This window comes from Acidimicrobiales bacterium (assembly GCA_035531755.1).
Taxonomy (GTDB): domain Bacteria; phylum Actinomycetota; class Acidimicrobiia; order Acidimicrobiales; family UBA8190; genus DATKSK01.
On the sequence record DATKSK010000055.1, the window covers coordinates 1 to 91,600 of the forward strand.

The 91,600-nt window shown below is 73.0% G+C and carries 87 protein-coding genes and 1 tRNA gene; 46 read left to right on the plus strand and 42 right to left on the minus strand.

What is annotated here, in order from left to right; all coding sequences use genetic code 11:
- Both VMV22_11470 and VMV22_11475 read left to right on the plus strand, forming a co-directional pair.
- On the plus strand, positions 1-183 hold a 183-nt coding region (locus tag VMV22_11470; GenBank protein ID HUY22942.1), incomplete at its 5' end, for a hypothetical protein.
- Positions 184-353: 170 nt separating this feature from the next.
- Entirely contained in the window at positions 354-626 is a 273-nt protein-coding gene (locus VMV22_11475; GenBank protein ID HUY22943.1) for a hypothetical protein, read from the plus strand.
- Between the two features lie 1,027 nt (positions 627-1,653).
- On the opposite strand, the gene VMV22_11480 is transcribed toward VMV22_11475, so the two are convergent.
- The 4 genes from VMV22_11480 to VMV22_11495 all read right to left on the minus strand — a co-directional run bounded on the left by VMV22_11480 (position 1,654) and on the right by VMV22_11495 (position 5,628).
- Positions 1,654-1,839, minus strand: a complete 186-nt coding sequence (locus tag VMV22_11480; protein HUY22944.1) for a hypothetical protein — start codon at positions 1,837-1,839, stop codon at positions 1,654-1,656.
- 177 nt (positions 1,840-2,016) lie between these two features.
- Positions 2,017-2,733: an ABC transporter ATP-binding protein gene (locus tag VMV22_11485; GenBank protein HUY22945.1), complete on the minus strand. Its 717-nt coding sequence runs from the start codon at positions 2,731-2,733 to the stop codon at positions 2,017-2,019.
- Between the two features lie 55 nt (positions 2,734-2,788).
- Positions 2,789-4,609: an ABC transporter permease gene (locus VMV22_11490; protein ID HUY22946.1), complete on the minus strand. Its 1,821-nt coding sequence runs from the start codon at positions 4,607-4,609 to the stop codon at positions 2,789-2,791.
- A gap of 248 nt (positions 4,610-4,857) precedes the next feature.
- Positions 4,858-5,628: a hypothetical protein gene (locus VMV22_11495; protein HUY22947.1), complete on the minus strand. Its 771-nt coding sequence runs from the start codon at positions 5,626-5,628 to the stop codon at positions 4,858-4,860.
- A 369-nt stretch (positions 5,629-5,997) separates the two neighbouring features.
- On the opposite strand from VMV22_11495, the gene VMV22_11500 reads away from it, so the two are divergent.
- Together VMV22_11500 and VMV22_11505 are read left to right on the plus strand one after the other, a co-directional pair.
- Complete coding sequence (locus tag VMV22_11500) at positions 5,998-6,213, plus strand: hypothetical protein (protein HUY22948.1); 216 nt, start codon at positions 5,998-6,000, stop codon at positions 6,211-6,213.
- Positions 6,214-6,426: 213 nt separating this feature from the next.
- A complete protein-coding gene (locus VMV22_11505; GenBank protein HUY22949.1) occupies positions 6,427-7,203 on the plus strand; it encodes an N-acetylmuramoyl-L-alanine amidase in 777 nt (258 codons plus the stop codon).
- A gap of 211 nt (positions 7,204-7,414) precedes the next feature.
- On the opposite strand, the gene VMV22_11510 is transcribed toward VMV22_11505, so the two are convergent.
- The gene (locus VMV22_11510; GenBank protein ID HUY22950.1) at positions 7,415-8,221 is read right to left on the minus strand and encodes a class I SAM-dependent methyltransferase; all 807 of its coding nucleotides are present in this window, start codon (positions 8,219-8,221) and stop codon (positions 7,415-7,417) included.
- Positions 8,222-8,617: 396 nt separating this feature from the next.
- On the opposite strand from VMV22_11510, the gene VMV22_11515 reads away from it, so the two are divergent.
- Positions 8,618-9,058 (plus strand): NUDIX domain-containing protein, encoded by a 441-nt coding sequence (locus tag VMV22_11515; GenBank protein ID HUY22951.1) that lies wholly within the window; start codon positions 8,618-8,620, stop codon positions 9,056-9,058.
- 72 nt (positions 9,059-9,130) lie between these two features.
- On the opposite strand, the gene VMV22_11520 is transcribed toward VMV22_11515, so the two are convergent.
- Together VMV22_11520 and VMV22_11525 are read right to left on the minus strand one after the other, a co-directional pair.
- The gene (locus tag VMV22_11520; protein HUY22952.1) at positions 9,131-9,988 is read right to left on the minus strand and encodes an SDR family oxidoreductase; all 858 of its coding nucleotides are present in this window, start codon (positions 9,986-9,988) and stop codon (positions 9,131-9,133) included.
- A 155-nt stretch (positions 9,989-10,143) separates the two neighbouring features.
- Complete coding sequence (locus VMV22_11525; GenBank protein HUY22953.1) at positions 10,144-10,449, minus strand: WhiB family transcriptional regulator; 306 nt, start codon at positions 10,447-10,449, stop codon at positions 10,144-10,146.
- 214 nt (positions 10,450-10,663) lie between these two features.
- Here VMV22_11525 and VMV22_11530 point away from each other — a divergent pair, with 214 nt between their 5' ends.
- The 3 genes from VMV22_11530 (at position 10,664) to thiE (ending at position 12,630) form a co-directional block, all read left to right on the plus strand.
- Entirely contained in the window at positions 10,664-11,008 is a 345-nt protein-coding gene (locus VMV22_11530; protein HUY22954.1) for a hypothetical protein, read from the plus strand.
- A 137-nt stretch (positions 11,009-11,145) separates the two neighbouring features.
- On the plus strand, positions 11,146-11,838 hold the full coding sequence (locus VMV22_11535) for an HhH-GPD-type base excision DNA repair protein (protein HUY22955.1): 693 nt from the start codon (positions 11,146-11,148) through the stop codon (positions 11,836-11,838).
- 30 nt (positions 11,839-11,868) lie between these two features.
- Positions 11,869-12,630 carry a thiamine phosphate synthase gene (thiE, locus tag VMV22_11540; GenBank protein HUY22956.1) on the plus strand — a complete coding sequence of 254 codons (762 nt, stop codon included), beginning with the start codon at positions 11,869-11,871 and terminating at the stop codon, positions 12,628-12,630.
- Between the two features lie 41 nt (positions 12,631-12,671).
- On the opposite strand, the gene VMV22_11545 is transcribed toward thiE, so the two are convergent.
- Both VMV22_11545 and VMV22_11550 read right to left on the minus strand, forming a co-directional pair.
- Positions 12,672-13,490, minus strand: coding sequence for an alpha/beta fold hydrolase (locus tag VMV22_11545; GenBank protein ID HUY22957.1), 819 nt, complete (start codon positions 13,488-13,490; stop codon positions 12,672-12,674).
- Positions 13,491-13,747: 257 nt separating this feature from the next.
- On the minus strand, positions 13,748-14,863 hold the full coding sequence (locus tag VMV22_11550; GenBank protein ID HUY22958.1) for an acyl-CoA dehydrogenase family protein: 1,116 nt from the start codon (positions 14,861-14,863) through the stop codon (positions 13,748-13,750).
- A 383-nt stretch (positions 14,864-15,246) separates the two neighbouring features.
- Between VMV22_11550 and VMV22_11555 the strand changes: the two genes are divergently transcribed.
- Positions 15,247-15,852, plus strand: a complete 606-nt coding sequence (locus VMV22_11555; GenBank protein HUY22959.1) for an MBL fold metallo-hydrolase — start codon at positions 15,247-15,249, stop codon at positions 15,850-15,852.
- Positions 15,853-15,982: 130 nt separating this feature from the next.
- Here the strand turns inward: VMV22_11555 and VMV22_11560 are convergent, their stop codons facing one another.
- Both VMV22_11560 and VMV22_11565 read right to left on the minus strand, forming a co-directional pair.
- Entirely contained in the window at positions 15,983-17,329 is a 1,347-nt protein-coding gene (locus tag VMV22_11560; GenBank protein HUY22960.1) for a Glu/Leu/Phe/Val dehydrogenase, read from the minus strand.
- The gene (locus VMV22_11565) at positions 17,326-18,402 is read right to left on the minus strand and encodes a DMT family transporter (protein ID HUY22961.1); all 1,077 of its coding nucleotides are present in this window, start codon (positions 18,400-18,402) and stop codon (positions 17,326-17,328) included. Before VMV22_11565 ends, VMV22_11560 begins: the two co-directional genes overlap by 4 nt.
- A 119-nt stretch (positions 18,403-18,521) precedes the next feature.
- Between VMV22_11565 and VMV22_11570 the strand changes: the two genes are divergently transcribed.
- Positions 18,522-19,748 carry an acyl-CoA dehydrogenase family protein gene (locus VMV22_11570; protein ID HUY22962.1) on the plus strand — a complete coding sequence of 409 codons (1,227 nt, stop codon included), beginning with the start codon at positions 18,522-18,524 and terminating at the stop codon, positions 19,746-19,748.
- Positions 19,749-19,763: 15 nt separating this feature from the next.
- Here the strand turns inward: VMV22_11570 and VMV22_11575 are convergent, their stop codons facing one another.
- Positions 19,764-20,900, minus strand: coding sequence for a ribonuclease HII (locus VMV22_11575; protein HUY22963.1), 1,137 nt, complete (start codon positions 20,898-20,900; stop codon positions 19,764-19,766).
- Between the two features lie 122 nt (positions 20,901-21,022).
- Here VMV22_11575 and VMV22_11580 point away from each other — a divergent pair, with 122 nt between their 5' ends.
- Positions 21,023-21,262 carry a hypothetical protein gene (locus tag VMV22_11580; protein HUY22964.1) on the plus strand — a complete coding sequence of 80 codons (240 nt, stop codon included), beginning with the start codon at positions 21,023-21,025 and terminating at the stop codon, positions 21,260-21,262.
- A gap of 57 nt (positions 21,263-21,319) precedes the next feature.
- Here the strand turns inward: VMV22_11580 and VMV22_11585 are convergent, their stop codons facing one another.
- The 4 genes from VMV22_11585 to VMV22_11600 form a co-directional block, all read right to left on the minus strand.
- Positions 21,320-21,610, minus strand: coding sequence for a GYD domain-containing protein (locus VMV22_11585; GenBank protein HUY22965.1), 291 nt, complete (start codon positions 21,608-21,610; stop codon positions 21,320-21,322).
- Between the two features lie 179 nt (positions 21,611-21,789).
- Entirely contained in the window at positions 21,790-22,116 is a 327-nt protein-coding gene (cutA, locus tag VMV22_11590; protein HUY22966.1) for a divalent-cation tolerance protein CutA, read from the minus strand.
- 106 nt (positions 22,117-22,222) lie between these two features.
- Positions 22,223-23,014, minus strand: a complete 792-nt coding sequence (locus tag VMV22_11595) for a DUF2127 domain-containing protein (GenBank protein HUY22967.1) — start codon at positions 23,012-23,014, stop codon at positions 22,223-22,225.
- A gap of 200 nt (positions 23,015-23,214) precedes the next feature.
- Complete coding sequence (locus tag VMV22_11600; protein ID HUY22968.1) at positions 23,215-24,795, minus strand: AMP-binding protein; 1,581 nt, start codon at positions 24,793-24,795, stop codon at positions 23,215-23,217.
- 65 nt (positions 24,796-24,860) lie between these two features.
- Between VMV22_11600 and VMV22_11605 the strand changes: the two genes are divergently transcribed.
- Complete coding sequence (locus VMV22_11605; protein ID HUY22969.1) at positions 24,861-27,560, plus strand: hypothetical protein; 2,700 nt, start codon at positions 24,861-24,863, stop codon at positions 27,558-27,560.
- On the opposite strand, the gene VMV22_11610 is transcribed toward VMV22_11605, so the two are convergent.
- Positions 27,507-28,988: an adenylate cyclase regulatory domain-containing protein gene (locus VMV22_11610; GenBank protein HUY22970.1), complete on the minus strand. Its 1,482-nt coding sequence runs from the start codon at positions 28,986-28,988 to the stop codon at positions 27,507-27,509. The genes VMV22_11605 and VMV22_11610 overlap by 54 nt on opposite strands.
- Positions 28,985-30,049 (minus strand): NAD(P)H-dependent glycerol-3-phosphate dehydrogenase, encoded by a 1,065-nt coding sequence (locus tag VMV22_11615; protein ID HUY22971.1) that lies wholly within the window; start codon positions 30,047-30,049, stop codon positions 28,985-28,987. The genes VMV22_11610 and VMV22_11615 overlap by 4 nt, the downstream gene beginning before the upstream one ends.
- 55 nt (positions 30,050-30,104) lie before the next feature.
- Here VMV22_11615 and cofC point away from each other — a divergent pair, with 55 nt between their 5' ends.
- From cofC to VMV22_11670, 11 genes are all read left to right on the plus strand, one after another.
- A complete protein-coding gene (gene cofC, locus VMV22_11620) occupies positions 30,105-30,716 on the plus strand; it encodes a 2-phospho-L-lactate guanylyltransferase (GenBank protein HUY22972.1) in 612 nt (203 codons plus the stop codon).
- A 186-nt stretch (positions 30,717-30,902) separates the two neighbouring features.
- Positions 30,903-32,135, plus strand: coding sequence for a hypothetical protein (locus VMV22_11625; GenBank protein ID HUY22973.1), 1,233 nt, complete (start codon positions 30,903-30,905; stop codon positions 32,133-32,135).
- A 170-nt stretch (positions 32,136-32,305) separates the two neighbouring features.
- A complete protein-coding gene (locus tag VMV22_11630) occupies positions 32,306-32,560 on the plus strand; it encodes a hypothetical protein (protein HUY22974.1) in 255 nt (84 codons plus the stop codon).
- Positions 32,561-32,775: 215 nt separating this feature from the next.
- Positions 32,776-34,383 (plus strand): type IV secretory system conjugative DNA transfer family protein, encoded by a 1,608-nt coding sequence (locus VMV22_11635; protein HUY22975.1) that lies wholly within the window; start codon positions 32,776-32,778, stop codon positions 34,381-34,383.
- Positions 34,384-34,506: 123 nt separating this feature from the next.
- The gene (locus tag VMV22_11640) at positions 34,507-35,304 is read left to right on the plus strand and encodes a hypothetical protein (protein HUY22976.1); all 798 of its coding nucleotides are present in this window, start codon (positions 34,507-34,509) and stop codon (positions 35,302-35,304) included.
- The gene (locus VMV22_11645) at positions 35,264-36,370 is read left to right on the plus strand and encodes a hypothetical protein (GenBank protein HUY22977.1); all 1,107 of its coding nucleotides are present in this window, start codon (positions 35,264-35,266) and stop codon (positions 36,368-36,370) included. The genes VMV22_11640 and VMV22_11645 overlap by 41 nt, the downstream gene beginning before the upstream one ends.
- Positions 36,371-36,389: 19 nt before the next feature.
- The gene (locus VMV22_11650) at positions 36,390-39,587 is read left to right on the plus strand and encodes an error-prone DNA polymerase (protein HUY22978.1); all 3,198 of its coding nucleotides are present in this window, start codon (positions 36,390-36,392) and stop codon (positions 39,585-39,587) included.
- 141 nt (positions 39,588-39,728) lie between these two features.
- Complete coding sequence (locus tag VMV22_11655) at positions 39,729-39,917, plus strand: hypothetical protein (protein ID HUY22979.1); 189 nt, start codon at positions 39,729-39,731, stop codon at positions 39,915-39,917.
- A 389-nt stretch (positions 39,918-40,306) separates the two neighbouring features.
- Positions 40,307-40,552, plus strand: coding sequence for a hypothetical protein (locus VMV22_11660; GenBank protein HUY22980.1), 246 nt, complete (start codon positions 40,307-40,309; stop codon positions 40,550-40,552).
- A gap of 141 nt (positions 40,553-40,693) precedes the next feature.
- On the plus strand, positions 40,694-41,389 hold the full coding sequence (locus VMV22_11665; protein HUY22981.1) for a response regulator transcription factor: 696 nt from the start codon (positions 40,694-40,696) through the stop codon (positions 41,387-41,389).
- Positions 41,386-42,723 (plus strand): HAMP domain-containing sensor histidine kinase, encoded by a 1,338-nt coding sequence (locus VMV22_11670; protein ID HUY22982.1) that lies wholly within the window; start codon positions 41,386-41,388, stop codon positions 42,721-42,723. The genes VMV22_11665 and VMV22_11670 overlap by 4 nt, the downstream gene beginning before the upstream one ends.
- Here VMV22_11670 and VMV22_11675 read toward each other — a convergent pair.
- Positions 42,644-43,291 (minus strand): hypothetical protein, encoded by a 648-nt coding sequence (locus tag VMV22_11675; protein HUY22983.1) that lies wholly within the window; start codon positions 43,289-43,291, stop codon positions 42,644-42,646. The genes VMV22_11670 and VMV22_11675 overlap by 80 nt on opposite strands.
- Positions 43,292-43,474: 183 nt before the next feature.
- Here VMV22_11675 and VMV22_11680 point away from each other — a divergent pair, with 183 nt between their 5' ends.
- Entirely contained in the window at positions 43,475-44,545 is a 1,071-nt protein-coding gene (locus VMV22_11680; protein ID HUY22984.1) for an alpha/beta fold hydrolase, read from the plus strand.
- Positions 44,546-44,563: 18 nt separating this feature from the next.
- On the opposite strand, the gene VMV22_11685 is transcribed toward VMV22_11680, so the two are convergent.
- The 3 genes from VMV22_11685 to VMV22_11695 all read right to left on the minus strand — a co-directional run bounded on the left by VMV22_11685 (position 44,564) and on the right by VMV22_11695 (position 46,526).
- Positions 44,564-45,799, minus strand: coding sequence for a Rieske 2Fe-2S domain-containing protein (locus VMV22_11685; protein ID HUY22985.1), 1,236 nt, complete (start codon positions 45,797-45,799; stop codon positions 44,564-44,566).
- Between the two features lie 257 nt (positions 45,800-46,056).
- Positions 46,057-46,129 (minus strand) — tRNA-Gln (locus VMV22_11690).
- Between the two features lie 31 nt (positions 46,130-46,160).
- Positions 46,161-46,526 (minus strand): VOC family protein, encoded by a 366-nt coding sequence (locus VMV22_11695; GenBank protein ID HUY22986.1) that lies wholly within the window; start codon positions 46,524-46,526, stop codon positions 46,161-46,163.
- An 86-nt stretch (positions 46,527-46,612) separates the two neighbouring features.
- On the opposite strand from VMV22_11695, the gene VMV22_11700 reads away from it, so the two are divergent.
- Positions 46,613-46,714 (plus strand): AURKAIP1/COX24 domain-containing protein, encoded by a 102-nt coding sequence (locus VMV22_11700; protein ID HUY22987.1) that lies wholly within the window; start codon positions 46,613-46,615, stop codon positions 46,712-46,714.
- 56 nt (positions 46,715-46,770) lie between these two features.
- Here VMV22_11700 and VMV22_11705 read toward each other — a convergent pair whose 3' ends face one another.
- From VMV22_11705 to VMV22_11750, 10 genes are all read right to left on the minus strand, one after another.
- Positions 46,771-47,616, minus strand: coding sequence for a 4-(cytidine 5'-diphospho)-2-C-methyl-D-erythritol kinase (locus tag VMV22_11705; GenBank protein HUY22988.1), 846 nt, complete (start codon positions 47,614-47,616; stop codon positions 46,771-46,773).
- Positions 47,613-48,491: a 16S rRNA (adenine(1518)-N(6)/adenine(1519)-N(6))-dimethyltransferase RsmA gene (rsmA, locus tag VMV22_11710; GenBank protein HUY22989.1), complete on the minus strand. Its 879-nt coding sequence runs from the start codon at positions 48,489-48,491 to the stop codon at positions 47,613-47,615. The genes VMV22_11705 and rsmA overlap by 4 nt, the downstream gene beginning before the upstream one ends.
- Positions 48,492-48,528: 37 nt before the next feature.
- Complete coding sequence (locus VMV22_11715; protein HUY22990.1) at positions 48,529-49,164, minus strand: septal ring lytic transglycosylase RlpA family protein; 636 nt, start codon at positions 49,162-49,164, stop codon at positions 48,529-48,531.
- Positions 49,165-49,553: 389 nt separating this feature from the next.
- Positions 49,554-50,429 carry a TatD family hydrolase gene (locus tag VMV22_11720; GenBank protein HUY22991.1) on the minus strand — a complete coding sequence of 292 codons (876 nt, stop codon included), beginning with the start codon at positions 50,427-50,429 and terminating at the stop codon, positions 49,554-49,556.
- Positions 50,426-51,931, minus strand: a complete 1,506-nt coding sequence (metG, locus tag VMV22_11725) for a methionine--tRNA ligase (GenBank protein HUY22992.1) — start codon at positions 51,929-51,931, stop codon at positions 50,426-50,428. Before metG ends, VMV22_11720 begins: the two co-directional genes overlap by 4 nt.
- Before the next feature lie 76 nt (positions 51,932-52,007).
- Complete coding sequence (gene msrA / locus VMV22_11730; protein HUY22993.1) at positions 52,008-52,547, minus strand: peptide-methionine (S)-S-oxide reductase MsrA; 540 nt, start codon at positions 52,545-52,547, stop codon at positions 52,008-52,010.
- A gap of 121 nt (positions 52,548-52,668) precedes the next feature.
- Positions 52,669-53,550, minus strand: coding sequence for a 16S rRNA (cytidine(1402)-2'-O)-methyltransferase (gene rsmI / locus VMV22_11735; protein HUY22994.1), 882 nt, complete (start codon positions 53,548-53,550; stop codon positions 52,669-52,671).
- Positions 53,551-53,566: 16 nt separating this feature from the next.
- Positions 53,567-53,911: a DUF192 domain-containing protein gene (locus tag VMV22_11740; protein ID HUY22995.1), complete on the minus strand. Its 345-nt coding sequence runs from the start codon at positions 53,909-53,911 to the stop codon at positions 53,567-53,569.
- 16 nt (positions 53,912-53,927) lie between these two features.
- The gene (ychF, locus tag VMV22_11745; GenBank protein HUY22996.1) at positions 53,928-55,004 is read right to left on the minus strand and encodes a redox-regulated ATPase YchF; all 1,077 of its coding nucleotides are present in this window, start codon (positions 55,002-55,004) and stop codon (positions 53,928-53,930) included.
- A 218-nt stretch (positions 55,005-55,222) separates the two neighbouring features.
- Complete coding sequence (locus tag VMV22_11750; GenBank protein HUY22997.1) at positions 55,223-56,095, minus strand: glycerophosphodiester phosphodiesterase; 873 nt, start codon at positions 56,093-56,095, stop codon at positions 55,223-55,225.
- A gap of 27 nt (positions 56,096-56,122) precedes the next feature.
- Between VMV22_11750 and VMV22_11755 the strand changes: the two genes are divergently transcribed.
- Entirely contained in the window at positions 56,123-56,737 is a 615-nt protein-coding gene (locus VMV22_11755; protein HUY22998.1) for a hypothetical protein, read from the plus strand.
- Between the two features lie 50 nt (positions 56,738-56,787).
- Here the strand turns inward: VMV22_11755 and VMV22_11760 are convergent, their stop codons facing one another.
- Positions 56,788-57,831 (minus strand): adenosine kinase, encoded by a 1,044-nt coding sequence (locus VMV22_11760; protein ID HUY22999.1) that lies wholly within the window; start codon positions 57,829-57,831, stop codon positions 56,788-56,790.
- A 60-nt stretch (positions 57,832-57,891) separates the two neighbouring features.
- Here VMV22_11760 and VMV22_11765 point away from each other — a divergent pair, with 60 nt between their 5' ends.
- Genes VMV22_11765 through VMV22_11775 form a run of 3 tightly spaced genes read left to right on the plus strand, consistent with a single transcriptional unit; the run spans position 57,892 to position 61,866 of the window.
- A complete protein-coding gene (locus VMV22_11765; GenBank protein HUY23000.1) occupies positions 57,892-60,525 on the plus strand; it encodes a M1 family metallopeptidase in 2,634 nt (877 codons plus the stop codon).
- A gap of 58 nt (positions 60,526-60,583) precedes the next feature.
- Positions 60,584-61,171: a TMEM165/GDT1 family protein gene (locus VMV22_11770; protein ID HUY23001.1), complete on the plus strand. Its 588-nt coding sequence runs from the start codon at positions 60,584-60,586 to the stop codon at positions 61,169-61,171.
- 35 nt (positions 61,172-61,206) lie between these two features.
- On the plus strand, positions 61,207-61,866 hold the full coding sequence (locus VMV22_11775) for a class I SAM-dependent methyltransferase (protein ID HUY23002.1): 660 nt from the start codon (positions 61,207-61,209) through the stop codon (positions 61,864-61,866).
- Here VMV22_11775 and VMV22_11780 read toward each other — a convergent pair.
- From VMV22_11780 to VMV22_11790, 3 genes are read right to left on the minus strand one after another with little or no spacing between them, the layout of a single operon-like run.
- Positions 61,832-62,977: a hypothetical protein gene (locus VMV22_11780; GenBank protein HUY23003.1), complete on the minus strand. Its 1,146-nt coding sequence runs from the start codon at positions 62,975-62,977 to the stop codon at positions 61,832-61,834. The genes VMV22_11775 and VMV22_11780 overlap by 35 nt on opposite strands.
- Positions 62,974-63,687, minus strand: a complete 714-nt coding sequence (locus VMV22_11785; protein ID HUY23004.1) for a class I SAM-dependent methyltransferase — start codon at positions 63,685-63,687, stop codon at positions 62,974-62,976. Before VMV22_11785 ends, VMV22_11780 begins: the two co-directional genes overlap by 4 nt.
- The gene (locus VMV22_11790; protein HUY23005.1) at positions 63,681-65,084 is read right to left on the minus strand and encodes a glycosyltransferase family 4 protein; all 1,404 of its coding nucleotides are present in this window, start codon (positions 65,082-65,084) and stop codon (positions 63,681-63,683) included. The genes VMV22_11785 and VMV22_11790 overlap by 7 nt, the downstream gene beginning before the upstream one ends.
- A 202-nt stretch (positions 65,085-65,286) precedes the next feature.
- Between VMV22_11790 and VMV22_11795 the strand changes: the two genes are divergently transcribed.
- From VMV22_11795 to VMV22_11805, 3 genes are all read left to right on the plus strand, one after another.
- The gene (locus VMV22_11795) at positions 65,287-66,546 is read left to right on the plus strand and encodes a CBS domain-containing protein (GenBank protein HUY23006.1); all 1,260 of its coding nucleotides are present in this window, start codon (positions 65,287-65,289) and stop codon (positions 66,544-66,546) included.
- A 444-nt stretch (positions 66,547-66,990) separates the two neighbouring features.
- Positions 66,991-68,580 (plus strand): NRAMP family divalent metal transporter, encoded by a 1,590-nt coding sequence (locus tag VMV22_11800; protein HUY23007.1) that lies wholly within the window; start codon positions 66,991-66,993, stop codon positions 68,578-68,580.
- A gap of 112 nt (positions 68,581-68,692) precedes the next feature.
- Entirely contained in the window at positions 68,693-69,928 is a 1,236-nt protein-coding gene (locus VMV22_11805) for an acyl-CoA dehydrogenase family protein (GenBank protein HUY23008.1), read from the plus strand.
- A 40-nt stretch (positions 69,929-69,968) separates the two neighbouring features.
- Here VMV22_11805 and VMV22_11810 read toward each other — a convergent pair whose 3' ends face one another.
- On the minus strand, positions 69,969-71,276 hold the full coding sequence (locus VMV22_11810) for an MFS transporter (protein HUY23009.1): 1,308 nt from the start codon (positions 71,274-71,276) through the stop codon (positions 69,969-69,971).
- On the minus strand, positions 71,273-71,917 hold the full coding sequence (locus VMV22_11815; protein HUY23010.1) for a MarR family transcriptional regulator: 645 nt from the start codon (positions 71,915-71,917) through the stop codon (positions 71,273-71,275). The genes VMV22_11810 and VMV22_11815 overlap by 4 nt, the downstream gene beginning before the upstream one ends.
- A gap of 90 nt (positions 71,918-72,007) precedes the next feature.
- Between VMV22_11815 and VMV22_11820 the strand changes: the two genes are divergently transcribed.
- On the plus strand, positions 72,008-73,774 hold the full coding sequence (locus tag VMV22_11820; GenBank protein ID HUY23011.1) for an acyl-CoA dehydrogenase family protein: 1,767 nt from the start codon (positions 72,008-72,010) through the stop codon (positions 73,772-73,774).
- A gap of 11 nt (positions 73,775-73,785) precedes the next feature.
- Here the strand turns inward: VMV22_11820 and VMV22_11825 are convergent, their stop codons facing one another.
- Positions 73,786-74,199 carry a NifU family protein gene (locus tag VMV22_11825; GenBank protein ID HUY23012.1) on the minus strand — a complete coding sequence of 138 codons (414 nt, stop codon included), beginning with the start codon at positions 74,197-74,199 and terminating at the stop codon, positions 73,786-73,788.
- A gap of 184 nt (positions 74,200-74,383) precedes the next feature.
- Between VMV22_11825 and VMV22_11830 the strand changes: the two genes are divergently transcribed.
- From VMV22_11830 to VMV22_11865, 8 genes are all read left to right on the plus strand, one after another.
- Positions 74,384-75,271: an LLM class flavin-dependent oxidoreductase gene (locus VMV22_11830; protein HUY23013.1), complete on the plus strand. Its 888-nt coding sequence runs from the start codon at positions 74,384-74,386 to the stop codon at positions 75,269-75,271.
- A 19-nt stretch (positions 75,272-75,290) separates the two neighbouring features.
- Positions 75,291-76,448, plus strand: coding sequence for a thiolase family protein (locus VMV22_11835; protein ID HUY23014.1), 1,158 nt, complete (start codon positions 75,291-75,293; stop codon positions 76,446-76,448).
- A 16-nt stretch (positions 76,449-76,464) separates the two neighbouring features.
- A complete protein-coding gene (locus VMV22_11840; GenBank protein ID HUY23015.1) occupies positions 76,465-77,379 on the plus strand; it encodes a beta-ketoacyl-ACP synthase III in 915 nt (304 codons plus the stop codon).
- A complete protein-coding gene (locus tag VMV22_11845) occupies positions 77,376-78,305 on the plus strand; it encodes an NTP transferase domain-containing protein (GenBank protein ID HUY23016.1) in 930 nt (309 codons plus the stop codon). Before VMV22_11840 ends, VMV22_11845 begins: the two co-directional genes overlap by 4 nt.
- Before the next feature lie 5 nt (positions 78,306-78,310).
- The gene (locus VMV22_11850) at positions 78,311-80,101 is read left to right on the plus strand and encodes a family 20 glycosylhydrolase (GenBank protein HUY23017.1); all 1,791 of its coding nucleotides are present in this window, start codon (positions 78,311-78,313) and stop codon (positions 80,099-80,101) included.
- A 78-nt stretch (positions 80,102-80,179) separates the two neighbouring features.
- The gene (locus VMV22_11855) at positions 80,180-81,106 is read left to right on the plus strand and encodes a cation diffusion facilitator family transporter (protein HUY23018.1); all 927 of its coding nucleotides are present in this window, start codon (positions 80,180-80,182) and stop codon (positions 81,104-81,106) included.
- Between the two features lie 26 nt (positions 81,107-81,132).
- Positions 81,133-81,396, plus strand: coding sequence for an acylphosphatase (locus VMV22_11860; GenBank protein HUY23019.1), 264 nt, complete (start codon positions 81,133-81,135; stop codon positions 81,394-81,396).
- 537 nt (positions 81,397-81,933) lie between these two features.
- Positions 81,934-82,920 carry a hypothetical protein gene (locus VMV22_11865; GenBank protein HUY23020.1) on the plus strand — a complete coding sequence of 329 codons (987 nt, stop codon included), beginning with the start codon at positions 81,934-81,936 and terminating at the stop codon, positions 82,918-82,920.
- 64 nt (positions 82,921-82,984) lie between these two features.
- On the opposite strand, the gene VMV22_11870 is transcribed toward VMV22_11865, so the two are convergent.
- The gene (locus tag VMV22_11870) at positions 82,985-83,434 is read right to left on the minus strand and encodes an SRPBCC family protein (protein HUY23021.1); all 450 of its coding nucleotides are present in this window, start codon (positions 83,432-83,434) and stop codon (positions 82,985-82,987) included.
- Between the two features lie 748 nt (positions 83,435-84,182).
- Here VMV22_11870 and VMV22_11875 point away from each other — a divergent pair.
- Together VMV22_11875 and VMV22_11880 are read left to right on the plus strand one after the other, a co-directional pair.
- Positions 84,183-84,410: a hypothetical protein gene (locus VMV22_11875; protein HUY23022.1), complete on the plus strand. Its 228-nt coding sequence runs from the start codon at positions 84,183-84,185 to the stop codon at positions 84,408-84,410.
- Positions 84,411-84,482: 72 nt separating this feature from the next.
- Positions 84,483-86,264: a GspE/PulE family protein gene (locus VMV22_11880; protein HUY23023.1), complete on the plus strand. Its 1,782-nt coding sequence runs from the start codon at positions 84,483-84,485 to the stop codon at positions 86,262-86,264.
- Between the two features lie 82 nt (positions 86,265-86,346).
- On the opposite strand, the gene VMV22_11885 is transcribed toward VMV22_11880, so the two are convergent.
- Positions 86,347-87,480 (minus strand): amidase, encoded by a 1,134-nt coding sequence (locus VMV22_11885; GenBank protein HUY23024.1) that lies wholly within the window; start codon positions 87,478-87,480, stop codon positions 86,347-86,349.
- A 292-nt stretch (positions 87,481-87,772) separates the two neighbouring features.
- Between VMV22_11885 and VMV22_11890 the strand changes: the two genes are divergently transcribed.
- Together VMV22_11890 and VMV22_11895 are read left to right on the plus strand one after the other, a co-directional pair.
- Complete coding sequence (locus VMV22_11890) at positions 87,773-89,470, plus strand: formate--tetrahydrofolate ligase (GenBank protein ID HUY23025.1); 1,698 nt, start codon at positions 87,773-87,775, stop codon at positions 89,468-89,470.
- A gap of 34 nt (positions 89,471-89,504) precedes the next feature.
- On the plus strand, positions 89,505-90,137 hold the full coding sequence (locus tag VMV22_11895; protein HUY23026.1) for a cyclodeaminase/cyclohydrolase family protein: 633 nt from the start codon (positions 89,505-89,507) through the stop codon (positions 90,135-90,137).
- Here VMV22_11895 and VMV22_11900 read toward each other — a convergent pair.
- Positions 90,134-90,985, minus strand: coding sequence for a MaoC/PaaZ C-terminal domain-containing protein (locus VMV22_11900; protein ID HUY23027.1), 852 nt, complete (start codon positions 90,983-90,985; stop codon positions 90,134-90,136). The genes VMV22_11895 and VMV22_11900 overlap by 4 nt on opposite strands.
- Positions 90,986-91,053: 68 nt before the next feature.
- Here VMV22_11900 and VMV22_11905 point away from each other — a divergent pair, with 68 nt between their 5' ends.
- Positions 91,054-91,476, plus strand: a complete 423-nt coding sequence (locus VMV22_11905; protein ID HUY23028.1) for a MerR family transcriptional regulator — start codon at positions 91,054-91,056, stop codon at positions 91,474-91,476.
- Positions 91,477-91,600 lie beyond the last annotated feature (124 nt).

The window sequence follows — 91,600 nt, forward strand, 5'->3', positions numbered from 1 at the left end:
GTCCGGGCGCTCGCCGCCGCAGGACCATCTATCCCGGCCATCGAAGCCGTCGGCTACGAAGCCTTCTGCGATGCGTTGGGCGAGGTGATCGAGCCCTTGCACGTCGACGGTCTGGGGATCCGCATCTCCTCCGAGTTCGGAAGAATCACTGCCGACATTACCGAGGGCTCACCGGCGGCATAGGGCCGGCCCGGCCTCTGGCCGGGGTGCGCCTCCGGCCTTTGAGTGCGGTCCAATGGCACCCATCTTTCCGCCCCTGATCCGGGCCACCGAATCGAGCGAGCCGATCCAGCGGTTCGCTCCGGTCGCGCGCTCCTGTATCGTTCTCTCGACGTGCTGACGAAGGAGGGTCGATGCCAGTCCTGATGATCGGTGAAGTGCCGACGATGACCGAGGAGATCTACGCCGGGATGATTGGCCAACTCAGGCCCCTCATCCAAGCCTCCAAAGGTTTCATCTCCCATGCCGGCGGACCAAGCCCGGCCGGCGGTTGGCGGGTCGTGGAGCTCTGGGAGTCTGAGGAAGACGGTCAAGCCTGGTTCAACGAGAACGTCAAGCTCCACCTCCCGCCCGGCGTTGACCCTGACCGGACGTACTACCCCCTCCACAGCGCCTTCACCAAATAGCCGCATTAGGCAGGTGGCGCTGCGGATTCGTTCGAGGCTGCCTCCTTCCCCGGAGGTGAGGATCGAGGCCCTGATCCCAACCGGTGAGGTAGGCCGCGGGCTGGTCGTGCGTTGACCGGCGTCAGGCGCTGGGCATTCCGCTTTCTCGCCCATCTCGGCCGGTCCCGGTCCCGCTTCGCCAGCGGCCCCCTGTCGAACCGTGCGTGCGGTTCTCCCGCACACGGCTCCCCGACACCGTGCACCGCACTGCATGCGCCGTCACCCGCCGCACCGTCCCGGTGAGGCGATACACCCCGAGGCCGGACAACCATTCCAAGTCGAAGCGGTTGCCCCTGGCCCAGTTCCGATGCGACAGCCCGTGCTTGTTGCTGGCCAGTCGGGCCAGCCGCATGTGGACGCAGCTGTCGACGGTGGTGAACTTCCGGGAGGAGTTCCCCGCCCGGAAGTAGTTGCCCCAGCCCCGAAGCACGGGATTGATGAGCTCAGCTTGTCGCTCGGTTACACCATGTCGACCTCCTCGTCTTCATGGCGCCCAAGCTGCTGGACGCACCCCGGCATTGCCGGGGGTATCTCGGGCTGCCGGGAGGCCGGGGCAGTCCCGCGCGCTCAGGATCGCACAGAGCCGAGATTACCGGATGGAGTGGCCCCGATCCGAGGTGCGCGCCTCTGCACTTCCAGCCCGGTCAAGACGAAATACACCCGGGCGTCGATATTGCGCGGGTCAGTACCGAATCCACGAAGTGCACCCCGTCGAGCCGGAGGCCGCGTCTCCCGGCGATCTCACTGCGCCGGGTGCATCCACTGTGTCTCTGGTGCGCCTCGGTCGGGGAAGCGACTGTCCCGGGGGGCGGGGGTCCTGGGGACTGTTCCATGCCCGACCGAGGCGCAAGACAGAGTCTGGGTCACTGTGCTGTGGATCGACTGGGCGAGGGTGTTGAGTTGCTGTGGTGCCCCTCGGCAACGAGCGCGCCGTCTCGGCTGGCTCGGCAGATCATCGCACGTTGAACCTGCCGAACAGCTGGGAGAGTCAGCCCAACCTCGCCCGGTGCCCTGTAAGCCAGATTCGGAACTCCTCGGTGCCTATCCAGCCGAATTGCCGTTCTTGATCGCTCGGCACTTCGACGGAAGTGTATTCGAGCTTCTCCTGCACCTCGGAGAGAAGATCGAAATCAGCTTGGCTGATCGCTCCATCCGGCAGCTGAGCGAACTCCACGTACCAGTTGGGATACATGGCTTCGAAGTCAGCTCGGCCTTGGAGGTAGTCGTCGAGACCTTGCAGGAGGTGCCGTCGGACGGACCGATCTTCTGGCTCTACGGGATCCGACACAGTTGTTGTCGCTTGTTGATGATGCCCAGTTCGAAGTCGTGAAAGCCGAACGAAGTCGCGGAGTTAGTGGACAAGGTCTTCCACGACCAGACCGTCGCGCAGCTTGAGGTGGCGGGTGGCGTGCTGTGCCACCTCCGGGTCGTGCGTCGCGATGATGACGGTCACCCCATCTCGTCGTTGGAGTTCGACGAGCAAGGAGAGAACCTCGCCGGCACTCCCGGTATCGAGATTTCCGGTCGGCTCGTCGGCGACGATCACCTCGGGGCGATTGGCCAGTGCTCGGGCTATGGCGACACGCTGCTGTTCGCCGCCGGACAGCCGTGACGGCAAGTGATCGAGGCGATGGCCGAGCCCAACGCGACCGAGAAGCTCCGAGGCGCGCTGGTCGCGTTCTGCTCGCGACACGTGCTGGGGAGCCATCGCCAGTGTCACGTTCTCCAAGGCGCTCAGTGTCGGGATCAGATTGAACTGCTGGAAGACGAATCCGATTCGCTTGCTCCGGATCGAAGTGAGGACGTCGTCCCCGGCCGAACCGAGCTGTTGCTCGTCCATCTGGATCGTTCCCGCGGTGGGCGTGTCGAGCGCACCCAGGAGCTGCAACAGGGTGCTCTTGCCCGAGCCGCTTGGTCCCTCGAGACAGAGGAACTCGCCGGCACCGATATCGAGGTCGATGCCCCGCAGGGCCACAACCTCGCTCGCGCCCTTGAGATAGCGGCGCTCGACGCCTCGTAGGCTGTAGAGCGGTTGGGCGGCTGGCGCGATCGACACGGATTCGCTCATGTGAGCTCCTTCTCCTGCGTTGGCTGCGGGGTCACTGACCGGCAGGCTCGGGCCGTCATCCGAGGTCTCGCAGGGCCGAGGCCGGAGCCAGACGCGCCGCTCGAAGGGCGCCGGCCAACCCCGCCACGAGCCCGCCCAAGATGGCGATGACTGCGGCCACGATCACCGTAAGTGCCGAGATCGAGGTGTGGAGCTTCACCGTCTTGCCCAGCGTGCTGGCGGCAGCCGCCGTGGCGTGCACGAGGTTGCTGGCCGACGAGGCGCCGACCACAGCCCCGGTCGTGCTGTAAGCCAGAGTGGGCCCGAAGGCGTCGACCGCCGCGCATACCCCGAGGCCGACGAGTACGCCGAGGGCGGCGCCGACGACCCCGATGCCGAGCATCTCCGCCAGGATCTGGTTCACGACACGGCTTCGCGACCATCCGATGGCCCGCAGTGTGCCGATTTCACGGACGCGCTTGGCGATGCTCGACAATGTCAGCAAGGCGGCGATCAGCAGGGCGGCGATGAGGATGATGATCCCGAGGGCGACGCCGAGGTCCGACGCCAGCTTCTTGGCATTGGAAAGGCTGCCGGTCACCTGGCCCGCCAGCTGCTTGGAGGTGAGCACGGTGGCGCCGGGGAGTGCCTTTTTGATGGAGGCGGCGACGGCGTCGACGTCGGAGGACTTGGTCACCTTGACCAGCACCTCGTTGATGCGATTGGCCTGCGAGGAGTTCGCCTGCAGCGTGGCCAGGTCGAAGTAGATGTCCGAGACGTCCCCGGTGAGGGTGGGGTTCACGAGCCCCGCGACCTTGTAGACCGTCTTGTCGATGGTGAGGGACTGGCCCACCTTGATGCCGTTGGTGCTGGCGTAGGCCGTGCTCACCAGGATCTCGTCGGCCGGGGTGGAGGTGAACCACGTGCCCGACACGAGCTGGGCTTTGGTGATCAGGCCCGAGTTCGAGTTCGACGGGCTGACACCTGCCACCGTGTACCCCTTGGTCTGGGTGTCGGTCGACGGCGGGTTGAGCACCCGAGTGATGGTCTGCTCGGGCACGACCACCTGGGCCTCGTACTGCTGGAAGCGCGCCGGCAGGCACGTGGTGAACGCCGCTCCGAACCGCTGGTCGAGGCCGCCCCCGCCCCCGCCGCCGGCGGGAGTGGTGGTGCTGGGGGCGCCTGGCGTCGTGCTGCTCGTGGACGTCGGTGGGCCGGTGAAGGCGCCACTGCTCTGGAGGCACGCCCGGACTGATGCCTGCTCGGCAGCGGTCAACGGTGCTGGCCGTTGGACCGAGGTGATCGTCTGGCCGCCGGTGGTCACTGTGTCGGTGACCTGGGGGACGGTGCCCGATTCGTGGAGTGCCTGAAGAGACAGGCCCGGCACCGCCGATTGCACGCCCTTGATCTTCGCGACGTCGGTCAGAGCCGACTGGGGAAAGGTGATGAGGGTGCCGGTCACGAAGAAGTCGTAGGTGAACTGCGTGCCGGCCGGCCCGAGTTTCGACAGGTCGGTGATGATCGAGGAGTTGTTGTTGGCCAGCGCCGTCCGGTCCGACGCATTGGCACCGGCATTGCCTGCGCCGGCAAAGAATCCGCCACCACCTCCGCCTCCGCCTCCGCCTCCTGGGCCACCCCCGCCGAAGCCACTAGGTGCCGTGGTCGTGGTGGTGGAGTTGGCCGCAGAGGCGGACGTGCTCGCCACGCCCACTGTCCGCTCCACCACGATGTCGGTGCCGACCGAGGAAAGAGGGGAGAGCACCTTGTTCTGGGCGTCGGAGAGGCCGTTGGAGACTCCAACGATGCCCATTACCAGGCCCACCCCAGCGGCCAGCCCCAGGGCGGTGACGAGCGTGCGGCTCCAGCGTCGTCGTAGTTCATGCCAGACGTAGCGCATCGAGACCATTGATTTGAGATCCCCTTTTGTCGTTCGGCCGCGCCAGAAAGCGCACCGCATGATGGACCGGGCCTACTGTGAGAAGGCTGTGAAGATGCCTTGCGGGCTCTGTACGCCACATCGGTGAGTCGCCGCCTCGGCCCGGCATAGCGACGCACCCAACAGCCAGCACCACCACAGTCGAGCGTCGACGCATCGAGTGAACATCCCGTGCGGTTCGATCCGACTCGTCCCAGATCACAGTCTTCTCACAGGGTGGTCGGGAAGCATCGCATCGATCGCCTCTGCGACGATGGGCGACCCGACCAGGAGCACAGATCGATGCACAGCCGCTCTCCCGACAATGCCCGCCCCCCCGTCTCCACAAGGCTGGTGATCGCCCTTCTGGGCGCGGGCGCCCTGGTGCTCGGAGCATGCAGCTCGAGCGCAACCTCTTCGACATCTCCGGCAGCGGCCAACACGCCTGCACCCCAAGGGCGTCCCCTGGCATCCGGGTCGGTTTCATCCGTGAGCTCGTCGTCCATGGTGGTCCAGAACGCGCGAACCGGCAGCTCGGTCACTGTCGACTGGTCGTCATCCACCACGTTCAGCAAGACGGTGACGGCGACCGCATCCGATCTCGCGGTTGGGGACTGTGCCCAGGTGCTCGGCTCCTCCACTTCGTCCGGCCCTGCTGTCGCGCGCACGGTGTCCATCTCGACACCCACGTCGGCGGCCGGGTGCACGCGCCCGAGTGGCCTCTCCGGCAGGCCGTTCGGCGGGGATGGGGGCCGTGGGTTCGGTGGTGGCGCGCTGCCCTTCACCAGCGTCTTCGGAAGAGTGACCTCGGTCGGGAGCGGGGCCTTGACCGTGAAGGGCGCGTCGTCGTCACGATCGGCCGCCGCTACCTTCAGCTTCAACTCGACCACGACATTCACGAAGGCCCAATCGGCGAAGGCGTCGTCGGTTTCCAGCGGCCAGTGCGCGACTGCCTTCGGCTCCTCATCGTCATCGGGCGCGGTCGCCGCCTCCACGATCACGCTTCGACCCGCAGGACCCAACGGCTGTTCGAGGTTCGGAGGCGGCGAGTTCGGAGGCGGAGCGTCGCAGGCATGATCGCTCATGGCGATGGGGACCCGCACCTCGTAACCACCCAAAGCGCGCTTGGAGACGCTCGGTATCGCTGATGGCGCGCATATGGCCCCAAGTAGACGGCTCGACATTGCCGGCTTGTTCCCCCTCGGGACCGAGGCCGACCGGGCGAGCCCCACAGGCAGGATCATCCTCGGCTGTTGCTTCTGATCGGGTCGCGTCCGGATTGGTAGCGCACCACGTAGTGCGCGGAGGCCCACAAGATGCTTACAGCATGAGAAGCGACCCTGCACCCGTGACACCCGAAACCAGCGCGGATGACGTCAGAGGTCACCACCTCCATCGGCCTGATGAAGCGTTTCGGCGAGAGGCTCGCTACCGATGGCGTCGACTTGCACGGACCCACCGGGATCGGCTCCTACTTCGTCGGCTCCAATGGGGCCGGGAAGACGACCACCGTGCGGATGCTGCTCGGTCTTATCCGCCCAAACTTCCGCTCGGCCTACTCGGTCTCTACGCGGTCAGAGATGTGACCGCCTGACGTGGGAGCGCGAGGTCTGCGCCGACGACGACCCACGCGCGCGCGGCTGCTCGAGGTTCTCCTGACCCTCGTCGTCGCCGCCACCGGCGCCGGGACGTTGGCACTCGCCGTGCAGCACGTGGTGCGCGTCCCGAGAACCAGATCTTCGAGTACGTCCTCGACTGGTAAGCCCATCGACCAGGCGGCCTTCGCTACCGGAGCTTGTGTGGCCTTCGGGCCCACCGCCGGTGATCGCCACGAGACGGTATTCCTCGATGCCGGCCATGGCGGCATCGACCCTGGCGGTGTGGGTTCGACACAGAGTGGGAAGGCCATCTACGAAGCTGACGTGACCCTTCCCGTCGAGCTCGACGCGATGGCCCTTCTTCGTGCCAAGGGATTTCGTGTCGTCGTCTCACGCACGAGCGACACCACGGTCCTACGGCTAGGTCCCACCGATGTGGCCAACGGCGCTCTCTCGCTCGAAGGAGCACACGACGACGTTGTTGCCCGCGATGTGTGCGCCAACGAGGCTAAGGCGAGCGTCTTGGTCGGGATCTACTTCGACGCCGGTGGCTCCCCGCAGAATGCTGGGAGCCTCACTGCCTACGACGCCGATCGTTCGTTCTCGGCAGCGAACCTGACGCTAGCTGGAGACGTAGAGACCGATGTGGTAGCGGCTATGAACGCTCAGGGCTGGGACATCCCGAACGACGGCGCGGTACCCGATACCACACTCGGGTCCTACGTCGGGGACCCGACAGCCGGCGGGATTGCCGGGGAGGCCGCCACCTACGGTCACCTCCTCGTTATCGGACCGGCCATGACGGGCTACTTCTCCACGCCGAGCGAGATGCCGGGTGCGGTGATCGAACCGCTCTTCCTCACAGATCCGTTCGAGGGCACGCTCGCCGCCAGCGCGCATGGCCAGATGGTGATCGCTCAGGGAGTTGCGGCGGCCATCGAGCAGTTCCTCGGGCGACCACCGGCCTCGGGAAACTGACCCATCCTGAGGCGACCGCACCCTGCTGCAGATATTTGCGGTAGTGCGAGCACTCGTGAGCGCCGGGAGGGTGCGCGCAAGCGCCGGGAGTGCTCGGGTGCTGACCCAGTTCGAAGGAACCCAGCCGAGCAGGATCGCTTCCGCCGGGGATCACCGGTCAGGTCGACCGCGGGCGAGGGAGCGCGCCCACGGAGATGTATCGGGTGATTGGTCAGTCCGGCTTCTGAGCCAGCTGGTAAGAGAACCGCACATCCTGTTCCAATCTTCCATTCGGGTGACAGCGAAGGATCCGGTCCGAGAGGTCATTCTCGAACGAATGTGCGAGGTCACCCAACGCCTGGCGACTGAGGATGGAGGTTGAGTAGAGATACCCCGTCAGGGTCTCGATCGTCCAGACGTGCCGCACTGCAAAGTCATGGCTCCCCTCATAGTTGAAACCTACGCGGCTCAGAACCTGTTCGTGGGGGTCGCGTGCCATCGCCTCTTCCCAGTCCGCTGGTAGCCGGTCGCCTGTGCGACCGAGCCAGTCAACCATGACGGCGCGCAGGACCTCTTGCCAGTCGCTGGCTCCCTCGGACGGATTCCCGCCCCACAGCAGGGCCACGTACCCGCCAGATCGGAGCCAGGAGAGCGCACGCTCTGCTACGCGCTGGCGTCGGAGTCGGTGGAACGCGTTGCCGATCGCGACCATGTCGAACGGACCAGGTACATCCGCTTCCTCGGCAGTGCCGACCTGCCATCTGATGTGCGCGAGCCGTAAGGCTTCGGCCTTCGCCTGGCCGAAGGCGACGGATCCTGGCTCCTGGTCGAGCGCCGTGATCTCATCGAACTCGGCGCACAGGGCGAAGGCGATCTGCCCCGTGCCACAGGCCAAGTCGAGAAGCCGTCCGGTGCCCGTCAGACGAGCCCGGGACCGCAAGTCATCGACCAGCGACGGCGGATACGGCAGGCGAAAGCTGTCGTAGTCGCGAGCCGTCCCTTGGTACAGGTCCGTTCGAAAGGAGGGGTCCTCGCTCATCTGACGATCATGACGCGAAACCCCCTAGAAGGTGGAGACTCGGAGTGTGTCGCACATGCTTCATCTGTGGGTGAGCTCGGCCACCTCGGAGGGCCTGATCAGGGCCATCCGACCGGGATCACTCCACGCCGACGGATGGCTCGGCCCCGGGCCGGGTACGCGCCCACGGCACGAACCGCCCCGGACGGATCGATACATGACACACACGGGATCCCGATCATGCGTGCCCGGTACTGCTGTCCCCAGGGGCCGGGAACCGACTCAAGATCGGCCCCTTCTGGTCGATTGGTGCCCAAGCTGCGAAGCGCTCGCGCTGTCGGCGTACGACATCATGATGGCTTGCGACACTGTGGCCGCCGAGTGCGTCATTGCGACGCCGATTAGTCTTGATCCGCCGTGACACATCCGCTCCCTGAAGCCGAGTATCAAGAGATCTTCCGAAGGGTCCCACGGCTCACCGTGATGATCGTCGTGCGTTCGGAGCTAGGTGTGTTGCTCGCTCGACGGGCCAGAGGCGCCTGCGCCGGACTGTGGAACCTACCGGGAGGGACGGTGAGGTTTGCTGAGCCGCTTTCAGAGGCGATCCACCGGGTCGCGCTCGACGAGATCGCCGCGGACGTCGTCATTGACAACCTGCTCGGCTACGTTGAATATCCCAGCCACCTTCGGCAGGGCCTTGACTGGCCAGTCGGGATCGTGTTTGACACTCATCTCGATACACGGAAAGGACACGTGTTCTCGACGGTGCCCAACCGACTTGCATGGTTCACCGAGCTACCCCACGAGATGCATGAGGAAGACAGCAGTTTCCTCCGAACACACCATCTCGCCGACTGATCCGTCGGCCGTTACCGGGGTTCGAACATCACCACCCTCCGGCGATGCGTCCCAGCGGGGCTCAGCAGGCGGTCAGCGCCAGTCGGGGTGCAGGCCGCGCTCGTGGGCGACGCGCTGGGCGATGACGGTCGAACCGTTCAGGGCCGACCGTTCATCGCGTGTGATGCCCCTGCTCCCACCGGCGAGCCACGCCACCACAGCCCCGGGCACCGAGGGCGGCGCCCCCGGGTACCGGCCCGCCAGGCCCAGCCTCTCCTGGGCGGCGGTCATGCGCTCGGTGAGGACGTACCCCGGGTCGACGTTCACGGCGAAGATGCCCGCCGGGCCGAGCTCCACGGCCAGGATGCCCGCCACCCGGTGGAAGGCGCCCTTCGTGACGGCGTACCCGAGGCCCCAGCCGCCCTGGCCGGTCGGAGCCGGCGGGTCGGTGGTCGCCACCGCCGACGTGATGTCGATGATGGTGCCATCCCCCCGCTCGAGCATCCCCGGGAGCACCGACTTGATCAGCACCAGCTGGGACACCACGTTGGCCTCGAGCTTGGCCTCCACCACCTCGATCTCGAGGTCCAGGAACCGCTCCATGCTCCCGGGCCCCGTGTGCACGGCATTGTTGACCAAGACGTCCACCCGCCCCCACTCCCCGAGGACGCGCTCGACGGCGGCGAGGAGCGAGGCGCGGTCGAGCAGGTCGGCGCGCATCGCCAGGGCGCGCCCGCCGGCGGCTTCGATCTGCGTGGCGGTGGTGTCGAGGCTGCCGGGGACGGGGCCGCCCCCGGGGCTCGACTCGTCGAACGCCTCGCCTTCGCGCTGTGTCCTGGCGACGATGGCCACGTCGAACCCTGCCGCGGCCAGGGCGATGGCAGACGCCCGACCGATGCCCCGGCTGGCGCCGGTGACCAGCGCCACCCGCTTGTCGCGGACCGGCGTCACCGCCTCACCGCCGCTCGATCGCCTCGTGCGCCCACCTGTCCACCCTCCCGGTCAGACCCAGGCGGATGGTACGACGCGCCGGGGTCACCGACCCAGTCGGGCCACCAGCGACCATGGGAGCGGCCACCCCGACGGGGTGACCGGGGGCGTCGGGATCAGCGCTCGCCGCGCCGGAGGGAGGAACGCAACCGCCGGCGCTCGCGCTCGTTCGTACCGGCCCAGTACCCGACCAGATCGGGAATGGCGAGCGCGTACTTCAGGCACTCGGCGCGAACGGTGCAACGCGCGCACAACTGCTTGGCACGCGCCGTGGGCGCACCCCGGTCGGGAATGAACATCTCGACACGCTCGCCGCTGCATGCGGCCAGGTTCTGCCACCTGGGGCGCCGAAGGAGCTGGACGACCACCGGCGAGACGGTGTCCACGTCCGATCCGGCATCGGTCGCGACCGAAGACTCCACGGACATCGCAAGACTGGTCATGTACCGGCTTTCGGCACTCGGGCACGGCGTCTTTAGCGGGGTCGCACCGGCAACCACACTCAGTGGGAACGACTCCCTTTGCGCCTTCCATCGACCACGTTCAGCGGTCGCGGTCGCCATTGGGGCCGACTTGCCCCCTCACCAGCGAAAATGAACCGCTGGACGCGCATCCCCGGCGATTAGCCTCGTCACTGTGAAGGGGGAAGCCGACGACCAGGTGACGCGCGTGGCGAACAGCATCCTCGCCGCCATCGTCAGGGACGCGACGTTCAAGGGCGCGTCCGGGCCTTTCACGCTCGACGACTTCCTGCGCGCCTGGCTCGAGCACGAGCCGGAGATGGTCGCGACACTCCCCGACCCACCCGGGACCGCCGACTCGTCGCCCAACCAGCGACGCACCTACTGGTTCTACGAGGGGTGCCACGCCCTGGAAGAGGGTGCGTGGATCGCCGAGGTCGGCGACGGCAAGTTCGCCATCGCCTCCCTGACGGAGCTGACGGCCCAGATGCTCCACGCCAGGGCCGGGCGGCCGGACTGAACCGGCCCGACCTCGACTGATCGGCCCGAGCCGGGCCGACCGGATCGTCCCGACCGGCCCACTGCACGGGGCCTGCCCGACCTGCCCCATCGCCAGGGGATGTGACCCGGCACGCTCCCTCGGTACGCTCGCGGTTCGTGGAACTTCACCTGAGCCAAGAGCCGGAGGCCGACGCGATTCTGTCGAGCAATCCCTTCGCCCTGCTCGTCGGCATGGTTCTGGACCAACAGGTCCCGCTCGAATGGGCCTTCGCCGGACCGGCGACGCTCCAGCGACGCCTGGGCAAGGCACTCGACGCCGGTCGCGTGGCCCGGATGGACCCCGAGGCGCTGGCCGAGGCCTTCTCGTCCAAACCGGCGCTCCATCGCTATCCGGGGTCGATGGCGGGCCGGGTCCAGGAGCTGTCGAAGATGGTGACCGACCGCTACGGCGGCCGGGCGGAGAGGATCTGGGAGGAGGCGTCCTCCGGTCCCGAGCTGCTGGCGCGCGTGAAAGAGCTGCCGGGGTTCGGCGAGCAGAAGGCGAAGATCTTCGTCGCCCTCCTGGGTAAGCAACTCGGCGTGCGACCCGAAGGGTGGGAGGCGGTGAGCGAGCCGTTCAGCGAGCCCGGAAGCTTCCGGTCCGTAGCCGACATCGTCGACCCCGACACCCTCGCTCGGGTGCGCGCCTTCAAGCAGGAGCTGAAGGCGGCCAACAAGCGACGGACGGCCGACGCCGACGAGGGGTCAGCGGCTCCGAAGACCCCCACGGGGACGAGGGCTTCCACCTCCGCGAAGGCCGCGAAAGCCCGGAAGACGACGCGGACATCCTCGCGCCCCGGTAACCGCTGAGCGCCGGTAGCCGTTGAGCGCCGGCACCTGGTGAGCCCGGGCACTGCGGCGGACCTATCGGGTCGTCGCCTCTATCTCTGCACCCCCGACCGACCCGATCTCGCCTCGTTCCTCGATCGCTGTATTGCCGGCGGCGTGGACGTCGTGCAGCTGCGGGACAAGCGCCTCGACGCGCGCACGCTCGTCGAGCGCGCCGCCGTCGCCACCCGGGTCTGCGCGGGCCACGGCGTGCCGTTCGTCCTCAACGACCGGCCCGACCTGGCGCTCGACGCCGGTGCCGACGGTGTCCACGTCGGCCAGGACGACGCATCCCCGGCCCTCGCCCGCCGGATCCTCGGGCCGGACGCGGTGGTCGGGCTCTCCACCCACGCGCCGCGCCAGCTCGAACGGAGCACGGCGGAACCGGTCGACTACGTCTCGGCAGGCCCCGTGGTCCCAACCCCGACGAAGCCAGGGAGGCCGGGCACGGGCGCCGAGTACGTGGCCTTCGCCGTGGCGCACACACAGCGGCCGGTGTTCGTGACAGGCGGGGTCACGCCCGACACCGTCCCGTCGCTGGCGGCCGCCGGTGCCCGCCACTTCGTCGTCGTGCGCTACCTGACGGAGTCCGATGACCCCCGCAGTGCTGCCGCCCGACTCCGGGCCGCCATCGACAAGTCGCTCGACGGTTCACCCGGCACGGCCCCCGACGAGCACCCCCGCGAGCACCCCGACGAGCACCACGAGCACCCTCACGAGCACCCCGACGAGTTCCACGAGCGCCAAGGCGGGGGCCGGCGGGGCGAGCGGTAGGGGCAAGGGGCAGGGGCAGGGCAAGTCGCCGCGGACGCCGGTCAGGGGCCCTGACGCTCGAGCCATCCCGCCAGCAGGGCGACCGCCCGCGGGTCGGCACGCAGACGATGGCCCGCTCCCTGCAGGACACGGAGCTCCGCGCTCGGCGAGGCGGCGTCGGCGAGCACCCGGCTGTCGGCCACGGGCACCTCTTCGTCCTCGGCGCCGTGGACCACGAGGAGCGGGCGCGGGGGCAGGGCGGCCGCGGCCTCGCCGGGGTGCAGGGACGTGAACGCCTCGCTCCAGGCGCGCCGGTCCGACGGGAAGCCCGGCGACCGGATGACACCGACGCGCCGCGAGTACTCGATCATGCCCCCGACATCCTGCGCCCAGTCGGAGAACGTGGCGGGCGACCCGAAACACGCGGCCCCACGGACACGGGTGTCCTCCGACGCCACGCACAGGCCCAAGGCACCCCCGGTGCCGAATCCGACGACCCAGACCCCACCCCGGCCGAGCTCGGCACCGTGGGCGACCAGGGCGCGGAGATCCTCGTACCAGCCGGCGAGCGAGAAGTCGCCCACGGACGCGCCGACGCCGCGCAGGCACCCGACGAGGACCCGCCAGTCGGTCTCCAGCGCCAGGCGGTCGGCCAGGGCGGGCAGGTTGGCCGCCACCCGTTCGGCCGAGTCCTGACCGACCGGGAAGCCGTGGCACATGACGAGCACGTTCGCCTGCGACCCCCGGGTCGACGTGCCCTGAGAGAGATGGACCGCCAACGGGCCCGCCGGCCCTTCGATCCGGTCCCACGCAGCCGGCACCGTCCGCTCCCGAGTCCCGCCCGCCCGCTCGACGGCGCTCAGGGCCGCCGGAGGCGCCACGCGCGGCGACTGCCGTCGTACGCGTGTCGCGGGGCGTGTGTGGCGCGGCCGAGGACAGACGTCGGACCACGAAGAGCTGAACGACCACGAAGAGCTGAACGACCGCGCCGGGCTGAACCGCCGGGAGGGGCTGATCGATCGGGAAGGACCGGTGACAGGGCGTCATCCACGGCGTCAGTATTCCGCACCGACCATGCGAGACGGCGCCCAGCGGGTGCCCGCCGGCGCGGCGGGCTCGAGCTTTGGCCGGGGATCTCCTAGATCCCGATTCGCTGGGCCAGGAGCTCGCGGTGGTAGCTGGGGTCGCCGAGCATGAGCTCCGACGACTTGGCCCGCTTGAAGTAGAGGTGGGCGTCGTGCTCCCACGTGAACCCGATTCCCCCATGGATCTGGATGTTCTCGGCGGCAGCGTGGAAGTAGGCCTCCGAGCAGTACGATTTCGCCAGGCTCGCCACGACCGGTAGCTCCTCGGAGTCCTCGGCGGCCGCCCATCCCGCGTAATAAGCGGCCGACTTCGCCGACTCCACCTCGAGCAGCATGTCGGCACACTTGTGCTTGATGGCCTGGAACGAGCCGATCGGGCGACCGAACTGGATCCGCGTCTTGGCGTACTCGACGGCCATGTCGAGGCAGCGCTGCGCGCCGCCGACCTGCTCGGCGGCGAGGGCCACGGCCGCCAGGTCGAGGGTGCGGGAGAGCGCGGCCGCCGCCCCGCCCTCCTCGCCCACGAGCCGGGCGGGTGTGGAGGAGAATTCGATCCGCGCCTGCTTGCGGGTCTGGTCCATGGTGGCCAGGGGTGTCGCCGTCATCCCGGCGGCGCCACCCTCGACGGCGAAGAGGCCCACTCCCTTGCCGGTGCGGGCCGCCACGATGACGAGATTGGCGTTGTGCCCGTCGATCACGAACATCTTGTGTCCGTCGAGCGTCCACTCCCCGCCGGCGCCCGCGGCGGCCAGGGTGATCCCGTCGGCGTCCCAGCGCCCGCTGTCCTCGGTGAGCGCCAGGGTGGCGATCGTCTCACCCGACGCGATCCCCGGCAGGAGGTCCTTCTTCGCCGACTCGTCACCGCTCGACAGGAGGGCGTTGGCGGCGAGGGCCACGGTCGAGAAGTACGGCGAGCACAGCAGTGCCCCACCCATCTCCTCGAAGACCACCGTGAGCTCGACGTAGCCGAAGCCGGCGCCGCCGTACTCCTCGGGGATGGCCAGCGCCTGCAGGCCGAGCTGGTTCGCCATCTGGTCCCAGACCGCCGGGTCGTATCCTTCGGTCGTCTCCATGAGGCGCCGAACCTCGGAGATGGGCGACTTGTCCTCGAGGAAACGTCGCACCGAGCGCCGCAGTTCCTCCTGCTCCTCGCTGAAGGCGAAGTTCATGACTCTTGGGTCCCCCTCGTCGCGTCCTCGGGAAGGCTCACCTGGTGCCGATCGGCGGGCCCGATGCCGCCGGGCCGTGCCTCGGGCGGCGTGCCACCCGTGCACGTCGCTGTGGCCACTGTCGCCCGGTTGTCTACCAGACACCGAGAGTTGTTGACCAATGAGTCAAGAACGCCCGGGCGAGCGAACGGGGCAGGACGCGGACCAGGCCGAGGAGACACCGCAGGTGGTCCTGAGTACTGTCGGAGCCCGGCGGCAGTGCCCGCGCCGCCCACCCGACGGTCGTGTCGACCCGTCGGGGCGCACCGTCGGGCGGGACACCCCGCCCGGACACCCGTCGGTGCGCCGACACCCGTCGGTGCGCCGACACCCGAGGAGGAACGATGCTCCACTACGAGGACGGCCTGCTCGAGGTCCACATGGTCGTGGTGGGCCCCGTGGAGAACAACGTCTACGTCATCCGCAGCAAGCAGACGGGCGACGCCGTGCTGATCGACGCCGCCAACGAGCACGAGTTGCTCCTGGAGATGTGCCGGGACCTGGGGGTCCGCAAGGTCATCGAGACCCACGGCCACTGGGACCACATCCAGGCGGTGCCGGCGGTGCGCGACGCCGGCTACGAGGTCGCCGTGACGGCGGCGGACGCCGAGATGCTCCCCTCCTACGACCTGATCCTCGAGGACGACTCGGTGATCGAGATCGGCGACCTGCGGATACGGACCATCGCCACACCCGGGCACACACCGGGGTCCATGTGCTTCACGGTCGAGGGGACGACCCTGCTGTTCAGCGGCGACACCCTGTTCCCGGGAGGGCCGGGAAACACCACGTTCCCGGGCGGGGACTTCCCGACCATCATCCAATCGATCGAGGACCGCCTCTTCCGCCGCTTCGGGCCGGACACGCTCGTGCTCCCCGGTCACGGCGCCGACACCACGATCGGCACCGAGACGCCCCATCTGCAGGAGTGGGTCGACCGCGGCTGGTGAGTCGCCCGGCCCTGGTGAGTCGACCCCGCGGCTGGTGGGTCCACCGGCCCTGGTGAGCAGTCGCTGTCGGTCCCGGGCCCGGCGAGGCGCCCCGGGCCCGACGATCGGGTGGCCCGGGGAACCGGCCGGTTCAGGGGAACAAGCCCCTTGCCGTGATCGCTCCGGCCAGTCGCTCCACCGCCACCACCCCCGCCGCCCGGCGCATCGTGACCCCGAGGTCGGTGGAGCGTGCCCACACGTCGGTGAAGGCGTCGTCCATGGTCCGGGCGAGGCGCGCCGCCACGACCTCCTCGTCCCAGGCGTAGCCCTGGCGCGACTGCGCCCATTCGAAGTACGACGCCGTCACGCCGCCGGCGTTGGCCAGGATGTCGGGGACCACGGTGATCCCCCGCTCGGCGAGCACCCTGTCCCCTCCGGGGGTCGTGGGCCCGTTGGCCGCCTCGACGACCACCTTGGCATCAATCGCCCGCGCCGCGTCCTCGTCGATGCACCCCTCGAGTGCGGCGGGCACGACGAGCTCGGCCTCGACGGCCCACAGGTCCGTGGCGGAGACCTCGTGGCCGCCTTCGAAGCCCACGACCGAACCCGACGATGCCACGTGCGCCGACAGCATGCTCAGATCGAGACCGCCGGGGTTGTACACCGCGCCCCCGACGTCGGCCACCGCCACGACCCGCATCCCCGCCGAGGACAGCAGGAATGCGAGCGGCCCGCCCACCTTGCCGAACCCCTGCACCACCGCACGTGCGCCGGGGATCACCATGTCCCTGGCAGCGAAGACGGCGCGCACGCATCGCACGACACCGGAGGCGGTGGCACCGGTGTGCAGACGCATGCCCCCCACCGCCAACGGCTTGCCCGTCACCACCCCGGGTAGCGAGCGGCCCTGGAGCATGTCGAGCGTGTCGAGCAGCCAGGCCATGACGCGCTCGTCGGTGTTGACGTCGGGGGCCGGGATGTCGCGATCGGGGCCGAGCAGGGGGGCGATCTCGAACGTGTACCGGCGGGTGAGCCGCTCGAGCTCTGCGTCGGACAATTGGTGCGGGTCGCAGCGCACGCCACCCTTGCCGCCGCCGAAGGGGATGTTGACCACCGCCGTCTTGAGCGTCATGTCGGCCGCCAGGGCGGCGACCTCCCCCGCCTGCAGGTCGGGATGGAAGCGGATCCCACCCTTGGCGGGCCCCCGGGCCGTGTTGTGGTGGATCCGCCACCCCACGAACACCTCGACGTGGCCGTCGTCCTTGCGGATGGGAACGGCGACCTCGAGGACCCGGTCGGGGAGCTGGAGGAGGCGGTGGACGTCGGGATCGAGCCCGGCCAGCCCGGCGGCGTCCTCGATCCGCTCGAGCACCGCCGCCCACGGGTCGTAGCGGCCCCGGGGCACCGGGGGCGCCGCTGCCGCGTCGGCGGCCTCAGCGGTGGGCGGGCTCTCGGCCGTCTCCTGGGGGCCGGGCGGCGGCGCGGCCTCCGCGGTCATCCCGGCTCCCACGCCGTGGCCGACGTCGTGCCGCCATGGCCGTCACCCGCCATCCTCGACGAGGGCCCCCCGGTCCGGTCGGCGCCCTTCTCGACACCGGCCCGCGCTGACCCGGCCCGCGCTGACCCCGCCCGCGCTGACCCGGTCCGCGCGGACCCGGCCCGCGCTGACCCGGCCCCGAAGCGCCGCGGCCGCGCACCGAGCAGATGGCCGTCCCCCTCGTCCTCGCTCTTCACGCTCACCACCAGCGGCGACCGCGACAGCGAGTAGACGCCGGCGATCAACACCACCATCGCCAGGACCTCGCCGACGAGCCGTCCACCGGCGGTCTGCACGTGGTCGCCGAAGAGCCCGATCCCGATGGCGATCGAGGCCAGCGGGTCGACGATGACGAGGGCCGACTGCGACGCCGTCACCGGACCGGCCTGGAAGGCGTTCTGCGCCAGGAACATGCCCACGATCCCCATGCCCGCCATGGCGTACGGGGGCCAGTTCAGGAAGACGTGTGCCCAGCCGTGGGTGATGGCGTCGTTCGTCTGCTTGATGAGCGCGGCGGTGAAGGCGAAGGCGATGGCGCCGGCGACACCGAACCACGCGGCGCGCCATGCCGGCGAGCCGAACCGGGCCAGGATGACGGCCACCGACCCTCCGGCGATCACGGCGAAGGACACGAGCCCCCACGAGTCGAGGTCGGGGGTCTCGTTGCCACCCGTCGGAGACGACAGCGCCAGGAAGGCGGCCAGCCCGCCGGCGGCGGCGCTCGACCCGACCCATTCCTTCCACGTGAGGGTCTGGCGGAACCAGAACCCGAGGATGGCGACGAGGAACGGCAGCTCCAGCGTGAGGATGGGCTGGACGGTGGTCAGGCGACCGAAATGCAGGGCCAGGAACTGCAGGAGGAACGCCGCGATCATCACGACGAACCCCGCGATCCAGACTTTTCTCCGCACCGCGTAGGCGATGAGGCTCAAGCGCAGCGTGGCCTCAGCCGGGGCGGTCTCCACACCCATCCGTTGGAGGATGCTCGTCAGGGCATTGGCGAACGCCGCCAGCACGGCGAGCACGTAGGCCATCGGAGCCTTTCTACCCCATCAGCCGTGTTTGGCGGCGGTTCGAGGCCCCTCTGTACGCTGGCCCCGCCCCAGCCCGCCGGACGAGGGGTGGGGCGAGGAACGATGTGAGGGAGAGCCAGATGGCCGACACCATCCCCCTGCAGGAATTCGAGGGCGCCGCACTGGCCTTCCTGAAGGCCAACGCCGAGGCGCGGGTCGAGGTGGAGCGGGCGTGGGGGGAGGGGTCCGACGAGGTGTCGCTCCTGCCCGAGCGCACCCTCGAGGAGGAGCTCGCCGAGCTCGACGCGGCGCGGGTGTGGGCCCAGAAGCGCTTCGACGCCGGGTTCGGCTGGATCACCGGCCCCGTTCGGTACGGCGGGCGGGGCCTCACCCGGGACCACCAACGGGCCTACGACGCGCTGGAGTCCGGCTTCGACACCCCCCCGATGACCGCCTACGGCATCGGCCTCGGCATGGTGGCGCCGACGATCCTGGCCCACGCCACGGAAGAGGTGAAGGAGCGCTACCTGCGGTCCCTGTGGCGCGGCGACATCGTCGGGTGCCAGCTGTTCAGCGAGCCCGGTGCCGGCAGCGACCTGGCGGGCCTGCAGACGCGGGCGATCCGCGACGGCGACGAATGGCTCGTGACCGGCCAGAAGGTCTGGACCTCGGGCGCGCACCTGTCGGACATCGGCGAGATCATCTGCCGGACCGATCCCGACGCGCCCAAGCACAAGGGCCTCACCGGGTTCGTCGTCGACATGCGGGCTCCGGGCGTCGAGATCCGACCGCTGCGCCAGATGACGGGAGGCGCCTCGTTCAACGAGGTGTTCTTCACCGAGGTGCGCGTCCCCGACTCGCACCGCCTCGGTGACGTGAACGGCGGGTGGTCCGTGGCGCTGACCACGCTCATGAACGAGCGGGCGGCCATCGGCGGGGGCAGCATGTCCTCGGGCAGCGGCAACCTGAGCACGCCACGCCTGCTGGAGCTCGTCCGGCACCACGGCAAGGCCGGCGACCCCCTCGTGCGCCAGCAGATCGCCGAGATCTTCATCAACGGCCGGGTGGCCAACTACACCAACCTGCGGGCCATGGCCAAGATCGCCGGCGGCCAGGCGCCCGGCCCGGAGATGTCGATCGCCAAGCTGTCGCTGACGGCGAACATGCGACGGATGACGGAGCTGCTCTCGTCGGTGCTCGGCCCGAAGCTGATCGCCGACTCCGGAGAGTGGGGCACCTACTCGTGGTCCCAGTTCATCCTCGGCCTGCCCGGCATGCGCATCGCCGGGGGGACCGACGAGGTGCTGCGCAACATCGTCGGCGAGCGGGTCCTGGGCCTGCCGAAGGAGCCGGCGGCCAAGGCGTAGCCCCCCGTGCCGGCGTCAGTCGCCGTCGGCGAGCTCGGGGGCGGGGGGCATCTCGCCGGCGTGCAGCCGGCCCCCGGCGGGCCACACCGTGAGCCCCCAGGGGAGGTTGTCGACGAACGCCCAGGACCGCCGGTGCACCGCGCTCAGCCCGTAGCCGCACAGCGCCCGCTGGTGTGCCGGGGAGGGGTACCCCTTGTTCCGCTCGAAGTCGAACGGCGGATAGGACGCGGCCGTCGCCCGCATGATCCGGTCACGGGTCACCTTGGCCAGGACGGAGGCGGCCGCCACGGAGGCGCACCGTGCGTCTCCCTTGACCACCGTCTCCACCGGCGGGGCCCACGACGCGTCGAGCCCGACCCCGTCGGGCCCCGTCCCGACGAGGGCGGAGTCGTGCGGGCCGTCGGCACCGGCCGCGCCCTCGCCACGGAGCGCGCCCTCGCCACGGAGCGCCTCCTCTCCACGGAACCCTCCGCCGGGACCGCCAGGCCCGCCGCCGGGGCGGTATGCGCCGTTCCCACCGCCGCCCAGCGCGGCGCCCAGCGCGACGTCGGCGTCGGCGTCGCCGCCCAGCGCGGCGTCGGCGTCGGCGTCGCCGCCCAGCGCGACGTCGGCGTCGAAGAGTGTCGGCGCCGCCGGGGGGCTCACGTAGTCGAACGTGCCGTCGAGCACGACGGCGTCGGGCACCAGGCCCGGAGGCAGTGCGCCGAAGGCCCGCCGTGTGGCCAGGCGCAACGCGGCCGTCATCCCGAGCCGGTCACACTCGTCGGGGCCGGCGTGGCCGACCGCCCATCCGGTGCACCAGGCCGCCACCGTGTCGAAGATCGACTCCCGGACGTCCTCGGTCAGCTGTTTGGAGTCGCGCAGCCCTCGGGGGATCCGCCGGGACGACTCCTCGAGCACGGCCACACCCACGCTGAGCGGCCCCGCCCACGCGCCACGCCCGACTTCGTCGACACCGGCCACGAGTCGGTGGCCCTCGCTCCACATGGTGCGTTCGTGCGCCCAGCCCGGTCGGGCCGCAGCGATGCGGGTGGCGCGCTTCTTCATCGCCACCGAGGAGGCCACGCGAGCCCCTCCCCCGGGCGCCTGCCCGGTCCGCGCCCGGGGCGTGACCTTCACCTCGGCCATGTCCCGCGCTTTCGTCGTGCGCACATTGGCCTCGTGTTGTCCACCCGCCTCTTGTCGGGGAGGGTCGGAGCGCCCATCATGGGAAGGGTCGACAGCAACGCCACCCCCGTGGCCTCCCCGGCTCCGGGGGACTGGAGGGCACCCGTATGACGAAGGGTCTGATCGACTCCCCCGCCGGCACGACCACGACCACGCTGGAACGGGGCACCCGCGTCGACGTGCGCAACCGCTTCGTCGGCGCATGGAGCCACGGCTTCGAAGTGGCCGAGCGGGTCGGCGAGGGGTACCGGATCCGGCGCCTGTCCGACGACAGCGTCCTCCCCGACGTCTTCGTGACGGAGGACCTCAGGCCGGAGCGCCGCAAGCAGGGCCTGTGGTGGTACTGACGTAGACCGGGGGCCGGGCCCCGGGCGGCTGGGGTGAGGGCGGGTCGGCGCCACTGCCTACGGCGTGCCCAGCGTCTCGATGAACTCGTCGATCGGGACGGCGATGAGCGTCTTGGTCTTGAGGGTGCCGCGCGCGCCGAGGGCGACCGCCACTCGGGTCACGACCTTTTCGTCCGGCGCCTCGAGGATCGTGGCGAAGTCGTATTGCCCGAGCAGGGCCCATTGGGCGACCACCGTGGCGCCCATGGCCTCGACCTCGGCGTTGACCTCTTTCAACCGCTGCGGGTTCAGCCGCAGCGTCGCCATCCCCTCGGGCCCCAAGGTGGAGAGCATGAGGAACGTCGCCATGCGGCACGCTACCCCACGGCTCCGCCCCGACGGGCGAGCGCCGAGGCTGGCGGCGCCTCGGGACGACGATGCACAACAGGTCCGCGACCAGGACGTTGGCGTCGCTCCCCGGCGGTGACCAGGACGGTCGCGTCCGCCCGTTGCAGTCGGCCCGCGGCGCGGGCCGACTGCTGCAGCACCTACTGGCGAGCTCGGGTCTCCTCGTCGATCCAGGCCAGGTAGTCGGCGTCACCCGCGACGATCGGCGTCGCGATGATCTCGGGCACGTCGTAACTGTGCGCAGCCCGCAGGGCGTCGATGAGCGGCGTCAGCCGGGCCGCGGTCGTCTTCAGCTGGCATACCCACTCCGTCGTCGACGTGATGCCGCCCTGCCACCAGTAGGTCGAGGTGATCGGTCCGGACACCTGGGCGCACGCCGCCAACCGCGACTCGACCGCCATGTTCCCCAGATGGCTGGCCTCGTCGGCGTCAGGGGCCGTCAGCCTCACCTGGAAGTGGCCGTCCATCGTCGTCGACGCTACCGGCAGCGACCCGCGAGGGCGTCTCGGGTTGCGCTCGAGTCCGGGTCCGCCCGCCGAGGGAGGTCGGCGACAGGGCCCGTGCCCGTCGGGATCAGGCCCCCGGCGAGCCGGCCACAGCTCGCTCGAGCGCACCCCAGTCTGCAGCCGCACGGCGTCGTTCGTCCTCCGCCTGTTGGCCGCCGTTGAGCCCGAAGAGCCGCTTCGCCCACAACAGGTAGAGGGCGATCGCCAGGTTGACCACGAACGTGACGATCTTCAGGACGCTCACGCGCGACGTCAGCTCGTAGACCTCCAAGGGGAGCAGGGCCGCCGTGGCGACGAATGTCAGGTACTCCGCCCATCGCTTGGCGAACCACAGCCCGACCATCTCCACCGCCTCCAGCGCCGCGAAGGCGGCGACGCCGGCTCCCGCCTCTTTCAGGTGCGCGGGCGTGATGCTGAAGTAGTGCCGGAACCGGCCCAGGAAGGGATGGGCACGGGACGGGCCGCCGAAGGCCTCGACGATCTGGGAGTAGTCCCGCTGGAGGGCAGCATGGTCGCCCACGAAGAAGAAGATCACGACGGCGAGCGCGGCCAGGAGGACGACGTGCAGGGCGCGGTCGAGCGCGATCAGCCGCAACACGTAGCGGTCCCGCAGCAGCGGCCCGCGAAGCGGGAGTTCGATCTCGTCCCGGGACGGGACGGTGTCCCTGGTCGGTGCCTCCGGTGGGCGCCGCGGGAACCAGCCGTCGCACCGGAGGCAGCGGTGCCAGCGCGTGCCGGCGTACTCGCGCACGACGACGGAATCGACGTCGGTCACCCTGTCGGCGTCGAGCCCCACCAGGTGGTGCCCCCGCCATCCACAGGTGAACAGCTCGTAGCGGTCCGGAGGCCGGGATCTCATGCGACCCTCCGCTCCCGGTGGTCACGGGGGACCATGCCACCGTTCGCGAGATGCACTCCAGGTGACCCGCCCTCCATGGGGTCAGCCTCCCACCCGGGCCGTGCACGTGGGGTGACTCCCCCGACGGGTCGGAATCGTGGTGCGAGCGACCGGCGGCCCGACCGCCCGCGGCCGCCGGCCCGGATCGCAGCGCACCACGCTCAGCGCAATTCCGAGCGCACGACCTTCCCCATCGAATTGCGCGGCAGGGCGTCGACGACCCGCACCTGGCGGGGCCGCTTGTAGGGGGCCAGCCGTTCGGCCGCGTACGCCAACAGCGCGTCGGCGTCGGGTGGTCCTGCGCCGTCGGGGACGACCCAGGCGGTGACCACCTCGCCCCACTCGTCCGACGGCGTGCCGGTGACGGCGGCCTCGAGCACCGACGGATGGCCGAGGAGGACGTCCTCGACCTCGGCGGGGTACACGTTGTACCCACCCGAGACGATGAGCTCGGTGGCCCGGCCGAGCAGCCGCACGTAGCCGTCCTCGACCTCGGCGAGGTCCCCGGTGCAGAACCACCCGTTGGCGAAGGCCGCCGCCGTGGCGGCCGGACGTTCCCAGTAGCCGGCGAACACCGACGGCCCCCTCACCAGCACCTGGGAGCCCGGGGCCTCCACCGTGGCCTCGACCCCCGGGAAGGGGAACCCGACGGTCCCGGGTCGGCGCTCGCCCTCGTACGGGTTGGACAGCGTCATGAGCGTCTCGGTCATCCCGTAGCGCTCGAGCACGTCGATCCCGGCCGACGCCCTGATGGCCTCGTGCAGCTCGGGCCGCAGCGGGGCCGACCCCGACACGGCCAGGCGCAGCGTCGCCAGCGCACCCACCCGGCTCGATCCGGCCAGGCGGTGGTACATGGTCGGGACACCGAAGAACAGCGTCGCCCGGTGCCGCCCGCACGCGTCGAGGACCATGTCGACGTCGAAGCGCGGCAGCAGCACGGCGGAGGCACCGGTGAGCAGCGAGGTGTACAGGGCGACGCACAGGCCGTGGCCGTGGAAGACGGGCAGCGCGTGCACCAGGCGGTCGTCGGGGGCCCACCGCCACGTGACGGCGACCGCCTCGCTGTTGGCCAGGAGGTTGGCATGGGTGAGCACGGCGCCCTTGGGAGCGCCGGTGGTGCCCGACGTGTACGCCACCAGGGCGGGATCGCCGGGCTCGGCGGTGTCGAGCGCGCCCCGGTCTGGATCACCCCGGTCGAGCGCGCCCCGGGCGAGCGCGCCCCGGTCGAGCGCGCCCCGGTCGGGATCGCCGGCAGGCTCCCCGGCCAGCACCTCGAGGTCGGGGGCGGCCACCACGATCCTGCCGGCGGCGGCCGCCGAGACCAGGCGGGCGCGGGCGGCGTCGTCCACCACGGCCGCCGCCGGCCGCACGTCCCCCACGATGTGGGTGAGCTCGCGCTCGGTGTACGCCGGGTTGACGGGCACGACGACGAGGCCCAGCCGCAGGGCGGCGATGTTGACCACCACCGCGGGCAACGACGACTGCGTGCTCCACACCAGGCGGTCCCCGCGCCGCAGACCGAGGCGCCGCAGCCCGCCGGCGGCGAGGCGGGTCAGCTCCTCGAGCTCGCCCGCCCCGCACCAGCCGCGGCCCGGGCCGGACTCGTCGAGCAGGGCCGGGGCGCCGGGGTCGGCGGCCCACCGCTGCGCCCACGCCGCCGGCAGGGTGCCGCGGGCGGTGAGGTCCCCGACGTGCATGTCCGTGCCCGCCGGCAGGTGCGCACGCCACGGGCGGGGTTGCACGAGGCGTCACGGTAGCAACCCCGGCCGGGCCCGTTCAGGAGGCCGGTTCTCGGTAATGTCGGCCCATGGCCCCGCGCACGAGCAGACGAGTCGCCATCGTCCCCCACACCCACTGGGACCGCGAGTGGTACGAGCCCTACCAGACGTTCCGCCTCCGCCTCGTGCGGCTCCTCGACACCCTCCTCCCCCTCCTGGAGGGTGACCCCTCCTACGCCCGCTTCCTCCTCGACGGGCAGATGGCGGTGGTGGACGACTACCTGGAGGTGCGCCCCGAGAACGAGCAGCGCATCCGGGCGCTGTCCGCGGCGGGGCGGCTGTCCATGGGCCCGTGGTACATCCTCATGGACGAATTCCTCGTGTCGGGCGAGACCATCGTGCGCGACCTGCAGCTCGGGCTGCTGCGGGGTGCGGCGTTCGGCGGGACCATGGAGGTCGGCTACCTGCCCGACATGTTCGGCCACATCGCCCAGATGCCCCAGCTCCTGCGACTGGCCGGCTTCGAGCACACCGTGGTGTGGCGGGGCGTGCCGTCGTCGATCGACCGCAGCGCCTTCGTGTGGGAGGCGCCCGACGGCTCGGCGGTGCGGGCCGAGTACCTGGTGACCGGCTACGGCAACGGCGCGTCGATCCCCGACGACGCCAAGGCGCTCGTGCGCCGCATCGCCGACCACGAAAAGGAGATCGGCGACTTCCTGATCGACGGGATGCTGTTCATGAACGGCACCGACCACCAGGAGCCCCAGCCGTGGCTCGGGCGGGTGGTGGCCGAGGCCAACGAGATCCAGGACGACTACCGGCTCGAGATCACCTCGCTGGCCGACTACCTCGGCGGCGCCCCCGTCGAGGGCCTGCCCACGTGGCGCGGGGAACTGCGGTCCGGGGCGCGTGCCAACGTGCTCATGGGGGTGGCGTCGAACCGCGTCGACGTGAAGCGCGCCGCGGCACTGGCCGAGCGCGCCCTGGAGCGCCGGGCCGAGCCGCTGAGCGCGCTGTTCCTCCCGCCCGAGCGGTGGCCGCAGACCCTCCTGGACCTGGCGTGGCGCGAGATGGTGCGCAACGCCGCCCACGACTCGGTGTGCGCGTGCTCGGTCGACGAGGTCGTCGACGCCGTGCTCGTCCGCTACGCCGAGGCCCGCGGGATCGCCGAGGGGCTCGCCGACCAGGCGCTGGTGGCGCTGACGCGCTCGCTCGCCGACCCGGGGCCCACGGTGGTCAACGTGTCGAACCGGGCCCGCCCGGGGATGGTCGAGGTGGTCATCGTGGGTGAGGACGCCCCCGCCGGCACCCAGGCCCTGCCCGACGAGCCCGGCGCCTTCGGCATCCCCCGGGGCCTCGGCCCCCTCACCCTCGACGCCGCCACCGTCCGCACCATCCTGGGCATGCTCCCCAACGGCAGCCAGATCGACACCCACACGTGGATCCAGGACGTGCACGTGGACGAGGACGAGTCCGGGATCGACATCACCATCGCCTTCGGGTCCGAGGAGACCTTCGACGTCCCCATCGCCTCGATCAAGCAGGACATCTACACCCGGCTCGGGGCGCGGCCCGACTCGGTGGTGCGCATCCGGATCGACCAGCCCCCGGTGCGCCGGGTGCTCGCCCGCGTGGCCGAGGTGCCCGGCTTCGGCTGGAACGCGTTCGCGCCGCTGTCCCCGACGAGCCCGGTGACCGTGGAGGAGCCCGCCGGCGGCGGGCCCGTCGTGACGAACGGTCTCGTGACCGTGGCCGTGGACCCCGAGGACGGCACGTTCGCGGTCGACGGTGTCGCCGGCTTCGGCCGGCTCGTCGACGGCGGCGACCACGGCGACTCGTACAACTACTCGCCGCCGGCCGGCGACCGCGTCGTGGACCGGCCCGACAGCGTGGCGGTGGCGGTGACCGACCGGGGGCCGGTGCGCGCCGTGGTGGCCGTCACGGCCCGCTACACCTGGCCCGACCACGTGGACGGCGCGACCCGGTCTCGCACCGGCGAGGTCACGGCCGAGGTCGTCACCGAACTGGAGCTGCGCGCCGACGAGCGCATCGTGCGGGTCACCACCCGCTTCGTCAACCCGGCGTCGGACCACCGCCTGCGCGTGCACCTGCCGCTGCCCGGGCCCGCGGCCGGGTCCGAGGCCGAGTGCGCCTTCGCCGTCGTGGCGCGGGGGCTCGACGCCGAGGGCCGCACCGACGAGCTCGGGCTCCCGACCTTCCCGTCACGGCGCTTCGTCTCGGCCGGTGGCCTGACCGTGGCCCACGAGGGGCTCCTCGAGTACGAGCTCGTGGACATCGAGGAGGGGCCGTCGGGCCGCCGGGCCGCCGCGATGGCACTCACGCTGCTGCGCTCGACGGGCATGCTGTCGCGCCTCGGCATGGCCTACCGGCCGCTCCCCGCCGGCCCCCTCACCCCCGTGGAGGGCCTGCAGCTGCGGGGGCGGACGGTGGAGGCGCGCTACGCGCTGTGCGTCGGGTGCGAGGACCCCTCCGCCATGGTGGACGACGCCTTTTTGCCGCTCGAGGTCGTCTACGCCGCCGGCGGCGGATGGCGGCCGTCGGCGGGGAGCGCGCTCGAGATCGAGGGTGCCGAGGTCTCGGCCGTGCGCCGGCAGGCGGGCCTGCTCGAGGTGCGCGTCTTCAACCCCACCGACCGCACCGCGCTGGTGCGGGTGGGCGCCCGGTCGGGCTGGCTCGTCGACCTGCGGGGCCGGACCCTGGCGCCCATCGACGGGTCATTCGAGCTCCGGCCCTTCGGGATCGCCACCTTCCGCTTCCCCGCCGACTGATCCCCCGCCGACTGGTCCCCCGCCGACTGGTCCCCCGGCCCCTGGTCCCCCGGTCCCTGGGCCTCCGGGGGCGGGCCCCCCTTCGCCGTCCTCACCGGCATCCCCGCTGTCGCGGGCCTCACCCGCGGCCCGGGCGCCGGCGATGAGGCGCTCACCCCGCTCGCGCAGCTCGTCGAGGTCGTGGAGCACGTCGGCGAGCCGCTCCCACCGGCGCCCGAGCCGGCGGTCGAGCGCCACGGGCTGGGCGCCGGGACGGAAGAGGGCCCACAGCTGGACGCGGCCCAGGTCCTTGACTTGTCGGGGCCGCAGGGCCAGGAACGCAAACCCGGCCCCGGCGGCCCCGTCGGGGCCCATCTCGTCGGCTCCCGCACGTTCCCCCGCGCCGTCCTCGATTCCCGACGCGCCACCCGGCGCCGACGCCAGCGCGTCCAGCAGGGCGCGGTGGAACTCGTCGGTCACGAGCACGCTGCCGGGCGCTGCCATGTTCACCATCCGGCTCGCCAGGTTGACGACGGGACCGTAGAAGTCGCCGTCCTGGACGAGGACCGGCCCCACGGCGAGGGCGACGCGCACGTCGGAGAGGAGGTCGTCGTCGGCGTACGCCTCGGCCAGGGCGAGCCCCGTGCGGGCGGCGGCCTCGACCGACTCGGCCACGAACATGGCCTCGTCGCCGATCATCTTCACGACGCGGCCGCCGGCGGCGGTCACCGTGTCGTGGGCGACCTCCTCGAAGCGCGCCACGACGGCGGCGAGCTCCGGTTCGGAGAGCTGCTGGCTCAGGGTCGTGAACCCCACCATGTCGGCGAAGCCCACGGCCAGGAAGGGAAGCGCGCCGCTCTCGCTGCGACCGCGCAGCAGCATGGCCCGCCGGACCGCGGCCTGGACGTGGCGCCGCCACACGAACTCGAGCAGCCGGGCCATGGCCGGCAGCGACCGGTCCGCCATGGCCGAGAACCGGGCCGCCGCCTCCACGGTTCCCCCGGGCCCCGGGCCGGCCACCATCCCCCGGACGGCCGGGGACACCTCGGCCTCGGCGATCCGGGCCATCGACGACCCGATGACCCGGGCGAGCTGCAGCCCCGTGTCGACATCGGCCGCACCGAGGTCCATCAGCGAGCGCAGGGTCGTGAGCGCGTCGGCGTCGAGGTCGGTGAACAGGCGCTCGTCCGCCTCGACGTCGGGGAATCCCAGCGCCCGCCAGAACCGCCGGGTCAGCTCGACGGGCAGGCCGGCGCGTTGCGACACCTCGGCCTCGGTGAACCGGCGCTGCGAGGGGACGAGAAGCTGGTCGGCCACCAGCAGGTCCAGCACGTCGTCCTGCTCGGCCTTGGCGATCTCCTCCTCTGGCGTGCCGTGCGCCCGCAGCAGGCGCCGCACGCGCTCGAGGGCCTCGGCATCCGACGGCGCGGCGTCGGCGCCCGCGGTCACTCGCCCTCCACCGGCGCGCCCGCCCCGGGCATCGCCGTGCCGCGGGCGGCGGGCTCGGCCTGGAGCCCGTCGAACTCGGACTTGGCCGATCGCAGCATCAGGGCGGGGATGGCGTCGGCCGGAGACGTGACCCCGTCGAGGACGGCGGCCACCTGCTCGCCGATGGGCATCTCGACGCCGTGCGCCGCGGCCAGGTCGAGCAACGGCCGGGCCGTCTTCACCCCTTCTGCCACCATGCGCATCTCGGCCAGGATCTCCTCGAGGGAACGACCGCGGCCCAGTTGCTCGCCCACCATCCGGTTGCGGCTCAGCGTGCTCGTGCACGTGGCCACCAGGTCGCCGACGCCGGCGAGCCCGGCGATGGTGATGCGGGCACCGCCCATGGACACGCCGAGGCGGCCGAGCTCCGCCAGCCCCCTGGTGATCAGCGCGGCCCGCGACGAGTCGCCGAAGCCCAGGCCCTGCAGGATGCCGGCGGCGATGGCGAGGACGTTCTTGGTGGCGCCGGCGATCTCGCACCCCACGACGTCGGGGTTGGTGTACACGCGGAAGGTGCGGGTCAGCAGGAGCTGCTGCACCGACGCCGCCACACGCCCGTCGGTCATGGCCACCACGGTCGCCGCCGGCTGGCCCACCACGATCTCGCGCGCCAGGTTCGGGCCCGTCAGCACCCCGGCCACGTGGCCGGGGAGCACCTGGGCGATCACCTCGGTCATGCGCAGGTGCGTGCCCTGCTCGAGCCCCTTGGCGAGCGACAGCACGGGCGTCCCCGGCGGAAGGTGGGGGGCGAGCTCGCGCAGCACCGACCGGAAGCCGTGCGAGGGCACCGCCATCACCACGAGCGTGCAGCCGGTCACGGCGTCCTCGAGCGAGGCCGTGGTCTGCAACGTCTCGGGCAACGCGATGCCGGGGAGGTAGTCGTCGTTGTCGTGGTGGCGGTCGATGTGCGCGGCCAGCGCCGGGCGCCGGGCCCACAACACCGTCGGCGCCGACCCGGCGGCGATGGCGGCCACGGTCGTGCCCCACGAGCCCGCGCCGATCACCGCGACCTTGTCGAACATCCGCCCACCCTATGACCTCGTACCGGCGCCGGGGAGCGAGCCGTACACTGGCCGCGTGACCGCGGCGCCGGGACGCCTGCCCTCCCTGACGGGCTGCGTCGTGCTCGTCCCCGTGAAGGCGTTCGACGCCGCCAAGGCACGCCTCGCCCCCACCCTCGACGCCACCGAGCGCGCCGCGCTGGCACGGGTCATGGCCGAACGGGTCCTCGCCGCCGCGCTCCCGCTCCCCGTCGCCGTGGTGTGCGACGACCCCGAGGTCGCCGCCTGGGCGGCCGACCACGGTGCCCTCGTGCTCCCGGAGCCCGGACGCGGCCTGAACGGTGCGGTGGAGGCCGGGGTGCAGCGGCTGGCCGCCGCGGGCGCAGCCGAGGTGCTCGTGGCGCATGCCGACCTGCCGCTGGCGCACGGTCTCGCCCGGTTGGCGGGCCTGGGCGGCGTGACCCTGGTCCCCGATCGACGCGACGACGGCACCAACGTCGTGTGCGTGCCCACCGGCAGCGGGTTCCGTTTCCGCTACGGGCCCGGTTCCTTCGCCCGCCATGTCGCCGAGGCCCAGCGGGTGGGGCTGCCGGCCCGGGTGGTGCGCGACCCCGAGCTCACGTGGGACGTGGACGAGCCCGCCGACATCCCCGCCGGCCTCGCCCCGCCCACCCCGGGCGTCGCGTAGCGCGTCGCACAGACGAAGAAGAGGGGCCCCGAGGGGCCCCTCTTCCACATGTCCGTGCAACCGAACCCTGCAACCGGACACTGGGCCCGGCAGGGTCGTCCGACCGCCGGGAGACCCGGCAGGACGGTGGCTGGCTACTTGCCGGCGGTCCGCCGACGAGCCGGCGCCCGGCGAGACACCCGACGTGTGGTTGTCCGCTTCGGCGACGCCGCCGACTTCTTGGCGGTGGCCCGCTTCTTGGTGGTCCGCTTGGCCGCCTTGCGTGCCGGAGCCCGCTTCGTGGCCTTCTTCGCAGCCGCCTTCTTGGCGGGTGAACGGCGCTTGGCCGCCTTCTTCGCCGGGGCGCGCTTCGTGGCCTTCTTGGCGGTGGCCCGCTTCTTGGTGGTCCGCTTGGCCGCCTTGCGTGCCGGAGCCCGCTTCGTGGCCTTCTTCGCGGCCGCCTTCTTCGCGGGAGCCCGACGCTTGGCGACCTTGCGGGTCGTCCGCTTCGCTGCCTTCTTCGCCGGAGCGCGCTTGGCGGCCTTCTTCGCGGTCGTCCGCTTCTTCGCCGTGGTGCGCTTGGCGGCCTTTCTGGCCGGCGCCCGCTTCACGGCCTTCCGGGCCGTGGTGCGCTTGGCGGCCTTTCTGGCTGGAGCCCGCTTCTTTGCGGTCTTCCTTGCCCGCTTGACTGGCATGCTCTACGCCCTCCTAACGGCCTTCTTGGCCGATCGCTTTGATGCATTCCTCGCCGGGGGTCGCCCGGCGGCCTTTCTGGCCGATGGTCTTGCTGCTTTCCTCGCCGGGGCGCGCTTGGCGGCCTTTCTGGCCGGGGCGCGCCCGACGACCTTTTTCGTGGCCCGTCCGGTGGCCCTGCGGGCCACCTTCTTGGTCGAAACCCTCTTGGCGGTCTTCCTGGCAACCTTCTTGATGGCCGCCTTCTTGGTGGCCGCCTTCCTCGGTGCCGCCTTCTTGGTGGCCGCCTTCCTCGGTGCGGCCTTCTTGGTGGCCGCCTTCCCCGGTGCCGCCTTCTTGGTGCTCTTCCGGGCGGCGCTCTTGGCCGGAGACGCCTTGGGCGCCGGGAGCGTTGCCTTGCCGTTGAGAACGTCCTTCAACATCGCACTGGCCGCGAACCGCACACCACGGGCTGCCGCGATGCTCACGGGCGCCCCGGTCTGCGGGTTGCGCCCCATCCGGGCGGCACGACGAGTGGGGTTGAAGCTCCCGAAACCGGCGACGACGACACGACGGCCCGACCGGACCTCGCTCGAGACCACATGGACGAGCGCGTTGACCGCTTCCTCGGCTTCGCGCTTCGCCAGCGATGTCGTCTTACTGACCGCGGCGATCAGTCCCGACTTGTTCACCGCACCTCCTCCGGGAAATGCAATCTCACCAATCAAAGAAGGTTTTCGCGACAAAAGCAAGCATTTGCGGTGGTAGCGGACACTGTCGCGCGATCGTCGGCGCGAGGTCGCATGCAAGGACGCCAGCAAGGAACCGACGCGCGCCACGCGACGGACGCGCTCGCCGGAGCACCGGTTCCGGATGCGACCGTCAAGGCGACAAAAGTCCCTATGGACGGGAAAGGCAGTGTTTGCAAGGATTTTTCCGTGCCACAGCCCTTGCCCGACGGGACGTACGACGTCGTCGTCGTCGACGCCGAGGTCGACGACGACGACGACCTGCACCTCGAGGTCGCGGTCACGCTCGGGCCCCACATCGGCCGGATCGTGCGGCTCAGAAAATTGCACGTGGACGATCGCCGCGGGGTGCTCGGTGCCGGTGATCCGTACGCGCTGCTCGGGATACCGGGCACGCTGCGGGTGCGGGACGGTGCGCCGAGCTTCCGGCCGGAGACGGTGTGACGACCGTCACCGGCGGGTTCCGCCGCGGTCCGTTGTCAACGCGCCGTCGCTGCGCGTGGCGCTCTTCGTGACCGCGCCACAACCGACCGTACACGCGTTCACCGTGGTCGGAGGTGCATTTGCCGCCGAACGCGAGCATCGTGTCGCCCTCGGGCGCGCCGCCGACCGAGCGCGCCCGGCAACGTTTCGCGTCGCGAACTGTTCAGGGACCGCCGATGCCGCCCGATGAGCACTCTGCACGCCACCACGGCGCGGGCCCCGACGTCGGGGGTGGCGGCGACGCGCTGGCGACGATCCGTGCCGCAGCGGCGTCCTCGGGCGGTGCCGTGTACCTCGGCATGGGGTCAGTCGGGCCCGCGTGGGCCGGCGCGGAACAGGCGGTGCTCGTCCTCGGCCCGCCGCGCTCGGGCAAGACGTCCTCGATCGTGGTGCCGACCGTCCTGGGCGCGCCGGGCGCGGTGGTGTCGACCTCGACCAAACCCGACGTGCTGCGGGCCACCGCCGGGGCCCGGTCGAGGACCGGCCCGTGCCTGCTGTACGACCCGAGCGGCACCGTGGAGGCGCCGCCCGGCGTCGAGGCCGTGCGGTGGTCGCCGGTCGAGAGCTGCCGGACGTGGGACGACGCCCTGCTCGTCGCCCGCAGCCTGGTCGGCGCGTCGCGGCCCGGCGGTGGGGCGCACGCGGGCGGGTCGCTCACCGGAGCCGACCATTGGACCGAGCGAGCCGAGTCCCTCCTCGCCCCCGTCCTGCACGCCGCCGCCCTCGACGGCGCCACCCTCACCACGGTGCTGTCGTGGGTCGACCGCCGCCAGGCGTCGGCGGCCCTGGCCATCCTCGACGCCAACGGCGCGGCGCGTGCCGGGGACCTCCTGGCCGGCATCGCCGCCACCGACGGGCGCGAACAGAGCGGTATCTGGTCGACGGCGTCGGGCGTGCTCGGCGCCTACCGCAGCGAGGCCGCGCTGGCCACGACCGTCGCCCCCGATTTCGACGCCGGGGCCTTCTGCGACTCGTCGGCCACCCTGTACGTGTGTGCCACCGGAAGGCACCAGTCGGTGGCTGCGCCCCTGGTCGTGGGCCTTCTCACCGACATCCGCAGCGCGGCCTACGCCCGCTCCGCCGGCCCCGGACACGCCACGCCCGTCGTGCTCGCCCTCGACGAGGTGGCGAACATCGCCCCGATCCCGGACCTGCCGGGGATGGTGAGCGAAGGCGGTGGGCAGGGCCTGCTGACGCTGGCGTGCCTGCAGGACCTGTCCCAGGCGCGCGGCCGGTGGGGCACGGCGGCCGACGGGTTCCTGTCGCTGTTCGGCACGACCGTCGTGCTCCCGGGCATCGGCGACGTGCGCACGCTCGAGGCGATGTCTGCCCTCGCCGGCGAAGAGGAGGTGCGCACGCGGTCGGTGAGCATTCCGCAGGCGCAGCCCCGCGGTCTGGGCCGGGCACTGGCGCGGGTCGTGCTCGGGCCCCGGGGCCAACGCACCGAGCACGTGCCGACGACGACCACGTCGACGGTGATGCGGCGTCGGCTCCCCGTGGACGCCGTGGCGCGCGGGGAGCAGGGGATGGCGCTCGTCGTCGACGAGCGCAACCGCATGGGATGGGTGAGGCTGACGCCGTGGTTCACCACCGAGCCGTGGCGGACGGCGGCCCTCGGCCATGACCTCGCCCGCAGGTCCGGCCATGACCCCGGCCACGACCTCGCCCACGACCCCGGCCGCAGCGCCGGCCGTGACGTCGGTCCCGGGCGCGCCGGGACCGGGCCGGCCTCCGGCCTGCACCCGCCCCTTCCGCCGCCGGACCTCGGGCTCGGGGGGCGCTGACCGGGGCTCCGACGGGCATCCGGGAGCTCGGGGACGGCCCCCTCCGGTGCGGTGGAAGAACGAACATATGTTCGATAGGGTCCGACCATGGGCCCGCATCACTCCGCTACCCCGGCCCCGGTCATGTCCCGGAAGCAGGGAAGACGTCCCGTCGGGTCAGACCATGTCGGCGCCGCCCTCGTCGCTCGCGCCCGGCCCACCTCCTCCAGCCGCGACCAGCTCCTCCCCGTGCTCCGGGCCCTCGCCCCCCTCCTGCCCGGTGGGGGGCTGCAGCGGGGCGGCGTCGTGGCCGTCGACGCCGGTGGCCCGGGCGCGGGGGGCGGCACCTCGCTGGCCTTCGCCCTGCTGGCGGCGGCGTCGACCGCCTCGTGGTGCGCAGCCGTGGGAACGGCCGACCCCGGGATCGTGGCGCTCACCGAGATCGGGGTGGACCTCGAGCACCTCGTGCTCGTCCCCCGCCCCGGGCCCCTGTGGGCCCGGGCGGCCGCCACCCTCCTCGACGGCGTGGACGCGGTGCTGGTGCGCCCGCCCGGCCCCGTGCGCCCGGGGATGGCGAGGCGGCTGGCCGCCCGCGCCCGCGAGCGGCGCGCCGTGCTGGTGGTGCTGGCCCGACCCGGCGGGTGGCCCGAGGGCGCCGACGTCCGGCTGGCCGTGCAGGAGGGGGCGTGGGAGGGGGTGGGGACGGGCCACGGCCATCTCCGGGGCCGGCGGGTGGAGGTGGTGGCCACCGGCCGGAGGGCTGCCGCCCGACCGGTGCGGGTCGGGCTCTGGCTCCCCACACCCGCGGGGCCGGTCACGGCGGCGGGCACCGGCGCCAGGGACGAGGGGAGCGAGAAAAGCAATAGAAGCAACAGAAGCAACAGAGAGGTGGAAGGGGACGGTGGAACGGCTGCTCGTCGTGTGGTGCCCGGGCCTCCTTGAGGAGCGGGAACACGGGCGCGAGGCCAGGGCGCTGCGCGCCGTGGTGGCGGCGCTGGAGGTGTTCGCGGCGCGCGTCGACCCCGTTCGCCCGGGTGTGTGCGCGGTGCCCACCCGGGGCCCCTCGCGGTACTTCGGAGGCGACGAGGCCCTGACCCGCCTGGCCGCCGGGGCGGTGGCCGGGCACGAGGTGGGCCTGGGGATCGCCGACGGCCTGTTCGCCGCCGTCCTGGCCGCCCGGGCCGCGGTGGGCACCGGGCCGGTGATCGTCCCTCCCGGCGAGACCCCCGCCTTCCTCGCCCCGTGGCCGGTGGCCACCCTCGACCGCCCCGAGCTCGCCGACCTGCTCACCCGCCTGGGGATCCGGACCCTGGGCCGGTTCGCCACCCTGCCCGGCCCCCAGGTGCTCGCCCGCTTCGGGGCCGACGGTGCCCTCTGCCAGCGGGTGGCCCGGGGGGTCGAGGGCGAGCTGCCCGGGTTCCGCCGGTTCTTCCCGCCCCCCGGCCCCGGCCCGGGCCCGCGTCCGGGCCCGGGCGCCGGCGCCGCCCGGGTCACCCGTCAGGCGGGGTTCTGGGGCGACACGGCCGACGCCGATGCCCGGGCCGCCCGCGTGGTGGCCGGCGTCCAGGAGCTGCTCGGTCCCGGGGGCGTGGTGCGGGGCAGGCTCCAGGGCGGGCGGGGCCCGGGCCAGCGTGCCCGGCTCGTCCCCTGGGCCGGCCGCACCGGGGAGGTGGAGGCGCCGGGAGGCCCGTGGCCGGGACAGGTCCCCCCGCCGGCTCCCGTCGTGGTGCTCGACCGGCCCGTCCCCGCCCTGCTCACGGACGCCGCCGGCCGGGCCGTGGGCGTGACCGGGGCCGGGACGGCCACCGCCGCCCCCGCCCGCCTGTCGGTGACGGGCGGGCCGTGGGTCGACGTGGTCGGGTGGGCGGGGCCGTGGCCGTCCGACGAGCGGTGGTGGTCGCCCCGGCGCCGCCGGCAGGCCCGCATGCAGGTCGTCACGGCGGGGGGCGCCGCCCACCTGCTCACCCGGGAACGGGGGGGCTGGTGGCTGGAAGCGACCTACGACTGACGAGCCCCGGCCGGCCCCGATGACCACCCCGTACGCGGAGCTGCACTGCCATTCCAACTTCAGCTTCCTCGACGGCGCCTCGCACCCCGAGGAGCTGGCCGCCGAGGCCGTGCGGCTCGGCCTCGACGCCCTCGCCCTCACCGACCACGACGGCCTGTACGGGGTGGTCCGCTTCGCCGAGACGGCCCGGGCCCTGGCACTGCCGTCGGTCTTCGGCGCCGAGCTCACCCTGGTCGCGGGCGGCCGGGCGGGCAGGCGCACCGGTGACCCCGACCCGCCCGGCACCCATCTGGTGGTCCTGGCGCGCGGCCCCGAGGGGTACGCCCGCCTGAGCCGGGCCATCACCGAGGCCCACCTCGCCGGCGGGGAGAAGGGTCGGCCCACCTGCACCCTCGAGGACCTGGCCGGCCGGCACCGGGGGAACGGCCACGACGGCCACTGGGTCGTCCTGACCGGCTGCCGCAAGGGTGCCGTCCCGACCGCCCTCACCACCACCGGGCCCACCGCCGCGGGGCGCGAGCTCGACCGGCTCGTCGACGCCTTCGGCCGCGACGGCGTGGCCGTCGAGCTGTGGGACCACGGCGACCCGCTCGACACCGCCCGGAACGACGCCCTCGCCCATCTCGCCGTCAGCCGGGGCGTGGACATGGTGGCCACCAACAACGTCCACTACGCCACCCCGGCCCGCCACCGGCTGGCCACCACCCTGGCCGCCGTGCGGGCGCGCCGTCCCCTCGCCGAGCTCGACGGCTGGCTCCCCCCCGCGGCCACCGCCCACCTCCGCTCGGGCGCCGACCAGGAGCGCCGCTTCGCCCGCTGGCCCGGCGCCGTCGCCCGGGCCGCCGAGATCGGCCGCGCCTGTGCCTTCGACCTCCACCTGGTGGCCCCCGGGCTCCCCGACTGCCGCGTGCCGGCGGGGCACACCGAGCAGAGCTGGTTGGTGGAGCTGGTGGGCCGGGGGGCGACCGCCCGCTACGGCCCACGGGCGTGCGAACGGGTGCCCGGCGCGTGGGCCCAGATCGACCACGAGCTCCAGGTGATCGGTGCCCTCGGCTACGCGGGGTACTTCCTGATCGTCTGGGACATCGTGGAGTTCTGCCGCCGCCACGACATCTACTGCCAAGGGCGGGGATCGGCCGCCAATTCCGCCGTCTGCTACGCGCTCGGCATCACGCGGGCCGATGCCGTGGCGCTGGGGCTGCTGTTCGAGCGCTTCCTCTCCCCCGAGCGCGACGGGCCGCCCGACATCGACGTCGACATCGAGTCGGGCCGGCGCGAAGAGGTCATCGCCTACGTCTACGAGCGCTACGGCCGTCACTGCGCCGCGCAGGTCGCCAACGTCATCACCTATCGGGCCCGGTCCGCCATCCGCGACGTGGGCAAGGCCCTGGGGCACACCCCCGAGGAGGTGGACGCGTGGGCCAAGGCCGTCGACCGCGGTGAACCGCTCGACCGCGGCGGCCCCCTGCCGCCGTTCGTCGGGCAGATGGCCCGGGAGATCCTCGACTTCCCGCGTCATCTCGGACTGCACTCCGGGGGGATGGTGCTCTGCGACCGGCCCGTCATCGAGGTGTGCCCCGTGGAGTGGGCGCGTCATCCGGGGCGCAGCGCCCTGCAGTGGGACAAGGACGACTGCGCGGCGGCGGGGCTCGTCAAGTTCGACCTGCTGGGGCTCGGGATGCTCGACGCCGTACACCGCACCGTCGACCTGGTGCGCGCCGCACACGGCGTCGACGTCGACCTGGCGATGCTGGCCCAGGAGGACGCCGTCTACGACATGTTGTGCCGCGCCGACACCGTGGGGGTCTTCCAGGTGGAGAGCCGGGCCCAGATGGCCACCCTGCCCCGCATCCGGCCACGGTGCTTTGCGGACCTCGTGGTCGAGGTGGCGATCATCCGCCCGGGGCCCATCCAGGGCGGGTCCGTGCACCCCTACATCCGGCGACGCCAGGGGCTCGAGGCCCCCGACCCGCCGCACCCGCTGCTCCGGCGGGCGCTCGAGAAGACGCTGGGGGTGCCGCTGTTCCAGGAGCAGCTCATGCAGATCGCCATCGACGCCGCCGGGTTCACCCCGGCCGAGGCCGACGAGCTGCGCCAGGCCATGAGCTCCAAGCGCTCGGGGGCGCGCATGGCACGCCTGTCCGAGCGGCTCTTCGCCGGCATGGCCGAGCGGGGCATCACCGGGTCGGTGGCGGAGGAGATCGTCGAGAAGTTGGCGGCGTTCGCCAACTTCGGCTTCCCCGAGAGCCACGCCGTGTCGTTCGCCTACCTCGTGTACTCGAGCGCGTGGCTCAAGCTGCACTATCCGGCGGCGCTGTGCGCGGGGTTGCTCAACGCGCAGCCCATGGGGTTCTGGTCGCCGCAGTCGCTCGTGGCCGACGCCCGGCGCCACGGCGTGACCGTGCACGGACCGCACGTCGACGTGTCGGGAGCCGAGGCCACCCTGGCGTGGGACCTCGACGCGCCACCCGCCGGCGCAGCGCTCGGCCACCGGCAGCCCGCGGTCCGGATGGGGCTCACCGCGGTGCGCGGCCTCGGTGCGCCGGTGGCCGAGCGCATCGCCGCCAACCGTCCCTTCGCGTCGGTGGAGGACCTCGTCCGCCGGACCGGGGCGCGACGCCCGCAGCTCGAGGCCCTGGCCACCGCCGGCGCGCTCGAGGGCCTGCCGGGGCGCGACGGCGCCCCCGAGATCCGCGGGCGCCGACGGACCCTGTGGGCGGCCGGGGCGCTCGCCCAGGGCACCGCGGAGCGGCTGCCGGGGCTCGTGTCGGGAGAGGAGGCACCGCCGCTCCCCGACCTCACGCCCCTCGAGGAGGTGGAGGCGGACATGTGGGCCACCGGGCTCACCGTCGGGCCGGGCGCGGTGGAGCTCGCCCGGCCCCGGCTCGACGCCATGGGGGTGGTCCCCGCCGGACGGCTGGCGGGCGCCGAGACCGACGGCAGGGTCCTCGTCGGCGGGGTGGTCACCCACCGCCAACGCCCCGAGAGCGCCAAGGGCACCGTCTTCCTCAACCTGGAGGACGACACGGGCATGGTGAACGTCATCTGCTCCCCCGGCGCGTGGGAGCGCTGGCGCCACGCGGCGCGGGGGTCCCCCGCCCTGCTGGTGCGGGGGCGCATCGAGCGGGTCGACGGGGTGGTGAGCGTGGTGGCCGAGAAGATCTCCCCGTTGGACCTCGGGGGTGCTCCCGTCCAACCGTCACGTGACTTCCGATAGCACAACGTTGGGGGAGCGTTGCGAAATCTTTCAAGACGGCCCCGGACGATGCCGATATCGCGGGTGCAGATCCCGCCGCGCCGTGCGGGGAGTCGGGGCAGGTCGCCCCGGAACGGGGGCGACCACGAGGAGAGCCAGACCATGAAGAGCTGTGCGGGCCAACTGGTGGTCCACCGCGACGGGACGGTGGCCTACTGCACGGAGGAGAACGCCGGGCGCACGTGCCCGGGCGAGGACCGACCGCATCGCGGCGGCTTCTTCGCCTGCCGGGTGGTCGACGACGAGACCTGCACCTACTGCAGCCTGACGCCTACGCTCGCACCGCGCTGAGCACAGCCGGGCACCCGTCCGGGCCGCGCCCTCGCACCGCCTCGCGCACCTCGGGTTTGAATCGTCGCGCCGCCTCGCGCATCGGGTCCGCACCGTCGCGCCGGCGGCACCGTGCCGTCCGCCAACGTGCACGGTGTCGCTCGGGATCATGGGCCGGCTCGGTGTCCGCCACCCATCCGACGCGGTCGTCTCGCACACGTTCCCGCCACGGATGACGCGCGTCGCGCCTGCGAATCATCATCACGACCACGCATGGTGGGAATCCGTTGTGCATCGCTTGTTCCATCCGACCTGCACGCGGGCCGATCCCCTAGGTGACATCGGGCCCGCAGACGAAACGCCCGGCGACGAGGCCTGCAACCGGCGGGGGGCAGGCGAGCGGAAGCGAGGTGAGGGTTGTGCAGATCTGCGACGGATGCCTCGTCTTGCACCGCGACGGTGAGATCGCATACTGCTCCGAGGAGCTCGACGGCAACAGCTGTGCCGGCTACGACCTGCCCCACCTGGCAGGCGTGATGGCATGCCGCATCACGCCGCGCGGGACGCGCTGCCGGCACTGTGACGACGTCATGCGCATCCGCCTGATGGTGGCCCCCGACTTCGTCCCCGACGGCCTGCGCACCGTCGTCAACTGACCGGCCGGGCCCCGACGCCCGGACGCCCGTCGGGCTCCGTCGCCGTCCCCAGGCACGGCCCACCACACCCCGAGGCGTCTGCGTCCGGGGCGGCCCCGCTCTGTCACCCGTCCTTCACGTTCGGCAGCTAAACCTGTGGGCGTGAGGGTCCTGGTCGCCGAGGACGATACGGGCCTGCGCGACGTGCTCGAGCGTGGCCTGCGCGAGAACGGCTACGTCGTCGATGCGGTGGCCGACGGCGACCGGGCCATCGCCTTCCTCCGGACCTACGAGTACGAGGTGGCCGTGCTCGACTGGCGTATGCCGGGGACCTCGGGGATCGACGTCCTGCGCGACGCCCGCCGCCGCGGCCTGTCGGTGCCGGTCCTGATGCTGACGGCCCGGGACGCCCCGAGCGACCGCGTCACCGGCCTCGACGAAGGCGCCGACGACTACCTCGTGAAGCCGTTCGACTTCGGGGAGCTCCTGGCGCGCATCCGGGCGCTGCAGCGCCGTCCGCCGGCGACACACCCACCACAGCTCGTCGTGGGGGACGTCGTGTTCGAGCCGGCGACTCGCCGGGCGACGGTGGCGTCGACCGAGCCGGCGCTCACCGCCACGGAACTGTCCATCCTCGAGATCCTGATGCGGCGGTCCCCGGCGGTCGTCGACCGCCGGTCGATCGCGGTCCACGTATGGGACGAGGAGGCCGACGCCCTCGGATCGAACACGATCGACGTCCACCTCGCCCGGCTGCGGGCCAAGCTGGCGGGGGCCGGCGCGCGGATCGAGACGGTCCGGGGCATCGGGTACCGCATGGTGCCGCTCGAGGAGCCCGGGACGGGGAGCTCCGCATGAGTGCGCCGGACTCGCCCGGCCGCTCGCGACTGGCCTCGGCGGCGCGCGTGGCGGCGGTGGCGACGCTGCTGATCGCGGTGGTGTACGTGGGCGTGGTCGCCGTGCTCGACGTGATCGTCTTCGACCGACAGGTGCACCAGGTCGACGCGCGACTGCGCGACCACCTGCGGGTGGCGGTGGCGACCGTCGATCCCACGGCCGCAAACGCCGACACGTACACGAGCGGGGAACTCGACGACGCCCCCGTCTTCTACTGGCGCGCCGCCACCGCCGGCGCCAGACCCCTCCCGCTCGGCGACGCCCCCGTGTTGCCCCCGGGCGCGTGGACGCGCGACGGCCGCCCCGTCACCGCCACCGTGGGCACCAGCTCGTTCCGCACGATGTCGATACGCTCGGGGGCCGGTTGGCTCATCGCCGGACAGAGCGTGGCCGAGGCCAACCACGCCCGTGGGGTCCTGGTGATCAGCGAGGCGATCGCCGGGCCGGTCCTGCTCGTGGCCACCTTCCTCGGCCTCCTCGTCATCGGGCTCAAGGCCTCCTCGCCCGTCGAGCTCGCCCGCCGGCGGCAGCTCGAGTTCACGGCGGACGCCTCGCACGAGCTGCGGACCCCGCTGAGCGTCATCGACGCCGAGATCAGCCTGGCGCTCGGTGCGCCGCGCCAGGCCGACCAGTACCGGGAGGTCCTCGACCGGATCAGCAACGAGAGCGGCCGGCTCCGCCGCATCGTCGAGGACCTCCTCTTCCTCGCCCGCTTCGACTCCGAGCCGGCTCCCCCCGGCGCGGAGCCCGTGGACCTCGCCGCCGTCGCCGCCGGCTGCGCGGACCGCTTCGGGTCGGTGGCGGTCGCCCGCGCCGTGGAGATCGTCGTGCGCCGCCACGGCGACGGGCCGACCGCCATCAACGCCCCGCCGGAGTGGGTCGACCGCCTGGCAGGGGTCCTGGTCGACAACGCCTGCCGCCACGCCGGCACGGGGGGAGCCGTCCACATCGTGGTGGGCACCCACGGCGCCCGGGTGAGCCTGGCGGTCGAGGACAGCGGGCCCGGCATCCCTCCCGGCGACCGCGACCGGCTGTTCGACCGGTTCCACCGCTCCACCGAGGCGGGGGGCGCGGCGGGCCTCGGGCTCGCCATCGCCGACTCGATCGTCCGCTCGACCGGCGGGCGGTGGCGCATCGGCGACGCGTCGATCGGCGGGGCGCGCATGGAAGTCGTGTGGCACCGCTCCCGCTCGCATGCGCGGGATCAGGGGATCGTCAACCGAGATGCGCCGTCGCCCAGGCCAGCCACGGGCCCGACCGGCCCACGAGCAGCAGACCGAGCAGGACCCCGATGACGAGGCTCCCCGCCACCGCCCACTGACGCAGGCCGGCGCCCCGGACGTCACGGCGGGTGCGGCGATACCAGTCACGCGGTGCCAGGCGGGCGGTGTCGACGAGGTGCCCGAGGACGTGGAGGGCCATCACGCCGAACCATCCGACGAAGCTCGCCTTGTGGAGGAAGAGCAACTCCTGGCGGGTGCCTCCCGGTGCCACCAGCAACGCCACACCCGTGCCGAAGACGACGACTGTCGACGCCACCACCAGGGGCCCGAGCAGGCGCAGGAGCGCGGGCGGGGGGCCCTTGCGGCGATACGCCTCCGAGCCGCGGTAGTAGCGCACGAACCGGTAGAGCGTGCTGCCGATCTTGAGGGCCACGGGCGGGACGAGGAGCATGCCGATGAAGACGTGGGGGGCGAGCAGGCGGCGGATCGACAGCACGGTCACGCCCTCGGCCGCCAGCAGGACGAAGAGCACGGCGGCCACCGACCCGGTCAGGCGGGCGTTCGCCTCGGGGCCCGCGTCGGAGGCCTCGGGCGCCCCGGGGTCGTCCCGGTGCCGCATGTCTCCTGGACGCACGACCATCGCGCCCCCACGGTACGCGCCCCGCATGACGACGACGTGAAGGGCCCAGGCCCGTCCGGTACCGTCGCGACCGTGCCCCGGGTCGCGCCGGGGCGCTCCACCCGGCGACGAAGGGGCCAGTTGGACCAGCCGAGCCTGCATCCACGCCCGCCCGGGCGGACGGCCCGGGTGCGGACGGCCCGGGTGCGCACGGTCCGGGTGGCGGTAGCCGTCGTGGCCGTCGGCGCCCTCGGCACCGCCGTCTCCCTGGCGGTGGCCTCGTCGCCGGGCCACGCCCGTTCCCCCGGCAGGAAGCCGGGGACCGCCACGACGGCGCCGGCCCGGGCCGCGCCCCACTCGACGGTGGCGTCGGCCACGAGCCCGGCCCCCACGACCACCGGCCCCATCCCGACCACGACGGCTCCGGCCGGCGGGGTGGCGACGCCGACGTACGCGGTGGCGGACCAGACCTTCACGCTCGTGGACCCGACGCGCCCGACGCCGGCTCGGGGGTCGGTGCCGGTGTCGGCTGGACGCGTGCTGCGGACAGTCGTCCGTCGCCCCGCGGGCCTCGCCGGTCCACTCCCCCTCGTCGTCTTCGCCCACGGGTACGCCACCGACCCCGAGACCTACGAGCCCCTGCTCGACGCGTGGGCGGCGGCGGGGTACCTGGTGGTGGCGCCCGACTGCCCGGGATCGGCGAGCGACGGGCCCGGCACGCCCGTCCAGGACTACGCGGCGCAGGCCCGGGACCTGTCCTTCGTGATCAGCGCCATCCTGAACGGGAACGCCGGACCGGTCCAAGCCGACCAGGTCGAGCCCGGCCAGATCGTCGTCGCCGGGCACAGCGACGGCGGGACGGCCGTCACCATCATGGCGCTCAACCCCGCCTATGCCGACCCCCGCGTGAAGGCGTACGTCAACATGGCGGGGCAGATCCCGACAGACGTCCCCGGCCCCTGGGCATCGAGCCCGGTGTCGGGCGCGCTGCTGGTGGCGGTGGGCGATCGCGACCAGTACGGCAACCTCGCCCTGTCGACGGCGATGTTCGCCGCGGCCCGCATGCCGAAGGCCTTGCTGGTCGTGCCGGGCGGCGACCACCTCGGCACCTTCGTGGCGTCGTCGGCCGTCGCCGCGCAGGTGCGCGCCGCCACGGTGCGATTCCTGGGCGCCGTCTTCGCCTCGAGCACCCGCTCGTTCACCCCCTCGCAACTGGGGCAGGCGGTACGGGGAACGGGCCCCTCACCCCCGTTCACCGTGACCACCGCCGATTGACGGCGTCCCGCCGGAGGGTCAGGAGACGTAGAGCTGGCCGTCGGAGCCCTTGGCGATGGTGATGCGCCCCAGGCCGGTCGCCGCCGGGCCCTGCTCGACGTTGCCGGTGCGACCGTTGAACACCGACCCGTGGCACGGGCAGATGAACTTCCCGTCGGAGCCCGAGTACTCGACGATGCAGCCGGCATGGGGGCACACCGCGTCGAAGGCGATGAACTTCCCGGCCGTCGGTTGCACCACGAGCGACGGGTCGCCCGAGCTCGGGTCCTGGAACGACGCCGCTCCTCCGACGGGCACGACACTGGCGGCGCCGATCCGGGTGCCCGACGGTTGCTTGACCGGCGTGGTGCTCGCCGGGGTGCTCGACGACGTCGGCGATCCCGCCGTGGTGGACGTGCTCGGAGCCGCCGTGGTGGAACTTGCCGCCGCCGAGCTTCCCAGCGTCGGTGCGCCCGACCGTTGGGTGGCACCGCCGACGAGCCGCCCGAGCCCGGCCGCCAGGCCGGCGCCGAGGACGGCCGCCACCGCCACGGCACCGGCCACCATCCCCCGGATGGTGAAGGCGCGCCGGTCGATGGCGTCCTTGTCCGGTCGGGGCGCGGTGTGGGGCCCACGCGCGAGGTACGGACACGGCATGGGCTCGCACGGCGCACGCTTCCTCGCCTTGCATGTCCCCCGGTCGTACGAGCCACAGATCTGCTGGACGGTCTCGAACGGGAGCGGGACCAGGGACGCCGGGCCCGCGCCGGCGTCCCGGCGAGCGAGGTCGGTCGACACCGCGTCGGCTGACAGCACGCCACCGGCGCCGGCGACGAGCAGGGGTGTCCAGGCGAAGACGAAGACGATGTCGGACCCCGTGTAGTACGGGCTCGCGTGGAAGCTGATGGTCAGGAACAGCCCGAACGACAGGAGCATGCCCGCTCCGGCGGCGAGGCGCGTCCACAGGCCGACCAGCGTCGCCACCCCGATGGCGACCTCGCCCAGCGCGATGAACACACCGAGCGGCACGGCCACATGCACGAGGTGCGCCACGAGACCGTGGATGGGGCTGCGCCGGGCGGCCGCCGTCAGCTGCGACTGGATGGAGGCGGGGTTCGAGGCGTCGAAGAAACCCGGGTTGGCGAGCTTCTGGAGCCCGGCGAAGGTGAACGTGAACCCGAGGAAGGCGCGCAGGGGAAGCAGCGCCCATCCGGCCATGGTGGTGGCGCCCGGCACCGGCCCGTAGCGCGCCCACGCGTCCCGCCACCGGACCATGTCCGGGCGGCCAGGCGCAGTGGTCGTCCTCCGCTGGTGCTGGTTGGTCCGTTGCAGAACCATCATCCTCCCGCAGCCCGGTGGCCGTGTGGCATCGCCCCAGGCAGGCGCAACGCACCCTAACCAGGGCGCCTTACGGTGCCATGAACACCACGCACACCGTGCAGCCACCGCCCAGCGACGGCCCAGGGGTCGCCGTCAGCCGCCGGCAGCACGAGCCCCGGAGACCGCACGCGGCGCCGTCCGAGGACCCGTCGCTGGCGGGGGAGGGCTCGAACCTCCAACATCCGGCTCCAAAGGCCGGCGTTCTGCCGATTGAACTACCCGCCAAGGGTGGGTCGACCCATAACCGTAGGTGACGTCACGCCTCGATCAGCTCGATCCGGTTGCCGAAGGGGTCGTCGACGTAGCACCGCCGAACCCCGGGCACCTCCCCGTCGAACCGCACCTCGCAGCCGGCGGACCCGAGCGCCGCGCACAGGGCGTCGAGCTCCTCGACGAGCAGCGCGGGGTGGGCCTTGCGCGCCGGCCGGAAACCGTCCTCGGCGCCCAGATGCAGCGTCACCCGGTCGTTCGAGAACCAACACCCGCCCCGGGCCGCCAGGGCGGGCGGCTTGGGGCGCTCCTCCAACCCGAGGAGCCCGGCGTAGAACACCCGGGCGCCAGCCTCGCCGCCCGGGGGCATGGCCAACTGGACATGGTCGACGGCCACGAGCCGGTGACCCACGACCCACCTCCGATGGAGCACGTTCCGGTCCTGGCCCGAGGCTACTTGGCGGATGCACGGGCCGGCCCGCTAACCTGCGGGCAGTCATGGGATCCCTGATCAAGAAGCGCCGCAAGCGGATGCGCAAGAAGAAGCACAAGAAGATGCTGAAGGCCACCCGCTGGCAACGGCGGGCAGCCGGCAAGTAGGTCGCACGGCCCCGCTCCCGCCCTCCGGGCGGGAGTGCCGCGTCGGGACCGGTCCGTCAGCGGCGGTCGAACGCAGGGACCGTCCGCACCGCCACCAGCGGGGCCCGGTCGTCCTTCATCACGAGGAACTCCCGGCCGTCGAGGCCGAGGCCGTCGGGCTCCCCCTCCACGAACCACGCCGACCCGCTGCCCGCCAGCCGCGGCCGTTGCCCGGTGAGCTCGCCCAGCCGGTCGCGCCAGTGGGCCAGCACGGGGACGACGTCGATGGCGGCGTCCTCGAGGTCGTTGCCACCCTCGGCCGCCGCCGCCGCCTCGCCCGTGCCGTCGCCTCCCGGACGCGCCCGCCGGTCGTCCCACGCCTTGTAGACGGCGCCGGTGTCGACGGCGATCGGCGGCAGCAGGAGCACGAACCGACGGTCCTCGAAGGCGAGGGGCTCGACGGTCTCCCCCACCCCCGTGACCCGTGCCCGCCCGCCCCAGACGCAGAAGGGGACGTCCGCGCCGACGCGGGCCGCCTCGTGGAGATCGGTGACCTGCGCCCATCGCAGCACGGCGGCGGCGTCGGCGGAGCCGCCCCCGAGGCCCGCTCCCGTCGGGATGCGCTTCACGATGCGCACCGCCGCGCTGCGGCCGGCGAGGGCGAGGGCACGGGCCACCAGGTTGTCGGGCCCGGTGGGCACGAGGCCGACACCGAGCGAGCCCACCACGTCGTCGACCACCGAGATGCCCGCCCCGGGCTCGAAGGTGAGCGTGTCGACGAGGTCGATCGACACCATCTCGGCGTCGAGCAGGTGGTAGCCGTCGTGGCGGACCCCGGTCACCCGCAGCGAGAGGGTCAGCTTGGCCGGGGCCGGCATGGTCAGCCGCGCCCTGGAGCGTGCCCCGTCGGCCGGGGCGCTCACGGACCGCCGTCCCCGGGCAGGCATGCCGCCAGTCTTCCCCATTCCTCCACCGAGAGGCTCTCGGCGCGGGCCTCGGGGTCGATGCCCGCCGCGGCGAACACCTCGGCCGGGACGGTGCCGGCGAGCGCCCGGCGGAGCATCTTGCGCCGGTGGGCGAACCCGGCCCGCACCAGCGCGAACAGCCGGGCGGCAGGGACGGTACCGGGGTCGACGGCCACCGACGGCCGCCGGTCGATGCGCACCAGCGCCGACTCCACCTTCGGCCGCGGCACGAACACCGACGCCGGGACGCGGCCGACGACGCGCGCCGTGGCGTGGTACGCCACCTTCACCGACACCGCACCGTAGGCCTTGCCGCCCGGCGCGGCGGCGAGGCGCTCACCGACTTCGCGCTGCACCATGACCAACATCGACGCCACCGTGGGCGCCTCGTCGAGGACGCGCAGCACGACAGGGACGGCCACGTTGTACGGAAGGTTCGCCACCATCGTCCACGACGCCGACAGCCCGTCCGGCCCGGCCCGCTCGGCGCCCACCGGTTCGGAGGCTGCGAGCAGCGCTCCCCAGTCGAGGGTCAACGCGTCGGCCTCGACGACGCGCGCCCCCACGGGCTCCACCTGGGCGCGGAGCAAGGGGGTCAGATGACGGTCGAGCTCCACGGCCACGACGGTCGCACCGGTGTCGGCCAGCGCCAGCGTCAACGCCCCGAGCCCGGCGCCGATCTCGACGACGCGCGCCCCCGGCCCGACCCCGGACATGCGGGCGATGCGGCGGACGGTGTTGGCGTCCACCACGAAGTTCTGGCCGAGGGCCCGGCTCGGGCGCAGGCCATGGGTGCCGAGGAGCTCTTCGACCTGCCGGCGCGACAACGTCACGGCCGGCATCCTGTCGCCGCCCGCGGACGGCGGGCGGTCACCAGGTCAGGCGCACCTCGACGACGCCCACCGACGGGCTGGCCAGCTGGGAGAACGTGGACTCGGAGAGGTCGATCACCCGCCCCGTGGTGGTCGCCTCGCGGTCGTCGACGGTACAGCGCGTCGACGCCCCGTCGGCGAGGTCCGTGACCGTCACGACCGTGCCGAACGCCAAGCCGGGGCTGGCGCAGGTGCCCGGCGCGGCCGGGTACCACGACGCCTGGCCCGTCGTGGTGTGCTGCGGGGGCGGTGGCGCCGTCGGCGTCGGGGCCCGGGGCGCCGTGGTGGCCGGCACCGAGGTGACCGGCGGCGTGGGTCTCGGCGCCGCCGGCGTCGGGGGCGAGGACGCCCGAGCCGGAGCGGCGGTCGTCGTGGTGGCGGGGAGCGCGGGCCGCAACGACACGTGCAGCACCCGCACGGGCGAGGTGGCGACAGCCGCGGCGGTCGCAGGGAGCGTCGGCCCCACCGACTCGACGAGATCCGCGAACGCGATGGAGACGGGCAGCGACGACGATCCACGTGACAACGTGGCGTCGGCCCGCGCGTGCGTCGCCTTGGTGGCGGCGTGGTGTCGGGCTGTCGGCGATGGGGCGCGTCCTGGTGTCGCGAGCAGGAGGAGCGGCACCACCACCACGGCGAGACAACATCCCAGCCGTACGGCGGGCCGCAACCCCCCGGCGCTGCGTGTCCGGGTCCTCAGAACTCCACCCTTTCTCTGCGGACTCGATGTCGACTGCGTCGGGATCGGATACGACGCTAGGCGCGTGTGCGCGCACCATCAATTCCGATCCGGAGCGACACACACGTCGTGCACGCACGAACAGGCCGTCTGTGCGGGCGAGATGAAGGACAGAGCGTGACCGGCCGACTACCTCCAACACATCGTCGTGCCTGTGCCCTGTGGACAACCCAGTTCCTGTGCGTGAAAACGCCACAGAGCGCAACGGTGTAGCTACGCCGAATGGGTCAGTGCTCGGCATGAGGAATACCGCCGGGATTCGCCGGGAACCGGGGCGTGCACGTTCACACCAGTGCGAACGCCGCTCGCGTGGCGGCGGTGCAGGACGCCGCGAGCGCGTCGGGCGTCAATCCCTTGACCACCGCCACCGCCTCCCCGACCTCCACCACCCAAGCCGGGCGGTTCTCCCGGCCCCGGTGCGGTGTCGGCGCCAGGAAGGGCGCGTCGGTCTCCACCAGCAGGCGGTCGCGCGGGCACAGCGCTGCCGCGGCGCGCACGTCGTCTGCTCCCTTGAACGTGACGATGCCGCTGAAGGACAGGAATGCGCCGAGGTCGAGGCACCGTCGCGCCTCCTCGGGTCCGCCCGTGAAGCAGTGCAACACCGTGCGCGCCGGCGGGCCCTCGCCGCGCAGGACGTCGATCGTGTCGTCCCAGGCCCGGCGCGAGTGCACGACGAGCGTCAGGTCGTGTTGGCGCGCCAGCGCGACCTGCGCGGCGAAGGCGTGACGCTGCGCATCACGCGGGGAGTGCTCGTAGTGGTAGTCGAGGCCGCACTCCCCCACGGCCACGACGATGCCGTCGGCATCGGACACCGCCTCGGCGAGGAGGCGCGCGATCTCCTCCACCCCCTGCGACGCCTCGTGGGGGTGCAGGCCCATGGTCGCCCATGCCCCGAAGCCGGCCGGGAGCGCCCACGACGCCGGATCGCCGCCACTGCGCGCCGCCGCGGCGCGCGCCGCCACCGCCACCGCCACCGCCTGACGCGACGTGGCGGGATCGGTCCCCACGCACACGATGCCGACGACGCCGGCCTCGGCGGCCTCGGACAGAGCCGTGGCGACCTCGGTGCCCTCCGCCCGGTACCGGTCCTGGAGATGGCAGTGGGAGTCGATCCAGCGCGCCGCGGCGCCGGGTACAGCCCGGTCCTCGGCGCCGGTCACGCCGGGCGGCGGGGGAACAGCGGCGCCCCCTTCTCGACGGGCCGGCCGCCCGGATACCCGCCCCAGGTCGCGTCGGCGGGGACGCGGCGCTCGTCGGGCCGGCCGTCGAGCCCGAGCCGGCGCCAGATCTCGGCGCAGGTGTCGGGCATCGCCGGCGAGGCCAGCAGCGCCACGATGCGCAGTGCCTCGAGCGCGCTGCCGAGGACGGCGTCGACGGCCGGCCCGGGATCGGCCTTCCACGGCTCGGCCGTCTCCAACTCGGCGTTGGTCTCGTGGATGAGGTGCCACGTCGCCTCGAGGGCGAGGTGCGGCTGGGCGTCCTCCCAGGCGCGCGTGGCGTCGGCGAGTGCCGACGTGGCGACCGCCTGCAGCCGGCTGCCCGCGTCGGGCGCGGGGCCCACCCCGCCGCACTTGGAGCCGACCACGGTGGCCACGCGGGCGAGCAGGTTCCCGAGGTTGTTGGCGAGATCCGCGTTGTAGCGCGCCGTGATGCCCTCGTGGGAGAAGTCGCCGTCGACGCCGAACGGCGTCTCTCGCAGGAGGTAGTACCGCACGGCGTCGACGCCGAAGTCGTCGGTGAGCTGACGCGGCGAGATCTGGTTCGCCTTGGACTTCGACATCTTCTCGCCCGACACGAGCAGCCATCCGTGCACGAGCAGGTGGGCCGGGGGCTCGATCCCGGCAGCCATGCACATCGCCGGCCACCACACGCAGTGGAACCTGAGGATGTCCTTGCCGAGGACGTGGTGGACCGCAGGCCACCACGTCGCGAAGCGCTCCTGGTCGTCTCCGTACCCGATGGCGGTCAGGTAGTTGACCAGGGCGTCGTACCAGACGTAGAAGACATGGGCGGGGTCCCAGGGGACCTCGACGCCCCACGTCGTCGACGTCCGCGTGATGGAGATGTCCTCGAGCCCCCCCTTTATGATGCCGAGGGCCTCGTTGCGCTTCGACGCCGGGCGCACGGCGTCGGGATTCTCCTCGTACCACTGCAGGAGCCGGTCCTCGAAGGCGCTGAGCTCGAAGAAGTAGTTCTCCTCCTCGAGGAGCTCCACCGGTGTCCCGTGGATGGGGCAATTGCCGTCGACGAGCTCGGACTCCTTTTTGTAGTCCTCGCACGCCACGCAGTACAGGCCGCGGTACACCCCGAGCGTCGTGAACCCGTTGTCGTGGATCCGCTGCAGGAACTGCTGCACGGCGCGGTGGTGGCGGGGCTCGGTCGTCCGGATGAAGTCGTCGTAGGACATACCGAGCGCGGACCACGCCTCGACGAACCGGGTCGCCATGAGGTCCACCCACTCGGTGGGTCCGACCCCGTTGGCCTCGGCGGCCCGGGCGATCTTGTCACCGTGCTCATCGGTGCCGGTGAGGAAGAAGACCTCGTCGCCGCTCAGCCGGTGCCACCGTGCCAGCGCGTCGGCGATGACCATCGTGTAGGCGTGCCCGATGTGGGGCACGTCGTTCACGTAGTAGATCGGTGTCGTGACGTAGTAGCGGGGCACGGCCGTAGCGTACCGACCACGGTCGGCGCTGCGGACCGGGCCCGCAAACCGGCCGGCGTCGGGGCCACCCCCGACCTCACCAGTTGGCCACGTGGCACGCCCCGTGCCCGGTGCGCTCGACGTAGCGCTGGTGGTAGGCCTCCGCCGGCCAGAAGGTGGAGGCCGTGGAGACCTCGGTGACGATCGGGCGCCGGAAGCGGGCCTGATGGCCGACGAGCGACTCCCGGACGAGCCGCTCCTGCTCGGCATCGTGCACGAAGACCGCCGACCGGTACTGGGTCCCGACGTCGGGGCCCTGGCGGTCGGGCGTGGTCGGGTCGTGGTGGCGCCAGAACTCCTCGAGCAGCTGCTCGTACGAGACGCGCGCCGGGTCGTAGGTCACGAGCACCGCCTCGGCGTGCCCCGTCGCCCCCGAGCACACCTGCTCGTAGGTCGGCTGGAGCCTCGCCCCGCCCGTGTAGCCGGAGACGGCGTCGACGACGCCCGGCACGCTCCGGAAGAAGTCCTCGACACCCCAGAAACAGCCCGCCGCGAACGTCGCCAGCGCCAGCCCTGCGGGGGCGTCACCCGGCTCCACCGGGGGTGCCTGGGTCGTGTCCGGTCCGAACCTCGCCATCGTCAGTCCTCTCCCGGGCTCTCGTGCTCTCGTGCCCTCGTGCTCTGGGTGCGCGCCGGGTGCCCCCCGCACGCCGCCGGGGCGCGTCACCGCCCGCACCCCGGACCGTTCCAACCACTGCTCATGCCCCGTCATTCCGGCGCCGCGCCAACGCCGCCTCGTAGGCGCGCCGGCGGGGCACCCCCAGGTCCTGCGCCACGCGGGCCGCGGCGTCGCGCAGGGAATCGCCGGCGACGAGCCGGCGCCCCACGGCGTCGGCCACCTCGGCGTCACCGGGGACCTCCACCGACGCGGGGGCGCCCCCGAGCACCACGACGACCTCTCCCCGCACCTCGCGCTCCTCGAACGCCGCGGCCGCCGCCGCCAGCGACCCCCGCCACACCTCCTCGTGGAGCTTGGTCAGCTCGCGGGCCACGGCCACGGGGCGGTCGGGACCACAGACGCCCACGAGGTCGGCGAGGGTGGCCGCCAGCCGCCCGGGCGCCTCGAACACGACGACGGTGCTGGCCGACCCGGCCACGGCGTCGAGGCGCCGGCGCCGCTCGGCGCCCCGCCGGGGCAGGAACCCCTCGAAGCAGAACCGGTCGGTGGGAAGCCCGCTCACCACCACGGCCGTCACCACCGCGCTCGGGCCCGGCACCGCCGTCACGGTGACGCCGGCGGCGACGGCCGCACCCACCAGCCGGCTTCCGGGGTCCGAGACGGCCGGCGTTCCCGCGTCGCTCACGACGGCGACGACCATGCCCGCGGCCAGGCGGGCGAGCACGTCATCGACGCGCGCCGCCTCGTTGTGGCCGTGCAGCGACAGCAGCCGCTTGCCGCTGATGCCGGCGTGGGCCAGCAGGGCCCGGGTGCGGCGGGTGTCCTCGCAGCACACCAGGTCCGCGCCCGCCAGGGCGAGGCGCGCCCGGGGCGAAAGGTCCCCGAGATTGCCGATGGGCGTGGCCACGAGGACCAACGTGCCCCGGGCCCCGTCGACCCCGGCACCGTCGCCGGGATTCATGGGGTGCCGCCGCCGGTCACCGGGGGTCGTGGAGCTCGAGCGTGTCGCCGACGCGCAGGCCCCAGCGCTCGAAGGCCCCCGCCTCCGCTTCGAGCACGGTCCGGGCGCGCCGGCGCGGCAGGGTCATCCGCCACGGGGCGAGGCGGACGACGTCGATCACGCACATCCGCTGGTCCAGGAACGCCACGTCGATGGCGAGGCGCATGGCGAAGCTGTGCACGGCGCGGGTGCGCGGCAGGATGAACGCGCCCTCGAAGGACGAGCGCCCCAACAGCCCGCGCATGCGCTCGGCGGACGTGACGGCGACCTCGGCGTTGGCCAGGACCACGCCGTCTCTCAGCAGCCACGTCGTCGAGGTCACGGCGGCTCCGTCGTGCTCACACGTTGAAACGGATCTCGAGGACGTCGCCGTCGGCCACCTCGTAGTCCTTGCCCTCGAGGCGGATCCGGCCCGCCGACTTGGCGGCGGCCCACGAGCCGAGCCCGATGAGCTCGTCCCAGTGGATCACCTCGGCCCGGATGAACCCCCGCTGCAGGTCCGAGTGGATGACCCCGGCGCACTCCGCGGCGTTGGCACCGGACCGGAAGCTCCAGGCCCTCGACTCCTTGTCCCCCGTGGTGAAGAAGACGCGCCGCCCGAGCAGGAGGTAGGCGCTGCGCGCCACCCGGGCCAAGGCGCCGTCGCCGAGCCCGAGGCCCTCGAGGAGCTCGGATCGCTCCGCCGCCGTGAGCCGGGACGCCTCGGCCTCGAGCTGGATGCACGCCCCCAGCACCTCGCCGTGCGCCTCGAGCGCGTCGGCCACCGGCTCCACGAGCTCGTCGACGCGGCCGAGGTCGTCCTCCCCGAGGTTGACCACGGCGAGCACGGGCTTGTCGGTGAGGAGGAAGAGGTTCTTGCGCGCGGCGCGCTCGTCCGGGTCGAGCCCGGCACGGTACAGCGGGGTCCCCGCCGAGAGCACCGCGTGGGCGGCCTCCATGGCCGCCACCTCCGCCGCCAGGCTCTTGTCGGCCCGCGCCGCCTTGCGCCGCTTGTCGATCTGCGCCTCGATCGTGGCCATGTCGGCCAGCACCAGCTCGAGCTCGAGCGTGGCCAGCGCGTCCACGGGGTCGGTGTCACCGGGAACCTCGGGGTCCTCGAAGGCCCGCAGCACCATGCACAGGGCGTCGACCTCGCGGATGCCGGCCAGGAAGCGGTTCCCGAGTCCCTCCCCCGCCGACGAGCCCGAGACCAGGCCGGCGATGTCCACCACCTCCATCCCGGCGCGCACCACCTTGCGGCTGGCGCTCATGGTGGCCAGTGCGTCGAGGCGGGCGTCGGGGAGGGGGGCGACCGCCACCGAGGTCTCGGTGGTGGTGAAGGGATGGGGCGCCACCGGTGCGGCCGCGCCGGTCAGGGCGTTGAACAGCGACGTCTTGCCGGAGTTGGGGAGTCCGACGATGCCGAGCCGTTCCATCGAGGAGACGCTACCGGCTGGCCGACCGGCCGATCTCCGCCGACGAGCCGGGCACCGGGCACATCGGTCGTGGCCGTCGGATGGGTCCGGTAACGTGGGACGCCATGTCGAAACGCACCGTCAAGCGCAAGATCCGCAGCAAGAAGAAGGCCAACCACGGCAAGCGGCCCAACGCCGGCCGCGGCTGAGCCTCCGGCGGGAGCGCCCGGCGGGCCGGGTCAGGGGCGGTAGGTCAGCCCCCGGGCCGCCACCCGCGCCACCAGCGGTGTCGGCAGGTCCGAGATGATGCCGTCGACGCCCAGGTCGAGCAGGCGGTCCATGGCGGCCACGTCGTTGACGGTCCACACGTGGACGGCCAGGCCGTGCTCGTGGGCGACGGCGACGAAGCGCTCGTCCACGACGACGACATCGCCCTGGGTGGCCGGCACCTGCAGGGCGACGTGGGCCGTGGCGGGTGGGTCCTCCCCGCCGTTGATCGCCCGCCAGAAGGTGGCGACGGCGAGGGTGCCGGCCGATATGGCGACGTCGGGCCCGAAGCGGGCGAACGACTCCGTGGCGATGTCGAGGAACGACGCCACGATGACGCGATCGAGGCCCCGGCGACCGGCGAGCTCCCGGGCGAGGAGTTCCTCGTAGGGCTTGACGGCGGGGGCCGTCTGCTTGATGTCGAGGTTGACCGCCACGTGCGGATGGTCGTCGAGGACGTCGAGGACCTCGGCCAAGGTGGCCACCCCGAACTCGCGCTCGTCGGGGGCCCGGCCGCGGTAGGGATAGGCGTCGGCGTCGAGGCCGGGCGTCTCGTCGCCCCCGGGCACGAACCAGTACGCGTTGTCGAGGGCGCGCACCTCCGCGAGGGTCATGGCGTGGATGGGCCCGTGGCCGTCCGTCGTGCGGTCGACGGTGCCGTCGTGGCACACCACGAGGTGGCCGTCGGCGGTGGCGTGGACGTCGAGCTCGATCCCGGTGACACCCAGCCCGAGCGCACGGCGCAGGGCGAACAACGTCGACGAGGGCGCTTCCCAGGCACCGCACTGGTGCGCGTAGGTGAGCACGCGGCGTCCCAGCCAGGGGTTGCCCGCGCCGCGCTCCACCGTGTCAACGGTAGCCTCTGGCGCGCCATGCTCGACCACATCCTGGTTGACCTCATCACCCAGACCCGCAGCGCGCTCGAAGACGCCCTGTTGCAGCGACAGGCGGTCGAGGAGCGTTTCCAGGTCGACGTGTTCCTCGGGGACGTGTCCTGGGAGACGTCGTACTCGCTCCCCGGCGAGGAGCAGCCTCCGCGTGTCCGTGCCGACCTGTCGCTCGACTGGCCGACATGGAGCCAGAGCGCCTACCGGTCGTGGTCGATCGGCGAGCCGCCCGTCGACCTGCCCGAGGTCGTGCTCGAGATCACCCTGCGCGTGCAGCGCCTGGCCGCCATGCCGGACCTCGACGCCGTCGTGGCCTGCCTCCCCGAGGAGAGCCCCGCCATCGGCGCCGACACGCTCGTGCGGGCCGCCCCCGTGGTGGAGCAGGTCTACGAGCCGGCCGGTGGTGGCCTGCGCTTCGCCGTGGAGACGACGTACCAGGGAACGCTGCGGCTGGACGAGGCCGCCCTCGAGGACGCCTCGTCGCTCGCCGGGCCGGTCGGGGCGCTCGGCCGGTGGGTGGCGTCGGTGCTCGTGCGGCTGGGGGACCTGGAGCTCACGTACCTGCCACCGGAGGCGTCGGCGGGCGACGGCGGCCACTGAGGGACCCAAGCACCTGGACCCGAGCACCTGGACCCGAGCACCCCACCCGCTCAGAGCAGGCCGGCCTCCACCGCCAGGGCACGCAGGTCGGCCTGGGGCCGGGCACCGACGTGGGAGATGACCTCGGCCGCGCACAGGCCGCCCAGCCGGGCGCAGCGCTCGGGGTCCTGCCCGTTCGTGAGGCCGTGGAGGAAACCGGCGGCATAGAGGTCGCCGGCCCCGGTCGTGTCGACCACGCGCTCGACGGGGTCGGCGGGGATGGCGACGGGCCCCGACGCGGTGACCACCACGGACCCGAGCGGCCCGCGGGTGAGGGCGGCGAGCAGCCCAGTCTCCTCGACCGCGGCCAGCGCGGCGTCGAAGGTGGCCGCGCCGAAGAGCAGCGTCGTCTCGTCCTCGTTGGCGAAGAGCACGTCCACCTCGCCGTGCAGCAGCTCCAGGAACTCCCGCTGGTGCCGCTGCACGCAGAAAGGATCGGAGACGCTCAGGGCCACGAGCGCGTCGTTGGCATGGGCGAGCTCCATGGCCCGGCGCATGGCGGCCTTGGCCGGGCCGAGGTCCCACAGGTACCCCTCCAGGTAGACGACCTGGGCCCGGGCCACGAGCTCCTCGTCGAGGTCCTCGGGCCCGAGCGTCGCCGCCACGCCGAGGTGGGTGGCCATGGTGCGCTCGCCGTCCTCGGTCACGAGGACCAGGCACCGCCCGGTGGCGCGGTCGGCGGCGGGGTCGCCGGACGGCTCCACCGGCGCCACCCGGGACATGGTGACCCCCGCCGCCGTGATGTCGTGGAGGAACACCTCCCCCAGCTCGTCGGCGGCCACCTTGCCGAGGTAGCCGACCCGGCCGCCGAGCGCGGCCACCCCCACGGCGGTGTTGGCGGCCGAGCCGCCGGAGACCTCGACGGCCGGGCCCATGGCCGCGTAGACCGAGGCCGCCCTCGCCAGGTCGACCAAGGTCATCGACCCCTTCGCCATGTCGAGCCGGCGCAGGTCGTCGGCGGTCGCGGTCGTCAGGACGTCGACGAGAGCCGAGCCGATGGCGACGACGTCGAGGGGCGCCCGGCGCCCGGCAGCGGTGGGGGGAGCGTCGGTCACAGCCCGGCAAGCTAGCCCGCCGAGCCGGTGGCGCGATCCAGCCCGGGTAGCCTGCCCACGATGACCGAGACGAGCGTGAGCGGACGCGTCGACCCGTCGGCGGAGCACCGGCTGCCCTACAGCGTCGAGCCGCAGCGCTACGACCTGCGGCTCGCCCCCGACCTCGAGGCCGCGACCTTCGCCGGGGACGTCCGCATCGAGGTGGTCGTCCACGACACCGTGCCCGAGATCGTCATGCATGCCGCCGAGCTGTCCGTGGCGTCGGCCCACCTCGAGCGCGCCGGCGAGGAACCCCGGGCGCTCGACGTCCGCCTCGACGCCGAGACCGAACGGCTGGTCCTCGCGCCCGCGGCGCCGCTCGACCCGGGCCCGGCGGTCATCGCCATCGAGTTCACGGGTGTGCTCAACGACAAGCTGCACGGCTTCTACCGCTCGGCGTTCACCGACGCCGACGGGACGACGCGGGTGGTGGCCACGACCCAGTTCGAGGCGACCGACGCCCGGCGCGCCTTCCCGTGCTTCGACGAGCCCGACCGCAAGGCCGTGTTCTCGGTCACGCTCGACATCCCCCCGGGGCTCGCGGGCTACTCCAACGGCCCCGAGGTGGCGGAGTCGCTCCTCCCCACCGGCGGCCGCCGGGTGCGCTTCGGCGACACCATCCCCATGTCGACGTACCTGGTGGCGTTCATCGTGGGCCCCCTGGTGGCGACGGACCCCCTCGATGTCAGGGGCACACCGGTGCGGATCGTGCACGTGCCGGGCAAGGACGGCCTCACGTCCTTCGCCCTCGACGCCGCCGCCCACGCCCTGGAGTTCTTCGCCGAGTGGTTCGGGATCGACTACCCCGGCGAGAAGCTCGACCTCGTGGCGATCCCCGACTTCGCCTTCGGGGCGATGGAGAACCTGGGGTGCGTGACGTTCCGCGAGGCCGTGCTGCTCGTCGACCCCGAACGGGCGTCGCGCCTGGAGCTCGAGCGCGTGGCGGACGTCATCTCCCACGAGATCGCCCACATGTGGTTCGGCGACCTCGTCACCATGCGCTGGTGGAACGGCATCTGGCTCAACGAGGCCTTCGCCACGCTCATGGAGCTGCTGTGCGTCGACCACTTCCGGCCCGAGTGGCAGCGGTGGGTGTCGTTCGGCATCGAGCGCGACGCGGCCATGGCGACCGACGCGCTGCACGCCACCCGGCCGGTCGAGTACCCGGTGGGGCCACCCGAGGAGGCCCAGGGGATGTTCGACGTCCTCACCTACCAGAAGGGTGCCGGCGTGCTGCGCATGCTCGAGCGCTACCTGGGGGAGGACGCGTTCCGCGAGGGCATCCGGCGGTACCTGCGCGCCCACCGCTTCGGCAACACCGAGACGGTCGACCTGTGGGAGGCCATCGAGGACGCCAGCGGTGCCCCGGTGCGCGACATCATGGGCAGCTGGATCCTGCAGGGTGGGTTCCCCCTCGTCACCGTGGACGGCGGCGCCGGCGCCGGCGACGGGTCAGCCCGGCCCGGCGGCGCCGTGGTGCTCACGCAGGAGCCGTTCTCCTACGCGCCGGCGACGGGGCCGAGCGCCATCGGGTCGACGTGGTCGGTGCCCGTCATCGCCAGGGCACCGGGGGGCGGCGAGGCCCGGCTCCTGCTCGGCGCCGGAGCCGAGACCCTCGACCTCGGCGGCCCGCCCGACGCGCCGGTCGTGGTCAACGCCGGCGGCTCGGGCTACTACCGCGTGCGGTACGCCCCCGAGCACCTGCGTCGTCTGGCCGACACCATGGGCTCGCTCGACCTGCTGGAGCGCTTCAACCTCCTCGGTGACACGTGGGCGGCGGTCGTCGGGCGGCGCGCCGCGCTGCCGGGCTTCCTCGTCCTGGCCGAGTCGCTCGGCGCCGAGCCCGATCCCGACGTGTGGGCCCAGGTCACCGGCGCCCTGTCGTTCCTCGACCACGCCGTCGACGACGACGCCCGGCCGCACCTGGCCGCCTACACCCGCGCCCTGCTGGGCGGCGTGCTGGCGCGCCTCGGATGGGAGCCCCGCGCCGGCGACGGCCCCCGGACCCCGACGCTGCGGGCCCAGGTCGTGGGCGCGCTGGGCACCGTGGGCCAGGACGCGGCAGTGCGCGCCGAGGCGCGCCGGCGCCTCGAGGCCGCCGGCCGCGGCGAGCTCGTCCCCGACCCCGACCTCGCCTCGGCTCTGCTCGGCGTGGTGGCGGCCGGCGGCGGGCCCGAGGACTTCGAGGCCTTCCTGGAGCGGTACCGCCACCCCGCCACGCCGCAGGAGGAGATGCGCTACCTCTACGCGTTGGCCGGGTTCCCCGACGAGTCCCTGGCGGCGCGCGCCTTCGAGCTCGCCGGCACCGAGGTGCGCACGCAGAACGCCCCGTTCCTGGTGCACCTCCTGCTGGCCAACCGCACCGTCGGCCCGGCCACGTGGGCTCGGGTGCGCGACTCATGGGACGCGCTGCGCGCCCGCATCCCCGCCAACATCCTGCCCCGCATGCTCGACGGCGTGAAGCTGCTGTGCCGCCACCCGTCCCTGGCCGAGGAGATCCGGGTGTTCGTGAACGCCCACCCCCTCCCGACCGGACAGAGAACGGTCGACCAGACGCTCGAGCGGCTCGCCGTCAACGTGGCGCTGGCGGCCGCCCTCGGCGACACGGTGACGGCCGACCTCGACGCCGGGGTCGAGCGCCTGGGCGCGCGCTGAGCGCCGGCCGGGACCGAGGCCGGGGAACCCCCACGCGGCCGACCGGCGAGGCCTCCCCGTGAGCCTGTCGATCGTGGCCATCACGTTCGGGCTCATCTTCGTGGCCGAGCTCCCCGACAAGACGATGATCGCCACCATCGTGATGTCGAGCCGCTACCGGCCGCTGCCCGTGTGGATCGGGGCGGCCGCGGCCATGGTGGTCAACTCGGGGGTGGCGGTGGCGGCGGGCCGGCTCCTCGAGCTGCTCCCCCACCGTGCCGTCGAGGCGGTGGTGGCCGTGTTCTTCGCGGCGGGCGCCCTCTATCTCCTGCTCGTCAAGGAGAAGGTCGAGGAGGAACACGGCGAGCGCGAGGCGCAGAAGGTGCGCTCGGCCCGGCACGTCGCCCTGGCCTCGTTCACGGTCATCGTCGTGGCGGAGCTCGGCGACCTCACCCAGATCCTCACGGCCAACCTCGCCGCGCACTACCACAGCCCTCTGTCGGTCTTCGTGGGCTCCGCGGCCGCTCTCGTGGCGGTGATGGGCGTCGGCGTCGTCGGGGGGCGCGTCCTGCTGCGCGTCCTCCCACTCGCCACGATCCGCAAGGTGGCGGGCGTCGTCCTGGCGGGCTTCGCCGTCTACAGCGCGGTGACGGTGGCGACGTCGTGACCCGAGAGGCCCACCCCGCAGACCGAGGAGACGACATGGACGACCGCACCGCCGAGCTCTTCGACCACGCCCGGTCGGCCAAGGGCTTCATGCCCGACGACGAGGGGGACGCGCTGTACCGCGCCGCCCGCCGGGCGGGGACGGAGGGGCCGGCCGCCGGTACCTTCGTGGAGATCGGAGCCTGGTGCGGCAAGTCGACCGTCTACCTCGGGGCGGCGGCCGAGGCCACCGGCGCCGTGGTCGTCAGCATCGACCACCACCACGGCTCGGAGGAGAACCAGCCGGGCTGGGATCACCACGACGACGAGGTGGTCGACGCCCGCACCGGTCGCATCGACACCCTGCCGTTCTGGCGGCGCACGGTGGACGGCGCCGGGCTCGGCCACTGCGTCGTCGGCATCGTCGGCGACTCTCCGGTGGTGGCCTCACGGTGGGCGACGCCGCTCGACCTGTGCTTCATCGACGGCGGGCACGGGCGCGAACCGGCGTGGGCCGACTACCGGGGATGGGCGCCGCACGTGGCCGTGGGCGGATGGCTGGCGATCCACGACGTGTTCCCCGACCCCGCCGACGGGGGCCGGCCCCCGTACGAGCTGTTCTGCGCGGCGCTCGACTCGGGTGAGTTCGTCGAGGACGGCGAGTGCGGGTCGCTGCGCGTGCTCAGGCGGGTGGCGCCGCCCGCCGGGGCTCGGTGAGGTCGAGCCCGTCGGGGATGGACTCACCCCGGAACAACCCCGCCGCCGGGGTGGCGTTCGACAGCGCGTCGGCGGCGAGCACGATGGCGGCCGAGGTGTAGGTCGTCCGCTCGGCGAAGGGGAAGGTCTCCCGGTCGGGGTACACGATCCCCGTCAGGTACGACCCGTCGTCGCACCGGTGCGCCTGCGCCCAGGTGAGCAGCTCGAGCGCCTGTCCCGGGCGCCCGAGGGCGTCGAGGGCGAGGGCGCACTCGGCGGTCTCCGCGGCGGTGACCCACGGGCCCGTGGACACGCACCGCACGCCGCGGCCGGGCATGACGAAGGTGTCCCACCAGGAGTCGATCCGCTCGTCGGCGGCGTGGCCGGCGAGGGCACCGGACAGCACCGGGTAGTACCAGTCCATGGCGAACTCGTGCTTGGGCTCGAAGACCTGCGGCGTGTGCCCGATGGCGTGGGCGAGGCGCCCCGCCGCCAGCTCCCAGTCGGGGCGCTCGTCGCCGAGCGTCTCGGCGCAGGCGACACCGCAGCGCAGCGCGTGGTAGATCGACGACGAACCGGTGAGCAGTGGGTACCGGCCGGCGCGCCCGTCGGGGTCGACCGACCACAGCACGGCCCCGTCGTCGCGCTGGAAGCGCAGGACGAAGGCGAGCGCCCGGTCGACGACGGGCCACATGGACCGCAGGACCGCCATGTCCCCGGTGATGCGGAAGTGGTGCCAGGCACCGGTGGCCACGTAGGCGCACACGTTGGTGTCGAGACGGGGGTCCTTCACGCCGCTGCCGGGCTGGTAGTAGTTGAACCACGACCCGTCGGGCAGCTGGGTGTCGGCGAGCCACTGGTAGGCGTGCACAGCCTCCTTGTGGAGGCCGGCGACCGTGAGGGCCATGGCCGACTCCACGTGGTTCCACGGGTCGCAGTGGCCGCCCTCGAACCACGGGATCATGCCGTCGTGGCGCTGCACCGCCGCGATCGACTCGGCTGTCGCCACCACGTCGGCCGCGCCCAGCACGCCTGCAATTTCCGGGACCGGGACCACCGCGGGGGCGTCGAGCACACGCTCCACGTCCTGCAGATGGGCGGTGACCGGAAGCATCCCCTCGGTTCGGGTCATGCGGGCTTCTCCAGGTAGACGACGAGGCTCTTGCCGAGCACGGGATTGAGGACACGGTCCGCCATGCGCGTGAGGCGCGGGGCGCGGGTGATGTCCCAGACCAGGAGCCGGTGGTACGACCGCACGAGCAGGTGGTCGTCACGGCGCGGGCCCACCCAGCAGCGCAGCCACCAGTAGGGCGAGTGCAGCGCGTGGGCGTGGTGGCTGGCCACGGGCCGCAGCCCCGCGCCGCGCAGGCGGTCGAAGAGCGTGGAGCGCCGGTAGATGCGCACGTGGCCGCCGGGGATGTCGTGGTACTCGTTCGACAGGGCCCAGTTCACGGCCTCGGGGCCGAAGCGCGGCACGGTGACGGCCATGGTGCCCCCCGGCCGCAGCACCCGCGACAGCTCGGCCATGGCGGAGCCGTCCTCGGGAATGTGCTCCAGGACCTCGGCGGCGATGACGCGGTCGAAGCTGGCGTCGGCGAACGGCAGGCGCAGGGCGTCGCCCTGGACGACGCCCGCCTCGTCGTCGGCCCGGACCTCGCCGGCGTCGAGCATGGCCCCGATGGTGTCGCGGACCTGGGCGACCTCCGTCGCCTGGGCGTCGAGGGCCACGACCCGCGCCCCGAGCCGGACCGCCTGGAAGGCGTGGCGGCCACCCCCGCAGCCCAGGTCGAGCAGCCGCTCACCCCGGCTCACGCCGAGGCGGTCGTAGTCGACGGTCAGCACGGCGCCACCGCCACGCCCGAACCGGCGGCGCTGGCGCCGGGGCGGTGCGCGTCGAGCACGGCCCGGTACTGCTCGGCCGTGCCGCGGGCGGTCGCCTCCCAGGTGAAGCGCCCGAGCACCCGCTCGCGCCCGCCCGTGCCCAGGCGCTCGGCCAGGACCTCGTCGTCGAGGATCCGCCGGATGGCCCCGGCCAGGGCCTCGGCGTCGTCGGGCGTGACCAGCAGGCCGGTCTCGCCGTCGGCGCCCACGACCTCGGGGAGCGCCCCGCCGGTGGTCGCCACCAGGGGGACGCCGCACGCCATGGCCTCGATGGCCGGCAACGAGAACCCCTCGTAGAGCGACGGCACCACGGCCACCTGCGCCTCGGCGTACAGACCGGCGAGCTCGTCGTCGGAGATCCCGCTCACGCAGCGCACGGCGGGCCCGAGCCCGAGCCGCTCGATGGTGCGCGCCACCCGGCCGCCCTCGGTGGGACGCCCGATCACCACCAGCTCGACGTCGCGCTCGGTGCGCAGCTTGGCGAGCGCTTCGAGCAACGGGACCAGGCCCTTCATGGGCACGTCGCTCGACGACGTCACCATGAGCCGGCCCGGCACGCGGGGCCGTTCCGGGCGCGGGCGGAACACGGTGTGGTCCACGCCCACCGGCACCACGGTCATGCGCGCCGGAGGCACCCCCATCTGGGCGGCGATGTCCATCTTCGAGGACTCCGACACCGTGACGACGCGCGGCAGCTGCTTGGCCACGCGCTTCTGCATGCCCAGGAAGCCGAACCAGCGGCGCTGGGTGAGGCGACGGTAGGCGTTCTCGGCGTGCGACAGGGCGAGCTGGCGGTCCACGGTGATGGGGTGGTGCAGCGTCGTGAGCAGTGGCCACCCGTCCTCGAGCATGCCGAGCAGCCCCGACCCCAGGCACTGGTTGTCGTGCACGATGTCGAAGTCGCCGCGGCGAGCCGCCAGCAGTCGCCGCACGCGCAGCGAGAACGTGCGGGGCTCGGGGAACCCGGCCGTGCACATGACCCCGAACTCGAGCAGGTCGATCGACGAGCGCAGCTCGCGCGGGTGCGGCAGTCGGAACGGGTCGGGGTCCCGGTACAGGTCGAGGCCCGGGACGGGCGTGAACCCGACGCCGTCGTCGAGCACCGGCCACGGCTGGCCGGCGAAGACCTCCACCGAGTGGCCGAGGCGCACGAGCTCCCGGGCCAGGTGACGGGTGTAGACGCCCTGGCCCCCACAGCGCGGGTTGCCCCGGTAGACCAGGTAGGCGATGCGCAGGCCCCCGGGCCGGGGGGGCGTGGCGGGCCGGGGGGCAGGCACGTCGATCTCGGTGCTGCGCTCCCATGACCTGCGGATTTCGGCCAGGCGCTGGCGCGGGCTCTTAGGCACGCGCGTCAGCACCGGGAGCGACCATGGCCGATCAGCCTCCCCCGGATGGCCACCGTGGCGCAAACGGCGCCTCGCAGGCGCGGGCCGGGTGCGGGCCGAGGCGCGGGACCGGGCGCGGGACGGGGCGCGGCCCGTCCACTAGGTTGAGGGCGGCTGTACCGCACTGCGTCCGGGGCGGATGCACCGCACCGCGTCGCTCGAGGAGCGCCGAGGAATGGCAGTCGAGATCCTGCACCTGTCGAGCGTGGTCAAGAGCGCGCTCGTCGACCGGGACGGGGACCGGCTCGGGCGCGTCGAGGACCTCATCGCCCGCCTGGGCTTCGCCCCCCACCCGCCCGTGACCGGCCTGGTGGTCAGGATCGCCCACCGCCAGCTGTTCGTCCCCATCTCCATCGTGTCGGACCTGCGCCCGGGCCGGGTGCAGTTCCTGGGGGACACCGTGAGCCTGCGGCGGTTCGAACGGCGCCCCGGCGAGATGCTCCTGTCGAAGGACCTCCGGGCGCGCCACCTCATCAACCTGCAGGGGGCCCGGCTGATCCGCGCCAACGAGATCGAGCTCGCCCGGCGCGACGGCCGGTGGGAGGTCGTGGCGGTGGACCCGAGCCCCCGGGTGGCCCTGCGGCGCCTGCTCCCGCGCGGCCTCGGCCGGCGCATCCCCGCGGGCAAGGTCGTCGACTGGGCGAGCATCGAGCCCTTCGTGGCGCATGTGCCCTCGGCCCGCCTGCGCATCCCCTACCGCAAGCTCGCCCGGCTGCACCCCGCGCAGATCGCCGACCTGGTGGAAGCGGCCTCGCACGAGGAAGGCGAGGAGATCATCGAGGCCGTCGGCCAGGACCGCGAGCTCGAGGCCGACGTGTTCGAGGAGCTCGACGCCGAGCACCAGATCGAGTTCGTCCGGAGCCGTACCGACGCCGAGGCCGCCCGCCTCCTCGCCACCATGGCCCCCGACGACGCCGCCGACCTGATCACCGAGCTCGACCAGGAGCGGCGCCTGCCGCTGCTGGGCCTGCTCCCGGCCCCCCAGCAGCGCAAGATCCGGGCCCTGCTCAGCTACAACCCCGAGACCGCCGGGGGGCTCATGAGCCCCGACTTCCTGTGCCTGCCGGGGTCGACGCCGGTGGGCGACGTGCTCGAGGCCGTCCGCGCCAGCAGCGCCCCACCCGAGGCCCTGGCGGTGGTGTTCGCCCGGGGGGCCGAGGGCCGGGTGACCGGCTCGGCGTCGGTGGTGTCGCTCGTGCAGGCGTCGCCGACGGCCACCCTCGGGTCGGTGGTGCGCCCCAACCCGGCGCACGTGCACCCGGACTGGGACCTGCACGCCGTGACGCGGAAGATGACGGACTTCAACCTGACCGTCGCCCCCGTCATGGACGACCAGCACCGGATGGTCGGCGTCGTCACCGTCGACGACGTGCTCGAGATGCTCATCCCGACGGGCTGGCGCCGCGAGTTCGGGATGACGTCGGTCGAGGAGTGACCGCCGACGGCGGGCCCCTGGCCGTGCCCGCCGTCGGGACTCCCGTGGCTCGACGCCCGCGGTCGGGACGCCTCTGGTCGGGACTCCCCTGACCAGGGCCCCAGCAGATAGGATCGCCTTCCAAGCAGCCACGCCTCGGCCGGGACCCCGGCGAGACACGGTGCGCCGCATGCAACCCGCGGCGAGTCCGGCGCCCTACCGGACGTCACCGGTCCTCTGGTGCGGCTTGAGAGGGCCGGGCAAAGGAGCAGCGCTGCACGCTGACCCGTCACCTCGACGATTCACGCGCGCACGCCGCCGAGCAGGCATGACGCCACTGGGCTGACCCGGGGCCGACCTGCGCGTGGCGTGCGCGCGACCCATGCACGCCTACGACGCCGGCACCGTCGGGAGGTTCAATGGCCGACCAGGCCCTGCATACCGAGAACTGCCTCGCGGCCCGCCATGGGTGACGCGCGCGACGGCGACATCCATGGCGCGCTGGGCAGCATCAGCCTCCACGACGAGGCGCCCCGGCGGTCATGGCGCGCGCGCCTGCTCACACTGCTCGCCATCATCGGGCCCGGGCTCATCGTCATGGTGGGCGACAACGACGCCGGCGGGGTCGCCACCTACGCGCAGGCGGGGCAGAACTACGGGCTGAGCCTGCTGTGGACGCTGCCCCTGCTCATCCCGGTCCTGATCGTGAACCAGGAGATGGTCGTCCGGCTGGGTGCGGTATGCGGCGTGGGACACGCCCGGCTGATCCGGGAGCGGTTCGGCAGGTTCTGGGGGGCGTTCTCGGTCGGCGACCTCTTCGTCCTGAACTTCCTCACCATCGTCACCGAGTTCATCGGCGTCAGCCTGGCGCTCGACTTCTTCGGGGTGAGCCCCTACATCTCGGTGCCGCTGGCCGCGCTCGGGCTCGTGGCCATGACCGCCAGCGGGAGCTTCCGCCGCTGGGAGCGGTTCATGCTGGTGTTCATCGTCGCCAACTTCCTCGTCATCCCGTTGGCGATCTACGCGCACCCCCACGCCGGCCCGGTGTTCCGGCACTTCGTGCTCCCCGGCGTGGCCGGCGGGTTCAATTCGACGTCGATCCTGGTCATCATCGCCATCGTCGGCACGACGGTGGCCCCCTGGCAGCTGTTCTTCCAGCAGTCAAACATCGTGGACAAGCGCATCACGCCCCGCTGGATGAACTACGAGCGCGCCGACACGATCATCGGTTCCTTCGTGACGGTGCTCGCCGCCAGCCTCATCGTCATCACCGCCGCCTTCGCCTTCGGCGGCACGCGGGCGGCGGGGCACTTCACGAACGCGGGCGGCGTGGCCCACGCCCTCGACCACTACCTCGGCAACGCCACGGGCACCCTCTTCGCCATCGTGCTGCTCAACGCATCGATCATCGGCGCCGCGGCGGTGACCCTGTCGACCTCGTACGCGTTCGGCGACATGTTCGGCATGAGCCATTCGCTGCACCGCCGGGTCCGCGACGCCAAAGGCTTCTACGCCACGTTCGCGGCGATCGTGGGGGCGGCGGCCGGAATCGTCCTGATCCCCGGGGCACCGCTCGGGCTCATCACGACCGCCGTACAGGCGCTCGCCGGCGTCCTGCTCCCGAGCGCCACGGTGTTCCTCCTGCTGCTGTGCAACGACAAGGCGGTGCTGGGCCCGTGGGTGAACCGCCCGTGGCTCAACGCCGTGGCCACCACGATCGTGTCGGTGCTGTTCGTGCTGTCGCTGATCCTGATGACCACCACCGTCTTCCCCCACGTCGACGTGGTGGCGCTGCTGGCGGGGCTGGGCGCCGCCCTGGCGCTGGTGCTGGTGCTGGCGGGGGGGCTGTACCTGCGGGCGGTCGTCCGGCGCCCGCCGCCCGACGCGGACGAACAGGCCCGGCGGGTGAACTGGCGCATGCCGCCCCTCGCCCTGCTCGAGCGGCCCACCTGGTCGCGGGGGCGCACCGCCACGATGGTCCTGATGTACGGGTACCTGGTCGTGGCGGTCGCCATGCTCCTGGTGAAGGCGGTCCAGCTGGGCGGGCACTCGTGAGGCCGCCCCCGGGGCGGCCGCCGTCTGGCCGCGGGACCGGCACGGCGGTACCGTCGGCGTCGTGCCCGCCTGCCCGCACCAAGCGCCCTTCCCCCCGCACTAGGAGCGTCCCATGGACCTGACCTATCCCCCCGAGGCGGAGGCCTTCCGCACGGAGGTCCGGGCCTGGCTGGAGGACAACCTCCCCGAGGGGTGGTTCGACCCCGGGACCCGGCCCTCGGGTGCCGAGCGCGAGGCGTTCAACGCCCGGTGGATCCGCACGCTGCACGAGGGGGGCTGGATCTGCGCCTCGTGGCCGACCGAGTACGGGGGCAAGGGGCTGTCGCTGATCGAGCAGGTGGTCCTGAACGAGGAGTTCGCCCGGGCCGACGCCCCCATGCGGGCCGACTTCTTCGGCGACACCCTGGTGGGCCCGACGATCCTGCAGTGGGGAACCGAGGAGCAGAAGCGGGAGTTCATCCCCCAGATCCTCGACGGCACCATCACGTGGTGCCAGGGGTTCTCCGAGCCCGACGCCGGGAGCGACCTGGCGTCGCTCAAGACCCGCGCCGCGCTCGACGGGGACGAGTGGGTCGTGAACGGCCAGAAGGTGTGGACGACGCAGGCCCAGTTCGCCGACTACATCTTCCTCCTCGCCCGGACCGACCCCGGGGCCCCCAAGCACGCGGGGATCTCCTACCTCCTCGTCCCCATGAAGCAGCCGGGGGTCGACGTGCGCCCCATCAAGCAGGTCGACGGCTCGTCGGAGTTCAACGAGGTGTACTTCACCGACGTGCGGTGCCCCAAGGAGAACGTGGTGGGGGGCGTCAACAACGGCTGGAAGGTCGCCATGACCACTCTGGGCTTCGAACGGGGGGCGTCGTCGACGACCGGGCACCGCCGGTTCGAGAAGGAGCTCGACCAGATCGTGGCCGAGGCCCGCCGCACGGGGCGCATCACCGACCCCCGCGTCCGCCAGGGCCTCGCCCGGGCCTGGACCAAGGTGAAGATCATGAAGATCAACGGCTACCGGTCCCTCACCGACGCGCTCCACGGGACCCACCACGCCGCCGCGCTGGGCGCGATGCACAAGATGTTCTGGTCCGAGTACCACCAGGCGACCATGACGCTCGCCATGGACATCCTCGGCCTCGAGAGCCTGATCCTGACCGGCACCGACGGTGACGACGACGACGGCCTGCGCCGCTCGCGCCGGGGCGGGACGGGCTATCCGGTCAGCGACCTCCAGGCGTCGTTCTTCTTCAGCCGCTCGGAGACCATCTGGGGCGGCACGGCGGAGATCCAGCGCAACATCGTGGGTGAGCGAGTCCTCGGCCTCCCGAAGGAGCCCAGACCCACCGGCGCCTGAGCCCGCGGCGCGCCGGTCCGCCGGTTCGTGCCCCGGCCCGTCAGGCCACGCCCAGCTCGGTGCCCGGCGTCGCCTCCTCCACGCCCTCGGGCATGGCCTCGGCGCGGCGGTGCTCGTTGCGGTGCCGCGCCCGGGTGGCAGCCGAGGCCACGACCGTCGCCCCCGCGCCGACGAGCAGCGCCACCCGCGGGCTCGACGTCTGCGAGATCCACCCCACGAGCGGCGCCCCGATGGGGGCGGTGCCGAGGAAGCCCATGGCGTACAGCGCCATGACCCGGCCGCGCATCGACGGGGCGACCCGCAGCTGGATGGTGGCGTTGGCCGTGGCGATGAAGCCGATGGACAGGGCCCCCATGAAGACGAGCAGGACGCACGCGGTGACGAGCGTGGGCGACAGGGCGACCGCCGCGATGAGACAGCCGAAGACCATGCCGATGGCCGTCAGCCGGTGGATGTTCGGTCGGCCGCGGTTGGCCACCACCAGGCCCCCGACGACGGCGCCCCCGGCCATGAGCGACGTCAACGTGGCGAAGGTCCCCGCACCGCCGTGGAACGTCTCCCTGGCGAACAGCGGCAGGATCACGGTGAAGTTGTACGCGAGCAGCCCGACCACGAAGACGAGCACGAGCGGGTCGCGCAGGTTGGGGGTGTGCCAGGCGTAGCGAAGGCCCTCGCGCAGCTGTCCCTTGGCGCGCACCACGCGCTCGGCGGGGAGCAGCTCGCTGCGCCGCATCAGCGCCAGGGCCACGATCACCGCCACGTAGCTCGCCGCGTTGGTGAGGAAGCACACGCCGAGGCCGACGGTGGCGATGAGGGCTCCGGCGATGGCCGGGCCGATGACCCGGGCCCCGTTCATGACGATGGTGTTCAGGCTGACGGCATTGGGCAGGTCGTCGCGCCCCACCATCTCGATGACGAACGTCTGGCGGGCCGGGTTGTCGAGCATGTTCACGAAGCCCAGCAGCAGGGCGAGGAGGTAGACCTCCCACAGGTGGGCCGAGCCCGCGGGGCCGGGGCCCAGCATCACGAGCAGCCCGAGCGCCAGCCCCAGCACGCCGGCGGCCGCCTGGGTCCCGAACAGCAGCCGGCGCTTGTCGACGCGGTCGGCGACCAGGCCGCCCCACGCGCCGAACAGCAGCATCGGCAGGAACTGCAGCGCCATCGTGAACCCGACGTCGACGCCGGCCTGTCCCTTCGGGGCCAGGTACCGGACGACCAGCCACGCCTGGGCGATGCTCTGCATCCACGTGCCGCTGACCGAGATCAGCTGGCCGGTGAAGTAGAGGCGGTAGTTGCGGACGCGCAACGACCGGAACGTCGTGCCGGCCGCCCGCCGGAGGCGGGTCACGGTTGCTCCACCAGGTGCTCGAGCAACCGCACGACGTCCTCGAGCGACGCCCGCTCGGCATCCGACAGCCGACGCAGGCGGCGGACGAGGTAGGCGGTGCGCAACGAGCGGCTCCGCTGCAGGGCCCGCCGGCCCTCGGCGGTGAGCGCCACCCGGACGACGCGGCGGTCACTGTCGTCCTCGCCGCGGGCGACGAGGCCGGCGGCCTCGAGGCCCACGACCATCTTGGTCATGCTCGGCGGCTGGACCTGTTCGGACGCGGCCAGCTCCCCGAGTGTCGGGGTCCCCAGGCGCTCGACGGTCGCCAGCGCGGAGACCTGCGACGACGTCACGCCCCCGGCGACCTGCTGGCGGAGCCGGCGCGCCAGGCGCGTGACGGCCAGGCGCAGTCGCGCCGCCGTCTCGGCGTCCGAGCCCGGTGCCCCGACCGCGACGCCGGGGGCGGCGGGCCCGGGGGCGGCGGGCTCAGGGGCGGCGGGCTCAGGGGCGACGGGCTCAGGGGCGGCGGGCTCAGGGGCGGCGGGCTCGACGGACAACGGCCCCGGCGCGGCCACGACGGTGGCGCCCGGCACCGTCGGGCGGGCGGCAGACGCCGGGTCGGGGTGCGACGCGGCGCCGGGCTCGGAGGAGACGGTCTTCATCATTTGCCATTCTAATTAGCTTTCCTAAAGAAGTGGCCGCGGGCCGGCCGCACGGCGACGGGAGCGCCCGGGGGCCGTAGCATCGAGCACATGCTCCCCGACTACGCAGAGTTCGAGCAGGCCACCGGGCTCGACTGGTACCGACTCGACCCCAACCTCATCGCCCTCCTCGACCGCCACCTCCCCGACCCCGGTGAACGGGCCCTGGCCGAGGAGCACGTGAGCCGTTACGGCGAACTGGTGGGCACGGTCATCGCCCCCCGGGCCGAGGTCACCGACAAGCACGGGCCGGTCCTGCGCCGCTACGACCGCTGGGGCGAGGTGGTCGACGAGGTCGTGCACCACCCGACCTGGACACAGAGCAAGGCCGACCTGGTGCGCAACGGCTTCGTGAGCCTGGAGTCCCTGGTCGGACGACCGGTGCCGGGGGTGGTGACGGCGTCGGTGTCGTACCTGGTGTCGCAGGCCGAGACCGCCATCTACTGCGGCCTCGGCATGACGTCGGGCGCCGCCGACATCGTCGAGCGCTACGCCCCGGCGGCGGCACGCGACGACCTGCTCCGGCGCCTGCGCAGCGTCGACCCCGACGAGGCCTGGGAGGGCGGGATGTTCCTCACCGAGCGTCAGGGGGGCAGCGACGTCGGGGCCAACACCACGCGCGCCGTGCAGGACGGCGAGGAGTGGCTCCTGTTCGGGGAGAAGCACTTCTGCTCCAACGTGGACGCCGAGGTGTTCATCGTCCTGGCCCGGCCCGAGGGCGCCCCACCGGGGAGCCGGGGCCTCGCCACCTACATCGTCCCTCGCATCCTGCCCGACGGTTCGCCGAACGGCTTCACGGTCAAACGACTGAAGTCCAAGCTCGGCACCGTGGGCGTGCCCACCGGCGAGGTGTCGCTCGACGGGGCGAGGGCGTGGCTGGCCGGAGGCGCAGGCGCGCGCGCCGCGCAGGGCGGTGCGGACGCGGCCCGTGACGGGCGGGGCATCAACCGCATGATGGAGATGGTCAACGGCAGCCGCTTCGGCGTCGCCCTCATGGGCCTCGGCATCCACCGCCGCTCCTTCCTCGAGGCCGCCATCTACGCCGGGCGCCGCGCCCAGTTCGGGAACCGCATCGACAGTTACCCGCTGGTGCGCGAGACCCTCGTGGACATGCTCGTCGACCTCGAAGCGGGGATGGCGGTCACCTACGAGTGCGCCGCCGCGTCGCGCCGCGCCCAGGACGCCGAGTCGGGTCGCCTGCTGCGCCGCATCCTCGTGCCCCTGGCGAAGATGCGTTGCACCCGCGCCGCGCTGGGAGCGGCTTCCACGGGACTGGAGGTCCTGGCCGGGAACGGCTACATGGAGGACTGGCCCATGGCCCGGCAGCTGCGCGACGCCCAGTGCCACACCATCTGGGAGGGCACCGAGAACATCCTGTGCGTCGACGTCCGCCGGGCGATGCGCGGCGAACGGGCCCACCTCGCCCTGATCGCCCGGGTCGAGCAGGCGCTCGAGAGCGGCTCGGGGCACAAGGTGCTGGCGGGCACGCGCGACACCGTGGCCGGCGCGCTCGCCGACGCCCGGTCCGCCATCGCGTACCTGGAGGGCGCGCCCGACGACATGGCGTTGCTGCACAGCCGCCGACTGGCCGAGCTGCTCGCCGACACGGTGGAGGGAGCGCTCCTGGTGGAGGAGGCGGCGTGGGCGCTCGAGCGCGACGGCGACGCCCGCAAGGCCGCCGTGGCCCGGCGCTTCGCCACGCGCACACTGGCCGCGCCACCCCTGCGCGGGATCACCGACCCCGACCGGATGGTGCTCGACCTGTTCGAACCGCTCGTCCGCTACGGCCAGATCGACGAGTCCGACCTGGCCGCCTGAGCCGCCGCCGGTCAGGCCTTCGGGACGTACGCGCCGCGGCCCATCGCCGCGCTGGCGAAGGGGTCACCGGACTCGTCGACGCCACCACGGACTTCGGTCACCCAGTCGAGGCGACCCCGCAGGATGCGGTCGACGCCGCCCTGCAACGTGGTCGACGAGATGGCGCACGAGCTGCACGCGCCTCGGAGCTGCACATCGACCACGCCCGAGGCCACGTCGAACGCCACGAGCTCGAGGTCCCCGCCGTCGGCCTGCACGGCGGGACGCATGAGCTCGATCAGCGACCGCAGGTCCACCTCGCGTTGCGCCCGCACCTCGTCTGTCAGGACGGGGTCGGACAGGACGGGCTCGGTCACCCCGGGGCCGGTCACCCCGGGGTCGACGGATGCGGCATCGGCCACGGTTCGGGCGTCGGCGTCGGGCACTCCCCCATTCTGCCGTGACGGTGGGCGGCACCGGGCCCGCGGGCCGGCCCGGCGCCCGCGCCGGCCCCGGGCGGAATCTGACGGACCGTCAACTAAGGGCCCGCGGTTACCATGCGGCGTGCCCTCCGCCACGCCGGCCCAGCCTGTTGCCGGGGTCCCGGCCCCGGTCACAGGGGCCCTCGGGTTGATCCTGCCCACCTTCCCCCAGCAGGGCGAGCCGCCCGACGCGCCGACCCTGGCCTCGATCTGCCGGCGAGCCGAGGCCGGCGGGGCGACGGCACTGTGGGCGTGCGACCACCTGTTCTGGCACGGCCCCGCGCTCGAATGCCTCGCCACCCTCGGGGTGGCGGCCACGGCCACCAGCCGTGTCGTCGTCGGCTCGTGCGTGCTGCAGCTGCCCCTGCGCCACCCGCCGTCGGTCGCCAAGGAAGCGGCCACCCTGGCCCACCTGTCGGGGGGCCGGCTGGTGCTGGGGGTGGGTGTGGGGACCCACGCCGGCGAGTACGGGGCCGCCGGCGCCGACTTCGCCACGCGGGGCCGTTTGCTCGACGAGGGCATCGACACCCTGCGCCGCACCTGGGCGGTGTCCCCGGGCGAACGGTACGTGCAGCTGCCCGCGGCCGGCCCCGTCCCGGTGTGGGTCGGGGGATCGAGCGAGGCGGCGCTGCGCCGCGCCGCACGCCGCGGCGACGGCTGGATCCCGCTGTTCGTCCCCCCGGCCGAGTACGCGGCCGCCGTCGGCCGGCTCGGCAAGGAGGCCGAGCGCGCCGGACGAGACCCCGCCGACATCACCCGGGCCACGGTGGTGTTCGTGTCGGCGGGCGGCGACGCGGCCGGGGAGCGGGGGCTGGCGTGGATGTCGTCGCTGTACGGGCTCCCGGCGCACTCCTTCGCCCGGCACCTCGTCACCGGCGACGCCCGCACCTGCGCCACCGCGCTGGCCCGCTTCGTCGACGCCGGTGCGAACCACGTCGCGGTCTTCGTGACCGCCGACGACCCGCTGGTACAGTTCGAGGACGTGGCCGGCGAGTTCGCCGGCCTCGTCGCGTGCCCTCCGGACTCCGGGAAGTGAGGTCGTGGTGACACAGCACGTGAGCGTCGTCGGAATCGGGATGACGCCGATGGACCGGCGGGACCTCACCCCCGACGCCATGGCGCGCCACGCCGTCGTGGCGGCGTTGCACGACGCCGGCCTGTCGCCCGCGGACGTCGGTCTCGTGGTCGTCGCCAACGCCCTGGGCGGACGCCTCTGCGACCAGGGCTGCATCCGCGGCCAGAGCTGGCTGCGCGAGGTGGACCTCGGGACGACGGGCGTCGTCAACGTGGACAACTCGTGCGCCGGGGGGTCGTCGGCCATGCACCTCGGTGTGATGGCGGCGCTGGCCGGCCAGTCACCCGTGCTGGTCCTCGGGGTCGAGAAGATGTGGACGGGGCACCGGGCCGAGACCATCGCCGGCATCGAGGACGGGCTGCCCGCCGACGAGCGCGCCGAGCTGCGCGTGAGGCTCGACAACGACGCCGGCAGCGTCCTCATGGCCCTCAACGCCACCTGGGTGCGCCACCAGATCGAGGAGCGGGGCACCACCCCCGAGCAGATCGCCGCGGCCGCGGCCAAGGCCCGGCGCAGCGGCGCCCGCAACCCGCTGGCGCAGTTCCGCACACCGGTCACGGTCGAGGAGGTCCTCGCCGCGCCGATGGTCGTCCCCCCGCTCACCCGCCTCATGTGCTCGTCGTTCACCGACGGGGCCGCCGCCGCGGTGCTGTCGGTGGGGGCCGAGCGCGGTGCGCCCCGGATCCGCGCCAGCATCCTGCGGTCGGGCAACGGCGAGCTCGACTACCACGACCGCCTGCGTGAGACAGCCGAGGAAGCCTGGAAGGCGTCGGGCATCGGCCCCGAGGACGTCGACGTGGTCGAGCTCCACGACGCCACCAGCGCCGAGGAGCTGTACGCCCTGGAGTCCCTCGGGTTCTTCCCGGCAGGGGCGGCCGGAGCGGCCACGGCCGCGGGCGACACCGACGTGGGAGGGCGCGCCGTGTGCGTGAACCCGAGTGGTGGCCTCGTGGCGCGCGGGCACCCGCTGGGCGCCACCGGGATATGCCAGGTCGCCGAGCTCGTGGCGCAGCTGCGTGGCACGGCGTCGGACCGGCAGGTGGACGACCCCCGGCTGGCCGTCGCCGTCAACACCGGCGGGATCATGGCCGGGAAGGACGCCGCCCTCGTCGCGGTCCACGTCCTCGAGCGGAACTGAGCCCATGCCGGGTGCAGTGGTCACAGGGTGGGGCATTGCCGTCCCTGACAAGATCGTCACCAACGAGGACCTGTCCGCCCGCCTCGACACCAGCGACCGGTGGATCACCGAGCGCACCGGCATCCGGGAGCGACGGATCGGCGGAACCACCTCGGAGCTCGCCATCGCCGCGGGTGCGGAGGCCCTGGCGCGCGCCGGCCGCAGCGGCGAGGACGTGGACGTGCTCGTGCTGGCCACCTCGACGCCCGACGCCCTGGTGCCGGGCACGTCGGCGACCGTGCAGCAGGGCCTCGGCGTGCGCGGTGGGGCGTTCGACGTCAACGCGGCGTGCTCGGGCTTCGTGTACGGCCTCGTCGCCGCGCACGGGCTCGTGTCGATCGGCGCCCGGCGGGTGCTCGTCGTGGGGAGCGAGACGCTCTCGCACATCACCGACTGGGACGACCGGAGCCTGGCCGTCCTGGTGGGCGACGGGGCCGGCGCCGTGCTGCTCGAGGCCACCGACGGCCCCGGCCAGCTGCTCGCCTGGGACCTGGGCGCGGACGGGTCCCTGCGCCACCTGCTGAAGTGCGACCACGGCGGCCACCTCTCCATGAACGGCAAGGAGATCTTCCGCCACGCCGTTCGGGTCATCGTGGAATCGTCGCTCGCCGCGCTCGGGCGCGCCGGGCTCACGCCCGACGACGTCGACCTCTTCGTCCCCCACCAGGCCAACGCCCGCATCATCACGGCCGCCAGCCAACGGCTGGGCATCCCCGACGGGCGCTGCGTCGTCACCATCGACCGCTACGGGAACACGTCGTCGGCCTCCATCCCCCTCGCCCTGGCCGACGCGCTCGAGTCGGGACGCCTGCGCCCGGGGAGCCTCGTCCTGCTGTCGGGCTTCGGCGGTGGGATGACCTGGGCCAGCGCCGTCCTACGATGGGGCGGGTGACGGCCAGCCCTCGAGACGACCGGCCGGTGCTGGTCGTGTTGGCCGCGGGCATGGCCAAGCGCTACGGGGGGTGCAAGCCGCTGGCGCCCGTCGGGCTCCACGGCGAGGCGGTGCTCGACCTGATCACGGGAGACGCCGCCGCCGCAGGCTTCGGTGAGGTGGTCATCATCCTGGGCCCCCAGACCGGACCGGCCATCAGGTACCACGTCCGCCGGTGCTTCCCGTCGTGGGTCCCCGTGGCCTTCGCCGAGCAGCCCGTGCCCCTCGGGACGGCGCACGCCGTGCTGTGCGCCCGCACGTACGTCGGGGGCGGGCCCTTCGCCGTCGTGAACTCCGACGACGTCTACGGCGTGCCGGCGATGCACCTGCTCGCCCGCCATCTCGACGGGAGCGACGAGCACGCCATCGTGGCGTTCCGGCTGCGCGACACCATCGTGGCCGACGAGCCCGTGACACGCGGGACCTGCGAGGTGCGACCCGACGGGCGGCTGGAGCGGCTCGTGGAGCGGCGCGCCGTGCGGCGACGCCCCGACGGGAGCTTCGAAGCCGGTGACGGCCTCGAACCGGCCGAGCTCCCGGGCGACACCCCGGTGTCGATGAACCTGTGGGGGTTCCGGCCCGCCGTCTGGCCGGTCCTCGAGGCGGCCGTGCTGGCGGCGCACCCCTCGGTGTCGGCCGACGGGGCGGTGCACGACCGTGGCGCACTCGCCACCGACGCCGAGGTGCTGCTGCCCGAAGTGGTGGGGGCGATGATCGCCGGGTCGGCCGCCGGCGGCGGCCCGCTCCAGACGGTGCAGGTGCTCGACGGGCCGGGCCGGTGCATCGGCGTCACCCACGCCGACGACCTGCCGGTCGTGCGCAACGAGCTCGCCGTCATGGTGGGCCGGGGGCTGCGGCCCGAGGGACCGTGGGAGGCGGCGGGCTGAGCCCGGTGGGCACGGACCACGCGACCGCCGCCGCGGGCATGCCGCTGCTGCTCCCCCGTCCCCGCTCGTTCGAGGCGGCACCGGGCGCTCCCCGGGTCCCCGACCGCGTCCCTGTGGAGTCGCTCGACGCCGGGTTGCCCGCCCAGGGCTACCGGCTCGAGGTCGACGGGCGGGCCGTGCGGGTCGTCGGTGCCGACGACGCCGGTCTGCGCCACGGGCGGGCCACGCTGGCGCAGCTTCGCCACCGGGCCAACGCACCGGGGGGACGGCCCGACGGGGCCCTCCCGGCGTGCCGCATCGTCGACTGGCCCGACTTCGCCGTGCGCGGCGTCATGCTGGACGTGTCGCGTGACCGCGTGCCGACCCTCGACACGGTGACCGCCCTCGTCGACCGGCTGGCCGGGTGGAAGGTCAACCAGCTCCAGCTGTACATGGAGCACACCTTCGCCTACGCGGGCCACGAGGAGGTGTGGCGCCGCGCCGACCCGTTCACCGCCGACGACCTGCACACGCTCGATGCCCACTGCCGATGGCGCGGCGTCGAGCTGGTGGCCAACCAGAACACCCTCGGCCACTTCGAGCGGTGGCTCCGGCTCGACCGCTACCGCCCCCTCGCCATCGCGCCCGACGGGTTCGACTGGGTGTTCGGGATCCGCCGCCCGCCCCTCACCCTCGACCCCGCCAAACCCGCCGCGTTCGCGCTGGTCGCCGACCTGCTGACCCAGCTCGTGCCGCAGCTGGCGAGCACGACGGTGCACGTCGGCCTGGACGAGCCCTGGGAGCTCGGTGCCGACCGCCACCGGGAATGGGCGTCGTGGCTGCGGGCCCTGCGCGCCCTGCCGGTCCTCGCCGGGCGCGAGCTGCTCGTGTGGGGCGACGTGCTGGCGTCGCACCCCGACCTCCTCGCCGAGCTCCCCCCGGGCGTGACGGTGTGTGAATGGGGGTACGAGGACAACCACCCCTTCGAGGAGCGCACGGCGCGCCTGGCCGCCGCCGGCGTGCCCTTCTGGGTGTGCCCGGGCACCTCCGGCTGGACCTCGATCGCCGGGCGCGTGGACAACATGATGGGGAACGTCAGGGCCGCCGCCGCCGCCGGCGCCGCCCACGGCGCCCGGGGGCTGCTCACCACCGACTGGGGCGACATGGGCCACCACCAGCAGCCGCCCGTCGGGGACCCGGGCTACGCCGCGGCGGCCGCCCTCGGGTGGTGCGTCGACGCCCACGCCGGGCTCGGCCCCGACGACCTGGCCACGCTCCTCGACGCCCACTGCTACGACGACCCCGCGGGCGAGACCGGGCGCGCGGTGGTGACCCTGGGCCGGGTGTGCCGCATGGTCGTGCCGCGGCCCCCGAACATGTCGGCGCTGGCGCTGCACCTGCTGCTGCCCCAGTGGACGGTCGGCAAAGCCCTGACGGCAGGGCTCACCACCGCGGATCTCCAGGCCGTGGAGTCCGTGCTCGACGACACCGTCGCCCGGCTCGGCCGGGCCCGGCCGGACCGTCCCGACGGGGACCTCGTGACCCGGGAGCTCGGCGCCACGGTGGCGCTGCTGCGCCTGTCGTGCCACGACGCCGGGATGCGGCTGGGCGGCGACGGGGCCCTCGGCTCCCTGGGCACCGAGCAACGCCGGGCGCTGGCCGACGAGCTCACGGCGTATGTCGACGTCCACCGCGGGCTCTGGCTCGAGCGCTTCCGGCCCGGCGGGCTGGCCGACAGCACGGCGTGGTTCGAGCACCTGCTCGCCTGCTACCGCGACGGCACGACCGAGCAGGCGTGGTTCGGGCCGTTCGGCTAGCACCTCGGGCCCGGAGGTAGGCGAGGCGCCACCGGTAGGCTGGGGTGCGGCAGCCCGACCGAGGAGCGCCCGCCGCCCATGGACCGCGCCACGAGCCGAACACGACGCCTGGGGATCGCGCTCGGCCTCAACGTGGTGCTGGCCGCCGCGCAGATCGCCGGGGGCCTGGTGGCGCACTCCGTCGGTCTGCTCTCCGACGCCGGGCACAACGTGACCGACGTGGCGGGCGTGGCGGTGTCGCTCGTCGCCGTCCGGTGGGCCCTGCGGCCACCGAGCCCGGAGCGCTCGTTCGGCTACCACCGTGGCCCCATCCTGGCGGCGCTGGCCAACGCGGCGGTGATCGCCGTGGTGACCGCCGCCATCGTGGCGCAGAGCATCGTGCGGCTCGTGCATCCCCACGCCGTGCACGGTGGGCTCGTCGTCGTGGTGGCCGCCTTCGCCTTCGTGGTGAACGGGCTGGCCGCGTTGATGCTGCACGACCGCACCGGTGACCTCAACATGCGCTCGGCCGCCCTGCACATGGCCGGCGACGCGTTGGGATCGCTGGCCGTCCTCGGCGCCGGTGCCGTGCTCGTCCTCGACGCGTCGGCGGTATGGGTCGACCCCGCGGCGTCCCTCGTGGTGGCGGTCGTGATCGTGGCCGAGGCCGTCAGGCTCCTCCGGGCGAGCGTGGAGGTGCTGCTCGAGTCGGCGCCCGCCGACGTCGACCTGCGGGAGCTCACGGCCACCATGGGCGGGGTCCCGGGAGTCGCCGAGGTGCACGATCTCCACGTGTGGAGCCTGTCGAGCGAGGTGCGCGCCCTGTCCGCGCATCTCGTGCTGTCCGGGCACCCGACGCTCGAGGAGGCGCAGGTCGTCGGGGAGCGCGTCAAGGCGGCCATCGGCGTCCCCTTCACCATCGCCCACAGCACGCTCGAGCTCGAGTGCGAGCGGTGCACCGACGTGGAGATCGACCCCTGCCTGATGGACGGCGTGGTCGAGACCAGGGGCGCCCCGTCCGCGTGACGGACGGCGGCCCAGCCCCCGGCGCGGTGCGGCGCCGGGTCGTCGTGCGCGGGCGCGTCCAGGGTGTGGGCTTCCGGGCGTCGTGTGCCCGGCGAGCCACGGACGTCGGGGTGGGTGGCTGGGTGCGCAACACGTCGGCCGGGGAGGTCGAGGCGGTCTTCGAGGGCCCGTCGCCGTCGGTCGACGCGCTGGTGGCGTGGTGCCGGCAGGGACCGCCCATGGCGCACGTCGGTGGGGTGGCGGTCGTCGACGAGCGACCGGCGGGCGAGACGCGATTCACGATCCGGTAGCGGTGCGCCGCACCAGAGCCCGGACGCGGCAGGACCCCGAGTAGCCGGATCGGCCGAAGCCGCCCGAACTCCTCGGGGCCGTGCCATCGGCGGAGGGCTCGCCCCTCCCCAGGGTCGGACGACCCCCGGTCAGGGCGTGGGCACCGGTCGATCCCAGGGAACCTCACGGTGCTTCACCATCTGCCTCACCGGCGAACTCGTCGCCCTCCGTCTCTCCGGTGATCCCGCCTTGCGGCGCTCTCTCCGGTCCCCGGTGGGTCGTTGTTCATCCGGCTGAGTCACACTCTGCGCCCGCCGCCAACGAAGGTCAAGGGGGCGACGCGAAATCCCGATGTTCTCCAGAGAATTCGTCGGTCTTTCCCCAATTGTGGTGAGGCTGTCCCCAGTGGGAACCCGCTCCTCCCCAGGTCTTCCCCAGCGTGCCGCGACCACGGGCGCGCGCCGTGAACGGGCGCGCGCCCGTGGACGCGCCGCCGTGCACCCGCGCCGAGAACCCCCGCCCCGGCACGCGACGGCGCCGTGGCCGATACTGGTGACATGCGCACGCCCGCAGCGACGACCCGTACCCCGACGGCCGGCGCGTTCGGCGTCGGGCCCGCCATCGAGGACTGGACCGGCGACGCGCGTTTCCACGAGTACAGCGCGGCCGTCGACCCCATCGGGTCGGGCCTCACGAGCCGGGTCCCGCTGCAGCGGTTCCCGGCGCACCGGCACCAGGGCGGCCACACGCGTGTGGTCACGCTCGACCTCTCCGACGTGCTCGCCACGCCGTATCCGGCGACGGGGCCGTCGCTGCTCGCCCGGTTCCTGTGCATCGACGAGGGCGACCACATCGACCTGTCCGCCAACGCCACCAGCAACCTCGCCTACTGCCTGTCCGGCCGCGGGCACTCCGAGGTGGAGGGCCCTGCCGGCGTCGGAACGGTGGCGTGGCGCGCCGGCGACGTGCTCACCCTCCCGGGTCGGTCCCGGGCCCGACACCTCGCCGAGGAGCGCGCCGTGCTCTACCACGTCGACGACTCGCCGCTCCTCGCCTATCTCGGCGTCGAAGCGGCCGAGGCGCGCTTCGCCCCGACGCGCTTCGACGGCGCGCGCGCCCGGGCGCTGCTCGCCGAGGTGGCGGCGGCCCCCGATGCCGCCACGCGCAACCGGATCGCCGTGCTGCTCGGCAACGCCCGCAACGACCGGACGCTCACCGCCACCCACACACTGTGGGCGATGCTGGGCGTGCTCCCGTCGGGGCAGGTGCAGCGCGCGCACCGGCACCAGAGCATCGCCCTCGACCTCATCGTGGACTGCCGGCCGGGGTGCTACACGCTGGTCGGCGAGGAGATCGGACCGGGCGGCGACATCGTGGACCCCTCCCGCGTGGACTGGGAGCCCGGCGGGGCGTTCGTGACCCCACCGGGGATGTGGCACAGCCACCACAACGAGTCGGGCGCCCCGGCACACCTGCTGCCGGTGCAGGACGCGGGGCTGCACACCTACCTGCGCACCCTCGACATCCGCTTCACGCGCCCCTGAGGTTCGACCGGGCCCCGACGGGCCCGGGGCGCGGGGCGCGGGCGATCGGCTCGCCTCACGCTGCTCAGGCGGCGTCGCCCTGGTCGGGCCCCCGGCCGCGCTCCCCCGCTTCGAGGAGCCGGGCGATCTCCGACACCTCGCGCGCCACCGAACGGGCGAACCACGCCCCCGCCACCCGATCGTGGAGCCAGCCCAAGGGCCCGTGCCCGATGTCGAGCTCCTCGACGTGACGCACGCGCGTCCCCCCGCCCACGGCGTCGATCTCGAACCAGGCGTGCAGGGCCCGGGGCACGCCGTGCTCGAGGGTGACGTCGATGGAGGTCGGCCGGCTCCACCGGTAGCGGGTCACCACCGATCCGCGGAAGCGACCCAGGAAGGTGCCGTCCTCCCGGGCGAGCATCCCCCCGGGGATGTCGGCGAGCTTCGTGACCCACACGATCTTGGTGTCCGCCTTCGTGTACTGGGCGGGGTCGAGCACGAAGTCGAACACCTCGTCGGGGGTTACCCCCCGCACGACGGCCGTTCCCTCGCCACGGATCACGCCCGGCCACCTCCGAGGTGCTGCCGACGGCCCGGCCGCCGGTCCCGGCCGACACTAGCCACACGCCGCGGTCCCGGCCGGGCTGCCGGTCCGGCCGATGCCCGACCCGTGCGGCCGATCTGGACTGCGCCGTACCAGTTGGGCAAGTGTTGGGACGCGCGAGGGCGCAGGGTGAGGCTCGTTTGTCACCGTTGCCCTCGACAAGGGAGTGGCGGTCCCCCGCCGGGCCCGCAAGGACCGGGCGGCGGACGGCTGGCGAGGGGGGACGGCTGATGGGGCACCAGTGCCGCGACTACTGCTTCCGCTGCGATTTTCTCCGGTTCCTCCGGGCCGCGCTGGTCAACACCGCCCCGAAGCCGCCGTCACCGGCCTGACCTCGGCCTGACCTCGTCCTGACCTCGTCAGGTGACGAGGTGCTCGGCGAGGAACGCCGACGACGGGGGCTCCTGGGCCGAGATGGCGGCCTTTCCTCGGGCCTGTCCTCGGGCCTGTCCTCGGGCCTGTCCTCGGACATCCCGGGATGATCCCGGGATGATCCCGGGCCGTCCGAGGTCCCTCGGGACCAAAGTCCCAATCTCGCCCGCAGGCCGCTGTTGGGTTGTCCGGCGGCGTGCCGGGGTCGATGGCTTCGATGGAGCAGTCGGTCCGAGCACCCGCGCCGGGCGGCGCCACGGGGATCGGCCGACGCCCCGACGGTCGCGCAACGACGAGGAGGGCAGCGATGGCCTTCACCAACAAGACGTGCGAAGAGTCCGGTGTCTGGACCGGGCACTGCGGGCACGGCGAGATCACGGTCAAGCAGGGCGAGCGGTTCCCGGAGTGCCCGGGGTGCCGGCGCGGCATCGACTGGCATCTCGTCGCGCCGAGCCAGGAGCCCCGTCGCCGCGACCCGCGACGCGACGGGGCCGACTGGGCCGACGAGGGATGGTGGCCCGGGAAGACCGCCTGACCACAGGACCGGGTCACACCGCACCGGGCGCACCGGGCCCGGCACGCACCATCGACGAGGAGGAGGGTCACCGTGACCCGCACCAAGAGCACCAGGGTCCACCGCACCGCCGACGACACCATCAGCGACGACGACTGGTCATCGGCCCCGCGCCGGGTCCGGCTCGGGGACTGGCTGGTCAGCCACGGCCTCATCACGGCGTCCGACGTCGACTCGGCCCTCGCCGAGCAGCGCCTCACGGGTGACTCTCTGGGCCACCTCCTCATCGCCCGGGGCGTGATCGACGAGGAGGAGCTCAGCCGTGCCCTCGCCGGTGTGTTCGGCCTTCGCTACCGTGACCTCGCCGAATCGCCCCCCGACCCCGACGCCGTGGGCCGGCTCCCGGCCGCCTTCTGCCGCCGCCGCGGCGTCCTGCCCGTCGGGTTCGAGGGTGACCAACTCCTGGTGGCGATCAGCGACCCCACCGACGTGCTCACCCTCGACGACGCCCAGGTGGTGGCGGGCTGCGGGGTCGACGCCGTGATCGTCGCCGCAGCCCAGCTCCGGTTGGCGCTCGGCCGGGCCTTCCCGGCCACCTCGTCGCCCTCGGCCACCTCGTCGCCCTCGGCCAGGTCGTCGCCCTCGGCCAGGTCGCCGAGCACCGCCTCGGCGCCCTCTCTCATCGACGCCGACTTCACCGAACGACTGGTCGCCGACTTCGTGGACCGCCTCCTGACGCGCGCCGTGGCGCAGCGGGCGTCCGACATCCACCTCGAGCCCAACGGCGACGCCGTGCGGGTGCGCATGCGCGTCGACGGCGTCCTCCACGATGCCACCGACCTGGCACCCTCGGTGCCGACCGGCACGGTCAACCGGCTGAAGATCCTGGCGGGGTTGGACATCGCCGAGCACCGTCGCCCCCAGGACGGTCGCATGTCCTTCGTCACGGCCGGGCGATCCGTCGACGCCCGCATCGCCACACTGCCGACGGTCCACGGCGAAGCGCTGACCCTGCGCATCCTCGACCGCGACCAGGGACTGCTGGACATCGACCGCCTCGGGTTCGACCCCGACGCGCTCGGGCGCCTGCGCGCCTCGTTCGGGCTGCCGTGGGGCCTGATCCTCGCCGTGGGGCCGACCGGGTGCGGGAAGTCGACGACCATCTACTCGATCCTGAGCGAGATCAACGACCCCTGCCGCAACATCGTCACCGTCGAGGATCCGGTGGAGTACGACATCGCGGGCATCAAGCAGACCCAGGTCCACAACCGCATCGGCTACACCTTCGCCGCGGGGCTGCGCTCGATCCTGCGCGCCGACCCCGACGTCATCGTGATCGGCGAGATCAGGGACACCGAGACGGCCCACACCGCCGCCGAGGCCGCCCTGACCGGCCACCTGGTCCTCTCCACGCTCCACGCCAACGACGCGTCGACGGCGACGGCGCGCCTTCTGGAGATGGACATCGAGCCCTACCTGGTCGCCTCCTCGCTCACCTGCGTTGTCGCCCAGCGGCTCGTCCGGCGCCTGTGCCCGCACTGCCGGATCCGCTACGAGCCCGGGGAGGACGAGTTGTTGGCCATCACCTCCCTCACCCCAGACGGCGCATCGGACGGCTTCCGGGAGGGGCTCACCCTCTTCGGGCCGGGCGCGTGCAGTCGCTGCGCCCAGACCGGGTACCACGGCCGGGTCGCCGTGTACGAGGTGATGCCGATCTCGGCGAGCATCCGTGCGCTCATCCTGGCGCGCGGATCGGCCGCGGACATCGAGGCGGCGGCCGTGGCCGACGGCATGCAGCACCTGCGCGAGAACGGCGTGGCCAAGGTCCTGGCGGGCACCACGAGCTTCGTCGAGCTCGCCCGGTGCATCGTGTGAGCCCGACGGCGCCCGCTGCGGGGCCGGTGGGCCGCCAGGCGTGTGGCTGACACTCCGGACACCGCCGGTTGTGGACCGGGCCCTACAGGGTGGCGGCAGCCGCTTCGAGGACGAGCCCGGCCCCCAGGAGCGCTTCCTCGCTCCCGTCGGGCCCCACGAGCTGGATGCTGGCAGGCAACGGGCCCTCGGTCGGGACGGGGAGGGCCAGGGCGGGGACGCCGGCGAGGTTGACCGGGAGCGTGCAGCGCGCCATGAGCAGCTCCTCGCCACCCGCGAGCGGCGGGGGGAACACCGTCAGGGTCGGCGTGACGACGACGTCGACGGCGCGGAAGATCCCCACCAGCTCGGCGCGCCAGCGCTCCCGGACGTCGTGGGCGGTGTGCAGGGCCCGGGCGTCGAGCGACGACCCCAGACGGAGCCGCCCTATCACGTCGGCTCCGACCTTGTCCGGATCGCGCTCCACCAGGTCGCCGTCGGTCGCCCAGGCCTCGGCGACGAGGAGGAGCCCCCCGGCCGCCGTGGCCTCGTGCCACAGCGCGACGTCGAGGTCGACGACGTCCCACTCGGCGGCGGCGAGGGCGCCGTCGACGGCGGCGTCGATCAGCGGGTCGGCGTCGACCCGGATCCTCCCGACGCGCCGGGGCGCGCCGTCGGCGACGACGAAGCCGGGCTCGAGCAGCGCCATGCCGCGCACCAATCCCGCCACGTCGCGGGCCATGGGCCCGACGGTGTCGAAGCTCGGGGACAACGGCCAGACGCCGTCGAGCGGGACGCGGCCCCACGTCGTCTTCAGCCCGGCCGTGCCGCAGCAGGCGGACGGGATCCGGACCGAGCCGCCCGTGTCGCTGCCGTAGGCGACGTCGGCCTCCTCCGTCGCCACGGCCACCGCCGACCCACTCGACGAGCCGCCGGGGACCAGCCGGGGGTCGAGGGGGTTCACCGGCGTGCCGTACCACGGGTTCACGCCCGTGACGCCCAGGGCGAGCTCATGGAGGTTGGTCCGGCCCACGATCCTGGCCCCCGCCGACCGGGCGCCCGCCAGGCACGCGGCGTCGGCCGTCGCCGGCACCGCCCGCTCGGCCACGGCGCGGCACCCCGCCGTGGTGGGGACGCCCGCCATGTCGATGAGGTCCTTCACCGCCAGCCGGACGCCGGCGCCGGCGGTGTCGAAGCGGGTGATGAACGTCGGCCCCCCGCCGGCGGGCGCCGCACTCACGGCGCGTCGACGAGGGTGGGGCGCTGCTCGAGGACCCGCTCCCAGGTGTCCACCCGTACCCCTGCCGTCTCGTCGTACCGACCCGACCGGTCGCCGCGCATGCTCTCACATAGGGGCTATAAACGGTGGACCCGCCGTCGGGCGGGAGGGGGAGGACCTGGGCGCCCGCGAGCGGGCACCGTGCGCGGGTGGCGGTCAGGCACCGACGGCATCCCGCCGGCGGAGCGGGCCGGGCCGGCGCCCTGGCGGTCACGCAGCGAGCCCGGGCCGGACTTCGGAAGGAGAATTGGCCATGACCACGCTGAACGCGCTCGAGATCTCGAGGCGGGCCGTGCTCAAGCCCATCGCCAAGATCGCCGCCGACGCCGGGATCCCCGACAGCCTGCTCGAGCCCTACGGCGAGTACGTGGCGAAGATCGACCTGGCGGCGATCGAGGCGCTGTCGGACCGGCCCCGCGCCCGCTACGTCGTGGTCACCGCCATCACGCCCACCCCCCTCGGCGAGGGCAAGACCACCACCACGCTGGGCCTCGGGCAGGGCATGCGCCACATCGACAAACGGGCGACGATCGCCATCCGCCAGTCGTCGATGGGACCGACGTTCGGCATCAAGGGGGGCGCGGCGGGCGGCGGGTACAGCCAGGCCGTGCCGTTCGAAGCGATGAACCTCCACCTGACCGGCGACATGCACGCGGTCACGGCCGCCCACAACACCCTGTCGGCGATGCTCGACAACCACCTGTACCACGGCAACGAACTGGGCATCGACCTGCACAACGTGACGTGGCGGCGGGTGCTCGACGTCAACGACCGGGCGCTGCGGAACCTGGTGGTCGGCCTCGGGACCAAAGAGGACGGCGTTCCGCGGCAGACAGGCTTCGACATCACCGCCGCCTCCGAGGTCATGGCCGTGCTCGCCCTGTCCACATCGCTGCGCGACATGCGCGAGCGCTTCGGGCGCATCGTCGTCGGGTACACCTCCGCCGGAGAGCCCGTGACCGCAGAACAGCTCCGGGCGGCAGGCGCCATGACCGTGATCATGCGCGACGCCATCAAGCCCAACCTCCTGCAGACGCTCGAGAACACCCCCGTCCTCGTCCATGCCGGGCCGTTCGGCAACATCGCCCACGGCAACTCGTCGGTGATCGCGGACCTCATCGGCATCCGCACGGGCGAGTACCTCATCACCGAGGCGGGATTCGGCGCCGACATGGGAGCGGAGCGCTTCTTCAACATCAAGTGCCGCACCTCGGGCCTCACGCCCGACGCGGCGGTCGTGGTGGCGACGGTCCGCGCCCTGAAGGTCCACGCCGGGTCGCACCACGTGGTCGCCGGCAGGGCCCTGCCGCCGGCGCTGCTCGAGGAACGCCCCGACGAGGTCCACGCCGGCGGCGCCAACCTCCGAAAGCAGCTGGAGAACGTGCGGATGCACGGCGTCACGCCCGTGGTGGCGATCAACGCGTTCCCCGAGGACTTCCCGTCGGAGCACGACGCCATCCGCGAGATCGCGGCCTCCATGGGCGTCCGCGCCGCGGTGTGCACCCATTTCACCGACGGGGGACGCGGCGCCGTCGCGCTCGCCGAGGCCGTGGTCGAGGCGGCCGAGGAACCCAGCGAGTTCCACCTCCTCTACCCGGCCGACGTGCCCCTGCGCCAGAAGATCGAGACCATCGCCACCAAGGTCTACGGCGCCGAGGGGGTCGACTACTCGCCCGGCGCGGCACGACAGCTCGACACCTACGAGCGCAACGGGTTCGGGGGCCTCCCCGTCTGCATCGCCAAGACGCATCTCTCCATCTCCTCGGACCCGAGCCTGAAGGGCGCGCCCGTCGGCTGGCGGCTGCCCGTGCGCGAAGTGCGGGCGTCGGTCGGGGCGGGCTTCGTGTACCCCGTCTGCGGCGACATGCGCACCATGCCCGGCCTGCCGTCGCACCCGGCGGCCGAGCGGATCGACATCGACGAGAACGGCGAGGTCGTCGGGCTGACGTGATGGTGGCACTCCCCGGCGGCCGCTTCTCCTCACCGTGCCCGTGACCGGGCCCGCTCCCGGCGACGGCGCCTCGTCGTACCTGGACCTGCCGTTCGACCTGCTCCTCGATGCCTTCGCCGACGGCGGGCCCGCTCCCGGCGGAGGATCCGCCGCGGTCGTCGCGGTGGCACTGGCCGCCAGCCTGTGCACCATGGCGGCGCGCCTGTCGACGGGCCACAGCGCGCGCGCCCATACGCTGGCGCTCGAGGCGGACGCGGTTCGCCGCGATATCAGCCCCCTGTGCGACGAGGACCCCCGCGCCTACGCCCGGGTGATGGCGGCACGTCGTCGCGCCCCTGCGGCCGACCCCGCATCCGCCCGGCGCGACGTCGCCGCGGCGTTGTCCGACGCCGCTGTCGTGCCCATGAGGGTCGTCGAGGCGGGTGCCCGGCTGTCGAGGCTCGCCGCCGAGCTCGCGCTCGAGGGCAACCCGGCCTCGCGCGGCGACGCGATCGTGGCGGCACTCCTGGCCGCCGCGGGCGCCGACGCGGCCGCCGTCCTCGTGCAGATCAACCTCGCCGGCGCCCCCGGCGACGAGCGGCCGGCGCGCGCCACCCGGCTCGTGACGGAGGCGTCCGCTGACGCCACCCGGGCCCGGCGGGCCGCTGATGCCGGCGAGGCCCCTTAGGAGAAGACGAACGAGCCCGCGGCGATGACGGTCTCGCCGCGCTGATTGTCGGTGCGGTAGCGCACGCCGTCGCCGTGTGCCCAGATCGAGACGTTCAGGGTGTCACCCGGAAGTGTCGGTCGCGAGAAGCGCCCGGCCATCGACACCACACGTCCCGGGTCGGATCCGCACACGGCATGGAGCAACGCGCGCCCCGCGAACCCGAACGTGCAGAGCCCGTGGAGGATCGGGCGGTCGAAACCGGCCCGCTCGGCGAACACGGGGTCCGAGTGCAGAGGGTTTCGGTCACCCGACAACCGGTAGAGCAGGGCCTGGTCCTGGCGCGTGGTGTAGGAGACCACGTCGTCGGGCTCGCCCTCGGGCGCCGGCGGGACCCCCGACGGCCCGCGGTCGCCGCCGAAGCCACCCCCGCCCCGGACGAACAGTGACGACGTGGCGGTGAACCGGGGCTCCTCGCTGCGGGCGTCGACCGACCGGGACTCGGTGACCACCACGGCGCCGGACCCCTTGTCGAACACGCCCGTCACCGTGCTCGTGGTGCGCACGGTCCCGGCGGGCGGGATCGGGCCGAACAGCTCGATCGACTGCTCGCCGTGGACGAGCATCGCCGGGTCGAAGCTGCCGAGGCTCCCTCGGGGTGGTCCGCCACCGCCCACGACGGCCGCGAAGGTGGGCAGGACGCGCTGGGGCCGGTCGACGGAGTTCTCCGTCGTGAAGTCGAGCTCGAACCCGGCGGCGTCGAGCGAGCCCGCCCCGACCCCCACGGCGTAGAGCAGGCAGTCGGTCGACGTCCACGATCGCTCGACGGGCTCCGAGGCCATTCCGACCACATCCGGGTTGATGGGCATGGCGATCCTCCGTTCGAGATCCTCTGTTCCAGACCCTATGTAACACTAGAATATGTTACATTTGCAATGTGGATCTTCCGGTCGCCCCCGAGCGCACGGGGTCGCGCCCCGGCGTGGCCGAGTGGGTCACCGTGGACGACGCGGCCCGGGCGACCGGCACCACCACGAGACAGGTCCGCGCCCTGCAGACACGGGGGCTGCTCCCCCACCCGCATCTCGTGGGCCGGACCGGCTATTACGACGACGGCCACCTGGACCGCCTCCGCGCCGTCCTGCGCCTCCAGGACAGCGGCTTCTCGCTGGTCGCCATCGCCTCCCTCGTGCGCGCCTGGGAGGCGGGGATGACCCTGGCGCAGCTCCTGGGCCTGCCGCCGGGGCGACCCGACGTCACCGACGAGCCCGACATCTTCGACGGCTACCGGGCCCCGTGGCGTGGACGCCTGTTGTCCGTCGTGCCCACGACGCTCCTCGACGAACCGGCGGCGTCGTGACCGGCCACCACTCCCCGCACGCCCACCGCTCCCTGAGAACATGGCCGACATGGGCGAGCGTCTCCCCGACCAGTGGGGAGAACGCTTCGGGCCCCGGGCGCCTGTGCCCGGCCTGTACCGGTGC

What these genes read in the sequence shown, in the direction of transcription:
- VMV22_11475 (HUY22943.1), top strand. Translation starts at nt 354, where the DNA reads ATGCCAGTCCTGATGATCGGTGAAGTGCCGACGATGACCGAGGAGATC.
- VMV22_11485 (HUY22945.1), bottom strand. Translation starts at nt 2,733, where the DNA reads ATGAGCGAATCCGTGTCGATCGCGCCAGCCGCCCAACCGCTCTACAGC.
- VMV22_11490 (HUY22946.1), bottom strand. Translation starts at nt 4,609, where the DNA reads ATGCGCTACGTCTGGCATGAACTACGACGACGCTGGAGCCGCACGCTC.
- VMV22_11500 (HUY22948.1), top strand. Translation starts at nt 5,998, where the DNA reads ATGACGTCAGAGGTCACCACCTCCATCGGCCTGATGAAGCGTTTCGGC.
- VMV22_11510 (HUY22950.1), bottom strand. Translation starts at nt 8,221, where the DNA reads ATGAGCGAGGACCCCTCCTTTCGAACGGACCTGTACCAAGGGACGGCT.
- VMV22_11550 (HUY22958.1), bottom strand. Translation starts at nt 14,863, where the DNA reads ATGAACTTCGCCTTCAGCGAGGAGCAGGAGGAACTGCGGCGCTCGGTG.
- VMV22_11555 (HUY22959.1), top strand. Translation starts at nt 15,247, where the DNA reads ATGCTCCACTACGAGGACGGCCTGCTCGAGGTCCACATGGTCGTGGTG.
- VMV22_11560 (HUY22960.1), bottom strand. Translation starts at nt 17,329, where the DNA reads ATGACCGCGGAGGCCGCGCCGCCGCCCGGCCCCCAGGAGACGGCCGAG.
- VMV22_11565 (HUY22961.1), bottom strand. Translation starts at nt 18,402, where the DNA reads ATGGCCTACGTGCTCGCCGTGCTGGCGGCGTTCGCCAATGCCCTGACG.
- VMV22_11570 (HUY22962.1), top strand. Translation starts at nt 18,522, where the DNA reads ATGGCCGACACCATCCCCCTGCAGGAATTCGAGGGCGCCGCACTGGCC.
- VMV22_11580 (HUY22964.1), top strand. Translation starts at nt 21,023, where the DNA reads ATGACGAAGGGTCTGATCGACTCCCCCGCCGGCACGACCACGACCACG.
- VMV22_11585 (HUY22965.1), bottom strand. Translation starts at nt 21,610, where the DNA reads ATGGCGACGTTCCTCATGCTCTCCACCTTGGGGCCCGAGGGGATGGCG.
- cutA (HUY22966.1), bottom strand. Translation starts at nt 22,116, where the DNA reads ATGGACGGCCACTTCCAGGTGAGGCTGACGGCCCCTGACGCCGACGAG.
- VMV22_11595 (HUY22967.1), bottom strand. Translation starts at nt 23,014, where the DNA reads ATGAGATCCCGGCCTCCGGACCGCTACGAGCTGTTCACCTGTGGATGG.
- VMV22_11605 (HUY22969.1), top strand. Translation starts at nt 24,861, where the DNA reads ATGGCCCCGCGCACGAGCAGACGAGTCGCCATCGTCCCCCACACCCAC.
- VMV22_11615 (HUY22971.1), bottom strand. Translation starts at nt 30,049, where the DNA reads ATGTTCGACAAGGTCGCGGTGATCGGCGCGGGCTCGTGGGGCACGACC.
- VMV22_11635 (HUY22975.1), top strand. Translation starts at nt 32,776, where the DNA reads ATGCCGCCCGATGAGCACTCTGCACGCCACCACGGCGCGGGCCCCGAC.
- VMV22_11640 (HUY22976.1), top strand. Translation starts at nt 34,507, where the DNA reads ATGTCCCGGAAGCAGGGAAGACGTCCCGTCGGGTCAGACCATGTCGGC.
- VMV22_11650 (HUY22978.1), top strand. Translation starts at nt 36,390, where the DNA reads ATGACCACCCCGTACGCGGAGCTGCACTGCCATTCCAACTTCAGCTTC.
- VMV22_11655 (HUY22979.1), top strand. Translation starts at nt 39,729, where the DNA reads ATGAAGAGCTGTGCGGGCCAACTGGTGGTCCACCGCGACGGGACGGTG.
- VMV22_11670 (HUY22982.1), top strand. Translation starts at nt 41,386, where the DNA reads ATGAGTGCGCCGGACTCGCCCGGCCGCTCGCGACTGGCCTCGGCGGCG.
- VMV22_11675 (HUY22983.1), bottom strand. Translation starts at nt 43,291, where the DNA reads ATGGTCGTGCGTCCAGGAGACATGCGGCACCGGGACGACCCCGGGGCG.
- VMV22_11685 (HUY22985.1), bottom strand. Translation starts at nt 45,799, where the DNA reads ATGGTCCGGTGGCGGGACGCGTGGGCGCGCTACGGGCCGGTGCCGGGC.
- VMV22_11700 (HUY22987.1), top strand. Translation starts at nt 46,613, where the DNA reads ATGGGATCCCTGATCAAGAAGCGCCGCAAGCGGATGCGCAAGAAGAAG.
- msrA (HUY22993.1), bottom strand. Translation starts at nt 52,547, where the DNA reads ATGGCGAGGTTCGGACCGGACACGACCCAGGCACCCCCGGTGGAGCCG.
- rsmI (HUY22994.1), bottom strand. Translation starts at nt 53,550, where the DNA reads ATGAATCCCGGCGACGGTGCCGGGGTCGACGGGGCCCGGGGCACGTTG.
- ychF (HUY22996.1), bottom strand. Translation starts at nt 55,004, where the DNA reads ATGGAACGGCTCGGCATCGTCGGACTCCCCAACTCCGGCAAGACGTCG.
- VMV22_11755 (HUY22998.1), top strand. Translation starts at nt 56,123, where the DNA reads ATGCTCGACCACATCCTGGTTGACCTCATCACCCAGACCCGCAGCGCG.
- VMV22_11765 (HUY23000.1), top strand. Translation starts at nt 57,892, where the DNA reads ATGACCGAGACGAGCGTGAGCGGACGCGTCGACCCGTCGGCGGAGCAC.
- VMV22_11775 (HUY23002.1), top strand. Translation starts at nt 61,207, where the DNA reads ATGGACGACCGCACCGCCGAGCTCTTCGACCACGCCCGGTCGGCCAAG.
- VMV22_11780 (HUY23003.1), bottom strand. Translation starts at nt 62,977, where the DNA reads ATGACCCGAACCGAGGGGATGCTTCCGGTCACCGCCCATCTGCAGGAC.
- VMV22_11795 (HUY23006.1), top strand. Translation starts at nt 65,287, where the DNA reads ATGGCAGTCGAGATCCTGCACCTGTCGAGCGTGGTCAAGAGCGCGCTC.
- VMV22_11800 (HUY23007.1), top strand. Translation starts at nt 66,991, where the DNA reads ATGGGTGACGCGCGCGACGGCGACATCCATGGCGCGCTGGGCAGCATC.
- VMV22_11805 (HUY23008.1), top strand. Translation starts at nt 68,693, where the DNA reads ATGGACCTGACCTATCCCCCCGAGGCGGAGGCCTTCCGCACGGAGGTC.
- VMV22_11815 (HUY23010.1), bottom strand. Translation starts at nt 71,917, where the DNA reads ATGAAGACCGTCTCCTCCGAGCCCGGCGCCGCGTCGCACCCCGACCCG.
- VMV22_11820 (HUY23011.1), top strand. Translation starts at nt 72,008, where the DNA reads ATGCTCCCCGACTACGCAGAGTTCGAGCAGGCCACCGGGCTCGACTGG.
- VMV22_11855 (HUY23018.1), top strand. Translation starts at nt 80,180, where the DNA reads ATGGACCGCGCCACGAGCCGAACACGACGCCTGGGGATCGCGCTCGGC.
- VMV22_11865 (HUY23020.1), top strand. Translation starts at nt 81,934, where the DNA reads ATGCGCACGCCCGCAGCGACGACCCGTACCCCGACGGCCGGCGCGTTC.
- VMV22_11875 (HUY23022.1), top strand. Translation starts at nt 84,183, where the DNA reads ATGGCCTTCACCAACAAGACGTGCGAAGAGTCCGGTGTCTGGACCGGG.
- VMV22_11890 (HUY23025.1), top strand. Translation starts at nt 87,773, where the DNA reads ATGACCACGCTGAACGCGCTCGAGATCTCGAGGCGGGCCGTGCTCAAG.
- VMV22_11900 (HUY23027.1), bottom strand. Translation starts at nt 90,985, where the DNA reads ATGCCCATCAACCCGGATGTGGTCGGAATGGCCTCGGAGCCCGTCGAG.